92 protein-coding genes (1 of these 92 running past the window's edge) are annotated in these 115,343 nt (G+C 66.9%); 51 read left to right on the plus strand and 41 right to left on the minus strand.

Annotated features, from left to right (window positions below):
* Positions 1 to 289: 289 nt before the first annotated feature.
* The 4 genes from BLW05_RS16145 to BLW05_RS16160 form a co-directional block, all read right to left on the minus strand.
* Positions 290 to 1,642 (minus strand): tetratricopeptide repeat protein, encoded by a 1,353-nt coding sequence (locus BLW05_RS16145; RefSeq protein WP_093164104.1) that lies wholly within the window; start codon positions 1,640 to 1,642, stop codon positions 290 to 292.
* 90 nt (positions 1,643 to 1,732) lie between these two features.
* The gene (locus BLW05_RS16150; protein ID WP_093164105.1) at positions 1,733 to 2,779 is read right to left on the minus strand and encodes an AI-2E family transporter; all 1,047 of its coding nucleotides are present in this window, start codon (positions 2,777 to 2,779) and stop codon (positions 1,733 to 1,735) included.
* A gap of 432 nt (positions 2,780 to 3,211) precedes the next feature.
* The gene (locus tag BLW05_RS16155; protein ID WP_093164107.1) at positions 3,212 to 3,883 is read right to left on the minus strand and encodes an aromatic-ring-hydroxylating dioxygenase subunit beta; all 672 of its coding nucleotides are present in this window, start codon (positions 3,881 to 3,883) and stop codon (positions 3,212 to 3,214) included.
* A 10-nt stretch (positions 3,884 to 3,893) separates the two neighbouring features.
* Positions 3,894 to 5,195 (minus strand): aromatic ring-hydroxylating oxygenase subunit alpha, encoded by a 1,302-nt coding sequence (locus BLW05_RS16160; RefSeq protein ID WP_093164108.1) that lies wholly within the window; start codon positions 5,193 to 5,195, stop codon positions 3,894 to 3,896.
* A 143-nt stretch (positions 5,196 to 5,338) separates the two neighbouring features.
* Here BLW05_RS16160 and BLW05_RS16165 point away from each other — a divergent pair, with 143 nt between their 5' ends.
* Positions 5,339 to 6,043: a Crp/Fnr family transcriptional regulator gene (locus BLW05_RS16165; protein WP_177142677.1), complete on the plus strand. Its 705-nt coding sequence runs from the start codon at positions 5,339 to 5,341 to the stop codon at positions 6,041 to 6,043.
* A gap of 12 nt (positions 6,044 to 6,055) precedes the next feature.
* Here BLW05_RS16165 and BLW05_RS16170 read toward each other — a convergent pair whose 3' ends face one another.
* From BLW05_RS16170 to BLW05_RS16190, 5 genes are all read right to left on the minus strand, one after another.
* Positions 6,056 to 7,027 carry a cation diffusion facilitator family transporter gene (locus BLW05_RS16170; RefSeq protein ID WP_093164111.1) on the minus strand — a complete coding sequence of 324 codons (972 nt, stop codon included), beginning with the start codon at positions 7,025 to 7,027 and terminating at the stop codon, positions 6,056 to 6,058.
* Positions 7,028 to 7,036: 9 nt separating this feature from the next.
* Positions 7,037 to 8,602 carry a phospholipase D family protein gene (locus BLW05_RS16175; protein ID WP_093164113.1) on the minus strand — a complete coding sequence of 522 codons (1,566 nt, stop codon included), beginning with the start codon at positions 8,600 to 8,602 and terminating at the stop codon, positions 7,037 to 7,039.
* Between the two features lie 91 nt (positions 8,603 to 8,693).
* Positions 8,694 to 10,286 carry a hybrid sensor histidine kinase/response regulator gene (locus BLW05_RS16180; protein ID WP_093164114.1) on the minus strand — a complete coding sequence of 531 codons (1,593 nt, stop codon included), beginning with the start codon at positions 10,284 to 10,286 and terminating at the stop codon, positions 8,694 to 8,696.
* Positions 10,283 to 11,770: an ATPase domain-containing protein gene (locus BLW05_RS16185; RefSeq protein ID WP_256330340.1), complete on the minus strand. Its 1,488-nt coding sequence runs from the start codon at positions 11,768 to 11,770 to the stop codon at positions 10,283 to 10,285. Before BLW05_RS16185 ends, BLW05_RS16180 begins: the two co-directional genes overlap by 4 nt.
* A gap of 152 nt (positions 11,771 to 11,922) precedes the next feature.
* Positions 11,923 to 12,675 carry a hypothetical protein gene (locus tag BLW05_RS16190; protein ID WP_143044838.1) on the minus strand — a complete coding sequence of 251 codons (753 nt, stop codon included), beginning with the start codon at positions 12,673 to 12,675 and terminating at the stop codon, positions 11,923 to 11,925.
* A 351-nt stretch (positions 12,676 to 13,026) separates the two neighbouring features.
* Here BLW05_RS16190 and BLW05_RS16195 point away from each other — a divergent pair, with 351 nt between their 5' ends.
* On the plus strand, positions 13,027 to 13,977 hold the full coding sequence (locus tag BLW05_RS16195) for a hypothetical protein (protein ID WP_143044839.1): 951 nt from the start codon (positions 13,027 to 13,029) through the stop codon (positions 13,975 to 13,977).
* Positions 13,978 to 14,010: 33 nt separating this feature from the next.
* Here the strand turns inward: BLW05_RS16195 and BLW05_RS16200 are convergent, their stop codons facing one another.
* Positions 14,011 to 17,052, minus strand: a complete 3,042-nt coding sequence (locus tag BLW05_RS16200) for a PAS domain-containing hybrid sensor histidine kinase/response regulator (protein ID WP_093164119.1) — start codon at positions 17,050 to 17,052, stop codon at positions 14,011 to 14,013.
* Between the two features lie 99 nt (positions 17,053 to 17,151).
* Here BLW05_RS16200 and BLW05_RS16205 point away from each other — a divergent pair, with 99 nt between their 5' ends.
* On the plus strand, positions 17,152 to 17,721 hold the full coding sequence (locus tag BLW05_RS16205) for a YqhA family protein (protein WP_256330356.1): 570 nt from the start codon (positions 17,152 to 17,154) through the stop codon (positions 17,719 to 17,721).
* 983 nt (positions 17,722 to 18,704) lie between these two features.
* Here the strand turns inward: BLW05_RS16205 and BLW05_RS16210 are convergent.
* From BLW05_RS16210 to glmS, 6 genes are all read right to left on the minus strand, one after another.
* Positions 18,705 to 19,010, minus strand: coding sequence for a DUF6471 domain-containing protein (locus BLW05_RS16210; RefSeq protein WP_256330341.1), 306 nt, complete (start codon positions 19,008 to 19,010; stop codon positions 18,705 to 18,707).
* Positions 19,011 to 19,971: 961 nt separating this feature from the next.
* Positions 19,972 to 20,661, minus strand: coding sequence for a hypothetical protein (locus BLW05_RS16215; protein WP_093164123.1), 690 nt, complete (start codon positions 20,659 to 20,661; stop codon positions 19,972 to 19,974).
* 402 nt (positions 20,662 to 21,063) lie between these two features.
* A complete protein-coding gene (locus tag BLW05_RS16220; protein WP_093164125.1) occupies positions 21,064 to 22,215 on the minus strand; it encodes a hypothetical protein in 1,152 nt (383 codons plus the stop codon).
* 1,543 nt (positions 22,216 to 23,758) lie between these two features.
* Positions 23,759 to 24,355 carry a hypothetical protein gene (locus tag BLW05_RS16225; RefSeq protein WP_093164126.1) on the minus strand — a complete coding sequence of 199 codons (597 nt, stop codon included), beginning with the start codon at positions 24,353 to 24,355 and terminating at the stop codon, positions 23,759 to 23,761.
* Positions 24,352 to 25,074: a hypothetical protein gene (locus BLW05_RS16230; protein ID WP_093164128.1), complete on the minus strand. Its 723-nt coding sequence runs from the start codon at positions 25,072 to 25,074 to the stop codon at positions 24,352 to 24,354. Before BLW05_RS16230 ends, BLW05_RS16225 begins: the two co-directional genes overlap by 4 nt.
* 765 nt (positions 25,075 to 25,839) lie before the next feature.
* Complete coding sequence (gene glmS, locus BLW05_RS16240; protein WP_093164131.1) at positions 25,840 to 27,720, minus strand: glutamine--fructose-6-phosphate transaminase (isomerizing); 1,881 nt, start codon at positions 27,718 to 27,720, stop codon at positions 25,840 to 25,842.
* Positions 27,721 to 27,857: 137 nt separating this feature from the next.
* Between glmS and BLW05_RS16245 the strand changes: the two genes are divergently transcribed.
* The gene (locus tag BLW05_RS16245; RefSeq protein ID WP_093164132.1) at positions 27,858 to 28,337 is read left to right on the plus strand and encodes an Lrp/AsnC family transcriptional regulator; all 480 of its coding nucleotides are present in this window, start codon (positions 27,858 to 27,860) and stop codon (positions 28,335 to 28,337) included.
* Positions 28,338 to 28,343: 6 nt separating this feature from the next.
* On the opposite strand, the gene glmU is transcribed toward BLW05_RS16245, so the two are convergent.
* Positions 28,344 to 29,774 (minus strand): bifunctional UDP-N-acetylglucosamine diphosphorylase/glucosamine-1-phosphate N-acetyltransferase GlmU, encoded by a 1,431-nt coding sequence (gene glmU / locus BLW05_RS16250; protein ID WP_093164134.1) that lies wholly within the window; start codon positions 29,772 to 29,774, stop codon positions 28,344 to 28,346.
* Here glmU and BLW05_RS16255 point away from each other — a divergent pair.
* Positions 29,773 to 30,654 carry a DUF6279 family lipoprotein gene (locus tag BLW05_RS16255; protein WP_256330342.1) on the plus strand — a complete coding sequence of 294 codons (882 nt, stop codon included), beginning with the start codon at positions 29,773 to 29,775 and terminating at the stop codon, positions 30,652 to 30,654. The two genes, glmU and BLW05_RS16255, sit on opposite strands and share 2 nt — an antisense overlap.
* A 104-nt stretch (positions 30,655 to 30,758) precedes the next feature.
* Positions 30,759 to 31,691 carry a glycosyltransferase family protein gene (locus BLW05_RS16260; protein ID WP_093164137.1) on the plus strand — a complete coding sequence of 311 codons (933 nt, stop codon included), beginning with the start codon at positions 30,759 to 30,761 and terminating at the stop codon, positions 31,689 to 31,691.
* A gap of 19 nt (positions 31,692 to 31,710) precedes the next feature.
* On the opposite strand, the gene BLW05_RS16265 is transcribed toward BLW05_RS16260, so the two are convergent.
* From BLW05_RS16265 to BLW05_RS16285, 5 genes are all read right to left on the minus strand, one after another.
* Complete coding sequence (locus tag BLW05_RS16265; protein WP_256330357.1) at positions 31,711 to 32,802, minus strand: NAD-dependent epimerase/dehydratase family protein; 1,092 nt, start codon at positions 32,800 to 32,802, stop codon at positions 31,711 to 31,713.
* Between the two features lie 2 nt (positions 32,803 to 32,804).
* Complete coding sequence (locus tag BLW05_RS16270) at positions 32,805 to 33,917, minus strand: Gfo/Idh/MocA family protein (protein WP_093164139.1); 1,113 nt, start codon at positions 33,915 to 33,917, stop codon at positions 32,805 to 32,807.
* A complete protein-coding gene (locus BLW05_RS16275) occupies positions 33,914 to 34,786 on the minus strand; it encodes a glycosyltransferase (protein ID WP_093164141.1) in 873 nt (290 codons plus the stop codon). The genes BLW05_RS16270 and BLW05_RS16275 overlap by 4 nt, the downstream gene beginning before the upstream one ends.
* Positions 34,786 to 35,685 carry a glycosyltransferase gene (locus BLW05_RS16280; RefSeq protein ID WP_093164142.1) on the minus strand — a complete coding sequence of 300 codons (900 nt, stop codon included), beginning with the start codon at positions 35,683 to 35,685 and terminating at the stop codon, positions 34,786 to 34,788. The genes BLW05_RS16275 and BLW05_RS16280 overlap by 1 nt, the downstream gene beginning before the upstream one ends.
* Before the next feature lie 289 nt (positions 35,686 to 35,974).
* On the minus strand, positions 35,975 to 36,745 hold the full coding sequence (locus BLW05_RS16285) for a Crp/Fnr family transcriptional regulator (protein WP_256330343.1): 771 nt from the start codon (positions 36,743 to 36,745) through the stop codon (positions 35,975 to 35,977).
* 91 nt (positions 36,746 to 36,836) lie between these two features.
* Here BLW05_RS16285 and BLW05_RS16290 point away from each other — a divergent pair, with 91 nt between their 5' ends.
* Entirely contained in the window at positions 36,837 to 37,232 is a 396-nt protein-coding gene (locus BLW05_RS16290; protein WP_093164143.1) for a BLUF domain-containing protein, read from the plus strand.
* Positions 37,233 to 37,247: 15 nt separating this feature from the next.
* Here BLW05_RS16290 and BLW05_RS16295 read toward each other — a convergent pair whose 3' ends face one another.
* On the minus strand, positions 37,248 to 37,580 hold the full coding sequence (locus BLW05_RS16295) for a DUF2917 domain-containing protein (protein ID WP_093164145.1): 333 nt from the start codon (positions 37,578 to 37,580) through the stop codon (positions 37,248 to 37,250).
* Between the two features lie 141 nt (positions 37,581 to 37,721).
* On the opposite strand from BLW05_RS16295, the gene BLW05_RS16300 reads away from it, so the two are divergent.
* The gene (locus BLW05_RS16300) at positions 37,722 to 38,705 is read left to right on the plus strand and encodes a LysR substrate-binding domain-containing protein (protein ID WP_093164146.1); all 984 of its coding nucleotides are present in this window, start codon (positions 37,722 to 37,724) and stop codon (positions 38,703 to 38,705) included.
* A 123-nt stretch (positions 38,706 to 38,828) separates the two neighbouring features.
* Here the strand turns inward: BLW05_RS16300 and BLW05_RS16305 are convergent, their stop codons facing one another.
* Positions 38,829 to 39,446, minus strand: coding sequence for a 5-formyltetrahydrofolate cyclo-ligase (locus BLW05_RS16305; protein ID WP_093164148.1), 618 nt, complete (start codon positions 39,444 to 39,446; stop codon positions 38,829 to 38,831).
* A 9-nt stretch (positions 39,447 to 39,455) separates the two neighbouring features.
* On the opposite strand from BLW05_RS16305, the gene BLW05_RS16310 reads away from it, so the two are divergent.
* From BLW05_RS16310 to BLW05_RS16345, 8 genes are all read left to right on the plus strand, one after another.
* Positions 39,456 to 41,474 (plus strand): lytic transglycosylase domain-containing protein, encoded by a 2,019-nt coding sequence (locus tag BLW05_RS16310; protein WP_093164149.1) that lies wholly within the window; start codon positions 39,456 to 39,458, stop codon positions 41,472 to 41,474.
* A gap of 29 nt (positions 41,475 to 41,503) precedes the next feature.
* Positions 41,504 to 42,109 carry a mechanosensitive ion channel family protein gene (locus tag BLW05_RS16315; protein WP_256330344.1) on the plus strand — a complete coding sequence of 202 codons (606 nt, stop codon included), beginning with the start codon at positions 41,504 to 41,506 and terminating at the stop codon, positions 42,107 to 42,109.
* A gap of 88 nt (positions 42,110 to 42,197) precedes the next feature.
* A complete protein-coding gene (locus BLW05_RS16320) occupies positions 42,198 to 42,881 on the plus strand; it encodes a glutathione S-transferase family protein (protein WP_093164151.1) in 684 nt (227 codons plus the stop codon).
* A 43-nt stretch (positions 42,882 to 42,924) separates the two neighbouring features.
* Positions 42,925 to 44,199 carry a multifunctional CCA addition/repair protein gene (locus BLW05_RS16325; RefSeq protein WP_093164152.1) on the plus strand — a complete coding sequence of 425 codons (1,275 nt, stop codon included), beginning with the start codon at positions 42,925 to 42,927 and terminating at the stop codon, positions 44,197 to 44,199.
* Between the two features lie 56 nt (positions 44,200 to 44,255).
* Positions 44,256 to 45,017 carry a trehalose-phosphatase gene (gene otsB, locus BLW05_RS16330; RefSeq protein WP_093164153.1) on the plus strand — a complete coding sequence of 254 codons (762 nt, stop codon included), beginning with the start codon at positions 44,256 to 44,258 and terminating at the stop codon, positions 45,015 to 45,017.
* Positions 45,018 to 45,139: 122 nt separating this feature from the next.
* Positions 45,140 to 46,939 (plus strand): glycoside hydrolase family 15 protein, encoded by a 1,800-nt coding sequence (locus tag BLW05_RS16335; protein ID WP_256330358.1) that lies wholly within the window; start codon positions 45,140 to 45,142, stop codon positions 46,937 to 46,939.
* Positions 46,936 to 48,321: an alpha,alpha-trehalose-phosphate synthase (UDP-forming) gene (locus BLW05_RS16340; RefSeq protein ID WP_093164155.1), complete on the plus strand. Its 1,386-nt coding sequence runs from the start codon at positions 46,936 to 46,938 to the stop codon at positions 48,319 to 48,321. The genes BLW05_RS16335 and BLW05_RS16340 overlap by 4 nt, the downstream gene beginning before the upstream one ends.
* Positions 48,322 to 48,336: 15 nt before the next feature.
* Entirely contained in the window at positions 48,337 to 48,732 is a 396-nt protein-coding gene (locus BLW05_RS16345; protein ID WP_093164156.1) for a GFA family protein, read from the plus strand.
* A gap of 8 nt (positions 48,733 to 48,740) precedes the next feature.
* On the opposite strand, the gene BLW05_RS16350 is transcribed toward BLW05_RS16345, so the two are convergent.
* Entirely contained in the window at positions 48,741 to 49,700 is a 960-nt protein-coding gene (locus BLW05_RS16350) for a LysR substrate-binding domain-containing protein (RefSeq protein WP_093164158.1), read from the minus strand.
* A 128-nt stretch (positions 49,701 to 49,828) separates the two neighbouring features.
* Here BLW05_RS16350 and BLW05_RS16355 point away from each other — a divergent pair, with 128 nt between their 5' ends.
* The 9 genes from BLW05_RS16355 (at position 49,829) to BLW05_RS16395 (ending at position 59,511) form a co-directional block, all read left to right on the plus strand.
* Positions 49,829 to 50,713, plus strand: coding sequence for a dioxygenase family protein (locus tag BLW05_RS16355; RefSeq protein WP_093164562.1), 885 nt, complete (start codon positions 49,829 to 49,831; stop codon positions 50,711 to 50,713).
* Between the two features lie 31 nt (positions 50,714 to 50,744).
* On the plus strand, positions 50,745 to 51,551 hold the full coding sequence (locus tag BLW05_RS16360; RefSeq protein ID WP_093164159.1) for a citryl-CoA lyase: 807 nt from the start codon (positions 50,745 to 50,747) through the stop codon (positions 51,549 to 51,551).
* Entirely contained in the window at positions 51,548 to 52,714 is a 1,167-nt protein-coding gene (locus BLW05_RS16365; protein ID WP_093164160.1) for a CaiB/BaiF CoA transferase family protein, read from the plus strand. Before BLW05_RS16360 ends, BLW05_RS16365 begins: the two co-directional genes overlap by 4 nt.
* A complete protein-coding gene (locus BLW05_RS16370) occupies positions 52,711 to 53,685 on the plus strand; it encodes a Bug family tripartite tricarboxylate transporter substrate binding protein (RefSeq protein WP_256330345.1) in 975 nt (324 codons plus the stop codon). The genes BLW05_RS16365 and BLW05_RS16370 overlap by 4 nt, the downstream gene beginning before the upstream one ends.
* A gap of 33 nt (positions 53,686 to 53,718) precedes the next feature.
* Positions 53,719 to 54,933 carry an amino acid ABC transporter substrate-binding protein gene (locus BLW05_RS16375; RefSeq protein WP_177142679.1) on the plus strand — a complete coding sequence of 405 codons (1,215 nt, stop codon included), beginning with the start codon at positions 53,719 to 53,721 and terminating at the stop codon, positions 54,931 to 54,933.
* A 131-nt stretch (positions 54,934 to 55,064) separates the two neighbouring features.
* Complete coding sequence (locus BLW05_RS16380; protein ID WP_093164163.1) at positions 55,065 to 55,925, plus strand: branched-chain amino acid ABC transporter permease; 861 nt, start codon at positions 55,065 to 55,067, stop codon at positions 55,923 to 55,925.
* The gene (locus BLW05_RS16385; RefSeq protein WP_256330346.1) at positions 55,922 to 57,742 is read left to right on the plus strand and encodes a branched-chain amino acid ABC transporter ATP-binding protein/permease; all 1,821 of its coding nucleotides are present in this window, start codon (positions 55,922 to 55,924) and stop codon (positions 57,740 to 57,742) included. The genes BLW05_RS16380 and BLW05_RS16385 overlap by 4 nt, the downstream gene beginning before the upstream one ends.
* Positions 57,735 to 58,439 carry an ABC transporter ATP-binding protein gene (locus BLW05_RS16390; protein ID WP_093164165.1) on the plus strand — a complete coding sequence of 235 codons (705 nt, stop codon included), beginning with the start codon at positions 57,735 to 57,737 and terminating at the stop codon, positions 58,437 to 58,439. Before BLW05_RS16385 ends, BLW05_RS16390 begins: the two co-directional genes overlap by 8 nt.
* 22 nt (positions 58,440 to 58,461) lie before the next feature.
* The gene (locus BLW05_RS16395; protein ID WP_093164166.1) at positions 58,462 to 59,511 is read left to right on the plus strand and encodes a uroporphyrinogen decarboxylase family protein; all 1,050 of its coding nucleotides are present in this window, start codon (positions 58,462 to 58,464) and stop codon (positions 59,509 to 59,511) included.
* Between the two features lie 25 nt (positions 59,512 to 59,536).
* Here the strand turns inward: BLW05_RS16395 and BLW05_RS16400 are convergent, their stop codons facing one another.
* Positions 59,537 to 59,782 (minus strand): hypothetical protein, encoded by a 246-nt coding sequence (locus BLW05_RS16400; protein ID WP_093164168.1) that lies wholly within the window; start codon positions 59,780 to 59,782, stop codon positions 59,537 to 59,539.
* 124 nt (positions 59,783 to 59,906) lie between these two features.
* The gene (locus BLW05_RS16405; RefSeq protein ID WP_093164169.1) at positions 59,907 to 60,239 is read right to left on the minus strand and encodes a hypothetical protein; all 333 of its coding nucleotides are present in this window, start codon (positions 60,237 to 60,239) and stop codon (positions 59,907 to 59,909) included.
* A 182-nt stretch (positions 60,240 to 60,421) separates the two neighbouring features.
* Between BLW05_RS16405 and BLW05_RS16410 the strand changes: the two genes are divergently transcribed.
* The gene (locus tag BLW05_RS16410) at positions 60,422 to 61,879 is read left to right on the plus strand and encodes an aminotransferase-like domain-containing protein (RefSeq protein WP_093164171.1); all 1,458 of its coding nucleotides are present in this window, start codon (positions 60,422 to 60,424) and stop codon (positions 61,877 to 61,879) included.
* Between the two features lie 189 nt (positions 61,880 to 62,068).
* Positions 62,069 to 62,311, plus strand: coding sequence for a hypothetical protein (locus BLW05_RS16415; protein WP_143044840.1), 243 nt, complete (start codon positions 62,069 to 62,071; stop codon positions 62,309 to 62,311).
* A gap of 75 nt (positions 62,312 to 62,386) precedes the next feature.
* Here BLW05_RS16415 and BLW05_RS16420 read toward each other — a convergent pair whose 3' ends face one another.
* The 9 genes from BLW05_RS16420 to BLW05_RS16460 all read right to left on the minus strand — a co-directional run bounded on the left by BLW05_RS16420 (position 62,387) and on the right by BLW05_RS16460 (position 70,825).
* Positions 62,387 to 63,289, minus strand: coding sequence for a glycosyltransferase (locus BLW05_RS16420; protein ID WP_177142680.1), 903 nt, complete (start codon positions 63,287 to 63,289; stop codon positions 62,387 to 62,389).
* A 13-nt stretch (positions 63,290 to 63,302) separates the two neighbouring features.
* The gene (locus tag BLW05_RS16425) at positions 63,303 to 64,187 is read right to left on the minus strand and encodes a glycosyltransferase (protein WP_177142681.1); all 885 of its coding nucleotides are present in this window, start codon (positions 64,185 to 64,187) and stop codon (positions 63,303 to 63,305) included.
* Positions 64,188 to 64,204: 17 nt separating this feature from the next.
* Entirely contained in the window at positions 64,205 to 65,491 is a 1,287-nt protein-coding gene (locus BLW05_RS16430; protein WP_093164177.1) for an ABC transporter ATP-binding protein, read from the minus strand.
* Entirely contained in the window at positions 65,481 to 66,320 is an 840-nt protein-coding gene (locus tag BLW05_RS16435; RefSeq protein WP_177142682.1) for an ABC transporter permease, read from the minus strand. The genes BLW05_RS16430 and BLW05_RS16435 overlap by 11 nt, the downstream gene beginning before the upstream one ends.
* A gap of 362 nt (positions 66,321 to 66,682) precedes the next feature.
* A complete protein-coding gene (locus BLW05_RS16440; RefSeq protein ID WP_093164180.1) occupies positions 66,683 to 67,609 on the minus strand; it encodes an ROK family protein in 927 nt (308 codons plus the stop codon).
* A 90-nt stretch (positions 67,610 to 67,699) separates the two neighbouring features.
* Positions 67,700 to 67,894: a DUF2905 domain-containing protein gene (locus tag BLW05_RS16445; RefSeq protein ID WP_093164181.1), complete on the minus strand. Its 195-nt coding sequence runs from the start codon at positions 67,892 to 67,894 to the stop codon at positions 67,700 to 67,702.
* Positions 67,895 to 67,903: 9 nt separating this feature from the next.
* On the minus strand, positions 67,904 to 68,686 hold the full coding sequence (gene hisN, locus BLW05_RS16450; protein WP_093164183.1) for a histidinol-phosphatase: 783 nt from the start codon (positions 68,684 to 68,686) through the stop codon (positions 67,904 to 67,906).
* 65 nt (positions 68,687 to 68,751) lie between these two features.
* Positions 68,752 to 69,651 carry a TauD/TfdA dioxygenase family protein gene (locus tag BLW05_RS16455; protein ID WP_093164184.1) on the minus strand — a complete coding sequence of 300 codons (900 nt, stop codon included), beginning with the start codon at positions 69,649 to 69,651 and terminating at the stop codon, positions 68,752 to 68,754.
* Between the two features lie 76 nt (positions 69,652 to 69,727).
* Positions 69,728 to 70,825 carry a class I SAM-dependent methyltransferase gene (locus BLW05_RS16460; RefSeq protein ID WP_093164186.1) on the minus strand — a complete coding sequence of 366 codons (1,098 nt, stop codon included), beginning with the start codon at positions 70,823 to 70,825 and terminating at the stop codon, positions 69,728 to 69,730.
* A gap of 17 nt (positions 70,826 to 70,842) precedes the next feature.
* Here BLW05_RS16460 and BLW05_RS16465 point away from each other — a divergent pair, with 17 nt between their 5' ends.
* From BLW05_RS16465 to BLW05_RS16510, 10 genes are all read left to right on the plus strand, one after another.
* Entirely contained in the window at positions 70,843 to 71,721 is an 879-nt protein-coding gene (locus tag BLW05_RS16465; RefSeq protein ID WP_093164187.1) for an SDR family oxidoreductase, read from the plus strand.
* A 4-nt stretch (positions 71,722 to 71,725) separates the two neighbouring features.
* Positions 71,726 to 72,109, plus strand: coding sequence for a dihydroneopterin aldolase (locus BLW05_RS16470; protein ID WP_093164189.1), 384 nt, complete (start codon positions 71,726 to 71,728; stop codon positions 72,107 to 72,109).
* Entirely contained in the window at positions 72,110 to 73,021 is a 912-nt protein-coding gene (gene ttcA, locus BLW05_RS16475) for a tRNA 2-thiocytidine(32) synthetase TtcA (RefSeq protein WP_093164191.1), read from the plus strand.
* Between the two features lie 5 nt (positions 73,022 to 73,026).
* Positions 73,027 to 73,668 (plus strand): DUF4136 domain-containing protein, encoded by a 642-nt coding sequence (locus BLW05_RS16480; protein WP_093164193.1) that lies wholly within the window; start codon positions 73,027 to 73,029, stop codon positions 73,666 to 73,668.
* Between the two features lie 49 nt (positions 73,669 to 73,717).
* The gene (locus BLW05_RS16485) at positions 73,718 to 74,356 is read left to right on the plus strand and encodes a histidine phosphatase family protein (RefSeq protein ID WP_093164195.1); all 639 of its coding nucleotides are present in this window, start codon (positions 73,718 to 73,720) and stop codon (positions 74,354 to 74,356) included.
* 392 nt (positions 74,357 to 74,748) lie between these two features.
* A complete protein-coding gene (locus BLW05_RS16490) occupies positions 74,749 to 81,975 on the plus strand; it encodes a type I polyketide synthase (protein WP_093164197.1) in 7,227 nt (2,408 codons plus the stop codon).
* Positions 81,972 to 87,002, plus strand: coding sequence for a non-ribosomal peptide synthetase (locus BLW05_RS16495; protein WP_093164199.1), 5,031 nt, complete (start codon positions 81,972 to 81,974; stop codon positions 87,000 to 87,002). The genes BLW05_RS16490 and BLW05_RS16495 overlap by 4 nt, the downstream gene beginning before the upstream one ends.
* Positions 87,003 to 87,012: 10 nt before the next feature.
* Positions 87,013 to 87,723 carry a 4'-phosphopantetheinyl transferase family protein gene (locus tag BLW05_RS16500; RefSeq protein ID WP_093164200.1) on the plus strand — a complete coding sequence of 237 codons (711 nt, stop codon included), beginning with the start codon at positions 87,013 to 87,015 and terminating at the stop codon, positions 87,721 to 87,723.
* On the plus strand, positions 87,720 to 88,526 hold the full coding sequence (locus tag BLW05_RS16505) for a serine aminopeptidase domain-containing protein (protein WP_093164202.1): 807 nt from the start codon (positions 87,720 to 87,722) through the stop codon (positions 88,524 to 88,526). The genes BLW05_RS16500 and BLW05_RS16505 overlap by 4 nt, the downstream gene beginning before the upstream one ends.
* Positions 88,519 to 89,457, plus strand: coding sequence for an alpha/beta fold hydrolase (locus tag BLW05_RS16510; protein WP_093164203.1), 939 nt, complete (start codon positions 88,519 to 88,521; stop codon positions 89,455 to 89,457). Before BLW05_RS16505 ends, BLW05_RS16510 begins: the two co-directional genes overlap by 8 nt.
* 19 nt (positions 89,458 to 89,476) lie before the next feature.
* Here the strand turns inward: BLW05_RS16510 and BLW05_RS16515 are convergent, their stop codons facing one another.
* Together BLW05_RS16515 and BLW05_RS16520 are read right to left on the minus strand one after the other, a co-directional pair.
* Positions 89,477 to 92,632, minus strand: a complete 3,156-nt coding sequence (locus BLW05_RS16515; RefSeq protein ID WP_093164205.1) for an efflux RND transporter permease subunit — start codon at positions 92,630 to 92,632, stop codon at positions 89,477 to 89,479.
* The gene (locus BLW05_RS16520; protein WP_093164206.1) at positions 92,629 to 93,873 is read right to left on the minus strand and encodes an efflux RND transporter periplasmic adaptor subunit; all 1,245 of its coding nucleotides are present in this window, start codon (positions 93,871 to 93,873) and stop codon (positions 92,629 to 92,631) included. The genes BLW05_RS16515 and BLW05_RS16520 overlap by 4 nt, the downstream gene beginning before the upstream one ends.
* 227 nt (positions 93,874 to 94,100) lie before the next feature.
* Between BLW05_RS16520 and BLW05_RS16525 the strand changes: the two genes are divergently transcribed.
* The 6 genes from BLW05_RS16525 (at position 94,101) to mdoH (ending at position 102,085) form a co-directional block, all read left to right on the plus strand.
* Entirely contained in the window at positions 94,101 to 94,592 is a 492-nt protein-coding gene (locus BLW05_RS16525) for a hypothetical protein (protein WP_256330347.1), read from the plus strand.
* Between the two features lie 171 nt (positions 94,593 to 94,763).
* Positions 94,764 to 96,128, plus strand: a complete 1,365-nt coding sequence (gene miaB, locus BLW05_RS16530) for a tRNA (N6-isopentenyl adenosine(37)-C2)-methylthiotransferase MiaB (protein ID WP_093164208.1) — start codon at positions 94,764 to 94,766, stop codon at positions 96,126 to 96,128.
* A complete protein-coding gene (locus BLW05_RS16535) occupies positions 96,128 to 97,555 on the plus strand; it encodes a sensor histidine kinase (RefSeq protein ID WP_093164209.1) in 1,428 nt (475 codons plus the stop codon). Before miaB ends, BLW05_RS16535 begins: the two co-directional genes overlap by 1 nt.
* Before the next feature lie 31 nt (positions 97,556 to 97,586).
* Entirely contained in the window at positions 97,587 to 98,240 is a 654-nt protein-coding gene (locus BLW05_RS16540) for a hypothetical protein (protein WP_093164211.1), read from the plus strand.
* A gap of 95 nt (positions 98,241 to 98,335) precedes the next feature.
* Positions 98,336 to 99,673: a sigma 54-interacting transcriptional regulator gene (locus BLW05_RS16545; RefSeq protein WP_371126946.1), complete on the plus strand. Its 1,338-nt coding sequence runs from the start codon at positions 98,336 to 98,338 to the stop codon at positions 99,671 to 99,673.
* A gap of 405 nt (positions 99,674 to 100,078) precedes the next feature.
* Positions 100,079 to 102,085 carry a glucans biosynthesis glucosyltransferase MdoH gene (gene mdoH / locus BLW05_RS16555; protein ID WP_093164215.1) on the plus strand — a complete coding sequence of 669 codons (2,007 nt, stop codon included), beginning with the start codon at positions 100,079 to 100,081 and terminating at the stop codon, positions 102,083 to 102,085.
* 144 nt (positions 102,086 to 102,229) lie between these two features.
* Here the strand turns inward: mdoH and ffh are convergent, their stop codons facing one another.
* Positions 102,230 to 103,600, minus strand: a complete 1,371-nt coding sequence (gene ffh / locus BLW05_RS16560; protein WP_093164217.1) for a signal recognition particle protein — start codon at positions 103,598 to 103,600, stop codon at positions 102,230 to 102,232.
* A gap of 132 nt (positions 103,601 to 103,732) precedes the next feature.
* On the opposite strand from ffh, the gene BLW05_RS16565 reads away from it, so the two are divergent.
* From BLW05_RS16565 to BLW05_RS16600, 8 genes are all read left to right on the plus strand, one after another.
* Positions 103,733 to 104,542 (plus strand): cytochrome C assembly family protein, encoded by an 810-nt coding sequence (locus tag BLW05_RS16565; RefSeq protein ID WP_093164219.1) that lies wholly within the window; start codon positions 103,733 to 103,735, stop codon positions 104,540 to 104,542.
* Positions 104,539 to 104,784, plus strand: a complete 246-nt coding sequence (locus tag BLW05_RS16570; protein ID WP_093164221.1) for a PP0621 family protein — start codon at positions 104,539 to 104,541, stop codon at positions 104,782 to 104,784. The genes BLW05_RS16565 and BLW05_RS16570 overlap by 4 nt, the downstream gene beginning before the upstream one ends.
* On the plus strand, positions 104,781 to 106,475 hold the full coding sequence (locus BLW05_RS16575; RefSeq protein WP_093164223.1) for a sensor histidine kinase: 1,695 nt from the start codon (positions 104,781 to 104,783) through the stop codon (positions 106,473 to 106,475). The genes BLW05_RS16570 and BLW05_RS16575 overlap by 4 nt, the downstream gene beginning before the upstream one ends.
* A 4-nt stretch (positions 106,476 to 106,479) precedes the next feature.
* Positions 106,480 to 108,018 carry a sigma-54-dependent transcriptional regulator gene (locus BLW05_RS16580; protein ID WP_093164225.1) on the plus strand — a complete coding sequence of 513 codons (1,539 nt, stop codon included), beginning with the start codon at positions 106,480 to 106,482 and terminating at the stop codon, positions 108,016 to 108,018.
* On the plus strand, positions 107,990 to 108,601 hold the full coding sequence (gene ampD, locus BLW05_RS16585; protein WP_093164227.1) for a 1,6-anhydro-N-acetylmuramyl-L-alanine amidase AmpD: 612 nt from the start codon (positions 107,990 to 107,992) through the stop codon (positions 108,599 to 108,601). The genes BLW05_RS16580 and ampD overlap by 29 nt, the downstream gene beginning before the upstream one ends.
* A 352-nt stretch (positions 108,602 to 108,953) precedes the next feature.
* Complete coding sequence (locus BLW05_RS16590; RefSeq protein ID WP_093164229.1) at positions 108,954 to 111,863, plus strand: ribonucleoside-diphosphate reductase subunit alpha; 2,910 nt, start codon at positions 108,954 to 108,956, stop codon at positions 111,861 to 111,863.
* A 150-nt stretch (positions 111,864 to 112,013) separates the two neighbouring features.
* On the plus strand, positions 112,014 to 113,252 hold the full coding sequence (locus BLW05_RS16595) for a ribonucleotide-diphosphate reductase subunit beta (RefSeq protein WP_093164231.1): 1,239 nt from the start codon (positions 112,014 to 112,016) through the stop codon (positions 113,250 to 113,252).
* Positions 113,253 to 113,446: 194 nt separating this feature from the next.
* The gene (locus BLW05_RS16600; protein ID WP_093164233.1) at positions 113,447 to 113,935 is read left to right on the plus strand and encodes a histone H1-like DNA-binding protein; all 489 of its coding nucleotides are present in this window, start codon (positions 113,447 to 113,449) and stop codon (positions 113,933 to 113,935) included.
* 66 nt (positions 113,936 to 114,001) lie between these two features.
* Here BLW05_RS16600 and BLW05_RS16605 read toward each other — a convergent pair whose 3' ends face one another.
* Complete coding sequence (locus BLW05_RS16605; RefSeq protein WP_093164235.1) at positions 114,002 to 114,904, minus strand: carbohydrate kinase family protein; 903 nt, start codon at positions 114,902 to 114,904, stop codon at positions 114,002 to 114,004.
* Between the two features lie 52 nt (positions 114,905 to 114,956).
* Positions 114,957 to 115,343 carry the end of a zinc-ribbon and DUF3426 domain-containing protein gene (locus BLW05_RS16610; RefSeq protein WP_093164237.1) on the minus strand. The gene runs 960 nt beyond the window's last position, so 387 of the gene's 1,347 nt are visible here — the last part of the coding sequence; its start codon lies off the right edge, out of view; its stop codon occupies positions 114,957 to 114,959.

Consider the following 115,343-nt stretch of genomic DNA (forward strand, 5'->3'; position numbering starts at 1 on the left):
GTCGCCCCCGCGAAGGTGCGCGGCAGCGAGAAGATCCCCGCGCCCACCATCCCGCCCACCACCATCGCGGTGAGCTGCATGCGGGACATCTTTTGTTCTTTAGATGCCATCAACTCCTCGCTCCGTCGTTGTCGCAAAGGCCACAGCCAATGACTGATCGCTGGCGAGCATCCGACCGGGATGAAAGCTTGTCAAGCGAGCACGAGATCGGGATGAATAGGCCATTCGGCCACCATTGCACACGTGCCTCGATGACGCGCGAATGACGCGCCGGTGGCCCCGACGCGCGCTAGAAGCTCTTGCGCACGTTCACCCAGAACTCGGTCGAGCTGTAGTTGAAGCCGATCGAATTGCTCTGGTCGCGGATCCAGAGCAACTCCGGCCGCAGGCTCCATGTGGGCACGAATTCCCACACCAGATAGGCGCCGACTTCGTAGAGGTTGTCCCGCCGCCGCAGAAACACGGTGTTGTCGACTGTGTCCGGATGAAAGTGGATGTTGTCGGAGGCGAAGAGATCGCGCTCCCACCACACGAAGCCGCCCCAGCTCAGGGTCTTGCTGACGGTGAAGTCCAGCGCAGCCGTGGCGCCGAACACGTTGGAATCGCCATCGGGCCGGCTCGTCGCGTAGTTGCGCCCGGCGTGGCCGGTGAGCGAGAAGCTGCCCTTGCCGTCCATGAACGAGTTCACCCAGCCGGCCGACACCAGTGCGGTGGTGCGGCTCCGATCGCGCTCGGGGCCCTCGGGGTAACGGCGTCGCCGGATGTCGCCGCCGAAGGTGAACTGGTTGTCCGGGTCGTAGCGCATCCGGTAGTCGGTGAAGATCGAGACGTCGTTGCGGTAGTTGCCGTCGCCGCGGTAGCTGGTGCGCCCCCTGAAGCCCGCCGAGAGGTTGTTCTCGCCGAGCGCCTTGCTGCCCGCGAGCCGCCAGCGCAGGTCCGAATCGCTGCGACTGTCGGAGTTGTCGTAGTAGCGATAGCGGTAGTCCAGCGTGCCGTCGATGCCATAGCCGTTCTCCAGCGCGTAGTTGAAGCCGCCGCCGGCGCGCGCGTTGTAGAAGGTGTCGCGACGATCGCCGCCGCCCAGCGCCCGCGTGCCGACGGTCTCGTTCACGCGGTACTGGCCGACGCCAGTCTCCGCATAGCCGAAGCCCGACAGCGGCCTGCCGTCATCCAGCGACTGCCGCGCCGCCTGGTCGTAGACCTCGGCCTGCGAGCGCACATCGGGCGGCAGGTTCTCGAAGCGCAGCACGGTCTCGAACTCGATCTTCGCGTCGGCGTACTCGCCGAGCGCGAAGTACGCGCGGCCCAGCCCCAGGTGCGCGGGGACGAAGTCCGGCCGCGCGGCAAGACTGCGCTGGAAGAGCGCCTTGGCCTTCTCGGGCTGCTGCGTGCCAAGCGCGGCCCGGCCCAGGAGGTAGCTGAAATCGGCGTCGCCCGCGCTGGTGCTCTCGAACGGCGAGAGCAGGCCGTAGGCGTCCTGATACTTGCCTTCGCGCACGAGCTGCTGCGCACGCGCGATGTCGGGATCGGCAGCGAAGACCGCATTCGCGAACAGCACGGCCGACGAAACGACAAGGGCTTGCGCGGCCGATCGCAACGGCGCACGAACGAAGCCGCGGCGCACGGTACAGGTTTCGATCATCTCGAATGTCTCCTCGGGTCGGCAACCACCCAACGCGCCGCATTTAACACGCAGCCCGTTTCCCGCGCAACGCGAACGAAGAAGCGAGTGCTAGGGCTTGCCGCTTTGCGACAGCAGCACCGCCACGGCTCGCGTGCCCGGGAACTCCGAGAAGATGATCGTCAGCATCGCCGTGATCGGAACGGCGAGGAACGCACCCGCCACGCCCCACAGCGCCACCCACACCGCCAGGCTCACGAGGATCGCGAAGGGGCTGAGATTGAGCGAATTGCCCATGATGTAGGGATCGAGGAAGTTGCCGATCGCGAACTGCACCACGGTGAGCCACAGCATGATCGACAGCACATGGTTCGCATCGCCGAACTGCGCCATCGCCATCGCGCCGGGCAACAGCACGCTCAGCACCGAACCGATGTAGGGCACGTAGTTCAGCAGCGCGATCACCACCGCCCAGAACGGTGCGAACTCCAGGCCCATGACGCGCATGATCACCCAGCTCAGTGCGCCGAGCAGCACGCCCAGCAGCGTCTTGAGCGCCAGGTAGGCGCCCACCCGCGCGTTGATGTCGGCGATCACCTGCTTGATGCGCTGCGCATGCTGCGGGCTCTGCGCGATCGCGTTGATCTTGGCTTCGAGGTGGCCGCGCTCGACCAGCAGGAAGCAGGCATACAGCCCCACCACCACGCAGGTCGCAATCAGGGAGGACACCGACGACAGCGCCGATCCCACGACGCGCTGCAGGCTCACCTGCGCGAACAAGTCGCGGCGCAGCGTGGTCCAGGTGGGCTCCGACTCGAAACGAAGCCACACCGCCACCTTCTGCACCGCGGCGAGCAGCGACTCCTGGTAGCGCGGGGCCTGCGCGATCACGCTGTCCTTGTTGGCGATCAGGGTGTAGACCACCAGGCACAGGCCGAAGGCGATGATGAACACCGACAGGAGCGAGATGACCCACGGGGGCAGCTTGCGGCCCACCACCGGGATGCTCTGGATCAGCCGAGCGATGCCGAGGATCACGTAGACCACGAAGACGCTGAACATGATCGGCACGAAGACGTCGCGGCCGATGTAGAACACCCAACCGATCATCAGTGCGATGGCGGTGCCATACACGAAGGTTTGGAATCGGTGATCCATCTTGGACGCTGCTCCTCGCGGTTGTGTGGGCAATGGCGGGCCTGATCTTATGCGCGTTGCGTGTCGCGCCGACGACCGTTGCGGGCCAGCGGGCAACGCGATGCAGCCTACCTCGACCGGTGCCGGCGAGGAAGGCGAGCGTCTGGCTTGACTGAACCGGGTGGGCTAGGGCCTGTCCCCACTACTTTCATAGTGCCCGTTGCCCCGCAAAGGGGGTGGCTGCAAGGCGCAAACCGCAGCCGGGCTGTCTGCCCGGCGAGGATTTGCAACGCCGCAGACGCCGCCTTTGCGGGGCAACCCTTCGGGCAAGGCAGCAAAAGGCCGCACTCGTCGTTGCGCGCCTAGTCCATGCACCAGCATGGACTGCGCCACGCGCCTAGATTGCGGCCTTTTGCTGCCTTGCGGGCACTATGAAAGTAGTGGGAACAGGCCCTAGACCCAGATCTGCAGCACGTAGTCGAACAGCGCCTGACCGTTGAAGAGATCGACGCGTTGCAAAGCGATGCGCAGTGCCCCGGCCGCATCGCGCACCAGCGTGTGCCGGTAGGTGCCGCCGAAATGCCGCACGTCGTCGCGGCGCAGCTCCATCATGTGGAAGCGCGAGCGGACCTGGATCGTCGCCCCGTCGACCGATTCGATCGCGACATTGCCGACGACGTGATTGGTCTCCCACATCGGCGCCTGCGACCACGCGTTGGGGTGCGAGACGCGGCCCTTGCGGATCTCCATCATCAGCTTGTCCTCGGCAAAGATCGAGGGTGAGCCTTCCCATTCGGTCTGCTCCGGCGTGACCGGCATCCAGTAGATGCCACGCTCGTCGAACAGGTCCATCCACGCCTGCCAGAGCTTGCGGTCGAGCAACTCGGCCTGCAGGTAGAGCAACTGCTCGACCTCGCGCTGCAGGTCGTTGCCGGCCACGAGGCCGGCGCGCGGCACATCGGTGGCAGACGGCGCCGGTGCGCGCGGCGAATGGTCGGGCGCCAGCGCTTGTGCGCCGGTGGGCGCTTCGCCGCTGCCGCCTTCGATCACCACGTCCTGCGCGAGCAGGTGCTCGAAGTCCGGACCGGCGTCGGGGATCGCGGAGGAGGTTTCGCGTGCGGTCATGGTCTTCCCCTTACGCGGCCGACATGTAGGCCGACCAAGCACGGAACTGGCTGCGCATCACCGCCTCGGAGGTGCCGTGGTTCGAATAGGTCACGCCGCCCTCCTCGCGGTCGTCGCCGAAGTAGCGGTGGAAGCTGACCCAGTCGCCGCCCTTGGATTGCAGTCCCCATTGGCCCTTGGTCCAGTTCTCCAGGTCGTCGGCATTGATCATCGTGGCCGGCGAGTTGACGAGGTTGTAGTACCAGAGGCTGCGGCGGTAGATGGCCTCCGGCGCGCCCTTCAGCCGGAAGTGCCAGATCTCCGAGAGCGTCTTGTCCGGCGAGATCGGCCGCAGGCAGCGCAACTGCTGCAGCGGCGACTGCACCGAGAGGTACGGATAGACCAGCACATGGTGGATGCTGCGCGAGAGGTATTCCTCCGCGCGCTGCTCGCCATAGGCCTCTTTGAGCAGCGCCTCGTGCGCGAGCGTGTCCGGGTCCTGCGGCCGAAGCCCCATGTAGGCCTTGAGGATGCCGTGCCCGTGCGGGAAGTTGATCGTCTGCACCGAATCCCACTGCTCGAAACTCGACGCGAAGGCCGAGAGGTAGTGGTAGTAGAGCGGCACCTTTTCCTGCTGCGCCTTCAACCGCTTCTCCACGCGCCCGGCCGCGATGCCGGTCGACTGGTGCGTGACCGAGGGATGCAGTGCATCGAGCTGGTTCTCCATGAAGAACTTCCAGTTCGAATGCTGGATCACGCGGTGGCAGATCGGCACCACCTCGACCTCGCCGACCGGCGAGCGGTCGCACATGTCGTCGAAGGCGACGCGCGCTTCGCCGAGGAATTCCGCGAGCGACGGTCCCTCTTTCGCGAGGCTCGCGAAGACGAAGCCCCGGTAGCTGTCGACCCGCGCCGCCGACTTCACGCCGCAGTCCGGGTTGTCGCGCGTCATGCGCGTGCCTTCGTAGCCCTGCGCGAGCGGGATCGCGCGCACCGAGCCGTCGAGGTGGAAGCTCCACGCGTGGTACGAGCACACGATGCTGCTGCCGGTGTTCCCCTTGAGGTTGCCCACGAGCTGCACCCCGCGGTGCGGGCAGCGGTTGTGGAGCACCCGCACCGAACCATCCGGCTGCCGCACCATGAACATCGGCTGGCGGCCGATGGTCACCGCGTGGTAGTCCCCGGGTTGGGGCACTTGAGAGACGTGGCCGCAGTAGACCCAGGTGCGCTCCCAGATCTTCTCCATTTCGGCATCGAAGATCGCCGGGTCGGTGTAGACGCTCCTGTGGACGCGGTCGGGCTCGACCAGCGCGTTCAGATCGAAGTTCTTCATCGTGCCTGTCCTTTGTCGTACCCGGGTCCCGGACCGGACCCGGAACGGAGTTTGCTCCCGGCATGGCGTGGGATGTCCCTGATTTACCCTCACGGCGCCACCTCGATACGCTACGCTCTCGCCCGGCCGCCACAAGGAGCCCCATGTCCTCCATCGCACTGTTCGACACCGCGATCACCTCGCTCTACCAGGCGTTGGAGACACCCGTGGGCATCGTCGCACTCTGCTCGGCAGGCGTCGCCGGCGCGCTCGTCATCGTCAGCGCCTTCGTCAAGACCATGATCCCGCTGCGCTGCCTCGCGGTGGGCGGCAACCTCGGCTTCCTGATCTACGGCGCGCTGCATCCCTCGTTCATCATGGTGCTGCTGCACGGCACCATGCTGCCGATCAACCTCTACCGGACGGCCGAAATGGTGCGCCTCACGCGCCGCGTGCGGGCCTCGGCCGACTCCAGCGATCTCTCGGGCGTCTGGCTGCGGCCGTACATGCGCAAGAAGCGGCTGCGCAAGAACGGCGTGCTCTTCCACAAGGGCGACGAGGCCACGCACCTGTATTTCCTCGCGGAGGGGCGCATCGAGTTCGTGGAGATCGGCGAGGTCATGGAGGCCGGGCGCCTGTTCGGCGAGATCGCTTTCTTCGCGCCCAACAAGCGACGCACCCTCACCGCGCGCTGCGTCACGCCGTGCACCGTGCTGCAGATCGACGAGAACACCTTCCGGCAGCTCTACTTCCAGAACCCCGCCTTCGGCTTCGAGGTGGTGAAGCTCGTGGCCGGCCGGCTGCTCGCGGACCGCCACCGGCTGGAGGAAAAGCTCGCAGCGGCCGAGCCCCACCCGCCCAAGTCCTGAGGCCATCGCCGCTCAGCGCAGGCGCTCCATCTCCTCCGGCGTGGCGAGCGCCACGATCGCCCGGGCGACGGACTTGTGCTCCATGATGCGCATCTCCAGCGCGTGCAGGATGCGTGACAGCGCCGCCTGGTCGTGCTCGCCCGCGATCACCACCCGCACCACCACGATCAGCCGGTCGGGTCCGACGAACTCCGCGAAGAAGAAGGTCACGCGCTCGACCAGCGGCACCGCCTCCAGCGCCTTCACCGCGGCCGCGCTGCGCTCTTCCGAGAGCGGCATGCCCGCCAGGTAGTGCCGGTTCACGTTGATGAGAAACAGGCCCGCCACCCCCATCAGCATGCCGATCAGCATCGAGCCCGCCGCGTCGTACGCGACCTGCCCGGTGACCTGGTGCAGCGCCATGCCCATCCCCGCCACTGCGAGGCCGACCAGCGCGATGAAGTCGCCCGTGACCACCGCGCGCAATTGCGAGTCCGAGGTGTCGAAGACATGCTTGAACACGCCGAGGTCGCGCTCTGCCGCGCGCTCGCGCACGAAGCGGATCGCCTGCATGAACGACACGAACTGCAGCCCGAACGACAGCGCGATCACGATGTAGCCGAAGCGATAGTCGGTGGTCGCGTCCGGCAGGTCGAGCTGCCGCAGGCCGCGCCAGAAGCCCACCTGCGCGCCCACCACGAACATGCCGATCGAGGCGAAGAGCGACCACACGTACGACTCGCGCCCATAGCCCAGCGGATGCCCGGAGTCAGCCGGCCGGCGCGCGGCGAGGTAGGCGGCGATGAGGAAGATCTCGGTGACCGTCGAGACCCACGAATGCACCGCCTCCGCCGACATCGAGGCCGAGCCGGTGTACAGAGCGGCCGCCGTCTTGCCGATCGCCATCAACGCGCCGGTGCCCAGGGCGATCGCCGCCGCGCGCGCCTGGCCCGGCGCGGGTGCATCGGTGCCGAGGCGGCGATGGAATCGGCTGAAGGTTCTCATCGCTCGCGTCTACAGCTCGTTCTGGTTGACCAGCGGCAGCATCAGCCAGAACTTGATGCGCTGCCAGGCGCTGTCGTGCGGTTCGTGCGCATGCACCGTCACGCGGCCGTCGGCTGTGCGCTCCTGCCATTCGATCCGCGAGCCGTCGGGCGAGAGCTGCAGCCGGTAGGCGCCGCCCACCACGCCGTCATGGAACAGCCTCCGCAGCGGCTTCACCAGTTCCGGGCTGTCGATCACGAGGCCCAGCTCGGTGTTCTTCACCGCCGAGCGGCCGTCGAGGTTCATCGACCCGATGAAGACCCAGCGGTCGTCGATCGTCGCCATCTTGGCGTGCAGCCCCGCCGCCGAGCGGCCGAAGTTGCCGAGGTGCTCGCTGCGCGGGGCCAGCTGAGGCCCGATCTCGTAGAGCCGCACGCCGGCTTTCAGCAGGCGCTTGCGGTACTTCGCGTACTCGGCGTAGACCAGCGGCTCGTCGGTCGATCCCAGCGAGTTGGTGATCACCGTGATCGGGCTTTCGGCGCCGGGCGGGACATGCACCGCCTCCATCATCGCCATGCCGCGCTCTCCGGGGATGAAGTAGGGCGAGACGATGCGCACGTTCTCGCGCGCCTTCGCGAAGATGCCCAGCGTCCGGGTCGTGACCGTCTGCTTGTCGGCCGCGCTGTTCGCATCCACCTTGTCGGGGCTGTCGACGAAGAGCTGCGCCGATGCCGGCACCAGCGCCGCCCGGCCCGCGTCGAGCTGCGCAGAGACCGTCGGCTGGCCGAGCACATCGAGCGGGCGCTCGGCGATGCGCTCGCCCGCCTGCGCTATCAGCGCGTCGAAGCGGGCGCGGCCTTCGGCCGAGGGCCGCGTGCCCGCCACGGTGTCGATCGGCCACACGTGCGGGCTGTTCCAGTACAGGTCGAACGCCTTCGACATCTCGCGAACGATCGGCCCCGCGCCCAGCACATCGAAGTCGATGAAGTTCAGCGCGGTGCTCTGCATGAAATAGGCGTCGGCCATGTTGCGGCCACCCGCGACAGCGAAGGCGTTGTCCGCGATGAAGAGCTTGTTGTGCATCCGGTGGTCGATGCGCTCGAAATCATCGAGCGACGCGAGCACACGGCCTGCGAACCAGCCGGAACGCGAGGGCAGCGGATTGAACAGGCGCACTTCCACATTGGGGAACGCGGCCAGGCCCGTGAGCAGCGGGTCTTCACCCGCGGTGTAGAGATCGTCCACGATGATCCGCACCCGCACGCCGCGCGCGGCGGCATCGCGCAACTCGCGCAGGAACTGCTGGCCGACGGTGTCGTTGCCGATCAGGTAGTACTGCGCATCGATCGACCTCTGCGCCCGGCGCGCGAGTGCGATGCGCGCATTGAAGGAGGTCTCGGCCTCCGGCAGCAGGCGGAAGCCCGACAGCGCCGGGTCGTCCGCGGGCAGCGAGTCATGAGCGATGCGCCCGAGGCGCGTGGTGGCAGCGTCTTCGATCGCATGGGCCGGCGGTGCCTGAACGGGCGGCGGCAGCGATGCGCAGCCAGTGGCGAGCAGGCAGACGTAGACGGCGAGAAAGGCGATCCGCAGACGCATGAGCGCGATCCTCGCATCAAATCCCCCGAGGCGACAAAGGACTGGTACTTGATCGTCACGATCGCAGCCAGCGCGGTCACGATGGATCTCTTCATGGGGCGGGTGCCTGGAGTGCGTTCGCCGCGGCTTCGCGATCGCGCGCAGCCCGGTCGTGCTTCAGCAGCCGCATGAACTCGGGCAGGTTCAACGGCTTGAGCAGGTGATGGTCGAAGCCCGCTTCGGCGATGCGCGCGCGCAGGCCCAGCTGTCCCCAGCCGGTGAGTGCGATCAGCTTCAGGGCGCCGCCCCAGGGTTCGGCGCGCAGGCGGCGGGCCAGCTCGCAGCCGTCCATGCCGGGCATGCCGATGTCCAGCAGCGCGAGCGTGGGGATCTTCTCGTGTGCGATCTGCAGTGCCTCCTCGCCGCTGTAGGCCACGATGGGCGTCGCGCCCAGCGAAGCGAGCAGCTCGACCAGGCTGTCGGCGGCATCGTGGTTGTCGTCGACCACGAGCACGGTCCCCTTGATCTCCGTCTGCGCCGTCCCAAGCGGCGGCTGCCGGCCGGATGAAGGGATCAGCCGCGCGAGCGGCAGCCGCACGGTGAAGGTGGCGCCCTGGCCCGGGCCGTCGCTCACCGCCTCGACGGTGCCGCCGTGCAGCTCCACCAGGCTCTTGACCAGCGTCAGCCCGATGCCGAGCCCGCCCTGCGCCGCCTTGGCGGTGCCACTGACCTGCACGAACATGTCGAAGATGGAGTGCAGCATGTCCGGCGCGATGCCGGTTCCGGTGTCGACGACTCGCACCACCGCATGCTGCGCCTCGTGGCGCGCGATCACGTCGACCTTGCCGGGCGTCGGCGAGTACTTCGCCGCGTTGTTGAGGAGGTTCGAGAACACCTGCGTCAGCCGCACTGCGTCGCCGCGCAGCACCAGCGGCTCGGACGGCAGGTCCAGCACCAGCGCATGGCCCCCACGTTCGAGCAACGGCCGGCTCAGCTCGGCCGCCTCGTCGATCACCGAATCGAGCAGCACCTGCCCCAGCTGCAGGTCGATCTTGCCGCGGGTGATGCGCGACACCTCCATGAGATCGTTCACCAGGCGCACCATGTGGTCGACCTGGCGCGCCATCAGCTCGTAGTACTTGCCGGCTTCCGCAGGCGGCGGCTTCTTGCGCGACAGCAGCGACAGCGCGGTGCTCAGCGGGGCCAGCGGATTGCGCAGCTCGTGCGCCAGGGTGGCCAGGAACTCGGTCTTGCGCTGGTCCGCATCGCGCAGGCCGTCGAGCAGGTTGCGAAGCTCGTACTGCCGCCGCCGCGCGCGCAAGGCAGCGCGCAGCGCCGTGACCAGCGCCGCCACGCGCATCGGCCGCTCGATCACCGTGACGTTCGCGAACTCGTCCATGGCGTTCGCGATGGCACGGGAATCCGCGCCCCGCCTCGCCAGCACGAGCACCGGCACATCCGACCACGGCGGCTGCAGGGCCAGCGCGCTGGCGAGTTCGGACGTGGCCATCTCGCCGATCACCTCTTCGGCCAGCATGATCGCGCCGACGCCGCGCGACAACTCGCTCACCAGGGCGTGCATGTCGTCGCACACGTGGGCCACGAAGTGCGCACGTTGAAGCACGTCCTTCGCCAGGCGCGCATCGCCCGAGGTCGCGGTCCGAAGAAGGATGCGCTCACCGAGCGCCGAGGTGTCCTCGCTCACGATGATGCGCTCGCTCCGTCCACCATGACCGGCACGCCGGTGAGGATGCCGCGGAAGTTCCGCAGCGGCTCGCCGACCCGGATTCCGTCGGCGTCCAATGTCAGGCTGCGGATCGTCCGCTCGTGCGCGCCGCCGCGCTTCTTGACGACCGAGATCGCCTGGCGCACTTCGCCATGCGCCTCGAAGTAGCGCAGCACGACCACCGCATCCGCAAGGTAGCTCGCATCGACCGGCGTCTGCATCTGGGCACCGATCAGGCCATGCTGCGCGCCGACAAGCATGGTCGCGACACCGGACTGCCCGAGGAAGGTCAGCAGCTCATGCAGTTGCACGATGAGGAAGCGCTCGTCCGGCATCGCGTTGAGATAGCCGTTCAGGCTGTCGATGACCACCACCGTCGCGCGGAAGTCGGTCACCGAGGCCTGTATCTCGTGGACGAACTCTCCCGGCGACAGCTCGGCCGGGTCCACCTGCCGAACACGGATGCGGCCCGAATCGATGAACGGCCCGAGGTCCATCCCGAGCCCCTCGCAGCGCGTGCGCAGCGTGGCGATGCTCTCGTCGAAGATGAAGAGCGCCGCATGCTCGCCGCGCCGCGCCGCCGCCACCGCGAACTGCACCGCCATGCTCGATTTGCCGGTGCCCGGGGCGCCGACGAAAAGCGTGCTGGTGCCTTTCTCGATGCCACCTCCCAGCAGTTCGTCGAGCTGGACGAGGCCGCTCGGAATCCGCGTTTGCGTCAGCGGCGGCGTGTGTTCCGCCGCCACCAGCCGCGGGAAGACCCGCAGTCCACCGCGCGCGATCTTGTAGTCGTGATAGCCGGCGCGAAACTCCTTGCCGCGGTACTTGGCGACCACGAGCCGGCGCCGCGAGCTTCCATAGTCGGGATTGAACTGCTCCAGGCGAATCACCGCGTGGGCGATGCTCTGCACCTGCAGGTCCTGCTCGGTGGCGGTGAGGTCGTCGAGCAGCAGCACGGTGCACTGGCGGCCGGTGAAGAAGTGCTTCAGCGCCAGGATCTGGCGCCGGTAGCGCAGCGACCCGCCCGCGAGCAGGCGCAGCTCGGACAGCGAATCGAACACCACGCGGCTGGGCTTGATCTTGTCGACCTCCGCCAGGATGCGCAGCGTGGTCTCGCTGAGCTCGACCTCGGACGGATGGAACATCGTGTACTGGTCGTCCGGCGCCAGCGCCTCCTCGTTCGGCAGCATTTCGCGCACCTCGATGCCATTCATGTCCCACCCGTGCGAGCGCGCCACCTCGATGAGTTCGACGGCCGTCTCGGACAGCGTGATGTAGAGCGTGCGCTCGCCACGCGCGGCGCCTTCGCGCAGGAACTGGATTGCCAGCGTGGTCTTGCCGGCGCCGGGCGCGCCTTCCGCCAGATAGAGGCGTTCGGCGGTGAGACCCCCGCCCAGCACATCGTCGAGGCCGGGCACGCCCATCTTCAGAAGTGGCGGCGCCGAATGGTGTTCGTCGGGCATGGACAAGGCGGGATCCTTTCCTCGGTTGCGACCCGAAAAAAGTAGCACGCACCTCGCGCTGCCGCTATTCGCACGATGTTGTTGAGTCGCGTAGGGCGGTTCCTACGAAAATCGCGCGCCGCGGGAAATCCCCGCGCGCGGCGCGCTCGCGTTCAGGCCACGGCGGTCGAGTAGCGCTCCAGCAGGGCCTGCACCTGGGTTTCCATCTCGTCGAAACGAGCGATCGCCTCCTCGCGCTCCACGCGCAGCCAGCGCAGGCGCTGGCTGGCATCCGACCACATGCGGCTCTCGCCCTCGTCGGCCAGGAAGCGCAGCGGAAAACGCACCGTGCGGGTGACGACACGCGACCCCGCCCGGCGTGCCCTGCGTTCGACCACCGCGACGAGTTCGTCGCCCTCGACGCGGCAGGCGAAGAGCGAGTCGCGCGCAGGGTCGAGCGGCCGGAACCGCGTGTCGTAGTGTTCGCCGTTGCCGGCCGCCAGCCATTGCGGCCGGAAAAGTTCGCGATGCATCCGCATGCGGCTGAAGAGCTTCGCGCCCAGCCAATCGAGCAGCTCGTGGCGCCTTGCGGTGCTCGCGCTCCCCTTGCCGCGCAAGCGGTCGAGTTCGAGCAGTCGGTCCATGAAGGCGGAAGCCTCGAGCCCCTCGCCCTTCGGCAGCACCGGGCGACTCGCTGCCAGCGCGCGCGAGAACGGCGCCTGCGACTTCGTCGGCGGCCAGTCGGTGCCGGCCCGCAGGTGCGCGTGCAATGCGCTGCGCGCGGACGGCGGCCGCGACGGGATGGCAGCGACCGGGGCGCGCGAAACCCGCGACGCCCTCTTGTTGAACAGCCAGCCCTCGCCCATCAGGAACCTCAGCAGGCTCCGGGGACCGGCAAGTGTCGTTTCAGAAGAAGCATTCAACATGCACAACCTCTCTCCATCAGCTTTTCCGGGGTCTGTCCCGACCGCATCCAATTGCCTCGGGGACCCCGCTTTCGATGAGAGCTAGGCTATCCGAAGGCACGCGAAACGAATTCGGCGAGGTCCGATGGAAATACCGCTGAGTTCGACCGATTGGTTCAAATTCCAGTCAGTCCCCGTTCAGTCCATCCATGCACCAAAGGGCAATTGACGCGGCGGATGGCCGATCCGAGACTGCATCCGTCTGCGGCGTCCTCTTCGTCACGCCGAGCAGAGGGAAAGAGGCCCGCCGGGGCAGATCGGAGCACACCTATTCCGACGCGCACGATTCGAACAATCAACGACCTGGCGCAGTTGCCAGACAGCGAGCTGCAAGCCTGCCTGAGTGCATTGCGCAAGGCGGTGGTGGAGGCCAAGCGCATCCACGCCGTTTCGCAACGCGAAGGCATGGTGACGGGGGAGACGCCTTTCGTCTTCTCGTCCTTCAACTGGCGCCCGAAGGCTGCCCAGCGGCTTGATACGCCCCTTCTCGGTCCTGAAACGCCCATCGAGGAAATCCCCCTTCGAGCGAGTGTTCACCAAGTCCTGAAAGAGCTCGGCATCTTTCGCATCGAAGACTTGTCCGCCATCAGCGAAAGCGAGCTTTTGAGCGAGGAGTCCATCGGGCGCGGCACCATCACCCGGCTGCGCGAAGCCCTCGCGCAAGCTGGAATGGCGTTTTCGCCAGACCCGGACGCCACGCGGCGTGCTCTCGATCAAACCAGGGCCGTGCTCGCGCTCTCTCCGGAAGCCCGGGCTTCGGCGCTCAGGGGCTTGAAGGACTCATCGCCGCTCTCATCCCTCGGCCTCAAGCCGACGACGCTCACGCGGGCACTGGGCGGCGGCCACCTGACCGTGGGCGCACTGCGAAAGCTTTCGCTGACGATGATTTGCGAGAGCTTCGGCAAGCGGGAAGCGCGCGAGGTCTATGAGGCCTTGATGCTGACGGACCGCCCGTTTGCCGGGTCGGCAACACCCCTGGACCTCTGGCGTCATGGGCTGGTCGAGACCCACGAACTGGCGGCCCCCACCGCTGCGCACGCCCCGGTGGAAGAGTTGCGACCGTGGCTGGGGACGTCGGTCGATGCGTTGCAGGCGCGTGGCATCCACACCTTGGGCGCGTTGCGCAGCTTGGTCGCGCGCCAGGAAGTGACATCGTCTCGAGAATTCGGGCGTACGACCACCGATCGCATCTTTGCTTTTCTCGATGCGTATGTCGTGGCTCCGCCTTATCGCCGCGGGGCGATTCACCGCGCCGCGCGATAGCACTCGAACGAAGCCGACTCGCCGGTCAGACGTTCACCTGGCAGCATCACGTACAAAGGCGTGCGCTCGCCGCATGACCGAATCGAGTTCCTGGCGCGCGGCCTGATAGGCCTCCAGGGTCTGGCGCTGGAGCTGCGCGTCGTCATCGGCCTCCTGATGTTCCACGACCCGGAAGGCACGCACGGCGTCGCTCTCATCGAGTTGGTGGCAGGCGGAGCACATGCGGTGCGCGAGCTGGCGCAAGGCGGCGTGGTCGGCTGCCGCCGCGGCACGGTCCATCGCATCCATGTCCGTTTCGGTCGCCGCCACGAAAATCTGCACCAGCTTCGCAACCTTGCTCGCGTCGCCATCGGACAGCTGCATGAGGCCGGCATATCGAGACGGCGCGGCCGGATCGACCGCGTCGGAAGCGGGCCCTGCGCCATCGCGGCCTTGCCGCTGCTGGAGCACATCCGACAACGTCTTTCTCAAATCCTCCAGTTGCAGCGGCTTGGACAGATAAGCATCCATCCCCAACGCGAGACACCGCTCCGCCTCGCCCTGCAGCGCATTGGCCGTCAGCGCCACGATCGGCAGCCGGGGCCTGCGTTGCGCGGTCTCCCGCTCGCGCAACCGCTTCGTCAGTTCATAGCCGTCGAGCCTCGGCATGTGGCAATCGGTCAGCAGCAGCGCATAGCCGGCGCCAGCCCCGGATGCTTCCAGCATCTCCCAGGCTTGCTGGCCATCTTCGGCGACATCGCACGCATAGCCCAGCTTGACCAGCTGGCGTGTGATGACCTCACGATTGATCGGATGGTCTTCCGCCAGCAGCACGCGCTGGCCCTGCCCGGTCGCAGGTTCAGGCCGTGATCGATCGATCGCGGGCTGCCTGCCGGCGTCGATGGCGATGCGTTGCGACGCACTGCGTCCGGGTGCCGGCTCCGCACTGGGCACCCACGGGTGCAACGGCAAGGTCACGATGAAGCGGCTTCCCACGCCGAGTGCGCTCTCGCAGCGCACGCTGCCGTGCATCAGTTCCACCAGTTGCCTGACGATGGTCAAGCCCAGGCCGGTGCCGCCGTAACGCCGAGTGGTGGCGATGTCGGCTTGGCGAAACGGCTCGAACAGTGTCTCGACCGCGCCCGGATCGATGCCGATGCCGGTGTCCCGGACCGCCAGTTCCAGATCGTCTCGCGGCGTGCGCATCGCGCTCACGTGCACCTCGCCGTGGTCTGTGAACTTGACCGCATTGCCGATCAGGTTGGTGAGCACCTGGCGCAGCCGCACGGCGTCGCCCACGACGAACTGCGGAATGGCCGCGTCGACGTGGAAGCCCAGTCCGATCGCCTTGCGCGCGGTCTCGGCGGAGAAGGTGGCGCACACGTCTTCCACGAGACCGGCCAGCGACAGCGGCCGGCTCTCGATGTCGAGCATGCGCGCCTCGATCTTGGAGAAGTCCAGCACGTCGTTGATGATCGTCAGGAGCGACACCGACGACTCGCGGCAGCGCATGAGCATGGTGCGCTGGTCGTCGTCCAGGGGTGAGTCCAGCACCAGGTCGATCATGCCGAGCACGCCGTTCAGCGGCGTGCGCACCTCGTGGCTCATCATCGCGAGGAAGTGGGCCTTGGCGTCGACCGCCGAGCGCGCCTCTTCGGCCTTGGTCACCAGGCTGGCCTTGAGCGCTTCTTCGTCGGTGATGTCCTTGACGATGCCGATGAAGGAGATGATGGTGCCCGGGGTGGCCGTGTCGCTGCGCATCGACAGGCTCCCGCGCACTTCGACGATGCGCTCGGCGCGAGCCTCAGGGAAGATGCGGAACTGCTTGCGAAAGGCGCCCCCTTGCTGCCGGTACAGCTCGCCCAGTCGCTGCGCCACGCGCTTGCGGTCCTGCGGATCGATCAGCGCAAACAACCCCCTGTAGGTCATCGCCACGTCGTCGCCGAATCCGCAGATCTCCCTCAGGCGATGGTCGGCATCGATGGGCGCATCGAGAAACGCCGGGTCATTCACATGGGGGGGCCCAAGAGGCCGGGTGACCGAACGCCAGACCCCCAGGCCGCCCACGCTCAACGCGAGGTCAAGGTCGCTTCGCGATTGCTCGAGCTCGGCGAGAACGCGTTCCGCCTCGGACTTCGCGGCGTTGAGTTCAAACTCAGCCTGACGTCGCTCGGTGATGTCCCGGTTGACGCCGATCACGAAGTCGTCGCCCGCACGCAGGCGGTCCATCGACATGAAGCCTTCGATCCAGCGCACCGCGCCCTGGTCGTCCACGACGCGAAACTCGTAGGCGCCCACCTCCTGCCCGCTGCGCGCGATCCTCATGCGCGCCTTGAGCGGATCCACGTCGTCCGGATGCAGCCTCGCAAAGAAATCGGATTCGGCATCGGCGGTGCCGCTCAAGTCAAGGATGTCGCGAGCGCGCTGGTCAAGCCGCACTTCGCCACTGGCCGGATTCCACTCCCAGACACCCATGCGCGCGGCGTCCAGCGCAACGCCGAGGCGCGCATTGAGATCCTCCAGCTGGCGCTTGACCGCCCTCTGTTCGGTGACATCGATCGCTACTCCCACGATGCCGCACAGCGCTCCCCTCCGGTCGTAGACAGGTTGCTTGCGGGACTCAAAACACATCCGCATGCCATCGACCTCGATCTCTTCGTCGAAGGTGCGGGCCACCCCCGATTCGATGAGCTCGCGGTCCTGCGCCACGAAGCGTTCGTGCAACCCGGATCCGAAGAGATCCTTGTCCACCTTGCCGATCACGGCACGCTGGTCCAGGCCGAACATGCGCGAAAACTCGGCGTTGGCCATCTGATAGCGGCCCTGGGTGTCCTTGAAAAACAGGACGTCGGGCACCGCATCCATGATCGAGCGAAGCTCGTCGTCGTGGCGCTGCAGTCGCTTGGTGCGCAGGAACTGCAGCAGCGAAAGACCGGCCATGCACATGGAACCCAATGCCATCCAGAACCAGTGCAGTTCGATGGCCATGGGCTGACCGAAGAAGTAGCTCGCAATCGCAAGCACCAGGGTCAGCGCCAATGTGAGGACGCCGCTGCGGTCGATCACGCGCGTCGGTGAGATGGGCACGGTTTCCATGCGGCTCCTCCCTTCTGCCGAAGTGGGCCATCCACGTCAATCGAACCTGCAGCACGTAACCGCAGGCTCGGCCGCGCGATAGGAGTCGCATTCTTGCCGATGCTGCTGCCGATGACCAGAAGACGAGACAGACCCCTCGATTCACCCCGGCCGTTGATAAGATCCGGCGTCACTTGGAGGAAGGGCTCTGCGATGCTGAGACGATTCCTGGCTTCGAGCCGCTACATCATGGTCATTCCCATCGTGGGAACATTTCTTGGTGCAGTGGGTTTGCTTCTCTACGAAGCGCTGGCGCTATCGCTGATCTTTGCCGAGGCGTTCCAGGCGCGCGCGGTTTCCGCCAAGTCGGTCAAGCTGTTCGCGGTCGGCCTCATCGAAGCGGTCGACGTCTTCCTCATCGCGATCGCGGTCTACATCATCAGCATCGGGCTGTTCTCCCTGTTCATCGATGACCAGCTTCCTCTGCCAAAGTGGTTGGAAGTGCGCAACCTCGAGGATCTGAAGGGCAACCTGGTGAGCGTGGTGATCGCCGTGCTCTCCGTGCTCTTTCTGCGCGAAATGGTGGCGTGGGACGGCTCCGGCGACATCGCTTCGTTCGGCGTGTCGCTGGCGCTCGTCGTGGCGGCGTTCACCTATTTCCTGGTCAAGAACAACTCGCGGCGGGACTGAGCACAAGGGCGGTTGGGCCCGAACGCCGCCGCCGGCGCCGGCGCGCGCGCGCCTTGAAATGACAAAAGTTATGGAAATTTTCCGCAACCGGTAGCCTCGGGGATAGTGCTCCAAAGAAGGTGCGGACGTAAGCTGGACACGCGCTTGTAGGCCACACATGCTCGGGTTGACCCGCTGTTTCAGGCGACACGCGACAAACTGCCCCCTGACGACATGAGGAATTGACCCCCTCCATAGCAGGACCCCAAGATGGAAGGCAACGTGTTTGACTGCAGCCGGAACACCGTTCCGCGATACCTGCGTCAGGGTGGCTGACAGCCCTCCGAGTCGCCCGCGTGGACCGGCCGGTTGACGGAGCACGCTGAGTGGCTTGCCGAGCAAATCCGCCAGCACCGCGGCAACTGCGATGTCATGCGCCAGGAACTGCTGCGCGTGCACGGCGTTGCGGTCAGCCTGCGCACGGTCGAAACGCGCGGTGGCGCATCTGCGCCGAGAGCGCTCCTGGCCCAGAGCGTGGCAACGGTGCGCTACGAGACGCCGCCGTGTGGTCAACTCCAGTTTTGCCGCCCACTCGCACGCGCACCGTACCGAACTCGCGACCGCCTCCACGCTTTCTGCCGGCACTCGAAGGTGACACCGCGCGCACAACAAGGGCAAGGACGAACGCGGCGTCGGCTACGTCAAGCGCAACGCCATCGCCGGGCATCACTTCGCTTCGACGGAACACCTACCCAGGCCAGCGCGAAAGATGCGGTCACAACAGATTGATCAACAACCCGGGGGCAGTTCTTCATGTCCCCAGGGGACCAGTTCCCAATGCCGCTTGATACCCGTCTCTCACGGCACCTAGAACTTGGGATCGCGCTTGAGTTTGGGTTGCATGTAAGAGGCTCGGCGGGATTGCGGACCTCGCGACCGCGGTTGGCTTGGAACGTACAAGATGCTGCATTCAATGGCGGCACGACCAACTGGTTCCAAAGCCATCAGTCGCCGATGCCGACAGGGGTCTCAAGTGCTCGGCCCTGAAGCACTTCGCTTCCGATGACGGAAGACACATCCACGTTGCCGTGCCCAAGTGCTCGCATGCATTGCATGAAAAAGACCATCGAAAAGGTTCCACGATAGAGCTTGTTCTTAAGCGAAGCCTCGGTTTCGCGAACCCCTAGCCTGCCGAGCCGACGTGCCAGCTGAGCGAGGGTCACATTCTCGCGAACGATCTCGGCCTTCAATAGCCGGGAAGCAGCGTCCGACCAATCAAAGCTCACGGCTTCAACTTGAGGGCTTGTCAAAACATCTCCATGAGACTAAAGTCTCTCCAAAGAAGTCATCGGTCTCGCCTTGCGAGACCGATGATGGTGTGCACGCCGATTTTAGGCGGCGTGGCTAAATCATTTTAGAAGCGCCATACGCTTTAGGCAGGAGTTGGTTGCTGCATGGACCATTTGACTCGTTCTAGAGAGTGCACCTGGCAGGGGTCAAACCTTGCTGGGACCGGGGCGCCATCCCGTCCGACCCCGTCCGACCCCGTCCAAGGGGGTCGGACTTGCAAAGAGCCAGCGGGGATAGTGCCCGTGAAGACCTCCCCGGGCCTACGAAGCAACGCTCCCGGTGGCCGGCGGAACTTGGCCAACCTCACTTTTCAAGCCCGATACGCACCCGATCTGAAGGGCCGTGGCGCCTATGTTCCTTGGCTTGGACGAGGAAAAGCTCAAGCCAGATTGCAGCGTTCCAATGGGCACACCCTGACATCAATCGAGCCTTCGGCGTACTTGGCTGCCACAGGCGCACTTTGCCCCGTTGACATTCGCGACCAGTGCCCAATGGTCTGCGCACCAATGCGCGGGAAATCGAGGAGATGAGCGAGCAGCAGCGCTTGCTCCTCGTAGGTAGCGGTCGCACCACCAAGCAATCATGGTGAGGGGAAGTACGAGTATGTACTGGAAGGCCAATCCCAATCTCTATCTGCCTTACTTGCGCGCTCGCGTGCGGCGGGGGCGGGGCGTAGGCGAAGGCAAGGACTACATCCCTTGGTACAAAGTGCGCGAAATACGGAGCAGAGGCACGTCGTCCTGTTGTGCTGGTATATGTGTGCCACGTCCTCACCATCTCTTGTCAGAGCTGGAGGTGACTTTCTTTTATCTCATTGAAAGGCGCAGCACTACCGTCGACCTTCGCGAGCAATGGCCTATCCTGGACGTTGACTCCACCTTGCGCATCTGCTCCAGCCTAGGAGCAAACAGTACTACTGCGTCAGTGCATCATCTGCCCGGGCTGAAGATGAATGCGCGTCGTCGGTGGCATGACTAGGTCGCACGCGGCGAACGTCGCAATCTCATGCGGCACCCAAACCCGCCCGGTGGTCCCGGTCTGAACGATGCAGCCTTGGACATGCCTCAATACGGGAATGCTCGGGACGTCGGTCGTAGCGCCCAGGGCAAGGTGCCCGGATACAGTGAGGAGCCCCGCGCCTTGCATGAATTCCTGCACGGCATCCAAGCTCTTCATCGCGCCTTGCGCTTTCGACCGCAGCTCCCGCATCGGAGGGATGATTTCGTAGTCTCGCGTCACGAAAAGCACTCTGTCACCAATCTCGGCGGCGACTGCCATGCGACCAGCCGCATGCCAATCATCAATCATTGACCAGACTTCAGGGTCCCATGGATTGGCAAGCCAGTAGAGCATGTCCACGCCGAGCTGAAGCCTGAAAGTCAACATCGGCAACGACATGCCGGGCGCCGACATCGAGCCCCATCCCAGGTACGACGGCTGCCTGGCATCGAGCTTGACCCTCACAGGGCTAAACACACCCGCCAGCACCGGGAGCTTGCCGACGCGCTTGGCCTCCTTGGAATCCTTGTGGTACTTTTTTGCTGGCTCGATGCGGCCAAATGGCACACACGGCAGCGTATCGGACATATAAATGAAAGGGGTCTTGGTCATGTGGTTTCCTGGTTGAGCGAGGCGCTGACAGCCGGCGCCTAGCCTTCCTATAGGCATGACCGCAAAAGTGGTTCGTTTTAGGTGCTCAGGCTGGCGCAGGAGACTCCGACAATCACTTTAGGCAGTGTTCGCAACCCCCATCGCCCGCTTCGCGGCCTTCAGACATTCGAGCAACCGACGGCGCGGCGCCCGCCGCGTTCAGGCACTCGAAGCGCGGTAGCTTGCCGCCGAAGGACACGTTGAAGTGACGCCCGCGCCAAGCACCGCTGCGCTCAGGCGCAGAGAGCGTTGGAGCGGCACACCGCGCCGACGCCGCCGGCATCAAAGAGCGACTAGAAGCGACCTTGGTCGCTCACCGGGTCCGAATCCCGAAGGAGCGGACGGTCCGCCGGGCCTGCTCAACTAGGGTTGCGCTTCGAGGCTCACCAGGACGGTTGTCAGAACGCCAGGCTCCTCCCGGATGGCCTCTTTCTCATCCGCTTCCTCCAGGAGCCAGAGCGGGTCGCAAAACCGGTAGTGCCACATGCTACGTGTCGCGAGCACCCACTCTTCGTGGCCCTCTGGGTCCGGTTCAATGCAGTGCCGAATCCAAACACTGTCTCCGCAAGTGACGACCAGACAGCAGTTGTAGTCCCGGTCAGAGTGCCAAGACCAGAAGCTTGCCGAGCAGCCTGCCCCACGGAGATAGACGCCCAGTGAGTCATCCGAGACGCAACCCAGGCTGGTAAAGCCGTTTACAAACTCGACCGCAGCTGGGTGCAGTTCCGGTGGCAAATAAATCCAAACGACCGGAAGGGCGGCAAGCGACGGCAGGGGTTCATGAACCAACGTGTAGGTCACGGCAGTTGGCCCCTCCTTCCCCTGGGCGGCCTTCAGCTGAAGATGGATGGCTTCAAACCGGCGCTCTTGTGCGGCAGCCTCTTTCACTGTGAGGCACCTGGTCTCGCGAAAATCCGACAGATGAAGATGCTCGGGTTCGAGTGACCAAGTACTTCGTGACGCTCGGGCCGATGCTTCCAAAAGGTCCAGCCTGCGCAGGGTTGAGTCGGACAGGAACGAGGCCTCCTGATGTCGACGGCGAGATTCTTCGACCATCGTTTCGACCTCCTCCATGAACTTCGTCCAGTCTGACGGCACCTGCCGCCTCACCCAGACACCGTCTGCGCAGGTAACCAGCAGCACAAAGTCGTGCTCACGGCCGGCCGCATCCATGGTCCAGTACGCGTTCAGGGTCAGTTGGAGAGTTCCGTCAGAGAAGGAAACGACCGGGGACGGTTGCAGCAGGTCGTTGGACAAGGCCACGTCCACCTCATGCTCGATGAGCTTCGGCATGGCGGACTTGTAGTGGTCAGGAAGGGTGACCCACAGAACGGGCCTCCTTCGCTGCGCGAATGCGGGTAGCAACCACGCGGGCACGAGGGTGCAGATGCAGCCGTCGGGGGCGAGCCCGCCCTTCTTCTGTGCCTCGATATCTCTTTGCACAAACGCGAAGCCCCCTTCGGTGAGTGCCTCGGCAATTGGGAGATAGCTTGTTTCGGAATGGTTTAGTTTCATGAGAAATGCTTTCAAAGTGGTGCCGCACCTCGCGGCATCTCTCCAATGAAGCGAGCGGATTTATCCATCGACTTTTCGCCCCTCCCCCCGTTGCCTTGGCCCACAGCTGCGCGCGAGGCGGTGACAAGCGCTCTCGGCGCCAGAGGAAGCTCAAGGTCATGCTGTCGCGAGGAGCTCTTTAACCTCGGCGATGTACCGGCGACGGCTTACGCACCCAAGAGACGCTGGCGCCCCACTCGCGTTGAGCTGGCATGCAAAGGCCTGACATCGTCCATGTGCGCCGCGGGCCCCACCAAGCGCTTCTGGAAGATGCCGGCGGTGGTCGGCTCGGCGGCAGAAAGCAGTGCGAAGACCTAAAGCGATTTAGGAATAACTCGGTTCTCTATTCGAAGGGTCCGCCGCGGCTTTTCTGTGGAAATCAACCCATCACGAAGCGAAATGAAATCAAACACTGTTTGCGCCCTTTCGGGCCATGCCGACCTCACCCGCGCTTGCATCCAACTGAAAGCAGACTCGCGCCGGCAGTACCGGACTCGGCGCCTGAAAATGGCACCCCCAGCAGCAGCTGCTATCGTCCCGACCTGCAACCTGCCGTCCATGGTGAACGCGCATCCGACCAGCCAGGCCCTGCTCGTTCGCCTTCCGCTTGATTGGGAGCCCGGCTTGGCGGAGCTGGCAAGTGCATCTGCACAGGTGCTGGTTCACCCGGACACGAGTCTGGATGCGCAAGGTGCCTACCTTTCGATGTCTGTCCCAAGTCCTGCATCGGACCTGCCACGCGCCATCTGGGTCGACCTGGCGCCCATCGTCGAGATGACCACCCACAACGGGGAAGCGGCGACTGTCTCATTGGTAGTTACCGCAGGGCAAAGCTTCGTCATTTGTGAAGTCCCTCGCGAGCCTGAGTTAATGCAACGCTGCAATCAAGCGCTGCTTGATGCCTGCAGGGCTCCCTGTCGGAGGGGCCGACCTCGCGAAGGTAAAGTCGACCGCAGAACGCTACGGCGAGCGTCCATGGTTGTTCATGAGGTATGACGTGCGCGCCCTCGGCCGGCGCATGGCGGTGAACTGGGCAGCGATGCCTGCACGCTTGCCGGCCTGCGTCCTCTGAACCGCTCGTCGCTATCAGTAAAGGGGGGAGCGGTGTCGCCTGCTCCCTCTTCCCGATCCAGAAAAGGACGCTTCCGGTCGAAGTGCCTGGGTATTGCTCGCAAACGATCGACTGGATCGATGACCGCATACTTTGCCGGAATTCATCGTCACAACCGCTCGGAACTCGCATTGACCGCCTGTGCGCGTCGGGCCGCGGCGGACGATACAGAGGGAACGCAGCATCAGGGCTCGACGCTCCTGGGGCACGCCGGGGTCTCTCGTGTGCATCCTGACCCGCCAAGGCATCTAGCGTGAGGGCTTCGCGGTCATGACGGCCGACGGGACGCCGCTGCCTGACGGTGTTGGAGTCAGCCTGCAGCTTGCCAAGCAGGCCGCGCGGTTCTCAGCGGTTGACTAGCACCGCGCGATGAGTGCGGCGAGCACGGCGGGCCTAGCCTTGTTCGGACGCCCCGGCCTTGGGCACTGCGGTCAACGTTGGCTTGCGTTGGCCCTTGCCCGTTGCCGCGCGTGGCTCGGGCTCGACCAAGGCGAGCTTGCCCTGTCGGGCGCTCATGGGAAGCTCTAGTTCCTCCACCTTTATCGCCGACATGCCAACCCGGAGCGCGTTGTTTCGCACGCCCTTGTCTCTGCTGATCACTAGGCCCGCACCATTCGCCTTTGCGATAGCCACGATCTGACGGTCGATCTTCACCTTCTGCCAAGGTGCATCGGACCCGTCCTTCTTGTCCTCAGAGCCCCGCATTGCCGCCCTGTCCAACTGGGCGCACTCAAACGCAGCGGCGCGGTTGAAATCGCCGAGCAGGATGCACGTCTTTCGCTCCAGCAGGTTGAGACTCTCAACTCCAGCCATGTCGGCGCCGGCCAAGTATTCGGCTACCGCAGGCATCGGGAGGACTACCTTGCATCTGCTCTTCTCGGCGGTCTCGAAGAGGTAGGCCATGCGGGCCTTGTCGTCGGCTGATGTGTTTGGCGAGACCCATGCGACTAGGAAGTTGGCATCTACCGCGATGATCTTCGGAAGGTTCAATGCAGCCCCCTAATCGTCTCCCACAGCGACATCGGGTCAGCTGTTTCCCGCCACCCGTTGTCCTCGACCGCAGCAAGGTCCGCGAACACCGCGCCGACGGGCACGTCTTCCAGCACTTGATAGCCGAGCACCGTGCACCTATTCACCTCCGGGGCCCATCCCTGATCGGTTCGGACCCAGGAGCCACGAACCCGGAGGCGCACCGCGCCGTCGCGGAAACGGGAGAGGATCGCCCGCGCAAGTGCCTCATCACGGACAACCAACCGGAGGTCCCGGTCGAAATGATCACGTAGGTGCAAGTGCATGGTGTCGTCGGCACCAACCAGCCCGGTCACTACACCATCGACTGTGGCCTCCTGGGTCAACCGGTTGGCCTTGTCGTCTGCAATCGCGCGAGCACCGAAGAGCGCATGGAGGACGTTCCCCGCCTCATCAAGAATTTGCGTTTCGGCGATCGCGTCTTCGGCAAGCATCGATTCCAACTTGCGACAATACCGCCCTGCCTTCCCTTCCGGGTTCAACCGCGCCTCTGCCATACGCGCCCTGGAGTACTGCACGCGATCCTCAGGCACAAATGCCCGAAGCCCAGTGCTGGCCTTCTTCACACCCTTGAAGACGGGCGAATTCTCCGCACCCAGTAAGCCAGCGAACTCACGGATGTACTCGCCGATCCGTTCCATTGGGATCGCGTCCGGATCACGCCGCAGCATGCGCAACATGAAGGAGTATCGAGTCCGAGCCATACTGCTGCTACTGTAGCAAGGCCCGCGAGGCCGGAAAGCGCAGGAAATCACCCGCCCTCCGTCTATAACCCGGATTCCACCCGGCTTTGGACACAAATGCTGGATGGATGCACAGTGTTTCGATGGACCGCTCGGAATGGATCGCCGCGTATGCGCCCACCACCTACAGAGACACTGGCAGACGGTTGATCCTGGGGTCCTGGAGGACGTCGCGGCCGACCTGTGGGCCGATGCTTCCCTACGCATCCTTCCCCCGATCCGAGCCGCTACGGATTGGCTTCGACCGGTCGAGCCCCCTGCGCCGTCTGCTCTGACGCTCCTGCCGACGCATGGCATCCTTGCTAAGGTCTCGGGTGACTCGATCGCCCGAGGGTCGCAACGGCTGCCCGAGGCGACCAAGGACCAACCGGAGGAACTACACGTCGTCCTCGACGTCGCGCATATGGGCTGCGTGCGGGTCACATACCGGCTCGCGGGGGCGCGGCACCGGGGAAAGGGTCGCATTTCTTCTGGAATGCGTGCTACGCGGAGGCCGTCTGGGAGTTTGAAATTGGAACCAAGCCGGTGTCTGGCTCAGCAGATCGCTTCACCGCAAACCACCTTGTTATGAGCGACCACCACCTCGAAACTGATTTGGAAGAATTCTCCACAACTCAAAATAATTGAAACTTTCCATTCCATCAAAGACAAATTCTCCCAATCAATAGGAAGTTCAAGAGCGCGGGATCCATCCCGCCCGCCTCACTCGACCGTGACGCTCTTGGCCAGGTTCCGCGGCTTGTCCACGTCGGTCCCGCGCGCGCAGGCGGTGTGATACGCCAGCAATTGCAGCGGCACCACATGCAGCAGCGGCGAGAGCGCGCCGTAGTGCTCGGGCATGCGGATCACGTGCACGCCTTCGGAGCTGTCGATGCGGGTGTCGCCATCGGCCAGCACATAGAGCACGCCACCGCGCGCGCGCACTTCCTGAAGGTTGCTCTTGAGCTTCTCGAGCAGCGCGTCGTTGGGCGCCACCGCGACGACCGGCATTTCGCTGGTCACGAGCGCCAGCGGGCCGTGCTTGAGTTCGCCGGCCGCATAGGCCTCGGCGTGGATGTAGGTCACTTCCTTGAGCTTGAGCGCGCCTTCGAGCGCGATCGGGAAGTGCAGGCCGCGGCCGAGGAACAGCGCGTTCTCCTTGCGCGCGAAGTCCTCCGCCCAACTGATGACCTGCGGCTCCAGCGCGAGCACCGATTGCAGCGCGACCGGCAGGTGGCGCATCTCCTTGAGAAAGCTTGCTTCGTCCTCCTGCGTCAGCAGGCCGCGCGATTGCGCCAGCGCGAGCGTAAGGAGGAAGAGCCCCGCCAGTTGCGTGGTGAAGGCCTTGGTCGATGCCACGCCGATCTCCGCGCCGGCGCGCGTGATGTAGGCCAGCTTGCACTCGCGCACCATCGCGCTGGTCGCGACGTTGCAGATGGTGAGCGTGTGCTCCATGCCCAGCGAACGCGCATGCTTGAGCGCAGCCAGCGTGTCGGCGGTCTCGCCCGACTGGCTGATCGTCACGACCAGCGTCTTCGGATCGGGCACCGATTCGCGATAGCGATACTCGCTCGCGATCTCGACCTGGGTCGGGATCTTCGCGATGGCTTCCAGCCAGTACTTGGCGGCGCACCCGCTGTAGTAGCTGGTGCCGCAGGCGAGGATCAGCACCTTGTCGATGTCCTTGAACACGCGCCAGGCCGCGGCGCCGGGCGTGCCATCGGCCGAGATGCCGTCGAAGAGCTCGGGCACGATGCCCTCCACGCCTTCGAGCGTGTCCGCGATCGCGCGCGGCTGCTCGAAGATCTCTTTCTGCATGTAGTGGCGATACGGACCGAGTTCGGCCGCGCCGCTGTGCGCCTGCACCGTACGCACCGGGCGGGTCACCGGCTTGTGCGCGCGGTCGACGATCCAGTACTTGCCGGGCTGGATGTCGACCACGTCGCCCTCTTCGAGGTAGACGATCTGGTCGGTGACGCCGGCCAGCGCCATCGCGTCGCTGGCGAGGAAGTTCTCGCCCTGCTCCTTGCCCACACCGAGGATCAGCGGGGAACCCGCGCGCGCGCCGACCACGCGGTGCGGCTCGTCGCGGCAGATCGCGGCGATCGCATAGGCGCCGTGCAACTGCTGGACGCTCGCCTTCAGGGCTTCGAAGAGGTCGCCGTCGTAGTGGCTGTCGATGAGATGCGCGATGACCTCGGTGTCGGTCTGGCTCACGAAGACATAGCCCCTGGCCTGCAGCGCCTCGCGCAGCGCTTCGTGGTTCTCGATGATGCCGTTGTGAACCAGCGCGATGCGGCCGGGCCGCGCTGTCTCCGCATCGGCACCGGGGCCGTGGCTGAAATGCGGGTGCGCGTTGTGGACCGCCGGTGCGCCGTGCGTGGCCCAGCGGGTGTGGGCGATGCCGGTGAGCCCTTCGATGTGGTCGTCACGCACCTGCGCGAGAAGGTCGGCCACACGCGACGTGGTGCGCGCGCGCTGCAGACCGCCGGCATGCACAGCGACGCCGCACGAGTCATAGCCGCGGTATTCGAGGCGCTGCAGGCCCTGCACGAGAACGGGAACGATGTTGCGTCCTGAAACGGCGCCGACGATGCCACACATGGGGGGTGCTCCTGGGTTGGAAGTTGGCGAATCGTACGAGGGGTAGAGAGAAATTTATCGACTTGTTTTGATTCTCCTTCGACATTAAATTTCGTCACCTCCATCTTGTGTCCGTTTATTTCATAATGTCATTCATCATGAAACAAATGGACCTGGACGAAACCGACCTTCACCTTCTGGACGCGCTGCAAACGGACACCAAGCAAAGCAACCGGGCGCTGGCGGAGCGTTTCAACATTTCCCCGCCGACCTGTCTGCGCCGGGTGCGCCGATTGCGCGAATCGGGCTGGATCGAGAGCGAAGTCGCGATCCTCGACGCCGGCCGTGTCGCCCCGCTGCTCACCGCGATCGTGGAAGTCTCTCTGGACCGGCAGGACGCCTCGGCGCTCGATGCCTTCGAGCAGCGCGCGGTGGCGGACGACGCGGTGCAGCAGTGCTACCGCGTCTCGCCGGGGCCGGATTTCGTGCTGATGGTCACCGTGCGCGACATGCCGGGCTATCACGCGCTCGCGCAGCGGCTCTTCACCAACGACGCCAACGTGCGCAATGTGAAGGCCTTCTTCAGCGTGAAGCGCGCGAAGTTCTCGCCGCGCGTACCGCTGCCCGGGCTCGACTGAAGGCGCTCAGCTCTTCGGCGCTTTCTTGGGCCGTTGCCAGTTGGGAAAGCTGGTTTGGCGCGCGCGCGAAATGGTCAGCGCCCCGGGCTCGGTGCTCTTGGTCACCGTCGAGCCACCACCGATGGTGCCGCCCGCGCCGATGGTGATCGGCGCCACCAGCACGCAGTTGCTGCCCACATGCACGTCGTCGCCGATGATCGTGCGGTGCTTGTTGGCGCCGTCGTAGTTCGCGGTGATGCTGCCGGCACCATAGTTGACCCGCTCGCCCACCGTCGCGTCGCCAAGGTACGCCAGGTGGTTCGCCTTCGCGCCGGCCGCGAGCGTGGAGTTCTTGACCTCGACGAAGTTGCCGATATGCACTTCGGGGCCCAGCCGCGCACCCGGGCGCAGCCGCGCGAAAGGCCCGACGAGCGAGCCCGCGCCGACCGTCACGCCAGCCTTCTCGCCGTCGATGTGCGTGAAGGGATGAATCACCGAGCCGGTCTCGATGCGGGCATTGGCAATCACGCAGTTGGCGCCCACGGTCACGCCGGCGCCGAGCGACACCGCGCCCTCGAACACGCAGTTGACGTCGATCTCCACATCCGCCTCGCAGGCCAGCGTGCCGCGCAGGTCGAAGCGCGCCGGATCGGCCAGCCGCACGCCCTGCGCCATGAGCGCCTCGGCCTGGCGAAGCTGGAACGCGCGCTCGAGCGCAGCCAGCTGCGAAGGCGAATTGACGCCGAGCACCTCGATCGCATCATCCGTGCGGTGCGCGACGATCGGCACGCCATCGACCGAGGCGAAGCCGACCACGTCGGTCAGATAGAACTCGCCCTGGGCATTCTTGTTGTCCAGGCGCGCGAGCCAAGCCTTGAGCAAGCGGCTGGGCACCGCCATCACGCCGGTGTAGATCTCGTCGATCGCGCGCTGGGTTTCGGTCGCGTCCTTTTCCTCGACGATCGCGAGCACGTCGCCGTCGTGCTGCCCTTCGGCACGAATGATCCGGCCGTAGCCCTTCGGGTTGGCGGTACGGATGGTGAGCAGCGCGAGGCGGCGACCGGCGCTCTGGGCAACCAGGGCGCGCAGGGTGGATTCGCCGATCAGCGGCACATCCCCCGAGAGCACGACCACCGTGCCGTCGTCCGGCAGGTGCGGCACCGCCTGCTGCACCGCATGCCCGGTGCCGAGCTGCGGCACCTGCCGGGCGAACGCGGGCGCCCTGCCGGCTGCCGCGCCTTCGAGCGCCGCCTCGACGTCGGCGGCGCCATGGCCGGTCACGACCACGATGTTGCGCGCGCCGATGCGCGTCGCGGTGTCGATCACATGCGCCACCAGCGCGCGGCCGCCCAATCGATGCAACACTTTGGGCATGCTGCTTTTCATGCGCGTGCCTTTGCCGGCCGCCATGATGACGACGTCGATGGGTTCCTGATTCTGTTGCGGGGTCTGATTCATGCCACTTTTCCGGATGCGTTGCGCAAGGCTGGCGCGAATTATCGGGGCGCTGGTTCTCGTGGGGTGCCTTGCGGCCTGCAGCGCGATCAAGCTCGCCTACAACAACCTGCCGGAGGTGAGCTACTGGTGGCTCGACAGCTACGTCGACTTCGACAGCACCCAGACGCCGCGGGTGCGCGACGAACTCACGCAAGTGCTCGAGTGGCACCGGCAGAACGAACTTCCGAAAGTCATCGACCTGCTGCGTCAGACGCGCACGCTGGCGGCCAACGACGTCACGCCGGCGCAAGCCTGCGAGCTGGTCGAGTCGATCCAGGCCCGCCTTCTCGCCCTGTCGGACCGCGCAGTGTCCGCGGGCGCGGACGTTGCCATGAGCCTCAGCGATGCGCAGCTCGTGCACCTCGAACGCAAGTACGCGCGGGTCAACGCCGACTACGGCAAGGAGTGGATCGCGCTGAGCCTGAAGGACCAGCGCGAAAAGCGCTATGAACAGTTCCTCGACCGGAGCGAGGACTTCTACGGCCGGCTCGATCCGGCGCAGCGCGATCTGCTGCGCCGCCAGATCGCACAGTCCGGCTTCGACCCGCGCGAGGTCGACGCCAGCCGCAGGACCCGTCAGCAGGAGATCCTCGTTCTGCTCCGACGACTGCTGACGGAGAAGGCCGCCCCTGCCGATGCACAGGCCGCGGTGCGCGCTTTCGTGCGTCACGTGGCGGAGCCGACCGGCACGGAGCGGGAGCGGCGCCAGGCGCAGCGGGAGGAGTCGTGCCGCAACATCGCCGAGCTGCACAACCAGACCACGCCCGCCCAACGCAGCAAGGCGCGACAACGACTCCAGGCCTACGAGGACGATCTGCGCGAGCTGGCATCAGCGCTTTAGCGCCCGAACTATGACGAATGACACAGGCAATATCCGGCCGCAAAGTACAACATTTGTCTACACTTGAGGGCGCCCGTCCTGCGCACCGACCGACCCATTTCCGAATGAACATCAGCCTCTGCACGCTCTTCGAAAAGAACTACCACTACGGCGTCGCCGCACTGACCAATTCGCTCATCGCGGCGGGCTATCAGGGCGATCTGTGGGTTGGCTACCGCGGCGAACTGCCGGCATGGATCACCGGCGCGCCTTCGTTCGACGCAGGCACCGGCAGATTCGAGGTCGCGCCCGGCCTGACGCTTCGCATGATGTTCCTCGATACGCCGGTGCACTTCACCTACTACAAGCCGACCTTCATTCGCGACCTGCTCGAAAAGCATGCGCCCGAAGCGGCAGTGATGGCCTACATCGACCCCGACATCGTGGTGAAGTGCGACTGGCCGTCGTTCTGCGGGTGGTTCACCGACGACGGCATCTCGCTGATCGAGGACGTCAACTGGTGCTTCCCGGCGCGGCATCCGAAGCGGCTGCAATGGAACCGCTTCTTCGAGCCGCACGGCGTGGTGCCGAAGCGCGCGCTCGAGCGCTACTACAACGCCGGCTTCATCGCGGTCCCGCGCGCGCACCTGGACTTCCTCGACCTGTGGCGGCGCCTGTGCGACCTCGTGCTCGCCCACAACGCGGGTGCCGAGAAGCTCAAGATCGGCGGCGGGGCGGATCTCTTCCATTCGACGGACCAGGACGCGCTCAACTTCGCGTTGACCGTCTACGACGCCCCGCTGAACACCGCCGGCCCCGAGGCGATGGATTTCGCGCCGGGCGGCTACTACCTCTCGCATGCCATCGGCTCGGTCAAGCCGTGGCACGGCAAGCACATCCAGCAGGCGCTGCGCGGCCAACCGCCGCGGCTCGCGGCCAAGGCGTACTTCCAGTTCGCGAACGCGCCGATCAAGGTGTGGGACGACGGCGACCTCGCGCGGCGCCGCCTCGAGCTGAGGATCGCGGCGGCGATCGGCCGCGTCTACCGCTCGGCCTGACGCGGCCGCGCTCGCCCGCTCACTTCTTCGCGGGGGGCGCAGTGACCCAGAGCCCGGCGAGCCAGCGCGCGCTTCGATCGAGGCCTTCGGAGGCGCCGATGGGCGGCGCGTAGCCGAGCACCTCGACCGCGCGATCCATCGGCAGACGCGTCGCGCAGGTGTGCAGCTGGCTGATCTCGTAGTCCGCCGATGGCGACGGCGGGTGCGGCAGCACGAAGCCGCTGGCGATCGGCGGCGCCGTATAGCGCTCGAGGCCGGCCTTCACCGCATCCTTGAGGCGCCGGCTGAACATCGGAAGGATCATCCGCGAGGCCGGCACTTGCTTGGCCCACGCCACGCGGTCGCGCAACGATCGCGCGGGAACGCTCGCAGCCGGCACGTCGCGGAAGTCCGAGACGTCGAAGCCCAGCGCCTGCGCGAGCGGCTGGTAGAACTCGCGCCAGGTCATGCAGGTACTGTCGGCGACGTAGAAGGCGCCCTCGGTCGCGCGCGCATGCGTGAGGCCCAGCTCGATCGCATGGATCAGGTTGTCGACGTAGATGTGGTTGCACAGGCCATGGCCGCCCTCGACCAGGAACGCCTGTTTCGAATGCAGCGCGCGCGGCAGCCCGCCGAACCACTGGCAGCGCGGCCCGTAGACGATGCCGGGCCGCAGGATGCAGACCTCCACGCCCGAGGCCTCGCGCAGCGCGCGCTCGGCCCGCACCTTGGCGTTGTTGTAGTCGTTGGGCTGGTCGTCCTTCAGCGGGGTGGCATCGTTGGTGCCGGCCGGCGGGTTCTGCCCGTGCACCGAGGCGCTGCTGAGGTAGACGAGCCGGCGAACACCTGCGGTCTTGCACGCTTCCACCGCGGCCTGCGCGGCCGCGACGATCTGCGCGGCATCGCCGACGATCGCATGCACCATCGCATCGCACCCGCGAACGGCTTCGGCCAGCGAGGCGGCATCGAAGATGTCGGCCTGCTTCCACGACGGCAGCGCAAAACGCGCCATGCGGGCGAGGCTGTAGGGGCTGCGCACGATCGCGCGCACCTCGTGCGTGCCGCCGAGCACCCATTTCTCCATCAGGCGGGTGCCGACGAATCCGGAACCTCCGAGCACTGCAACTTGCATGGTCACGCGGCCTCCACGAGCTGGCGGGCGCGGGCGGACTCTTCCGGATCGAAATAGGGCATGTCCATCAATCGCTTGCGGGCGTACATGGTTTCGACGAGCGACAGCGCGGCCATGGCCGTGCCGCCGCTGACGCGGGGCTTGCGGTTCTCGCGGACCGCGTCCACCACATCCTTCCATTGCGCGGTGAAGGCGCCGAGGTAGCCATGCGCCGGCGTCGAATGCTCGGCGGTGCTGCCGTACTGCTGGCGGCTCGTCGCGAGCTGGGGGACCGGCACGCCGTCGATCTCTATCAGCAGATCGGTGGCCTGGCCGGTGCGCCAGGTGACGGTCGCGCGCTCGAACTCGATGCGATAGCGGTTGGCCAGCTCCACGTCCCAGCTCAGGCGGATGTCGGCCTCGGTGCCGCCCGGCCAGCGCAGCTTGGCGGCGCTGTTGATCTCCACGCCGCCCATGGCGTCGTCGGCGTAGTCGACGACCTCGGGCAGACCGAGCCACGACACCAGGATCTCGAGCATGTGGATGCCGATGTCCAGCGTGACGCCGCCGCCGCCCTCCTGCCGCGTGAAGAAGCCCGCCGACGCGGCCGGCCAGCGGAACATGCCGCCCTCGTCGGCCACGATGCGGCGCACCGGCCCGAACACGGCGGAAGCGATCAGCGTGCGCACGGTCTCGATGGCCGGGAAGAAGCGCCGGAAGTGCCCCACGGCCAGCATGCGCCCGAGCCTGTCCGCCTCGTTGCGCATGGTGCGCGCCTCGGCGGCGGTGGCGCAGATCGGCTTTTCGACCAGCAGGTTGTAGCCGCGCCCGAGCAGCGATACCGCGAGATCCGCATGGCTGCGCGCCGGCGTGGCGATCAGCGCGATGTCGGCTTCGCGCGCACGTTCCAGGTCGGTGTAGCACTTGGCCGCGGGGAAGAGGCCCTGGCAGCGCGCGAGCCGCTCTTCGCTGCGGTCCACCAGGCCGACGACTTCGAGCCATCCCTGGCGCTCCGCCTCGCGTGCCGCGGGGCCCTGGTATTCCTCCACCACCGCGCCGCAGCCGATGATGAGCACCTTGAGCGGAAGTTCCGCCTTGCTTTCGATTGCGCTGTCGCTGCTGATCTCGCTAGTCATCTGTCGATCCGAAGAACCCGTCGTAGTTGCCAGCCCAGCAGGCTGGGGTTGCGAAGCAGGATACCGGCCGCGCGCGACTTGCCGCCGGGCGAGCGGACCAGGTCCCGCAGCAGCGGTCGCATCGACAGCGAGAAGCCCACCATGCCTGCATGCCGCGCCTCGCGGCACGAGCGGCAGTCCGCATGGGCGCGCGCATTGCGGCTGATGACCGTGCGCCCAGTGCGCCACATCACTTCCACGTTCTTGCTCATGCTGCCGGGCACCATGCGGTAGACGCTGCGCATGTCGCGCGCGAGCCCGAACTTGCCGCCGCGCCCGGCGATGCGAAGCCACAGGTCCCAGTCCTCGCAGGAGCGCAGGCCGACATCGAAGAGGCCGACTTGCGAGAGCATCTCGCGCCGCACGACGAAGGTGTTCGGCGGGCCGATGTTCTTGCGCAGCAGGGCATGCAACGCATCGCGGCCGATGTCCTGTCCGCCGAATTCGCCGATGACCTTCTCGCCACCCTCGTCCACCACGTCGGCATAGCCGTGCACCACGTCGAGTTCGTCCGCCTCTGCGAACGCGCGCGCGGCCGCGGCCAGCATGCCCGGGCGCAGGTAGTCGTCCGAATCGAGGAACAGCAGGTACCGGCCGCGGGAGCGCAGGATGCCGCGATTGCGCGCCGCGCAGAGGCCCGCATTGGGCTGGCGGATCACGATCACGCCGTCATAGCGGCTCGCGACTTCGGAAGCGTTGTCGGGCGAACCGTCGTCCACCACGATCACTTCGAGATCCACGTCCCGTGCCTGCGCGAGCGCCGACTCGATCGCCGTCGGCAGCAGGTGCGCCTGCTTGTAGCAAGGGATGATGACGCTGAACTCGGGCATCAATGCGAGCCTTGCCGCCGCCGCAGGCTGGAAAAACCGTCGCGCAGCACCAGCGGCCAGAAGCGCACCGGCAGCCGCGCCACTTCGCGCAGCGCCTGACCGATCGACGAACGCGCGCGCTGGCGCAGCATCGGCGCGAAGGCCATGTTGTAGACGTAGCGCGCGCCGCCCTGCAGTGCATGGCGCGCGGTGACGCGTCGCGACTTCGGCGAACCCACCGGCAGGCGGGACGCCATGCCGACCACCTGGCGGATGCCGCGCCACATCGCCTGCCCGTTCTTGCTCAGCGAGCCGCCGCGGAGGCGGTACACCGCGAGCGAGTGGTCCATGCGAACCCACTTGTCGGTCGCTGCCGCGATGCGCAGCCAGAGGTCGAGGTCTTCCGCGTGATGGAGTCCGGGCCGAAACAGGCCGCTGCGCGCGAAGACATCGCGCCGCACGATGATGCCGTTGGTCGGCACCGATTCGCCGCCCAGCACGCTCAGGAAGGCCGTCGGCTGCAGGCTGGGCGCGGCATGGCGATCGACCGGACGGCCTTCGTCGTCGACCACCTGCATGCCGCAGACGAACACGTCGGCGTCCGGATTCGCGGCCAGCGCCGCTTCGAACGCCGTCCGGTACCCGGGCAGGAGCAGATCGTCGCTGTCGAGGAACAGCACGAAATCCGCCTGGCTTTCGAGGATCGCGCGGTTCCGCGCCACCGAGGGGCCGGCATTGCGCTGGCGGATCACGCGCACGCCTTCACAACGCTCGGCGTAGTCGGCCGAGCCGTCGCTGGAGCCGTCGTCCACCAGCAGCACCGGAACACGGTTGTCCTCCCACGCCGAGGCGAGGGTTTCCGACAGCGTCGCGGCGGAGTTGTAGGAGGCCGTGAGGGCTTCCAGCGTCAACGGGGTCATGGCTCGCGCTTGTCGCGAATATCACGGCGCCGCGGCGCCACCGCGAGACGAGCTACACCTGCATTCGACATTGACGAGAGACCCTCCCAGCCTGTGAGCACCGAGGAGTCCATGCGAGACAGGCCTCAGAGATATCGGTTGCACGATGATACACATCAAAATTAAGTCTTAACTACTACGACGCGGCCAACTGTGCGAAACGCCACGGCGCTATGACTCTGGCAATATCTCCGAAGGAAGGGTTGAGCCAAGCACGCAACGTTCATTCCAGCCAGGATGCCGGGCGCCTTCAAATCAGCGGAGTCGGCTGCATCGGCCGCTCGAAGTAGTCGCCCAGCTTTTCGAGTGCATGCGGCTCCATGATGCGCAGCCAGCCGCTCTCGAGCCGATGCAGGTTGAGCTGCCGCAGGCGCCGCAATGTCTTGTTGGTGTGGACCAGCGAGAGGCCCAGGGCGTCGGCGATGTGCTGCTGGCTCAGCGGGAATTCCGCCCAGCCGTCGCGCACCAGGCCGAGCCGCTCGGCCCGGCGGTACAGGTGCATCAGCAGCATCGCGACGCGCTCGCCCGCGCTGCGGCGGCCGGTGGTCACGAGGTTGTCGTCCACCATCTTTTCTTCTCGCGCAGCCAGCCAGGTGATGTCGTAGCCGAGCTTGGGATGCCCGCGAAAGAGATCCCAGAGCCGCTCGCGCTCGAAGGCGCAGAGGGCCACCGCGGTCATCGCCTCGACGCCGTGGGTATGGCCGTCGGCGAATTCGTCCTGCAATCCGATGAAATCGCCGGGCAGCAGAAAGCTCAGGATCTGCCGCCGGCCATCGGCCAGCGTCTTGAAGCGGAACGCCCAGCCGGAATAGAGCGTGAAGAGCTGCCCGCTCAGCCGGAACTCGTCGATGACCGGGCGGCCGGCGTCGAAGAAGCGCGTGCCGGTGCGGAACGACTCGATGACCCGCACCTCGTCCGCCGACATCGGCAGGAACGCCGGGTTGCGGCGCAGGCCGCACGCGTCGCAGGGATGCGCGCAGCGCGGGGGGGAAACCGGGAGCGGGTGGTCCTCGAAATTCACCAAATCACTATAGGTCGCCCACGCATGTCTTTTGACATTTCGAGGATTCGTCCGGCCTCCTAGACTGCCATTGCCCTACACACGACGACAGATGCCGCCTCTTCGGGAAGTCCTCTACATCAGCCTGCTCGCCACCGACCAGTCCACGACCGTCGTCGGCCAGATCGTGACTGTCTCTCGCGCGCGCAATCTGCGCGACGGGATCACCGGGCTTCTGATCTTCGACGGGATGCGCTTCTGCCACCACTTCGAGGGCCCGGCCGACGCGGTGCAGGCTCTGCTGGCGCGGCTGGAAGCCGACCGGCGGCACGTCGAGTTGCGCGTGCTCTACGACGGCGAACTGACGCAGCGGCGCTACCAGCGCTTCGAGATGGGCCTTGCCGAAGTCGACGACCACGAGGATCTCGTGGACGTGAACGCGCTCCACGGGAGTGCAGCGCTCGAATACTTCATCGCGCTGCGCTCCCGCTTCGATATTTCCAGCTGATCGCCGGAGCGGAACTCAACCCGCGCGGGCGGTGGGCTGGACGGCGTCCCAGCTGTAGGTGGCGCCGTGGCTGTCCCACGGTTCCATCACGATGCGCTCGCCCGGGGCCACCGTCAGCGACTCGCCGGGTGCAAGCACCAGGTCTTCGCTGCCCCAGTGGGCGGTGGCGTCGCGGGTGACCCACACCCGGCCCTGCCGGATGCGCAGCACGCTCGCGCTGGAGGCTTTCAGACTCATCGCATGTCCGGCCTCGAGCTGCCATGCACCGCGGCGCACGGCCGACGGCACGGCGGTCGTACGGACCGATGCAACGGACGGAAGCGTGTTGGTGGTGCAGACGGCGGACATGACGATCTCCTGGTGGTGAGCACGCAAATGGCGCGCTTCGGGAATGAATGATCGGCTCGCCGTCGTTGGCAGTCCAATGAAAACGCGGTAGCCTACTGATTCCGGTTTCGCATCAATCAACACCCCGTCGAAGCCCCCCCGATGCTGCATTCCCAGACCCATCTGCGCTCCCGGCCGATCTCCGCCGGCCACCTCCGCGCCTTCGAGGCGGTCGCCCGCCACCTGAACTTCCGCGCCGCCGCCGAGGAAATGGCGCTGACCCAGTCCGCGGTCAGCCGGCAGATCCAGTCGCTGGAAGACGAGGTGGGTGTGGGCCTGTTCCTGCGGCACACGCGGGCGGTGGAGCTCACCAGCGCGGGCGCGCAGTTGCTGCTGGCGGTGCAGCAGTCGCTGCCGCGCATCGATGGCGCGGTGCGCCAGATCCGCCAGAACGCCGGGCGCAAGAGCGTGTCGCTGACCACCTTCGCGTCCTTCGCGTCGATGTGGCTGATCCCGCGGCTGGAGGCTTTCCAGCGCGACAACCCCGAGATCGACATCCGCATCGACGCGAGCGACATGGCGCTGGACATGGATGTCGCCGACGTCGACCTCGCCCTGCGCTACGGCCCGCGCGAGAACATGCCGACGGGCGCGGTGCGCCTCTTCGGCGAGACGATCACGCCGGTCGCGAGCCCGTGGCTGATCAAGACCAACCCGCCGATCAAGGGCCCGGCGGACATCGCGCGCTTCACGCTGATCGAGGCTGGCGACGCGCACCGCACACACCTCGAATGGCTGACGTGGCGCCGCTGGTTCGAGGTCCACCACATGGCGCGGGCGCAGCCGCGGCGCTGGCTCTATTTCAACTACGCCTACCAGATGGTGCAGGCCGCACTCACCGGCCAGGGGCTGGTGCTCGCCCGCAGCTCGCTGATCGCCGAAAGCCTCGCCAACGGCGATCTGGTGGAGGTGCTGCCGCACCACCGCATGGATTCACCGATGGCCTACTGGCTCATCACCGGCCCGCGCAGCGCGCCGCGTCCGGAAATCCAGGCGTTCTGCGACTGGCTGCAGGGCCAGGCCGCGATCACACGCGAAACGATCGGCGAAATACCTGACCCCGACACGATCGACCAGTTGGATTGACCCGAGGCCCGCGCAGCGCGGCCCATTCGCGAAACACCGCGGAACCGGCTTCGCCGGGCCGCTGGTGTTGCCCCCCGGCAGGGTGTGCAGAGCCACACGAAGTGGGCGAGACTGGGGGGCGAGCTACCCAATCGGCCAGACGACGCCGTTGTCGTTGAGGATGGCGTCCAACGGCACGTCGTGCGCCTCCGGCTCGAAGTCCTCTAGAAATCCGTTCGTGAAGCCCAACCCCACCGTGAACGGCTTCGGCTCCAAGGCCGCCAGCGTGCGGTCATAAAAGCCGCCACCGTAACCTAATCGATAGCCCCCGGCGCTGTAGCCCAGGCATGGCACGAAGAGCAGGGTCGGCACGATCAGTTCTGTGTCCTTCGGCTTCGGGATGTCGTAGGCATCGTTTTCCATCGGGCAGCCCGGATACCACGCATGGAAGGTCAGCGTCTTGTGCACCCGGTCGACCACCGGCAGGCCGATGCGCCGGCGCTGCGCCTCGCCCTGCAGTTCGCCGTCTTCCTTCCAGCGATGCAGCGCGGGCAGCGGATCGAATTCGCCCTTGATCGGCCAGTAGGCGCCGATCACCGTATCCGGTCGTCCGACCAGCCAGATGCGCATCACGCGCTGGAGCAGATCGGCGCGCGCGAGCCGGTCCGGCATTGCAAGACGCTGTTCCACCAGTGCATTACGCAGCTGAGTTTTGAGAAAGTTGGCAGTTGCCGAGGTGTCGGCACCGTTTGACTTGTCCATAATCCCCCGATGCAATTCGCGAGCATTTTGGCACCGGTCCGCCGCCGGCCCCGCGCGGCTCTTTCCGCCCTTGTCTTTTCAATCCTCGCCGGCGTGGGTGCGACCCAGTCCGCCAACGCGCAAAACGCGAACGACGACGTCCTGCTGCAGATGAAACAGGCCGCCCAGCGCGGCGACAAGTCGCGCCTCTCGGCACTGCTGCCGCAGGCGCGCGGCCATGTGCTCGAACCTTGGGCCGCCTACTGGGAACTCAAGGCGCGCCTGTCGGACGCGAGCCAGGAGGAAGTCCAGGCCTTTCTCGCGCAATACGCCGGCACCTACCAGGAAGACCGCCTGCGCAACGACTGGCTGCTGCTCGCCGGGCAGCGCCGCGACTGGAACGGCTTCACCAGCCTGCACCCCGCCTTCCGCATGAACGACGATCCGCAGGTCCGTTGCTACGCGGTGCTGATCGAGACGCTGCAGTCCGGCACCGCCACGCCGGGGCAGGCAGACGAAGTGCGCCGCAACTGGTTCGGCCAGCGTGATCTCGACGACGGCTGCCTCACCGCCGCCGATCGCATGATCAGTGCGCGCCAGATGCCGGCCAACGACGCATGGAAGAAGGCGCGCCTGTCGATCGAGGCCAATCGCCCGCAAGCCGCGCGCAGCGCCGTGATGATCGTGGCGCCCGATGCGATCCCGCTGTTCGAAGAAATGAACGCCAACGTCGGCAAGTTCCTCGCGAGCCGCGCGGTGGTTGCCGCCAAGTCGCGCCGCGAGATCGTGGTGCTCGCGCTGATCAAGCTGGCGATCGCCGACCCCGAGATGGCCGCATCGCAGCTCGACGGCAAGTGGGGGCCGATGCTTTCCGCGGAAGAGCGCAACTGGCTCTGGGGCACCATCGGGCGACAGGCGGCCACCAAGCTCTCGCCGGCGGCCAACAGCTACTTCGCCAACGTCACCAAGAACAGCGACCTCTCCGACGAGATGCTCGCGTGGAAAGCCCGCGCCGCGATGCGCACCGGCGACTGGAAGACGGTGCAGGCCGCGATCGACGCGATGAGCGAGACGCCGCGGCAGGATCCGACCTGGGTCTACTGGAAGGCCCGCGCGCTTGCCAGCTCCGGTGGCGATGAGCGCCGCGCGCAGGCCCGTGCACTATATGAAAGCATCGCGGGCACGCGCGGCTTCTACGAGCTGCTCGCGCTTGAAGAACTGGGCCAGCGCGCCGCCGTGCCCACGCGCCCCGCACCGCTCACGGCCGAGGAAAAGAAAGCCGCGCGCGACAACCCGGCGCTCAATCGCGCGCTCTATGCCATCTCGATCGGCATGCGCCCCGAAGGCACACGCGAGTGGAACTACGCCACCAACCTGCACGATCGCGGCGGCATGGCCGACCGCGAGTTGCTGGCCGCCGCCGACCTCGCCTGCCAGCGCGAGGTGTGGGACCGCTGCATCAACACCAGCGAGCGCACCAAGGGCACGATCGACGTGGACCAGCGCTTCCCGATGCCCTTCCGCGACACGGTGGTGCGCAAGAGCCAGGAGATCGGCCTTGATCCCGCCTACGTCTACGGCTTGATCCGGCAGGAGAGCCGCTTCGTCATGGACGCACGCTCGGGTGTCGGCGCCTCGGGCCTGATGCAGGTCATGCCGGCCACCGCGCGCTGGACCGCCAAGAAGATCGGCATGTCCGACTTCACCCCGGGCCAGATCACCGACCGCGACACCAACATCACCATCGGCACCAACTACCTGAAGCTGGCGCTCGACGACTTCGACGGCTCGATGCCGCTCGCCGCCGCCGCGTACAACGCGGGCCCCGGCCGGCCGCGCAACTGGCGCAACGGCCCCACCATGGAAGCCGCGATCTGGGCCGAGAACGTGCCTTTCAACGAAACGCGCGACTACGTGAAGAAGGTGCTCGCCAACACCACCAACTACGCGGCCCTGATCACCGGGCGGCCGCAATCGATCAAGGACAAGCTCGGCCGCGTGGGCCCGCGCGACGTCGCGGAGCCTGAACCCAACAAGGACTTGCCCTGAATCGGACCCTGCAGAGCCTGCGCGCCCAGTTGCCCAACTGGGCGATCGAATGGCTGGAGATCATCGTCCCGATCGCGGAGGTCGCGCTCATCATGCTGGGCGCCTGGCTGCTGTATCGCATCGTTCGCCGCCTCGTCGAGCGCGTGGCGATGAGCTACGCGCTGCCCTCCAACGTGGCCATGGTCACCCGCCGCACGGCCGGTTTCCTGATCTATGGCGGCGCCGTTCTGTGGGCGCTGGAGCGGCTGGGCGCCTCGGGCACCGTGCTCTGGACGGCCTTCACCGGCTTCGCCACCGTCGGCGCGGTGGCCTTCTTCGCCGCGTGGAGCGTGCTGTCGAACATGTTCTGCGCGCTCTTGATCTTCACCACGCGCATGTTCTGGCCCGGTGACACGGTGGAGGTCCTCGAGAACGGCGAGAAGCCCGGCCTCAAGGGCCGCGTGCGGGACATCAATCTCGTCTTCACCACGCTCGAGGAAACCGGCGACGCGCGGCAAGGCACGACACTGAAGATCCCCAACAGCATGTTCTTCCAGCGCGCGGTGCGCCGCTGGCACGGCAGCGCACCGCCGCTGCCGCAGGCCCTTGCACCGCACCCGGCATCTCCTGCGCCGGTGGATGCCGCGCCGCGCTGAGCATCAATTTCCACCCTGTTCCGCATCAATCGAAGCGCTGCCTCCGGCTAGCATGGTGAGCTTTGCAGCAGCTCACCGGAGATTCGCGATGACCCAGCTCTACATCGGCAACAAGAACTACTCGTCCTGGTCCATGCGGCCGTGGGTGCTCCTGAAGCAGGCCGGCATCGCCTTCGAGGAAGTCATGGTGCGCTTCGATTCCTTCGACGCCGACTCGAAGTTCAAGCACACGATCCTCAAGATCAACCCGACCGGCACCGTGCCCGTGCTGAAGGACGGCGACATCGTGGTCTACGACACGCTCGCCATCTGCGAATACCTCGCCGAGACCTACCCTGACAAGAAGCTCTGGCCCGCCGATCGCGCCCGCCGCGCACAGGCTCGCAGCGCGTGCGCGGAGATGCATGCCGGCTTCGGATCGCTGCGCAGCCACTGCACGATGAACATCGAGGCCGACCTGCGCCAGCAGGGCCAGCTCATCCTGCGCGACCAGCCCGGCGTACGCGCCGACCTCGCGCGCCTGGTGCAACTCTGGGGCGGCCTGCTCGAAGCCCACGGCGGACCGATGCTCTTCGGCGAATTCAGCATCGCCGACGCCTACTTCGCGCCGGTGTGCACCCGCATCCGGACCTACGGCCTGCCGGTGCCCGCGCCGATCTCGGCCTACATCGATCGCGTGCTGGCACTGCCCGGCGTGAAGGCATGGATCGACGACGCGCTGGCCGAAAAGGAGTTCGTCCTCTTCGACGAGCCCTACCGCCTGCAGCGCTGACCCCCATGGGCGGCGGGGCGCATCGCCGCCCTACACTCGCCCGATGCAAACCTATCTCGTCGGCGGCGCGATCCGCGATGCGCTGCTGGGCCGGCCCGGCAGCGATCACGACTGGGTCGTCGTGGGGGCGACGCCCGAGCAGATGATCGCGCGCGGCTACCTGCCGGTGGGTCGCGACTTTCCGGTGTTCCTTCACCCCGAGACGCGCGAGGAATACGCGCTCGCCCGCACCGAGCGCAAGAGCGCTCCCGGCTATCGCGGCTTCGTCGTGCACGCCGCGCCCGACGTGACGCTCGAACAGGACCTCGCGCGGCGCGACCTCACCATCAACGCGATCGCCCTGCCCGAGGACAGGATCGGCGCCTCCGATCGCCTCGATGTCGATCCCGCCGATCTCGTCGACCCCTTCCATGGCCAGCGCGACCTGCGCGAAAAGCGTTTGCGCCACGTCACCGACGCGTTCCGCGAAGACCCGGTGCGCATCCTGCGCGTCGCGCGCTTCGCCGCGCGCTTCGACGACTTCACCGTTGCGCCCGAGACCATGGTGCTCATGCGCGAGATGGTCGAAGCCGGCGAGGTCGATGCGCTGGTGCCCGAGCGCGTGTGGCAGGAGCTTTCGCGCGGCCTGATGGAAGCCAGGCCTTCGCGCATGTTCGAGCTGCTACGCGAATGCGGCGCGCTCGCGGTGCTGCTGCCCGAGGTGGAACGGCTCTGGGGCGTTCCGCAGCCCGCGGCACATCACCCCGAGATCGATACCGGCGTGCACCTGATGATGGTGCTCGACATGGCCGCGGAGACGAAGACATCGCTGGCCGTGCGCTTCGCCTGCCTGGTGCACGACCTCGGCAAGGGCACCACGCCCGCCGACGTGCTGCCGCGCCATCACGGGCACGAACAGCGCAGCGCCAAGCTGCTGCGCGAGGTGTGCGACCGCTGGCGCGTGCCGGTCGACATCCGCGAACTCGCGGACGTGGTCGCGCGCGAACACGGCAACATCCATCGCAGCGGCGACCTCAATGCCGCAGCCGTCGTGCGCCTGCTGGAGCGCTGCGATGCCTTCCGCAAGCCTGAACGCTTCGCCGAGGTCCTGCAGGCCTGCGAATGCGACGCACGCGGCCGGCTCGGGCTCGAAGACCGGCCCTATCCGCCACGCGAGCGCCTGCTCGCCGCGCTCGGTGCCGCTCAATCGGTGGCGACCGAGCCCATTGCGCGCGCAGCGCGCGAAGCCGGCGCATCCGGCCCCAAGATCGGCGAGGCGATCTCGCGCGCCCGCGTGGCCGCCGTCGACGCAGCGCTTCAACCCTTCTCCCAGAGTTGAATTGACGACTTTGGCCGACGCGGTGCGCGGCGGGAGTCTGCTATGGTTTTTCCTCCATGCAGCAGCCCCCCCGACTTACCCACGACGCGGCGCTCTTCCTCGACTTCGACGGCACTCTGGTCGAACTCGCCGAAACGCCTGAGGCGATTCATGTGCCCGCCGCGATGGTCCCGCTCCTCGGTGACCTCGCCGACCTGCTCGGCGGTGCACTGGCCGTCGTCTCAGGCCGGCAGATCGACGTGATCGATCGCTTTCTCGCCCCGCTGCGGCTGCCGGCCGCCGGCGAACACGGCGTTCAGCGCCGCGACGCCGAAGGCCATATGCAGGAGCAGCGCCCACCCGATCTCACGCTGGTGCTCGATGCCGCGAACGAACTCGCGGGCGTGCACGAAGGCCTGCTGGTCGAGCGCAAGCACGCCGCCATCGCACTGCACTACCGGCTCGCGCCGCAACTCGAAGCGGTGTGCCGCGATGCCATGCAGCGCGTGATCGAAGGCCAGCCGCAACTCGAACTCATGCATGGCAAGTTCGTCTTCGAAGTGAAGCCCGCAGGCATCAACAAGGGCATCGCCATCGACGCCTTCATGAAGGAGCCGCCCTTCGCGGGCCGCATGCCCGTGTTCGCGGGCGACGACACCACCGACGAAAGCGGCTTCGCGATCGTGCAGCCGCGCGGCGGTGTCGGCATCAAGGTGGGCTCGGGTCCCAGCCTGGCGCTGCATCGGCTCGATTCGCCGCGCGCGATCTTCGAATGGCTCGTGGCCACGCGCGACCTGCTCGCGGCGCCCACAACAACAAACCCGAGGAAGCCCGCATGACCACCCTTCAGAAGGACACCGAAGCCACCGAAGACCGTGCAGGACTGTCGATGGCCGGCGCCGCAGGCGCAAGCGACAAGGCGGCCGTGCACGACGAGCGGCTGGCCCGCCCCGCCGCTCGCATGGGGTTCGGCCCCCCGGCCGAGCAATCGCTCGAAGTCGGCGTGATCGGCAACTGCGCGTACAGCGCGCTCATCGACTCTCGCGCGCGCGTGGTGTGGTGCTGCCTGCCGCGCTTCGACGGAGACCCGGTCTTCAACGCGCTGCTGCACCCTGGCGAAGAAGCCAGCGCATGGAGCATCGAGCTCGAGGACTTCGCCTCCTCCAAGCAGTGGTACGAGCCGAACACCGCGGTGCTGCGTACGCAGCTCTTCGACACCGCCGGCCAGTGCATCGAGATCACCGACTTCGCGCCGCGCTTCCACAGCCGCTCGCGCTATTTCCGGCCGCTCACGATGGTGCGCCGGGTGAAGCCGGTGGTCGGCACGCCGCGCATCCGGGTCAAGCTCGCGCCGGGCTTCCAGTGGGGCGCTGCGCCGCCGACCATCACGCGGGGCAGCAACCACATCCGCTACGTCGGACCCGAGTTCGCGCTGCGGCTCAACACCGACGCGCCGGTCTCGCACATCCTGTCGCACCAGCCCTTCGTGCTTTCGCGCGAGCACAACTTCGTGCTCGGCGCAGACGAGACGCTGACCGACGGCATCGCCGACACCGCGCGCCACTTCGAGCAGGAAACCATCGCCTACTGGCGCACCTGGAGCAAGCGGCTCGCGATCCCCTTCGAGTACCAGGACGCGGTGATCCGCGCCGCGATCACGCTCAAGCTGTCGCTCTACGAGGACACCGGCGCGATCGTCGCCGCGATGACCACCAGCATCCCCGAGGCGCCGGGCAGCCAGCGCAACTGGGACTACCGCTACTGCTGGCTGCGCGATGCCTTCTTCGTGGTGCGCGCGCTCAACAGCCTCTCCGAAGTCGGCACGATGGAGGACTACCTGCGCTGGCTCTCCAACGTGGTGATCGGCTCGCGCGGCGAGCATATCCAGCCGCTGTACGGCATCGGGCTGGAGCGCGAACTGCCGGAGTCCTTCGTCGACGGCCTTCCGGGCTATCGCGGCATGGGGCCGGTGCGCGTGGGCAACCAGGCGCAGGAGCATTTCCAGCATGACGTGTACGGCAACATCGTGCTTGGCGCGGCGCAGGCCTTCCACGACCATCGGCTGCTGAGCCGCGGCGGCCTGGCCGAGTTCCCCTACCTCGAAGCCGTCGGCGAGCAGGCCATCCGCGTCTACGGCACGCCCGATGCGGGCATGTGGGAACTGCGCACACGTGCGCGCGTGCACACCAGCTCGGCGCTGATGAGCTGGGCCGCCTGCGACCGGCTCGCGAAGATCGCGCGCGCACTCGGCCTGCCCGAGCGCGCGGCCTACTGGCACGGCCACTCGTCGCGCATGCGCGAGGAAATCCTCGCCAAGTCCTGGTGCGAGGAACGGCAGGCTTTCGCCGAGAGCTTCGGCGGCCACGAGCTCGATGCGAGCGTCCTGCTCATGGTCGAAGTCGGGCTGATCGACGCGCGCGACCCGCGCTTCATCTCCACCGTCGACGCGATGGAGAAGACGCTCTGCGACGGTCCGTACATGCGCCGCTACGAGGCCGCCGACGACTTCGGCAAGCCCGAGACCGCGTTCAACATCTGCACCTTCTGGCGCATCGACGCGCTCGCCAAGATCGGCCGCAAGGCCGAGGCGCGGCAGATCTTCGAGACCATGCTCGCCGCGCGCAACCCGCTGGGCCTGCTGTCGGAGGACACGCATCCGGTCACCGGCGAGATGTGGGGCAACTTCCCGCAGACCTATTCGATGGTCGGGATCATCAACGCAGCCGTCCGGCTTTCAGCCCCCTGGGACTCGTGCATATGAGCCGATTGGTGGTGGTGTCGAACCGCGTGGCCGATCCCCGCAAACCCGCGGCCGGTGGACTCGCCGTGGCGCTGGGGGAAAGCCTGCAGCAAAGCGGCGGCCTGTGGTTCGGCTGGAGCGGCTCGATCGTGGAGGAAGGCCCCACCGGCGAAGGCGAGATGCACCGGCAGCAGGCCGGCAAGGTCACGCTCGCGACCATCGACCTGAGCCGCGAAGACCATGACAGCTACTACCTCGGCTACAGCAACGACGTGCTCTGGCCGGTGTTCCACGGCCGGCTCGACCTCGCGCACTTCGAAGCCGGCTTCGTGGGTGGCTACCGGCGCGTCAACCAGCTCTTCGCGCGCAAGCTGCTGCCGCTGCTCAAGGACGACGACATCATCTGGGTGCACGACTATCACCTGATCCCGCTGGCGGCCGAACTGCGCGCGATGGGGTGCCGGCAACGCATCGGCTTCTTCCTGCACATCCCGCTGCCGCCGCAGATCATCCTGGCGGCCGTGCCACAGCACGAGTGGTTGATGCGCTCGCTGTTCGCCTACGACCTCGTCGGCTTTCAGGCCCGGCAGGACGTGCAGCACTTCGAGGACTACGTGCGCTACGAAGCCAGGGGCGAGGTGATGGGCGATCATCTCTATCGCGCCTTCGGCCAGACGGTGCGTTGCGACGCCTTCCCGATCGGCATCGACGTCGACGAATTCGCCGCGCTCACGCACGCGAAGGAATCGCGCGACATGTACGAGACCATGAAGCGCGAGTATTCGACGCGGCGCCTGCTGCTGGGCATCGACCGGCTCGACTATTCCAAGGGCATTCCGCAGCGGGTGCGCTCGTTTCGCGAGCTGCTCGCCAACTACCCCGAGAACCGCCGCAGCGCGACGCTGATCCAGATCGCCTCGCCGACGCGCGAGACGGTCGACGCCTATGGCGACATCCGGCGCGAACTCGAATCATTGTGCGGCGCGATCAACGGCGACTTTGGCGAGCTCGACTGGATGCCGGTGCGCTACATCCACCGCATGGTGGCGCGCAAGCGGGTGCCGGGCCTGTGCCGTGCGGCGGCGGTCGGGCTGGTGACGCCACTGCGCGACGGCATGAACCTCGTCGCCAAGGAATACATCGCCGCACAGGATCCGGCGGACCCCGGCGTGCTCGTGCTCTCGCGCTTCGCGGGCGCCGCGGAGCAATTGAAGGAAGCGCTGCTGGCGAACCCGTACGACATCCATGGCACCGCCGAGATCATGCAGCAGGCGCTGCAGATGCCGCTCCACGAACGGCGCGAGCGTCACCAGAAGCTGCTCGCGTGCATCCGTGAGCAGGATGTGCATTGGTGGCGCAACGGATTTCTCGATGCGCTGCGGGCGGCGGAGAGCGTGCGGTAACTGGAGGAGAGAAGAGTGAAGGGAAGTTGCCTCTGCGGCCATTTGGTTTATGAAGTCGACCAACTGGACGGGCCTATCGTGCATTGCCACTGCAAGACTTGCAGAAAGGCCCATGCCGCTGCATTTGCCAGCACCGCGCGCGTGATGCGAAATCACTTTCGCTGGATTCAGGGCGAGGACGCGCTCGGCTCACACGAATCGTCGCCGGGCAAGCGCAGATTCTTTTGCACCCGATGTGGAACGCATCTGGTCGCTGAACGTGCGGAGCAGGCACATGTGATCCTGCGAGTCGGAAGTCTCGACGAGGACCCGGGAATCGCACCGACGACACACATCTGGACATCGCATGATGTGCCGTGGCTGGCAGGCGACGAAGGCGCCCGGTTTGCCGAGTGGCAGCCTGACCGATGAGATCGGCGTCAGGACGCCTTCTGCGCTGACCTCCGCATCGTCTTTTTCTCGTTCGCCCGCACCCCCACCTTCTCCCGCCTAAGGCTGTTCCCCAGCGCCGTCTTGCGCAGGATCACCGCGAATGACTGGATGAACACCGGCTTGGTTTCTCCGAGCCGCCACAGGATGCCCGGGGTCCGCGTGGGCGTCGGGCTTTCGAGCGGGATCACGGCGAGTCCCGACATGCCTTCGGGCACCGCGTTGATCGCCACGATCGTGCCGATCTGCGTGCGGGCCACCAGCCCGAGCATCGGCGCGACGGTCGACATTTCTGCCACCACCGTCGGCTCGGCACCACAGGCGCTGAAGCATTCGTCGATCATGGTGCGAGTCGAGAACGTCTTCGCGAGCAGCACGAGGTCTTGCCGGTGCAGCTCCACCATCCGGATGCGCTTGCGGCCCGCGAGCGGATGGCTGTCCGAGACCACGAGCACCATCTCCTCGTTGTAGAGCGGCTCGAACCATAGATCCGTCGGATCCTCCGGGCGATAGGCGATGCCGAGATCGAGCTCACCCGCCCGCAGGCGTGCGCAGATCACTTCGGCGGAGAGCTCCTCCACGCTGATGCGCACCGTCGGGTGCCGCGCAAGGAAGAGCGCCACGCATTCCGGGATGAGCCCCATGTTGAAGGTGTGCGTGGCGCCGATGCGCACCTGGCCCGTGAGGTTGCCCGCATCGGGCTTGAGCAGCGCCACGCCCTGATCGACCTCGCGCAGCGCACGCGACGCAAAGCCGCGCAGCAGTTCGCCCGCTTCGGTGGTGACGACCTTCTTGCCGATGCGTTCGAAGAGCGGCTGGCCGAGCTCTTCCTCGAGCTGCCGGATCTGGTGCGAGAGGGTCGACTGGGTGACATGCACCCGTTCCGCCGCCCGCGTGAAGCTCAGGCAGTCGGCCAGTGCGACGAAATAACGCAGATGCCTCATCTCCATGGAAACCCCCACGAATGATCGATGCCATCGATGATATCGATGGAAATTCATCATTTGTCCGGCGCGGGGCGCAGCCCTATCGTCCCGCCCATCGGCGCTCGATGACGCCGGGACAGGAGACAAGCACCATGTCGGAATACAACCAGGACGGCATCACGCGCGACGTGCTCGATGCCTTTGCCAAGACCCCCGACCCGCGCCTGCGCGAGCTGATGACCGCACTGGTCAAGCACCTCCATGCCTTCGCGCGCGAAGTCGATCTCAAGCCCGAGGAGTGGCTCGCGGGGCTGAACTTCCTCAATGCCACAGGACAGATCTCGACCGACAAGCGGCCCGAGTTCATCCTGCTGTCGGACACGCTGGGCCTCTCGATGATGGTGGTAGCGCTGGCCCAGGCGCGCGCCAGCCAGGCGAAGGGCGCGACCGAGGCCACCGAAGCCACCGTCGAAGGCCCCTTCTACTGGGCCGGCGCGCCGGACGTCGAACTGGGCAGCGACATCGCGAACGGCGCGACGGGCGACCCGACCTTCTACATGGGCCGCGTGACCGACTGCGACGGCCAGCCGCTCGCGGGCGCCCTGCTCGACGTGTGGTCCGGCGACGGACACGGCAAGTACGACGTGCAACTCAGCAGCGAGCCGTCGATGCAGGCGCGCGGACGTTTCCGCACCGACGCGCAGGGCCGCTACTGGTTCTGGTCCATCCGCCCGAACTACTACCCGATCCCGGACGACGGCCCGGTCGGCGACATGATGCGCGCCACCGATCGCAGCATCTACCGCCCCGGCCACCTGCACATGCAGGTCTCGGCGCCGGGCTATGTGACGCTGACGACGCAGGTCTTCGTCGGCGGCAGCCCGTACATCGACGCCGATGCGGTCTTCGGCAAGCGCGACAGCCTCGTGGTGGATTTCGAGACTCATCCGCCGGGCAAGGCGGTCGACGGCCGCGAGATGGGCGTGCCCTATCACTCCGCTAGTTTCGACGTGCGCCTTGCTCCGGCGACGGCTTGATGCACGGACCCAACTCTTACAAGGGAAACGAATGAAGATCGGCAAAGCCACCGTGCCGCGCACGGCCATCAGCACGTCGGACGCGCACACCATCGTCATCCGCGGACAGGACCTGTCGAAGGACCTGATCGGCAAAATCTCCTTCGTCGATCACTTCTTCTTCCTGCTGACGGGCAAGTACCCCACCTCCGGCCAGTCCGAGGTGTTGAACGCCACGCTGGTCGCCATCGCGGACCACGGCCTCGTCCCGAGCGTGCAGGCCGCGCGCATGACCTTCGCGGCCGCGCCGGATGCCCTGCAGGGTGCGGTGGCGGCGGGCATCCTCGGTTGCGGGTCGGTGATCCTCGGCGCCTCGGAAACCGCCGGCCGCCTGTACGGCGAGATCGATGCGCTCGCGAGCGCCGGCAAGCCGCTGGGTACCGCGGCGCTCGAAGTGATGAAGGCGTGGCGCGCTGCCGGCCGCTCCATTCCCGGCTACGGCCATCCGCTGCACAAGGAGCGCGATGCCCGCGTCGATGCGCTCTTTGCGGTCGCGCGATCGGCAGGCACCGACCAGCGCTTCATCGAGATCGCCGTGGCGGTCGAGGCACTCATGCCGGACGTGCTCGGCAAGCCGCTCAAGCTGAATGTCTCCGGCGCGATCCCGGCGGTGCTGCTCGGCGCGGGCTTTCCGGTCGAGGCGCTCCGGGGCGTGCCGATCCTCGCGCGCACCGCGGGGCTGATCGCGCACCTGTACGAGGAAATCCGGCAGCCCATCGGCTTCGCGCTGTCCTATCAGGCCACGCGCGAGATGCAGTACGACGGCGCGTTGCCCGCCGGCTTCGGGACGCACGAATGATCCGGGTGCTGCAAGGCCTCAAGGTCATCGAGCAGGGCACCTTCATCACGGGACCCGCGGCCGGCATGCTGCTCGGCGATCTGGGCGCGGACGTGATCAAGGTGGAGCAGCCGAAAACCGGTGACCCGTTCCGCGCCTTCAAGGACGGCCTCTACAGCCCGCACTTCCAGACCTACAACCGCAACAAGCGCAGCATCACGCTCGACACCAAGAGCGCCGACGACCGCGACGTGCTGGACGCACTGATCGCCGATGCCGACGTCTACATCCAGAACTTCCGTCCCGGCGTGGCCGAGAAGCTCGGCGTAGGCGCCGAGCGGCTGCGCCAACTCAACCCGAAGCTCATCTATTGCTCGATCAGCGGCTTCGGCGCGACCGGTCCGGCCGCGGACCGTCCCGCCTACGACACCGTCGCGCAGGCCGCGAGCGGCTTTCTCAACCTGCTGATCAATCCCGAGAACCCGCGCGTGGTCGGCCCCGCGATCGCCGATTCGCTGACCGGCTTCTATGCCGCCTACGGCGTGCTGGGCGCGCTGTTCGAGCGCAGCCGCACTGGCCAGGGCCGCATCGTCGAAGTCTCGATGCTGGAGGCGATGACGCACTTCAACCTCGACGCCTTCACGCATTACTTCCAGGTCGACGAGGTGATGGGGCCCTACAGCCGTCCGAGCGTCTCGCAGTCGTACGTGCTGCGCTGCGGGGACGGCAAGTGGATCGCCCTGCACATGTCATCGCCCGAGAAATTCTGGCGCGGACTCGCGACCGCGATCGAACAGCCGGACATCTTCGAAGACCCGCGCTTCGCCACGCGCGAGGCGCGCATCGCGAACCAGGAAACGCTGATCGAAGTGCTCGGCGAGCGCTTCCGCACCCAGCCGCGCGACGAATGGTGCCGCCGCCTGCAACGCGAGGACGTGCCCCACGCGCCGATGTACGACACCAGCGAGGCGCTCGAAGACCCGCAGGCGAAGCACCTGCAGCTGATGACATCGGCCGAGCATCCGGTGATGGGCCTCTTCCGCACGGTGCGCTCGCCGGTGAGCTTCGATGGGCAGCGTTCGCTCGACGTGCGGCCGCCGCCGGTGCTCGGCGAACACAACGACGAAATCCGCGCCGCGCTGCGAGGCCGCGCGAACGCCGGCAACCAAGGGGACAGGACATGAGCCCGGCGAACATGCGACGCCCGTTCCTCGGCGCGTTGGTCGCTGGCGCGCTGGCCTTGTCCGGCATCACGCACGCGCAGGACCGTCCGCCGATCCGCATGGTCGTGCCCTTCGGCGCCGGCACCACGACCGACACCGTCGGCCGCGTTGTCGCCGAGGCGCTGGGCAAGAACCTGCAGCAGCCGGTGATCGTCGACAACCGCGCTGGCGCGGGCGGATCGACCGGCACCGACCTCGTCGCCAAGGCCGCGCCCGACGGCCGCACGCTGGTGATGGGCACGGTCGGCACGCATGCGATCAATGCGGCGCTCTACAGCAAGCTGCCCTACGACCCGGTGCGCGACTTCGCACCCATCGCGTTCATCGGCTACACGCCGACGCTCCTGGTGGTCGCCGCCGATTCGCCGATCAAGTCGCTGAAGGATCTGGCGCAGGCAGCCACGAAGCCGGCTGGCATCACCTTCGCGTCGGCAGGCAACGGCACGTCGGGCCATCTCGCCGGCGAGCTGCTCGCGCAGCGGCTCGGCGGCAAGATGATCCACGTGCCCTACAAGGAAGGCGCGGTCGCGCTCACCAGCGTGATGGGCTCGCAGGTGGACTTCATGTTCTATCACCCGGCCGCGGTGCTGCCGCAGATCAAGGCCGGCAAGCTGCGCGCGCTCGGCGCGAGCGGCGCGGTGCGCAGCGCCGCAGCGAGCGACGTGCCCACGCTGATGGAGCAGGGCGTCGCCGATTTCGATCTGGTCGCGTGGTTCATGCTCTATGCGCCCGCCGCCACACCGCCGGTCATGCTCGCGCAACTACGCGCCGGCGCGAGCGCCGCGCTGGCCCAACCCGAAGTGGTGGCGCGCCTGCGCGACCAGGGCATCGAATCGCGCCTGCTCCGCACCGACGAGATGCAGCCTTTCAACAAAACCGAGCTGGGCAAGTGGGCCGAGCTGGTCAAGCGCTCCGGCGCGCAGGTCGACTGATTCCGACAGAAGAAACCACAGGAGACAGGAACCATGAAGACGCAGACATGTAATGGCATCGGGCGGCGCAGCGCGGTGGCCGCGATCGCGCTCGCGGCAGCCGGCATCTCGATGGCGCAGACGCCCACCGGGCAGCCGATCCGCATCGGCAGCACGCTGGCGCTCACCGGGCCGCTCTCGGCCACGGCGCAGATCCACAAGCTCGTGGGCGACATCTACATCGAGCAGGTCAACAAGCGCGGCGGCCTGCTCGGCCGGCCGGTCGAATGGGTGGTGAAGGACGACCAGTCCAAGCCCGATCTCGCGCGCACGCTCTACGAGCAGCTCGTCACCGCCGACAAGGTCGACCTGCTGATGGGCCCGTACGCCACCGGCGCGATCCTCTCGGCGATGGGTGTGGCGCAGCGCTACAACAAGGTGCTGGTGCATCACACGCTGGGCATCCCGTCGCTGGCCAAGTACGACATGCAGTTCCCGGCCTGGTCGATCGGCTCCGACCCGGCCAACACCGTGCCCAATACCCTCTTCGATGCGCTCGCCGCGTCGCCCAAGCCGCCGAAGACGGTGGCGGTGGTGACCAGCAAGTTCCCGTCGATCCAGTTCATGAGCGCGGGCGCGCGCGAGGTGCTCAAGAAGCGCGGGCTCACCGAGGTGCTGTTCCTCGAATGGGACTTCGGCAACCGCGACTTCGGCCCGATCGCCAACCGCATCAAGGATGCGAAGCCCGACTTCGTGTGGGTCGGCGCGATCGGCCTGGACGGCAACCTGCTGCTCGATGCGATGAAGAAGATCGACTATGTGCCGCCGCAGCACTTCTACCTCTACCCCGCGCCCGGCCCGCTGCTGGCCGCGCCGGAGGCGAAGAACGCGCTGTCGGCCACCATCTTCGAGGACCAGCCACCCTTCACCAGCAACTACGGTGCGGCCGAGTTCGTGAAGCTCTACCGCGAGCGCGCGGCCAAGGCCGGCTTCACCGACACCTCGGTCGAAACCCAGGCCGCGGCCTCGTACACCGCTTGGCAGATCCTCGAAGCGGGCATCGTGGGGACCAAGAGCCTGGACGACAAGGCCATCGCCAACTATCTGAAGACGAACAAGGTCGACACCATCCAGGGCAAGCTGCGCTTCGACGGCGTCGGCAACTTCGGCGACGACCTGATGCGGATCAAGCAGATCCAGGATGGCAAGTGGGTGGTGGTGTGGCCGAAGGAGGTGACCTCCGGCGGTGCGAAGCTGATCGTGCCCTGACATGAAGCTCACCCCCAGGCTCGCGCACTTCGTGTCGCTCTCCACCCCCTCTCCGGGGGCAATCCCAGCGGCCCGGCAAAGCCGGTTCCGCGGGAATCCCCGAGCGGGCCTCCACGTCATGGAGCACTGACATGTCTGGCTTTACCCTGCCGAGTCTGTCGCTGCTGTCGCAATCGGTGCTCTCGGGCATCTTCGTCGGTGCGCTGTACGGGCTGATGGGGCTCGGCCTCAGCCTGAGCTGGGGCCTGCTGCGCCTCATCAACCTTGCGCACTTCGCGTTCGCGTTCCTCGCCGCCTATCTCTGCTATCAGCTCGCGACGATGGGCATGGATCCGCTGCTGACGCTCGCCGTCATCGTGCCGATCTTCTTCGTGCTCGGCGCGGCCCTGCACTGGGTGATGGCGCGCTTCGCGGTGACGCCGTTCAACTCGCTGCTGCTGACCTTCGGGCTCATGGGCATCGTCGAAAGCATCATCCAGTCGATCTGGACCGCCGACTTTCGCAAGCTCGAATCGAGCTACGCGCAGCAGAAGTTCAAGATCGGCGAACTGTTCGTGCCAGTGCCGGAGTTCATCACGCTGCTGCTCGCGATCGGCATCGCCTTCGCGGTGTGGGGCGCGCTGCGCTTCACCGACCTCGGCAAGGCGATGCGCGCGGCTGCCCAGGATGCGCCGGTCGCGGCGGCGTTCGGCGTCAACGAGAAAGCGCTCGGGTTGCTGCTGGCCGGCACCTGCTCGGCACTCGCGAGCGTGGCCGGTGTGTGCCTCGCATTGAGCTTCACGCTCGCGCCCTCGCAGATGTACGCATGGGTCGGCGTGGTGTTCGCGGCGGTGATGCTCGGCGGGCTCGGCAGTGCGCTCGGGCCACTGATCGCCGGAACGCTCATCGGCGTGAGCGAAGCCGTGACGATGGCGGTCACCGCACCATCATGGGCACCGATCGTCTCGTTCACGCTGCTGATCTTCATCCTGCTCCTTCGCCCCAGAACATGAGCACGCTCACACAGACTCCGCCCACGCTGGCGGCCGCGACCGCCACGCCGCGCACGGCAGGACGGTTCATGAAGCGCACGCCGCTCGCCATCCTCGCGGCCGGCGCCCTGCTCGCCTTCGTGCCCCACCTGGGCCTGCCCGCCTTCTACGACTCGCTGCTCTACCTGGCGCTGCACTGGGTGGTGCTTGCGACCTCGTGGAACATCCTGTCGGGCTACTCGGGCTACTTCTCGTTCGGCCACGGCGCGTTCTTCGGCGCCGGCATCTACACCAGCGCGAACCTCATGGCGCGCTACGACTGGCCCTTCCTGTGGACGCTGCCTGTCGCGGCGCTGATGGCGGCGCTCATCGGCGTCGCGCTCGGCGCGATCGTGTTCCGGGTGAAGGGCGTGCGCGGCGAGCTGTTCGCGCTGCTGACGCTCGCGATCACGCTGGTCATCGGCACCATCGTGGTCAACACGCCGCTGGACGGCGGCTCCGGCGTGCCGCTCAGCGGGGTTCCGGTGCCGAAGATCGGGCCGACGCAGTCGTCCACCTTCTACCTGCTCGCGCTCGCTGCCGCCGTCGTCACGCTGCTGGTCGCCTGGGGCATCCAGGTGTCGAAGTTCGGCGCCGGCCTGTTCGCGATCCACGACGACGAGGACGCCGCCGAAGTGATGGGCGTGCCCACCTACCGCTACAAGCTCATCGCGCTCGCGATCTCGTGCGCGCTGGCGGGCGTAGCGGGCGGCATCCATGCGCTGTTCCTCTCGTACGTGACCGCGGGCGAGGTCTTCACGATCACGGTGCCGCTCACGGTGGTGCTGATGAGCGTGCTCGGCGGCACCCGCCACTGGGCCGGGCCGGCCATCGGCGCGGTCGCGATCACCGGGCTGCTCTACAGCTTCACCGCCGCGGACCACGCGGTCGCCGGCAAGGCGCTGATCGGCGTGATCCTGATCGCGGCGATCCTGTTCATGCCGGAAGGCATTCTGGAGCGCTTCCGCCGGCATCGCCGGCCCGCGCCGTCGACTGCGCCGGTCGCCACGCCCAGTGCGATCCAACCGCCCGAAGTGCCCGCGCGTCCCGCACCGATGGTTGCGCCCCAAGGCGAACCGCTGCTGCGCGTACGCGGGCTCGCCAAGTCCTTCAAGGGCGTCCGCGCTCTCAATGGTGTCGATGTCGATGTTCGCCAAGGCGAGATCCTCGGCCTGCTCGGGCCCAACGGCTCGGGCAAGTCGACCTTCATCAACGTCGTCAGCGGCCATTACGCGCCGAGCGGCGGCACGATCGCTTTCGAAGGCCACTCGCTCGACGGCCTGCCCGCGCACCGCATCGCGGGCAGCGGCATCGCGCGCACTTACCAGATCCCCCGCCCCTTCGCGCACCTGAGCGTGCTGCAGAACGTGGCGATCGCGACGATGTTCGGCGGCGCGATCCGTGATCCGGACACGGCCCGCAGGCAGGCGATGACCTGGCTCGAATTCACCGGCCTGCAGGACAAGGCCGATGCGCGGCCCGACGACCTCAACCTGCACCAGCGCAAGTTCCTCGAGCTCGCGCGCGCCCTGGCCTCGCGGCCCCGGCTGGTACTGCTCGACGAGGTGCTGTGCGGCCTTACGCCGAGCGAGATCGACGATGCGGTGGCGCTGATCCGCCGCATTCGCGACCAGGGCTCGACCATCGTCTTTGTCGAGCACGTGATGCGCGCGGTGATGGCGCTGACCGACCGCATCGTGGTGTTCAACCATGGCGAGCTGCTGGCCGAAGGCCCCGCGGCCGACGTGATGCGGCGGCCCGACGTGATGACCGCGTACCTGGGGAAAGCCCATGCTTGAAGTCCGCGATCTCCAGGTGGCCTATGGCGCCGCGCCGGCGTTGTGGGGCGTGTCGCTCGATGTACAGCCGGGCGAATTGCTGTGCGTGGTCGGCCCCAACGGCGCGGGCAAGACCACGCTGATCAACACCATTGCGGGCCTCCTGCGCGCACGCGGCGGCAGCATCCGATTCGACGGGCAGGACATCACCCGCCTGCCGCCGCACCGCTTCTGCGAGGCCGGCATCGCGCTGGTGCCCGAAGGGCGACGGCTCTTCACCGGCATGAGCGTGCTGGAGAACCTCGAACTGGGCAGCTACCTGCCGCGCGCGAAGGCGAAACGGCGCGAGACGCTCGACGAAGTCATCGCGCTCTTCCCGGTGATCCGCGAGAAGCTCGCGAGCCCGGCCGGCGAGCTGTCGGGCGGGCAGCAGCAGATGGTCGCGATCGCACGCGCGCTGATGGCGCGGCCGAGCCTCCTGCTGCTCGACGAGCCGTCGCTCGGCCTGTCGCCACTCATCGTGCACGACATGTTCGCGGCGATCCGGCGCATCAATGCCGGCGGCATGGCGGTGCTGCTGGTGGAGCAGAACGTGACCATGGCGATGGATGTCTCGCACCGCGCCTATGTGCTCGAAGAGGGCCGCATCGTGGCCGACGGCGTGCCGCAGGATCTGCTGGCGCGGCCCGAGATCCAGCGTGCGTATCTCGGCGTCTGATATCCAAGTCCGGAGGAAAACCATGCTCTTCCCCACCACCATCGTCGGCAGCTTCCCGCAGCCTGAATGGCTGATCGACCGCGCGAAACTCGCGGGCCGCTTTCCGCCGCGCGTGCGTGCGCGCGAACTGTGGCGCATCGCGCCCGAGTTCCTCGAAGAGGCGCAGAACGACGCCACGATCATGGCGATCCGTGCGCAGGAAGAAGCCGGCCTCGACATCGTGAGCGATGGCGAGATTCGTCGCGAGAGCTATTCGAACCGCTTCGCGACTGCGCTCGACGGCGTGGACCTCGACAATCCCGGCAGTGCGCTGGATCGCTCAGGGCATCCGAACCCGGTGCCGCGCATCGTCGGCAAGATCGTGCGGCGGCATGCGGTGGAGGTGGACGACCTCAGGTTCCTGCGCGCGCACACCGACCGGCAGGTCAAGATCACGGTGCCGGGCCCCTTCACCATGCTCCAGCAGGCGCAGAACGATTTCTACGCGAGCGAGGAAGAAGCCGCGATGGACTATGCCGCCGCGGTCAACGCCGAGATCCGCGATCTCTTCGCGGCCGGCGCGGACGTGGTGCAGATCGACGAGCCCTACATGCAGGCTCGGCCCGAGAAGGCGCGGCAGTATGGGCTCAATGCGCTCAACCGTGCACTCGAAGGGATCACCGGCACCACCGCCGTGCATATCTGCTTCGGCTACGCGGCGATCATTCATCAGCGGCCGAGCGGCTATTCCTTCCTGCCCGAGCTCGCGCAATGCAGCTGCAAGCAGGTGTCGATCGAAACCGCGCAATCCAACCTCGACTGCGCGGTGCTCGAGCAGCTCCAAGGCAAGCGCGTGATGGTGGGCTGCATCGACCTGTCGGACCCGGCGGTCGAATCGCCCGAGAAGATCGCGGGGCGCATCCGCCGCGCGCTGCCCTACATCGCGCCCGAGAACGTGATCCTCGCGCCCGACTGCGGCATGAAGTATCTGCTGCGCGATTCAGCCATCGGAAAGCTGCGCGCGATGGTCGCGGCGGCGAAGCTGCTGCGCGAGGAATACGCAGATCGCGCGCATGGCGCGCTGCCGGCCTGACCCGGCAGCGACCTCCCTGAGCGCACTATTGGAAGGCCACCTCGGCCATGGCCGTTCGGCTTGCCGCGACGGTACCGTCGCGGCCGAACTCCCTGTGTGACAGCGCGCTGCTGGCGAGGTTCTTCGGCGGCACGCCCTTGCCGATCGGGTTGACCTCGACCTCGGAGCGGGTCGGGCCGACCTGGTCGTCGCCGAAGGCCGCGCCCGTGCGGGCCATGCCGATCATCACCAGCAGCATGGAGATCGCGAAGAGGAGATCACGGGGGTTCATGGTGTCTGCCTTCCCTGTGCACGGCGCGAGGGACTTGCGCCCATGCAGTCAATGTAGGCAGACGCCCGACTCAAGACGAGTGACCAGTTCGCCGCGCCGGTGTGACGCAGGTCACTTCCCGCCCTCAGCCCCTCCAGGCCAGCCCGCCGGTGAGGAGCTGAACCAGCCGCCCCACGCGTGTGGTGTTCACATAGCTCACCGGCGCGGGGCGCGGCAGCCCCTGCACCCGCGCGGCGGACAAGGCCACGATCTCGATCCAGCCGCCGCGCTCCACCACGTGCACCTCTTCCGCGTGCACCGTGGACTTGACGTTGAACACGTTTTCGCCGAACCAGGCCGGCGGCGACACCACCTGCACGCTGCCCTGCACCACGCGGACCGCAAAGCCCTCGTCCACGGCCACGCGCAGCGCCTGGCCCGGTTGAAGGTGGGTGATTTCGGAAGATTCGCTCGTCATGAGGACACCTCTTTTGAGTGGGTTGGGATGGCTTCATCGTAGAAATCCGGGCGCTCAAAAAACAGGCACAGCAAAGCAGCAAACGAAGCGAAACAGATGCGCCAGGCATCATCTGTTATGGTCCATTTGCCTCGAATCTGCATCTGTTTTCAGGGTGCGCGACGAGGGAGCATCACCCTTGTATGGATTCGCCGCCGCTCTACCGGAAACTCGCCACGCACTACATCGATGCGATCAGCGCCGGCTCGCTCAGGCCGGGCGACCGTCTGCCGTCGCTGCGCAGCCTGATGCGGATGCACGACATCAGCCTGTCCACCGCGCTGCAGTTGTGCCGCGCCATGGAAAGCGAAGGCTGGGTCGAGGCGCGCGACCGTTCCGGCTACTTCGTGAAGCGCCCGCGCCGCCTTGCGATCGCGGCGATGGAAGAGCCCGCGACCCATGTCGCACCCGACCCGGCGCAGTACGTCGGCATCCACGCGAAAGTCTCCGATTTCGTCGCGCGCCGGCGGCAGCACGAAGTACGCATCGATTTCTCCACCGCGCGCGGCTCGCCCGAGCTCTACCCCGGCGAGGCGCTGCGCGCGATCATGATGCGGCTGCTGCGCCAGAAGCCCGCGCTGCTCACCACCGCGGCGCCGTCACGCAGCCTCAACCCGCTGCGCGAAGCCGCCGCGCGGCGCGGCCTGCGCGTGGGCATGACCCTCTCGCCCGACGAAGTGCTGACGACCAACGGCTGCATCGAGGCGCTCAACCTCGCGCTGCGCGCGGTCGCCCAGCCCGGCGACACCGTCGCAGTCGAGTCGCCGACCTTCTACGGCCTGCTGCAGGTGCTGGAAAGCCTCGGCATGCGCGCGCTGGAAATCCCGACCAGCCCGCAGACCGGCCTGTCGATCGAGGCGCTGGAGATGGCGCTCGATGCCTACGACAACATCAAGGCGGTCGTCACCGTGCCGCACCTGCAGAACCCCCTCGGCAGCGTGATGCCCGATGCGCACAAGGAGCGCCTCGTCGCGCTGTGCGAGCGCCACGATGTCGCGCTCATCGAGGACGACACCTACAGCGAACTGCTCGACATGGACACGCCGCCGCGCGCGATCAAGTCATGGGACCGCACCGGCAACGTGATCCACTGCGCCTCGCTGCACAAGATCCTCGCGCCCGGCCTGCGCCTGGGCTGGATCTCGGCCGGCCGCTGGCACAGCCGGGTGGAGATGCTCAAGTACACCCAGACACGCAGCAATGAAGAGCTGTCGCAATGGGCCGCCGGCGAATACATGAACACCGGCGCCTTCGACCGCCATCTGCGCCGCCTGCGCGAACACCTGCGGCAGCAGCGCGAGCAGGCGGCCGACGCGATCGCGGCGCACTTCCCGTCCGGCACGCGGCTCAACTACCCGCCGGGCGGACTGCAGCTGTGGGTGGAACTGCCCGATCGCCTGTCATCGATGACCGTCTTCGACCTCGCCCTACGCGACAAGATCTTCGTCGCACCCGGCACGCTGTTCTCGAACTCGTCGCGCTTCGACCACTACTTGCGGCTGAACTGCGGCTGGCCGATCACCGAGACGATCGAAGGCGGCCTGCGCCGGCTGGGCGAGATCGCGAGCGAATGCGCCGCGATGCAGCGCAAGGCGGCCTGAGCGGTCTCCCTGCGCAGGTGGGGTGGTGGCGCATGAAGTCGCGCCAGTCGCATCGCCCCACCCTGTAAGAACATGCAGTATTCCGTCCCGCCTACACCTTCAGCGCACTTCTCACATTTGGCAACAGTCCTACACTGGCCCTCATGAGATGAGTACCTAATTCGTACATCACACATGAAGGGGGTTGTCATGGAAACGTTGAACGACGACGCGGCCCGGCTCAGGGCAGAGGCGACGAAGGCGGACGCATTGGCCCGGCGGGCCAGACGGGCTGCCGACGAGGCATTCCGGGTGTTTCTGAAGGAGGATGGCGCCGTCGCGCCCGACCAGGCCATCGAAACGGCCAAGGCGAGCGCACGGGCCGCGCAGGAGGCGTGGCGAAACTACGTCCGCCATGTCGCGCTGAACGGCGGGCATCTGCATAACTGCTGAGCCCGCAAGCGGCGGGCTTCCGCGCGACACGGCTTCGCTCCGCCAGCGCCCATCCGCCGGGCATCGGGCGACGCATCAGCCGTTCGACAGCCGCTCGCGAAACGAGCCGGCGATGGCGTAGCGCAGCGCCATCGGCCAGAAGCGCAACGGCAATTGCGCCACGTCGCGCAGGCCGCCCGCGAGAGACGCGCACGCCCGCTCGCGCAGTGGCAGATCCACGGCCGTCCAGTACAGCCAGTTCACGTAGGCCGCGAGGATCCTGCGCCCCGCAGCGCGGCGGGGACCCGGCGCTCCGACCGGCAGGCGGACGGCAGCTTCCACCACCTGCCGCACGCCGCGCCACATCGCGGGGCCATTGCGACTGAGCGAGCCGCTGCGCCGGCGGTATACGGCCAGCATATGGTCCATGCGCACCCACCGATCGGATGTGGCGGCAAGGCGCAGCCAGAGATCGAGGTCTTCGGCGTGATGCAGGTCCGGCCGGAACAGCCCGCTGCGCGAGAACAACTCGCGCCGCACGATGATGCCGTTGGTGGGCACGGTCTCGGCGTTCAACACGCTGAGGAATGGCGTCGGCTGCAGACTGGGCGCTGGACTGCTCTCGACCGGCCGGCCGTCTTCATCAATGATCTGCATGCCGCAGATGAACACATCGGCGTCGGGGTTGGCCGCCAGCGCCGTCTCGAAAGCCTCGCGGTAGCCGGGCCGCAGCAGATCGTCGCTGTCGAGGAACAGCACGAAGTCCGCCCGGCTTTCCATGATGGCGCGGTTGCGCGCGACCGACGGGCCGGCATTGCGCTGGCGCAGCACGCGAACGCCCTCGTGGCGTTCGGCGGCGTCGGCCGAGCCGTCGGTGGAACCGTCGTCCACCAGCAGCACGGGAATGCGGTTGTCGTTCCAGGCCGAGGCCAGCGTCTCCGGCAAAGTGGCGGCCGAGTTGTACGAGGCGGTCAACGCCTCCAGGAGTGGACTGCTCACCGCTTGGCGCCTGTCAATGACTGCTCGACCGACGCAAGGCACTGCGGACAATGTCGTCCAGCATGATCGGCCAGAAGCGCAACGGCAGCCGTGCAACGTCGCGCAGCACACCGATTGCGGAGGCGCGCGCCCGCTGGCGCAGCGGCTGCGCGAAGGCGGTGTAGTACACGTAGCTGGCCCCGTTGGCGAGCGCGCGCTGCGCGGCCATCCGTCGCGGGCCGGGCTCCCCGATCGGCAGGCGTGCCGCGGCATTCGCGACCTGTCGGATGCCGCGCCACATCGCAGGTCCGTTCTTGCTGAGCGAGCCGCCGCGCCGGCGGTAGACCGCCAGGGTATGGTCCATGCGCACCCAGCGGTCGGAGGCCGTCGCCAGACGCAGCCACAGGTCCCAGTCCTCCGCATGATGCAACCCGGGCAGGAACAGGCCGCTGCGCGAGAACAACTCGCGCCGCACGATGATGCCGTTGGTGGGTACGGTCTCGGCGTTCAACATGCTGAGGAATGGCGTCGGCTGCAGACTGGGCGCCGGACGGCTCTCGATCGGCCGCCCGCCCTCGTCGATGATCTGCATGCCGCAGATGAATACATCGGCGTCGGGGTTGGCCGCCAGCGCCGTCTCGAAAGCCTCGCGGTAGCCGGGCCGCAGCAGATCGTCGCTGTCGAGGAACAGCACGAAGTCCGCCCGGCTTTCCATGATGGCGCGGTTGCGCGCGACCGACGGGCCGGCATTGCGCTGGCGCAGCACGCGAACGCCCTCGTGGCGTTCGGCGGCGTCGGCCGAGCCGTCGGTGGAACCGTCGTCCACCAGCAGCACGGGAATGCGGTTGTCGTTCCAGGCCGAAGCCAGCGTCTCCGGCAAAGTGGCGGCCGAGTTGTACGAGGCTGTCAGGGCCTCCAAGGTTGGCGGCCCCACCGCTACTCCTTTGCCAGAACCGGCGCCCCCGCGCTGTGAGCGACCGCGCCGTTCGGGCGCTGAGAAACCTGATGGCTGCGGGTCGTCATGCGGGTCGCCAGCCGCAGCACGCCATGGGAGGCTTCGTAAGCACGCGGAGCGCCCGGAAAGACCACGGGCTGGACTTCCAGTTCCACGCATTGGGGCGCAGAAAAGAGCTCGTTGCGGGCGTCGAACAAATGGAAGTCGACGAAGTAGCGCCCCGGATACAGGGTCATCGAATCGAGCGACAGGCGGAACGAGAAGCGCCCTTCGTACCGCTGGAAATCGATCACTTCCTCAGGGCCCCAGACATCGGAGAGCTTGAGACCATTGGCGTCGTGCCAACGGAAACGCGGCACGCACGACGGCGTGGCTTCGCCGGCCTCCAGCACCACTTCGATCTCGACAGGCTCCAGGAAGTCGACAGTGGTCACGTTGCTCTGGACGCCATTGACCGTCAACTCCACCAGACGCACGCCGATCGAGCTCTTGTAGTCGAGCTGCGAGAGCATGGGTGCCCGTTTCGCGTACTCGTCCAGCACATCTTCCGCCGAGCCCTGGAAAGCCAGGCGGCCGTTGGTCAGCAGCAAGCCCTTGTTGCACAAGGACTTGACCACCGCCATGTTGTGGCTGACAAACAGCACCGTCTTGCCTTCCTGGGTACTGACGTCGCGCATCTTGCCAAGGCACTTGTTCTGGAACTGCGTGTCCCCGACGGCAAGCACTTCGTCCACGATCAGGATTTCCGGATCCAGATGCGCCGCCACGGCGAATGCCAGGCGCACGTGCATGCCGCTGGAGTAGCGCTTGACGGGCGTATCCAGAAAGCGCTCGACTTCGGCGAAGTCGACGATCGCGTCGAACTGGCGGTCGATGTCGCGCTTGCGCATGCCGAGGATCGAGCCGTTGAGGTAGATGTTCTCGCGCCCGGTCAGATCGGGGTGGAAACCGGTGCCGACTTCGAGCAGCGAGCCCACCTTGCCATAGAGACGGATCTCGCCGGTGGTCGGCTCGGTGATGCGGCTGAGGATCTTCAGCAGCGTGCTCTTGCCCGCGCCGTTGCGGCCGACCACACCCACCACATCGCCCTTCTTCACGTCGAAGGACACGTCGTCCAGTGCGCGAAAGGTTTCAAACTCCTGCGGGCGGAAGAGATTCTTCATCGCGGCCAAGGCGGCCTCGGTCACCTTGTCGTGCCGCTGGGAAAGATGTGAGATGCGGTATTCCTTGCTCAGGCCGCGCACCGACAGCGCCAGATCAGATGACATCGGCAAACCTCCGCTCCGAGCGCTGGAAAACGACCAGCCCGGCGATGAATACCAGTACCGAAGCCACGGCACTCCACACGACCGAGCCCCAGCTGGTGACCGGCGTGCCCAACACGGCCCAACGGAACGAGTCCAGGATGCCGACCATCGGATTCAGGGCCACCAGCCATTTCACCGACGGCGGAATGGAGGAGGCCGCATACGCGACGGGGCTGGCCCACAACAGAAACTGGCTGAACACCGGCACCAGGTGGCGCACGTCACGGTAGCTCACGTTCAAGGCGGCGGCCCCCAGGCCCATGCCCAGCGCGAGCAGGATCGCCATCGCCAGCGCCACCGGGACGAAAAGCAGTTCCGGACCGGGCACGATGGCGTAGATGATCATCAGAGCCACCATCACCACCGCGCCCACGGCGAAGTCGAGCATCACCCCGTAGACGGTGGATATCGGCAGCACCATGCGGGGGAAGTAGATCTTGCTGATGAGGCCCGAGTTGACGACCATCGAGTCATTGGTCTTCAGGAAGATCTGGATGAAGGCATTCCAGAGCAGCAGGCCCGTGTAGCCGAACACGAAGTAGGGGACGCGCTCGTCGCCGGTGGGCAGGGCTGCAATGACGCCGAAGACGAAGGTGAACAGACCGGCACCGATCAGCGGCTGCAACAGCACCCAGGCCACGCCCACCACGGTCTGGCGATAGCGCAGCTTGATGTCGCGCAGCGCCAGGATGAACAGCAGGTCGCGGTATTCGAGAACATCGCGCAGGGGAAAAAGATTTCCGCGCCGGCGGGGCTTGATGACGAGTAAAGGTTCGTTCGCGGTGGTCATTGATGAAGCACGCTCCGGGTCCATAACAAGCCCCGCAGCATGGCCACTGAGCGTATCTTGTCAAACAAAAGTTTCACTATCTTACCCAGTCCGGGGTGACTTTCCGCCCCCACCGAAGTTATAGAACAGGCTGCCCAAGCTTAAAAAGTCGCGCTCGCCGTGGCCTTTTAGAGCATCGGGGTGACCATTTCGCAGGTGTTCCCGCCAAGCAAAATTCGGGCAAGCCCGGGATCGGATTTCGCGAAAAGGGCAATCCACCAGTCTGCGCGGGCGGCCGACAGGGGTCTGTGAGACGCTCCATGCGCTCGATGTAGGACTTGGGACGGTCGAAAGAGCCGATGAAGCAAGCGATCGCTGGCCAATCAATCCACCAGCGCCAACGCGCCGTAGTCGCCCACTTTGTCGCCGAGCCCGGCCGGCACCAGCAGCGCCCCGCGCGTGAGCGCTTCGAGCTTGCCGTCGATCTGCGCCTGCAGGCGCGGCAGCAGGAAATCGCGGTTGTTCCAGAACACGCTGCCGCCGAGGCTGATGCGCTGCAGGTCGAGCGTGGCGACGAGGTTGTACAGCATGCGCCCCATGATGCGGCACAACGCGTCGGTGGTCGCCAACGCGGGCGCTTCGCCGCGCGCCGCCGCCGCGAAGAGATCGGCGGCCGGCTGTCCGAAGCGCCGCGCGATGCCGTTGCCCGCCGCAAGCGCCTCGACGTCGCCGTGGTTGCCGCAGCCGCACAGCGCGTGGTTGTCGTCGTCCGAGACGAAGCTGTGACCCGCATGGCCGGCGTTGCCATTCTTGCCATGCAGCACATGCCCGTCGACGCAGAGGCCGACGCCGACGCCGGTGCTCCAGGTGACGTAGGCGCAATGGTCGAGGCCCTGGAGCGCGCCCCAGCGGCGCTCGGCTTCCAGGGCGGCGACCGCATCGTTCTCGACACGCACCTGCGTGAAGCGCTTGCGCAGCGGGGCTTCGAGCAAGGCGGTCATCCATTCGTTGGGCAAGCCGCGCGCGGGGCCGGCGATGCCGCCGCAGATGTTCGGCGTGGCGAGTTCGACCATGCCGTCGTGCAGCTCGAACGGGCCCGCGGACGAGACGCCGACGCGGTCGATGGTGCCGGCATCGATGCCCTGCTCGGCGCAGATTTCGTCGATGAGGCGAATGATCTGCACCGCGACCGCATCGTTGTCGCCGGTCTTGGCGGTCGGCTCGCTGCGGCGGCCGATGAGGGAGGAGGTTCCGTTCGCGGCCAGGCTCACCGCCACCTTGGTTCCGCCGAGGTCGACGCAGGCTTTCATGAGTGCCCCCGAGCTCGGCACTTCGTGTCCTCGCTGCCCCCCGAGGGGGTGCGAGCTTGCTTGGGGCGGCCCTGCGCTGCGCTCATCGATTCAAATCCATCGCGCGACCAGGGCCGCGATCATGCTGAGAACCACCGTGCTGGCGATCGGCAATTGCCACTCGCGCCCGAACGCACGGAACTCGAAATCGCCGGGCAGGCGCCCGAAGCCGAAGCGCCGCAGCCACTCGGTCAGACCGCTCATCAGAACGAGCGCGAGGATGACGACGATCAGCCAGCGAATCATCGGTGCAGTTTAGGCCGCAAGGAGCTCCAGCGCCTGTCGGTGAAGTTCGCGCGTTGCAGCGGCGACGACCCGGCCGTCGGACTGCAGGCCGAGCGGGCGGCCTTCCCAGTCGGTGACGATGCCGCCCGCGGCTTCGATGAGGCCGGTGGGGCCGAGGTAGTCGTAGGGCTGCAGGCCGGTTTCGACGACCAGATCGATCGTGCCGCCGGCGAGCTGCGCATAGCCGTAGCAGTCGCCGCCGAAGCGCCGCATCGCGCAGCGGCGGCTCAGGCGGTCGAAGGCCTGCCAGTCTTCGGCGTTGAAGATATCGGGCGAGGTGGTGACGATGCGGGCATCGGCGATGGCGCTGCAGTCGCGCACGCGCACCGCCTGGCCGTTGCGATGCGCGCCGGTGCCGGGCTGGCCGATCCACCGTTCGCCGAGCACCGGCATGTCGACCATGCCGAGCTCGACCCGGCCGCCGCGCACGAGCGCGATCAGCGTGCCCCACAGCGGCGAGCCGGTGATGAAGCTGCGCGTGCCGTCGATCGGGTCGAGCACCCAGACGCGTTCGGCTCCGACCCGCTCCAGACCGTGCTCCTCGCCGAAGATGCCGTCGGCGGGCCGCTGGGCGGCGAGGATGTCGCGCATCGCCTGCTCGGCTTCGCGATCGGCCCGGGTGACGGGGCTTTCATCGGCCTTGGCGATGATGTCGAGCGGCGTGCGGAACAGGCGCATCGAATGCGCGGCCGCCGCATCCGCGAGTGCGTGGGCGACGCGCAGGTCGTCTTCGGGCGTGAAGGTGGAACTCATGGGGCTCTGCGGCAGAGGAAAGCCCCGATTAGACCCGAGCCGAAAGGCCCGCGACGTTCAGGACCTCAGAACGGCGTATCGCCCTGGATCGTGGTGCGGTAGAGCTTGCGGCGCAGATGGTCCGGCGTTCCGGCGGCCAGATGCATGAGCGAACGGTTGTCCCAGAACACGAGGTCGTGCGGCGCCCACGTGTGCCGGTAGACGAATTCGGGCTTCACGCTGTGCGCGAACAGTTCGGCCAGCAGCGCGTCGCTTTCGTCCTGGGGCAGGCCCACGATGCGCGTCGTGAAATGCTCGCTGACGAAGAGCGCCTTGCGGCCGGTTTCGGGATGCGTGCGCACCACCGGCTGCACGGCGGGCGCGACCTGGTCGATCTGCGCCTGCGAGAGCTTCGGCCGCCACGGGTTCTTGGCGCGCAGTTCCTCGTACTTGGCGAGATAGCTGTGCTCGGCCTTCAACGGAAGGATGCGCTGCTGCAGTGCCGGGTCGAGCGCCTCCCAGGCCAGGTGCTGGTCGGCGAAGAGCGTGTCGCCGCCTTCGCTCGGCAGTTCCTGCGCATGCAGCAGCGAGCCGAGGCTGGGCTTTTCCTTGTAGGAGATGTCGGAATGCCAATAGACGCCCGCATCGCCGAGGCCGATGGGCTCGCCGTTTTCCTTGATGTTGGAGACGATCAGGATCTCCGGATGGCCCTTGAGCTGGAACTGGTGCAGCACATGGATTTCGAGCGGCCCGAAGCGGCGGCTGAACGCCACGTGGTCCGCGGGCGAAACCCGCTGGTCCCGGAAGACCAGCACATGGTGGTCGAGATGCGCGCGGTGGATGCGCGCGAAATCGGTGTCGTTGATGGGCCTCCCGATGTCGAGCCCGACGACTTCGGCGCCAACGGGCGCGTCGAAGCGGCGGATCTCGAACGGCTGGGACGGTGCGTCGCGGGTGGCGGATTCAAGGGCGATCGAAGCGGTCATCCCGTTCACTTTAGGGCGCTCCCGATGGTTTTCCAACCATTCGTTGGTTGCTAGCTTATGCGTGCTCCAAGGCACTTCAGAGCGTGTGGCTGCGGTCCCCCTGCGCGAACCCGATCGCATCCCACGTCTGGCCGGCCGCGAAGCCGACGACCTTGAACAGCTCGCCCATCTCGTGCTCGTGGATGAGCCGCGCCGCCATGCTGCGCTCGGCGAGCGTGGCCTGCTCCATCATCGGCAGGATGCCCGCGTTGAGCAGGAATCTCGCCTGATTGCAGTAGCCCAGCACTTCCAGCCCCGCGTTCTGGCCCGCGAGCGCGATGCCGGTGAAGTTGACGTGGGCGGTGATGTCCTTTTCCCCGACGTGCGACAGCGGATCGCCGTCGGCCTCGTGGCCGCGATGGCACATCACGGTGCCCATGTGGCGCTGCGGGTGGTAGTACTCCGACTCGGGAAAGCCGTAGTCGAAGAAGAAGGCCGCGCCGCGTTCGAGGCGGTCGGCGAGCGTCGCGATGAAGGCTTCGGCCTGCGGGTGGATCTCGGTGAGGTAGTCGTGCGCGCCTTCGATCTCGACCGGCGGGCGCAGCGCGGTCGGGCGATCGCTCCAGGCGAAGCCGTCGCCCTGCGCGACCACGCCGCGCTCGAACCACTGGCCGCCCGAGCGCGCCAGCAGTTGCACCGGCATCGCGTCGAGCACTTCGTTGCCGACGACCACGCCGTTCATGGATTCGGGCAGCTCGGACAGCCACTCGAGCTTGGCCGCGTGCCCGGCCAGCGTCTGCTGCTGGCGCTCGCGAAGCAGGCCGGAGAGGTCGACGATGCGGTAGCGCGCCACGCGATCGCCAAGCGCATCGAGCAGTTGCAGCGCAAGCGCACCGGAGCCGGCACCGAATTCCCAGACTTCGTCGGTGCCGGTCTTTTCGAGCGCTTCGGCGACCTGCGCCGCGAGCGCGCGGCCGAAAAGCGGCGTCAGCTCAGGCGCGGTCACGAAGTCGCTGCCCGACGAAGGCATGCGGCCGAACTTGCGGCTCGCGTTGGCGTAGTAGCCCAGTCCAGGTGCGTACAAAGCCAGTGCCATGAAGCGGTCGAAAGGCAGCCAGCCGCCGTCGCGTTGCAGCGCGGCATCGATAATCCGGGTCAAAGGGTTGGCGCGTTGCGCGCCTTGCTCCAAGTTCATACAGGAAATCTATCAGGATGGCTCCAACGTCCCCACGCCAGGGCGTGCTCGTGACCGGCGGCGGCCAGAGGCTGGGCGCCGCGGTCTGCGAGGCCTTCGCACGCGCGGGCTGGCGGGTCTGGTGCCAGTACCGCGCATCGCGCGAACAGGCGCTCGCATTGTGCGCGCGCCTACGCGATCAAGGGCACGACGCCACCGCCGTCGAGGCCGACATCGCCACCGAGGAAAGCCGCCAGGCGCTGGTCGCGCAGATCAGCGCGGTGGGCCCGCTGGCGTGCATCGTCAACAACGCCTCGGCTTTCGAACCGGACACCGCGCTCGATTTCGATGCCGATGCGGCGCTGCGCCAGATCGGCGTGAACCTGATCGCGCCGCTGTCTTTCGCGCGGCTGCTGGCGAAAACCGCCACGGCGGGCGACGGCATCGACCGCTCGGCGATCCATGTGCTGGACCAGAAGGTCTACAACCTGAACCCCGACTATTTCTCGTACACGGTGTCCAAGCTCGCGCTGGAGCGCGCGGTCGCCTTGCAAGCGCAGGCGCTCGCGCCGGCGGTGCGCATCTGCGGCGTCGCGCCGGGCATCCTCTATCAGAGCGGGCCGCAGAACGCGGCGAATTTCGAGAAGGCTTCGCGCGCGAACCTGCTGCGCCGCACGATCGATCCGGCCGACGTGGCCCGCACCTGTGTCTTCCTCGCCAGCACGCCCAGCGTGACCGGCACCACCCTTTGCGTCGACAACGGCCAGCATCTGGTCCCGCTGCCGCGCGACATCATGTTCGTTGTAGACGAACTTCTCTCCCCCCCAGCCTCGCCCACTTCGTGTGGCTCTGCACCCCCTCAAGGGGGCGCACCCCTGCGGCCCGGCGAAGCCGGTTCCGCGGGTGCCCTGGAATGACATCATGAACAACATCAATCCCCTCCTGTTGACCTGCCGCCGCGTGTTCCTGCGCAACTACGAGGTGTGGATCAACATCGGCGTGCACGAATTCGAGAAGCGCGCCGAGCAGCGCGTGATCATCAATGTGGACCTCTACGTGCCGCTGGATGTGTCGACGCCCGTGGCGGACGACCTCGACGAGGTCGTGGACTACGACTTCATCCGCCGCACCGTCGCCACGCGACTCAGCAAGGGCCACATCCACTTGCAGGAAACGCTGTGCGACGACATCCTGACGCAGGTGCTGACCCATCCGAAGGTGAAGGCCGCGCGCGTCTCGACCGCCAAACCCGACGTCTATCCGGACTGCGATGCAGTCGGAGTAGAAGTTTTCAGGAGCAAGTAAATGAGCGCCGTATGGATCGACGAGCCGCCCTTGTCCACCAACAGCCTGAAGATCGAACGCGAGACGCACAAGCTCGAAAAGCGCCTGTGCCGCGAAGTGGGCCGCGCGATCTTCGACTACAACATGATCGAAGCGGGCGACAAGGTCATGGTGTGCCTCTCGGGCGGCAAGGACAGCTACGGGATGCTCGACATCCTGCTCAAGCTGCGCGCCCGCGCCCCGATCCACTTCGACATCGTGGCGGTGAACCTCGACCAGAAGCAGCCGGGATTCCCGGAGGACGTGCTGCCCGGCTACCTGACGGCACTCGGCGTGCCTTTCCACATCGAGGAGCAGGACACCTATTCGATCGTCAAGCGCGTGATCCCCGAGGGCAAGACCACCTGCGGCCTGTGCAGCCGGCTGCGCCGGGGCATCCTCTACCGCGTGGCGGACGAGCTCGGCGCGACCAAGGTGGCGCTGGGCCATCACCGCGACGACATGCTGCAGACCTTCTTCCTGAACATGTTCTTCGGCGGCAAGCTCAAGTCGATGCCGCCCAAGCTGGTGAGCGACGACGGCAAGCACGTGGTGATCCGCCCGCTGGCCTACGTGCCTGAAAAGGACCTGGTGCGCTGGGCGCAGCACCGGCAGTTCCCGATCATCCCGTGCACGCTCTGCGGCAGCCAGGAGAACCTGCAGCGCAAGCAGGTCGGCGAGATGCTGCGCGAATGGGAGCGCAAGTACCCCGGCCGCATCGAGAACATGTTCAACGCACTGCAGAACGTGGTGCCCTCGCATCTTCACGACGGAACGCTCCATGACTTCAAGGGTCTGAAGGCAACGGGCGTGCCCGACGAAGAGGGCGACAAGGCTTTCGACGCACCCGAGTTCCCGGCGGCGCCGTCGCCGCTTGGCATCGTGCAGATCTGATCCGTATGAAATCGCTGCTGGCCGCCCTCGCCCTCACCGTGAGTCTCACGGGCTGCGCGACGCGCTGGGTGGTCGACAGCGACGTGCGGACCTTCTCCGAAATCGCAGCGGTGCCGGCCGATGCGACCTACCGCTTCGAACGCCTGCCCTCCCAGCAATACGACGAGGCCGCGCAGCTTCGGCTCGAGGCGATGGCCGGCCCGGCGCTCGAAGGCGTGGGCCTGCGCCGGGACGACGGCTCCCCGCACTACACCGCCGAGATCGGCGCGCGCGTGACGACGGAACTCTCGCCATGGGTCGACCCGTGGTGGGGCAGCCCCTGGGGGGGTCCCGGCCCGTGGGGAGGCCCGGGACCGTGGGGCCCCTATCGGGGCGGTGCGTGGGGCTACGGCCGCGGCTGGTACGGGCCGGGCTGGTGGGGCCCGCCGCCGGCCTACAACCCGTGGTACTCCCGCGAAGTGAGCATCGTGCTGCGCGAACTGCCCTCGAACCGGGTGGTCTACGAGACGCGGGCGCGCAACGATGGCCCATACAACGACAGCGGCGCGATCCTGCCCGTGATGTTCCAGGCGGCGCTCGAGGGCTTCCCGAACCCACCCAAGGGCGATCGGCGGGTGAACCTGGAGATCCCGACCGCCCGCGATTGAGCCACCCTCCGACAGCGACGACTTAGGGGCTCCCCCTAGAATTTCGCCGATGGAGTCCACCCGCGTCATCGCAGTCCGCCACGGCGAAACCGCCTGGAACGTCGACACCCGCATCCAGGGGCAGCTCGACATCGAACTCAACGACACCGGCCTCTGGCAGGCCCGGCGCGTCGGAAAGGCGCTGGAAGAAGAACCCATCGCGGCGATCTACGCCAGCGACCTGGCCCGCGCCCGGCAGACAGCCGAAGCCATCGCCGGACCGCGCGGTCTTCCCATCACCACCGATTCGGGCCTGCGCGAGCGCGCGTTCGGCATCTTCGAAGGCCGCACCTTCGCCGACATCGACGCTGAAACGCCCGATCAGGCCCGGCTCTGGCGCACCCGCGATCCGGAATTCGCGCCGGACGGTGGTGAGTCACTGCTCACATTCCGCAGCCGGGTGACGTCGACGGCCCACCGGATTGCCGCGCAGCATCCGGGTGAGCTCGTCGTGATGGTCGCGCACGGGGGCGTCATGGACGTCCTCTACCGCGATGCCACGGGGCAGGAACTGCAGGCCCCCAGAACGTGGGAATTGAGCAACGCCGCGATCAACCGGTTGCTCTGGACCCCCCAAGGCTTCACCCTGGTCGGGTGGGCGGACACCCGTCATCTCAGCGACGGCGTGCTCGACGAAACCACCGTTTGAGCTGGCGGTGGGGCTCACGCCCGGCCGCGTCACAAAAAACAGTACTTTCCCATGCATTTTTCGTCATTTCGACGGATATGCGTCAGCTTTTTGTATTCATTTTCTGGATTCGTTGGCACAATCTTTTTCTTGTGAAACTTTTGTCAACACGAGAAAAGCAACGAATTGCTTCGAATGTTGCAGCCCCCCAAAACGACATAGGCTGGGTGGCATGGCTTTCGGAGGGTGGCGCAGAGGCGTTTGCGAGGGCAATATCAAGGCCCCGATTAATGTGAACGCTTTGTACTTACTATCCAAACGGATACATGTGTTGCCGGATCGCGCGTCAGTCATGAAACAAACAAGGGGTTACCAAAAGCTTCACAACCACCTGCCAGCGGAGTCAACAGTCCATGGAACATCCCCCCGCCCCCAGTTCCCCGCTTGAGGCAACGACGCTTTCGCTGGTGGATCTCTTCGTCGCGCGCAACAGCGTTGCATCGCCGCCGGGCCCGATCGTCGGGGCGCTTCAGGTCCCGGCGGACCTGCTCGCGCGATGGGCTGGCAAGGCGTCCCGATCGGCCTTCCTTGCCGACACCCTCTTTGCAGCCGCGTGGAGACTGCTTCAGCTTCGCTGGCTCGGAAGCGCGACGGTGGAACTCGCCAAGACCGCGAACGACTGGCTCGCGGAAGTCGACCACGCACGACGCTCCGCACCGGACGCAACCGCCGAGGGCGACGGGTTTCGACTGAGCTTCACGGCCGAAACCTCGGTGCTGGGCTTGAGCGGCCCGGCGGCCCTGCTCGACACCGAGCTCGCCGGATTGCTCCTGGCCGCCATCGCCGACACCGCGACCGATCTGCTGGATCGCCCCGAGGCCACCCTGCGCGAGATCCGCACGCTCACCGCTGACGACCGCAGGAAACAGCTGGACGAATGGAACGTTCCACCTGCCCCGTACGAGGCGACGCTGACCGTCCATGCGGTGTTCGACCGCCAGGTGGCCGCTCGGGGAGAAGCCATCGCCCTCGTCGGAGAGGACGGCCCCCTGAGCTATAACGAAGTCGCGCGCCGTGCCGAACTCATGGCGCGCCGGCTGCAATCGCACGGGGTTCGGGCCGGCCATGCGGTCGGCGTCATGCTCGATCGCTCGAGTGCCGCCGTCGTCACGCTGCTCGGCATCCTGAAGGCAGGCGCGGCTTACGTGCCGGTCCAGCCCGATTTCCCCGCCGAGCGCATCGCTTTCATGCTGTCGCACGCCGACGTCGGTCTCGTCGTCACCCAGGCCGCGCACCGGCAGCTCGTTCCCAGCGAGTTGCCGATGCTCTCGATCGATGGAGCAGAAGCAGCCGACGAAGCTGCGCTCCCGCCGCTGGCGGCCGCCGAGGCCGACGGCGAATCGGTCGCCTATGTGATGTACACCTCAGGCTCGACCGGCACCCCCAAGGGCATCGAGATCTGTCACCGCTCGATCCTGCGCCTGGTGATCGATGCGCACTATGTGGACCTGTCGGCAGGCCTGGCCATGCTGCATGCGGCGCCGCTGGGCTTCGATGCCTCGACGCTCGAGATCTGGGGCCCGCTGCTCAACGGCGGCATCTGCGTGGTCCATGACGAGCAGGTTCCGACCGGTGCCGGACTCGCGCGAACCATCGAGCGGCATTCCGTGCACACCGCGTGGCTGACCGCGGCGCTGTTCAACGCCGTGATCGACGACGACCCCAGGCAGCTCGCCGGCCTGCGCCAGCTGCTCGCAGGCGGCGAGGCGCTGTCGGTGCCGCATGTGCGCCGCGCGATCGAGGCGCTGCCCGGGACGACGCTGATCAACGGCTACGGCCCGACCGAGTGCACCACCTTCTCGGCCACGTACCGGATTCCCCGCGAGTTGCCGGGCGATGCGCGTTCGGTGCCGATCGGCCGACCGATCAACGAAACCACGCTGCGCGTCCTGAGCCCGACGATGGCCCTGCTGCCTGCCGGCCTCGTGGGCGAGCTTTGCATCGGCGGACGCGGCCTGGCGCGCGGTTACCTGCAGCGTCCCGACCTGACCGCCGAGCGCTTCGTGCCCGATCCGTACGGCGGGCCCGGCGACCGCCTCTACCGCACCGGCGACCAGGTGCGCTGGCTGCCCGACGGCACCATCGAATACATCGGCCGTGTGGACGGCCAGGTCAAGATCCGCGGCCACCGCATCGAGACCGGCGAGGTCGAGGCGGCCTTGCTCGCGCATCCCGGCGTCAAGTCCTGCGCCGTGATTGCGCGCAAGGACGCCTCGGGCCGGCTGATTCTGGTCGCTTACCTGGTCGCACGCGGCGCCGAAGTGCCGTGGACCACGCTGCGCCGCCATCTGTCCGATCGTCTGCCGGAAGCGATGCTGCCTTCGGCACAGGTGTGGCTTGCGCAACTGCCGGTGACCAACAACGGCAAGCTCGACCGGCGCGCCCTGCCCGAACCTCCGCGCCAGCGGCCTGAGCTGGCACAAGCCTTCGAGGAGCCGCGCACCGATGCCGAACGGATGGTGTGCGCCACCTTCGCGCAAGCGCTGGGCATCGACCACGTCGGCCGCAACGACAACTTCTTCGATCTCGGCGGCGATTCGCTGCTGGTGCTGAGGGTCATGAAGGACCTGCAGCGCCACAGCGCACGGCGTCTTTCGACCAACCTCTTCTTCCGCCATCCGACGCCCGCCGCGGTCGCCGCAAGCCTCCAGGCCGAGGAACCGGCACAACCGCGGCAGCGCGAGGCCGACAGGTTCCCGGCGCACGCGGGCAGCCAACTGGAGCCGGTGGCGCTGATTGCGATGGCCGGCCGCTTTCCGGGCGCAGCGGATGTCGAACAGTTCTGGGACAACCTGCTCGCGGGCCGCGAGTCGATCACCTTCTTCGACGACTCGACGCTGGACGCCGGCGTGAGCGCCGCATTGCGCGCCGACCCGCTCTACGTCCGCGCGCGTGGCGTCATCGACGACATCGAGCAGTTCGACGCCGCCTTCTTCGGCATCAATCCGAAGGAGGCCGAGCTGATGGACCCGCAGCAGCGCGTGTTCCTGGAGATCTGCTGGGAATGTCTCGAACGCGGCGGCTACGTGCCCGACCAGGCGCCCGGCCCGGTTGGCGTGTACGGCGGCATGTACAACCCGACCTACTTCCAGCGGCACGTCTCGACGCGTCCCGACCTGATCGAAATGGTCGGCGACTTCCAGGTCATGCTGGCCAACGAGAAGGACTACATCACCACGCGCGTGGCGAACCGGCTCAACCTCACCGGCCCGGCAGTCAGCGTGCACACCGCGTGCTCGACCTCGCTGGTGGCGGTGGCGCAAGCCTTCTACGCGTTGCGCACCGGTCAGTGCCGCATGGCGCTCGCCGGCGGCGCGTCGGTGACCTGCCCGCCGCGCAGCGGCTATCTCTACAACGAAGGGTCGATGCTGTCGCCGGACGGGCACACGCGCAGCTTCGACGCCAAGGCCCGCGGCACCGTCTTCAGCGACGGCGCGGCGGTGGTGCTGCTCAAGCGGCTCTCGGATGCGATCGCCGACGGCGACACCATCTATGCGGTGCTGCGTGGCGCTGCGGTCAACAACGACGGCGGCGCCAAGGCCAGCTTCACCGCTCCGAGCGTGGACGGCCAGGCCGCGGTGATCGAAGCCGCACTGGCATCGGCCGGCGTCGATGCGCGCAGCATCGCCTACGTCGAAACCCACGGCACCGCGACGCCGATGGGCGATCCGATCGAGGTCGAAGGGCTCACGCGCGCCTTTGCCGCACATACCGCCGACAAGGGCTTCTGCGTCATCGGCTCGCTCAAGAGCAATGTCGGCCACATGGTCACCGCCGCCGGTGCGGCGGGCTTGATCAAGGCCGCCCTCGCGATGCACACCGAGGCGATTCCGGCGACCCTGCACTACGAGTCGCCGAACCCGGCGATCGACTTCGAGGCGACGCCTTTCCGGGTCGATGCGGCGTTGCGTCCATGGCCGCGCGAGGCAACGCCGCGGCGTGCCGGCGTCAGCAGCTTCGGCGTCGGCGGCACGAACGCACACGTGGTCATCGAGGAAGCGCCGTTGCGCGAACCCTCCGATGCGGCCACGGGTCCGCAACTCCTCACGCTCTCGGCCCGCTCGCCGGCTGCGCTCGCCGCCGCGATGGGCCGGCTGGCCGATCATCTCGACGCGCATCGCGATGTTCCGCTGGCTGATGTCGCCCACACGCTGCGCATAGGTCGGAAGGCGTTCACGCACCGTGGCTGCGTGGTCGCGAACTCGGTCGAAGAGGCCGTCGCGGCGCTGCGCGCGCCCGACTCGGCATCGCGCGCCACGGCTGCGCTCAATGCCTGGGTTTCGCAGCCGGTCTTCGCATTCCCGGGACAGGGCGCGCAGTACGCGGGCATGGGCCGCACGCTGTATGAGAACGACGCCGTCTTCCGCGCCGCCTTCGACGACTGCCTGCGCGCCTTTGACGGTGTGCTCGGATTCGACCTGCGCGAGCGGATGTTCTCGGACGATGGCGCAGCGCTCGCGCCGACGTCGGTGACGCAGCCGGCGACCTTCGCGCTCGAGTATTCATTGGCGCGCCAGCTGATGGCGTTGCAGGTCCGGCCCTCGGCCATGGTCGGCCACAGCGTCGGCGAGTTCGCCGCCGCGGTGCTGGCTGGCGTGATGCGCCTCGAAGACGCGGCCCGCCTCGTGGCGCGTCGCGGAGCGCTCATGCAGGCATTGCCCGCGGGCACGATGCTGTCTGTGCGGATGCCTGCCGCCGAGCTGCTGCCCCTGCTGCCGGAAGGCATCGCGCTGGCTGCCGACAACGGTCCCAATGTCTGCGTGGCCGCCGGCCCGAACGACGCGATCGAGAATCTGCGCGCCGCACTCGAAGCCAAGGGCATCGTCGCGAAAGCACTCCAGACTTCGCACGCCTTCCATTCGGCGATGATGGACCCGGCCGTCGCGCCGTTCGAAGCCCTGGTGCGCGAGATCAAGCTCTCGCCGCCGGCTCTGCCGATCTACTCCACGCTCACGGGCCGCCTGCTCACCGACGAGGAAGCGACCGATCCGCGGTACTGGGCGCGCCACCTGCGCGAAACCGTGCGCTTCTCGCCGGCGGTGCGCGAGGTGCTGGCCCAACTCGCGCATCCGCTCTTCATCGAGATCGGCCCGCGCAACACACTCGCAACGCTGGTGCGCCAGCACGCGACCAAGACCCAGCCTTCGCCCGCCATCTCGCTGCTGCTGGATCAGCCGCAGGGCGAGAGCGCCGCATGGCGCCTTGCCGCCGGTCGCCTCTGGGCACACGGCATCGAGCTGGACCTGAACGTTCTCGACACGCGCGCACGCAAGCAGCGCGTGCGCCTGCCGACCTATCCCTTCGAGCGCAAGCGCTTCTGGGTGGACATCGCCGCAGCGCCAGCCGTGGCTGTCGCGCCTGCTGCGAATTCCACCGCTTCCGCCCCTCTTTCCATTTCGATTCCGGAGCTGACGATGACTGCCGCTGCCATTTCCACACCGCCCGCGCGCCGCGCCTCCCTCGTCACGCGCCTGCGCGAGCTGTTCGAAGACCTGTCCGGCGTGGCCATGGCGGACGTCGACGGCGGCACGCCCTTTGTCGAGATCGGATTCGATTCGCTCACGCTCACGCAGGCCTCGCTGCAGGTCAAGAAGATCTTCAAGGTCAACCTGACATTCCGCCAGTTGATGGAGAGCTATCGCAACTTCGATGCGCTCGCGGAGTTCCTCGACGCCACGCTGCCGCCCGATCCGGCAGCCCCTGCACCGGCAGCACAGGCCGCTGCGCCCGTGGTCGCCGTGGCCACCGCGTCAGCTCCCCAGGCTGCGGCCTTCGTGATGCCCGTGCAGCAGGTGATGCCCCCGGCCGCCGGCACCGGCAGCCTCGTGCAGCAACTCATCGCGCAACAGATGCAATTGATGCAGCAGCAACTCGCATTGCTGTCGGCGGCACCAGCGATTCCGGCCAGCCCCGTGCTGCCGGCGCCGGTGGTGGAGCAACCCACGCCAACGGCCACCGCCGCGGCCACGGCGTCCAATTCCCAGGCACCGCAGGCGGCTTCGTCCGCTTCCGCTGCGGAGCCGGCCACGCCCGTCAAGTACGACGTGAAGAAGGCCTTCGGCGCCATCGCCCGCATCCATACGCAGAGCAAGGAGCCGACCGAGCGACAGAAGGCGCGGCTTGCGGCGTTCATGCGCCGCTACGTGGAACGCACGGCAAAGAGCAAGGAATTCACCGCGAAGAACCGCTCGCACATGGCCGACCCGCGCGTGGTCAACGGCTTCCGTCCGGCGACGAAGGAGATCACCTACCAGATCGTGATCGAGCGCTCCAAGGGCTCGCGCCTCTGGGACATCGACGGCAACGAGTACGTCGACACGCTCAACGGCTTCGGCATGAACCTGTTCGGCTGGACGCCGGACTTCATCAACGAAGCGGTGCACAGGCAGCTCGACCTCGGCTACGAGATCGGCCCGCAGCATCCGTTGGCTGCCGATGTGACGAAGCTCCTGTGCGAACTCACCGGCTTCGACCGCGCCGCGCTGTGCAACACCGGCTCCGAAGCGGTCATGGCGGCGCTGCGCATCGCGCGCACCGCCACCGGCCGCAGCACCGTGGTGCTGTTCACCGGCTCCTATCACGGCACCTTCGACGAAGTGCTGGTGCGCGCCGGGCGAGATGCCAAGGGCATGTCGGCCGCCCCCGGCGTGATGCAGGGCATGTTCGGCGATGTGCGCGTGCTGGACTACGGCACCCCCGAGGCGCTCGAGTTCATCCGCGCGAACGCGGACGACCTCGCCGCAGTGCTCGTGGAGCCGGTGCAGAGCCGGCGGCCCGACTTCCAGCCGCGCGAGTTCCTGCGCGAGCTGCGCGCGATCACCGAGAAATCGGAAACCTGCCTGATCTTCGACGAGGTCATTACCGGTTTCCGCAGCGACATCGGCGGCGCGCAGGCGATCTTCGGCATCCGCGCGGATCTCGCGACCTACGGCAAGGTGCTCGGCGGTGGATTCCCGGTCGGCGTGATCGCGGGCAAGCGTGCCTACATGGATGCGCTGGACGGCGGCGCGTGGCAGTACGGCGACGATTCGGTGCCCACGGTCGGCGTGACCTATTTCGCGGGCACCTTCGTGCGCCACCCCCTCGCACTCGCCGCATCGAAGGCCGCGCTCGAACATCTTAAGCAGGACAACAACAAGCTGCAGACGCAACTCAACCTGCACACCGCCGCGATGGCTGACGAGCTCACCGCGTTCTGCCGCGAGGTCGGCGCGCCGCTGGAAATCCGCTACTTCTCGTCGCTGTGGCGCGTGAGCTGGCTCGAAGACCACCCGCTGCAGGACCTGCTGTTCGCGATGATGCGCAGCCGCGGCGTGCACATCCTCGACAACTTCCCCTGCTTCATGACCACCGCGCATTCGCAGCAGGACATCGCCACCATCAAGTCGGCGTTCAAGGAATCGATCGCCGAGATGCAGGAAGCCGAACTGCTGCCGCGCCGCGCGGTGGCCAAGCCGGCCTTCGATCCGTCGCATCCGCCGGTGCCCAATGCGCGGCTCGGCCGCGACAAGGACGGCCAGCCCGCGTGGTTCGTGCCCGATCCCAACGCCCAAGGCAAATTCACGAAGTTCCAAGCATGACTGAAGCCGTACTCACCCCCGTCGACAGCGCGCCCGCCGACGACTTCGATCCCTTCGCGTCGGGCCTCATCGAGCGGATCGTTCCGACGACCGAGGCGCAGCGAGAGGTCTGGCTGGGTGATCGGCTGAGTCCGGAAGCTTCTCTGGCCTACAACGAGTCGCTGCGGATGCGACTGCGGGGCGCGCTGGATGCCCAGGCACTCTCCGCCGCGCTCGACCAGCTGGTGGCGCGGCACGAATCCCTGCGCGCGACCATCTCGCCCGATGGCACGCAACTGCTGATCGGCGAAGCCGTGCCGGTGGGCATGGCCGAACACGACCTGCGGTCGCTCGAACCCGCGGCACAGAAGCGCCGGCTCGAGGATGAAAGCCTCGCGGCGGTCCTCGACCCGTTCGAGCTCGAAAAGGGGCCGCTCTTCAGGGCCGCGCTCTACAGGCTGTCGGACACCGAGCATGTGCTGGTGATGACCGCGCACCACGCGGTCTGCGACGGCTGGTCGTGGGGTGTCATCAGCCAGGACCTCGGCCTGCTCTACGCGGAGCAGATCGGTGCCGGTCCGGCGCTCGAGGCGCCCGCAAAGTACTCCGACTACGCGACCTGGGAAACGCAGGAAGCGTCCAGCCCCGCGATGCAGGCGCACATCGACTACTGGCTGTCGCGCTTCGCGGGCGGCAGCCTGCCGGTGCTCGAGCTCCCGCTCGACCGGCCGCGCCCGGCCGTGCGGACCTTCAGCTCGCGCCGCGTCGACCATGTGCTGGGCCGGGACCTGATCGATTCGCTGCGCAAGGTCGGCGCCTCGTCGGGCACGAGCCTGTTCGCGACCATGTTCAGTGCCTTCGCGGCCACGCTGCACCGGCTGAGCGCGCAGGACGACCTCGTGATCGGCATCGCCGCCGCCGGCCAGATGCCGAGCGACATGCCCTCGCTGGTGGGCCACTGCGTCAACACGCTGCCCATTCGCGTCGCGGTCGAGCCGCAAATGTCCTTCGACACCTTCGCCAAGGCTTCTGGCACGACGCTGCTGGATGCCTTCGAGCACCAGACGCTGACCTACGGCGCGCTGCTGCGCAAGCTGTCGGTGCCGCGCGATCCGAGCCGCCTGCCGCTGGTGAACGTGCTCTTCAACCTCGACAGCGGGGCGCTGGTCACGAGCAACTTTCCCGAGATCGAATCCGAGCAGAGCTCGATCCCGCGCCGCTACGAGAACTTCGAGCTGTTCGTCAACATCTCGCCGATCGCGAAGGGCATGCAGATCGAGGCGCAATACAACGCCGATCTGTACGACGACGCCACGGTCAAGCGCTGGCTCGGCATGTACGAGTGCCTTCTGCGTTCGGTCGCCTCCGACCCCGCACAGGCCGTCGGCAGGCTCAACATGCTCGACGAATCGGAAGCGAAGGCCATCGACGCGCTGCAACCCGCACCAACGGCTCGCAGCGGCCAGCCGCTGATGCACGCCGGCTTCATCGAACAGGCCGCGAAGACCCCAGGGCGGAACGCGCTGCGCGACGGCGACCGCCACCTGAGCTATCTGGCGCTCGACGAACAATCGAATCGCCTCGCGCATGCGTTGCGCGAGCGCGGCATGGGACGCGGCCAGCGGGTGGGCCTGTGCCTGGACCGCGGCGCCGACATGATGGTCGCGCTGCTGGCGGTGCTGAAGTCCGGCGCCGCCTACGTGCCGCTCGACCCGGCGTTCCCGCAGGCCCGGCTCGACTACTACGCGGAGGACGCGCAGCTCGGCCTGCTGCTGACCCGCTCCAGCGTCGCCGCGGTGCCCGCGAACTGGTGCGCCGATGCCGCCCAGCGCGTGCTCACGCTCGACCGTGACACCGGATGGCAGAACCAGCCCGCCACCGCGCTCCCGCCGTCCGCGCAGGACGCGCAGGCCGGCGATGCGGCCTACGTGATCTACACCTCCGGCTCCACCGGCAAGCCCAAGGGCGTGTGCGTGCCGCACGGTGCGGTCGCCAATTTCCTGCAGAGCATGCGCGAGGCGCCCGGCATCACCGCCGACGACCGCCTCGCGGCGGTGACCACGCTGTCGTTCGACATCGCGGTGCTCGAACTCATGCTGCCCCTCACGGTCGGCGCCGAGGTGATCCTGGTGTCGCGCGACACCACGATGGACGGCAACGCGCTGCGCGCCCTCATCGAACAGAGCGGCGCGACCATGATGCAGGCGACGCCGGGCGGCTGGCGCCTGCTGCTCGATGCGCAATGGCCGGGCTCGCCGACCTTCAAGGCGCTGGTCGGCGGCGAAGGGCTGCCATCGGATCTCGCGCAGTCCCTGCTGCAGCGCTGCGGCGAACTCTGGAACATGTACGGACCGACCGAGACGACGATCTGGTCCACCCTCTGGCGCGTCGAACCCGCGCGGGTGGCACAACGCGGCGTCTCGATCGGCAAGCCGATCGCCAACACGACGGTGTGGGTGCTCGACGCGCTGGGCCAGCGCTGCCCGGTCGGCGTACCCGGCGAGATCGTGATCGGCGGCGACGGCGTGACGCTGGGCTACCTCGACCGGCCCGAGCTCACCGCCGAGCGCTTCGTTCCGGACCCGTGGAGCGCGCCCGGTGCGCGCCTCTACCGCACCGGCGACCGCGGCCGCTGGGGCAACGACGGCCTGCTCGAACACATGGGCCGCTTCGACTTCCAGGTGAAGGTGCGCGGCTACCGCATCGAGCTCGGCGAGATCGAGGCCGCCTGCAATGAAGCCCCGGGCGTGGGTAACAGCGTGGTCATCACGCGCGAGGACCAGCCGGGCGACGTGCGGCTGGTCGCCTACGTGAGCCCGTCGGCGGGCGCGAGCATCGATCCGCACGAGCTGGACCGTCGCCTGCGCGAGCGCCTGCCGCAGTACATGCTGCCGCAGCACGTGGTGACGCTGGACGCGATCCCCTTCCTGCCCAACGGCAAGGTCGACCGCAAGGCGCTGCCCAAACCGACGGCCGTGCGCGAGAAGGCGGTCGAACGCGTGGCGCCCCGCAACGAACACGAGAAGGCGGTGCTCGGGCACATGGAGCATGTGCTGAACCTTCCGGGCCTCGGGATCCACGACGACTTCTTCTCGCTGGGCGGCCATTCGCTGCTGGCGGCGCGGCTGGCCACGCTGCTCAGCCGCGAGTTCGACGTGACGGTGCCGCTGCGCGTGCTATTCGAAGCGCCCACCGCGGAGCGCCTCGCCTGCGCCGTGCAGACGCTGAGCCAGAACGGTGCGCCGCGCAGCGAAGCGATCAAGGCGCTGCCGGGCCGCCGCGTCGCGCCGCTGACGCCGATGCAGGAGCGCATCCGATTCCTCGAGGAGATGTACCCGGACCGCTCCACGTACAACGCGCCCTCGGCGCACCGGCTCGGCGGTCCGATGGATGTCGACAAGTTCAAGGCCGCGCTGCGCACGATCATCGAGCGGCAGCCGTCCCTGCGCACCGCCTTCGGCATCGATCCCGCGACCGGCGAACCGGCGGCGCTGATCGCCGACAGCGTGCCGTACGAGTTGCCGGTCGTCGACCTGAGCGTCCTCCCCGAAGGCGAACGCGCGAACGCGCTCAACGAGCAGATGCGCGAACTGGCGGACCGCCCCATCGCCATCCACGAGGCGCCGCTGTTCCACGCGACGCTGTTCCGCCTGGCCGCCGACGACCATGTCTTCGTGTTCGTGCCGCATCACCTGGTCTGGGACGGCTGGTCCTTCGACATCCTGCAGCACGAGCTGGCGACGATCTACGGCGCGCTGGTGCGCGGCGAGCCGCACGGCCTGCCGCCGCTCGCGGCGACGCACGGCGACTATGCCGACTGGTACGCGCGCTGGCTCGAATCGCCGGCCGCGCTGGTGCAGCTGCGCTACTGGAAGGAGCGCTTCGCCAAGGCGCCGCCCGCCAAGGCGCCGCGTACCGACATGCCGCGCCTGGCCGGCATGAGCGGCCACGGCGGATCGCACTGGATCAGCGTCGACAAGGAGCTCACAGAAGGGCTGCGCCAGCTCGGCCAGCGCCACGAGATGACGCTGAACATGCTGACGCTCGGCATCTACGCGATGATGATGAGCCATGTCATCGGCACTCCATCGATCGTCATCGCGACACCCGTGCGCGGCCGCGAAGCGCCGGAGCTCGAACCGGTCATGGGCTTCTTCAACAACCTGCTGGCGCTGCCCTTCCAGATCGACGGGACGCTGCGCTTCGGCGAGTTCATGCAGCACGTCAAGCAGGAACTGATCTCGGTGATGGACCACCAGCAGATCCCCTTCGAGCGGCTCGCCCGCGAGCCCGAGTTCGCCGAGCGCGCCCAGGGCGTGGGCCTCTACCAGGCGCTGTTCTCGTTCCAGGACGCGCGCGAACGCGAAAAGGACGTCGGCGGACTCGCCGACCGGCAGGTGCACCTGGTGCAGCACGGCGCGACCGACGACCTCGGCCTCTGGCTCATGGACAAGGCGAACGTGCTGGAAGGCGCGGTGATCTACAACGCCGACATCTACAGCCAGGAAACCGGCGCGGCGTTCAAGGCGCGCTACATCGAGCTGCTGCGCCGGGTGGTCGAGCAGCCCGACGCGACCCTCGAGGCGCTGCTGGCGCCGCAGGGTTCGGAGAGCGCGATCTACCTGCAGCGGCTGTCGGCCAACGCGGTCGATGCGCCGGCGCCGGTCGTCGAATCGGCACCAGCGGCGCCTGCGGCAACGCCGGTCGCGGCCTCGCCACTGCCCCAGGCGCTGCTGCAGCCGGAGCAGGCGCGCTTGGCCCAGATCTGGGCCAGCGCTCTGAGCATCGACGTGAACGACATCCGCCCCGACGAGACCTTCTTCGACCTGGGCGGCGATTCGCTGCTGGCCATGCGCGTGATCCAGCAGGCCGAGCAGGTGATGGGCTTCCGGATCGAGCCGCGCCGCTATGTCTACGAAACGCTGGCGCAGCTGTCGTCCGCGGCGGCCGGCACGGCCATCGATCCGGCGGAAGCCTTGACGCCGGAGAAGGAAACGAAGCGCGGTCTCCTCGGCCGCGTGTTCTCCGGCTGGAGCCGCAAGGGCTGAAGGAGGCGCAGTGTCGACGATCACCCCCATCACCCGGCGTGCGCCCGAGCATGTGTGGCGGGTCGATCTTGACGCAGCGACCTGGGGGACGGGGTGCCTGTCGCGCGATGAGCGCGAGCGCGCCGCGCGCTTCGTCTTCGCGCGCGACCGGGAGCGCTTCGTCGCGGCGCATGTCGCGCTGCGGCAGGTGCTCGCGGCCTACACCGGCGTTGCCGCCTCGATGCTCGAATTCCTGCCGGGCAAGGCCGGCAAGCCGGCGCTCGCGTGGCCGCCCGCCGTGCACTTCAATCTGAGTCACAGTCAATCGGTCGCGCTGATCGCGATCGCCGATGGCAACACCGAGGTCGGCGTCGATGTCGAGGTGCTGCGTCCCATGTCCGACGCAGAGGCCATGGCCGCCGCCTATTTCACCGATGCGGAGCAGCGAGCGCTGGCAGCCGTCGCGCCCGCGTTGCGCGACCGCGCCTTCTTCACCTGCTGGACGCGCAAGGAAGCCTGCCTGAAGGCGGTCGGCCTCGGCCTGGGCGTCGACACGCGCAGCTTCGAAGCCGGCGTCGACGAAGGCACGTGCGAGACCCGCATCCCGGTCGACGGAGAGACGGCACGCGTCACGATCTCGTCCTTCGACGGCGGCGATGGCGTCGTCTGCGCGATCGCGAGGCGGATCTCCACCGATACGGGGGCGCGGCGCCCCTTCCACGAAAGCGAGTTGTACGCATGACGCCCATGCTTTTCGGCCCTCCCTCCCGGCAGTTGTTCGGGCTGTTTCATGCGCCCGAACGCGACAGCAACCTGGCGGTGCTGATCTGCATGCCGATCGGCCAGGAAGCGATTCGCGCCCACCGGTTGTTCCGCGTGCTCTCCGACCGGCTCGCGCGCTCGGGGACCGCGGTGCTGCGCTTCGACTATCACGGCACCGGCGATTCGCCGGGCGACGACCTCTCCGGCGAACTCGAGGGTTGGCGGCGCGATGTGTGCACCGCGCACGAGGAACTGCGCCGCCGCGTCGGTGGTCGCCGCATCCTGTGGCTCGGCGCGCGGCTGGGCGCATCCGCGGCGGTGCTCGCCGCGAAGAGCGGCCATTGCGACCCGGCGCGTCTGATCCTCTGGGACCCGATCATCGACGGCGCGCGCTACATCGACAGCCTGCGCGCCAGTCACGTCGATGCGCTCGAACACTCCTTCTGCGTGCCGGACCCGGACTGGCGCCGCCGGCTGGCGAAAGACAGCGACGCTTTCACCGATGAATTGCTCGGCTTCGGCGTGTCGCCCGTGCTGCGGCAGCAGTTGCGCGCGCTGTCACCGAAGGCGCTCCAGCTCACGGCCCTGCACCAGACCACCGTGCTCGCGGACCCCGAGGACCGCGCGGCCCAGGAATGGGCACGCGCGGAATCCGAACGCCGCATGCCGGTTACGCTCTCGTCGTTCCAGCATCCGCTGGTCTGGACTTCGGACCCGCAACCCAACAACGCCATGGTGCCGGCCGAAGCGCTGCAACGTCTCATGGCGGAAGCACATGACTGACACCAAGGAAACACCCGTCCAGTTCGGGCCCGACGGCTCGCTGATCGGCATCGTCACGACGCCGAGCGAAGGCCCGATGGAGCCGGTCGCCTGCGTTCTGCTCAACATGGGCGCCACCCACCGGGTCGGGCCTCGCCGCATCAACGTGAAGCTCGCGCGGCGCCTGGCCTCGCACGGCATCAGCACCATCCGTATGGACCTCGCGGGCCTCGGCGACAGCCGCGCGGCCAGCGGCTCCGAGCACTACCGCACGCAGGCCGTGCTGGACATGCAGGGCGCCATGAACCTGATGGGCACCATGCTCGGCGTGCGCCGCTTCGTCGTGATCGGGCTGTGCTCGGGCGCGGCCAATGGCCTCGCGCTGGCCGCCGCCGACTCGCGGGTGGTCGGCGTGCTGATGTTCGACGGCTATTCGTTCCTCGGCCGCAGGGCGCTGTGGGAGCGCACGTTCCGCCGCGCGGTCGCAGCGGCGACCAACCCCGCGATGATCGAGAAGACCGGGCGCTGGTTGCATCGCAAGTTCTCCGCGAAGGCCGCGGCGGCACTGTCGACCGACATGTTCGAGCCCGATTCGCCGGAGGTCATCGCCGCGACCTTCCGCCGCGCGATGACGCAGACGGTGGAACGCAATGTGGCGATGCTGTTCCTCTACAGCGGCACCCTGACCGTGACGGACCGGAACCGCGACCAGCTCGGCCCGTTCGTCAACGAGCCGTTCGCGAAGCAGATCGAATACGTGTTCGACCCCCTGCTCGACCACAGCCTGACGTCGCTGGCCTCCCAGGAGACCTTCATGACGATCGCGTCGGACTGGGTGCTGCGCGTGGCGCACCGCGAGACACCGCCGTACGCCTCCGCCGCCAGCCGCCCGGGCGGGCTGACCAGCACCATCCGCGGCGGTCTCGCCCTACAACGCGACGCGGTCGCCTGACCGCGCCGTCCCCGGTCGATCAGCCCGCCGCGCCGGCGCCGTGCGGCTGGGGCAGCTCCTCCCCGGGCAGTTCCTGCAGCGGCCCGCTGCCGCTGTAGCGGTCGAGCGCCAGGTAGATCGCCGGCGTGATGTAGAGCGTGATCACCTGCGAGAAGATCAGCCCGCCCACCACCGCGACGCCCAGCGGCTGACGCAGCTCGGCGCCGGCCCCGAGGCCCAGCGCGAGCGGCAGAGCACCCATCATCGCGGCCAGCGTGGTCATCAGGATCGGACGGAAGCGCAGCCGGCACGCCTCGCGGATCGCTTCAACCGGCTTCATGCCCTCGGTGCGCTGCGCCTCGAGCGCGAAGTCGATCATCATGATCGCGTTCTTCTTGACGATGCCGATCAGGAGAAGGATGCCGATGGTCGCGATCAGCGTCAGGTCGAAGCCGAAGAGCTTGAGCGAGATCAGCGCCCCCACCGCCGCCGACGGCAGGCCGGCGAGGATGGTGATCGGGTGGATGTAGCTTTCGTACAGCACGCCGAGCAGCACGTAGATCACGAGCACCGCGAGCACCAGCAGCACTGCCTGGCTCGACTGCGAGCGCTGGAACACCGCCGCATCGCCGCCGTAGCTGGTGATGATCGACGGCGGCATCTTGAGCTCTTCCTTGAAGCGGTCGATCTTCGAGGTCGCATCGCCGAGCGGGACGTCCGGCGCGAGGTTGAACGACACCGTGACCGCCTGCAGCTGCCCCTGGTGGTTGATCGAGGTCGGGCCCACCGTGCGCTTGACCGTCGAGAAGGCCGACAGCGGCACGAGCTGTCCTGCCTTGTTGCGCACCGACAGGCGCGACATGTCTTCCTCGAACTGCCGGTCGCTGTCGGCAGCCGAGAGGATCACCTGGTAGGTGTTGCTCGCGCCGTAGATGCTGCCGATCTGCCGGTCGCCGTAGGCGTTGTAGAGCGCGGTGCGCAGGTCGCCCACCGCGACGCCGAGCACGCCGGCCTTGTCGCGGTCGATTTCCAGCGTGGCCTGCAGGCCGCGGTTCTGCGAGTCGCTGGTGACGTCGCGGAAGATCGGGTCGGCGCGCATGCGCTCCATGAGCTTCTCGGACCACACGTTCATGGTGCCGGCGCTGACGCTCTGCAGGGTGTACTGGAAGCGCGCCTTGCTCTGGCGGCCGCCGAGCCGCAGGTTCTGGATCGGCTGCATGTAGACCGCCACGCCCGGAATCTCGCGGAAGCGCTTGCGCAGCGATTCGAGCACCTGCGGCATGCGCGCACGCTCGCTGCGCGGCTTCAGCACCACGAACAGCCGTCCCGCGTTCTGCGTCGCGGTCGGGCCGCCGACGCCGATGAACGAGTTGACGTAGTCCACGCTCGGGTCGGCCATGATGGCTTCGGCGACGCGGTCCTGCAGCGCTTTCATCGCAGGGAAGGAGATGTCCTCGGCCGCCTCGGTCGTGACCTGGATCTGGCCGATGTCTTCCTCGGGGAAGAAGCCCTTGGGGATGGTGATGAACATCCACGCCGTGAGCGCGAAGGTGCCGAGCGCCACCAGCAGCATCACCGGTCGATGCTTCAGCGTCCAGTCCAGCGTGCGCATGTAGCTGGCATGCACCCAGCGGTAGCCGCGCTCGAAAGCCCGGCCGATCGCCGTGCCCGGCTCGGGGTGTTCTTCCTCGTGGTCGAGGGCGCCCCCCTTGCGCGGCACATGCTTGAGCAGGCGGCTCGCCAGCATCGGCACCAGCGTGAGCGAAACCACCGCCGACACCATCACCGCGAGGCCGACGACCACCGCGAATTCGTGGAACAGGAGGCCGATCACGCCGGGCATGAAGAAGATCGGAATGAACACCGCCACCAGCGAGATCGAGATCGAGATGATGGTGAAGCCCACCTCGCGCGCACCGCGCAGCGCCGCGGCAAAGGGCTCCATGCCCTTTTCGACGTAGCGCATGATGTTCTCGAGCACCACGATCGCATCGTCCACCACCAGGCCCACCGCGAGCGTGATGCCGAGCAGCGACACGTTGTCGAGGCTGTAGCCGAAGGCATAGAGCAGCGCGACCGCGCCGATGAGCGAGATCGGGATGGTGAGCGCCGGGATCAGCGTCGCGACCAGCCGGTGCAGGAACAGGAAGATCACCAGTACCACCAGCAGGATGGTGCCCAGCAACGTGAGCTGCACATCGTGCACCGCCTCGCGGATCGAGAGCGAGCGGTCGTTGAGCACGCTGATCTCGACCGACTGCGGCAGCTCTTCGCGGAAGCGCGGCATCAGCGCGCGCACGGCGTCGACCACCTGCACCGTGTTCGCGTTCGGCTGGCGCTGCACCGCGAGCGAGATGGAGTTCTTGCCGTTGTAGGCGCTGCCCGTCTTGACCGACTCGAAGCTGTCCTCGATGGTCGCGACCTCGTCCAGCCGCACCGGCGCGCCGTTGCGCTGGCCAACGATGCCCTTGGCGAAGTCGGCCGCCTTGAGCAGCTGCTCGTTGGCCTGGATGGTGAGCGTCTGGCGCGGCCCATCGAGCACGCCCACCGGCGTGTTGGCATTGGCCAGGCGCACCGCGTTGGCCAGTTCGTCGAGCGTGATGTTGCGCGCGTTGAGCAGGTCGGCGTCAGCCTTGATGCGCACCGCGAAGCGCTTCTGCCCGTAGACGACCACCTGCGCCACGCCGTCGATGGTCGAGAGCGTGGGCGAGACGAGGTTCTCGGCATAGTCGTTGAGCTCGGACGGCGTCATCGAATCCGAGGTCATCGCGATGAACAGCACCGGCGCATCCGCCGGGTTCACCTTGCGGTACGAAGGCAGCTGGGTGAGCTCCTGCGGCAGCTGGCGCTGCGCGCGCAGCAACGCCGCCTGCACGTCGACCGCGGCCGCATCGATGTCGCGCGAGCTCACGAATTCGAGCGTGACAGAGGTCGTGCCCTGCGTGTTGACCGAGCTGATCGTCTGCAGCCCGGGGATGGTGGAGAACTGCTTCTCGAGCGGAAGCGCGACCGACGACGCCATCGTCTCCGGGCTTGCGCCCGGCAGTTGCGCATTGACGTTGATGACCGGCGTGTTGTAGCTCGGCAGTGCCGCGACCGGGATCTGGAAGTAGGCAAAGATCCCGATGACCACCACCGCGGCAGAGAGCAGCACCGTCATCGCGGGACGACGGATGCACAGCTCGGAGATGTTCATGCGCGCTCCCGTTCCGCGACAAGGCTGGCATTGGTCGGCGCGACTGTCGCGGCACTGCCGGGGCCGGGCGCCTGACCGTCGGGGCGCTGCGGCCCGCCGTTGGTCTCGACGCGGATCTTGCCGCCCGGGCGGACGTTCTGCTTGCCTTCGATGACCACCTGCTCGCCCGGCTGCACGCCGCGCACCACGACCTGCGTGCCGAAGGTGTAGACCGACTCCACCTTGCGCCGCGTCGCCTTCTTTTCGGCATCGATCACGTAGACCGATGCGCCCTCGGTCAGCATCATCACCGCTGAGGCGGGCACCACGGTCGCGTCCTCGATGGTGCGCACCGTGACGCGCGTCTCCACGAACTGGCCGGGCCAGAGGCTCTGGTCGGCGTTGTCGAACACCGCCTTGGCGCGCACCGTGCCGATGAGCGGGTCGACCGTGTTGTCGACGAAGTTGAGCTGGCCCTTGAGCGTGTCCTTGCGGCCGGGCACCACCGCCTCGACCGGCGTGTGGGAGCGGGCTGCCGCCAGCAGGTCCTGCAGCTTGCCTTCGGGCACCGGGAAGCTCACCGCGATCGGGTCGAGCTGCGTGATCGTCACCAGCGACAGCGTGGGCTGCACCAGCGTCCCGGGATAGATGTTCACCGCGCCGATGCGGCCGGCGATGGGCGCGCGAAGCGAGGCATAGCCCAGCGCCACTTCGGCGGACTGCACCGCGGCGCGGTCGGCGGCGACGGCGGCGCGCTGCGCCTCGAGCTGCGAAAGCGTGGCGTCGACCGCGCTCTTGGCGATGAAGTTCTGGGCCACCAGTTCCTGGTTGCGGCGGTATTGGCGTTCGAGGTCGGCCAGGACGGCTTCATCCTTCTGCTGCTGCGCCTTGGCCTTGGCGAGATTGGCCTGGTCGGGCCGGTCGTCGAGCGTGAAGAGCAATTGGCCGGCCTTGACGAACTGGCCTTCCTTGACATGCACCTGCCGCACCGTGTTGGTCACTTGCGGCCGAAGGTCGACACTGTTGAGCGACACCACGCTGCCGTTGACCTGCACCGTGACCGGCACGCTTTGCTTCTTGGCGACTGCCAGCGTCACGAGCGCCGGCGCCCCGGCACCCGGCGCGCCGTTGGGAGCCTTGCCGCCCGGAGCGGACGCGGTTTCAGCGCCTTGGCGCGATTTGGCGCCGGACCACCACCAACCACCTGCGGCGGCGGCCACAACCAGCACCCCGGTCAGGGTGAGTACAAGATTTTTCTTCATGGGATATCCATCATGGATCGAAGCTCGACATGCCGGAATGGGAGTCGCACTAGGGGCGCGACATGTGGGGGTTTTCCGGCGGCAGCTATTGGAGCAGTGCGCAGGGGAAAGACACCCCGCCTTCCGTAAAGATAAGTAAAGCGTCCAGGCACAACGGCACGAAGACAGGGCCGGGCCTTGAGGGGTGGCCGCTAAAATCGGCGATCCCCAGCCTCTGGATGAACCCCATGAACCGCTGCAAGAAACGCCTGAATTCCATCGTGCTGGCCGCCCTGGGCGCCGTGGTCATGCCGGCCGCGCTCTTTTCTTCTCCCGCCGCGGCGCAGACCGCGCAGATCCCCAACACCCAGAACGAAGCCGCCAACGGGGGCCGAAACTTCCCGGTCGGAACGCTGCGCGGGCAATTCATGGTGGTGAACTACCCGCAGATCCAGCTCGACGGCCGCACCGAGCAGCTGTCGCCCGGTGCGCGCATCATGAGCGCCAACCGGATGCTGGTGATGCCCGCGTCCATCACCGGCCAGAACCTGCTGGTGAACTACACGCGTGACGCGGCTGGCCTGGTGCGCGAAGTCTGGATCCTCACCCCCGAGGAAGCCGCGACCAAGCGCGCGACGGCCGACCGGCCGCTCTTCAACTTCTGGCCGTTCGTGGCCGAAAGTGGTCCGCGCGACGACGGCAAGACCCCGTTCGACCAATTGCCCCGCTACGGGCAATAAAAGCTCGCCCCCAGGCTTGAGAACCTAAGCTCACCCCCAGGCTCGCTCACTTCGTGTAGCCGCCAACCCCCTCGCCGGGGGCGGCACCGGCGGCCTGGCAAAGCCAGTTCCGCGGTGCCCCGCGCGAAGTCAGCGCGCAGGCTGTGACACCGCATTTCCCGGGAGATTTATATGACCCCCAAAGTTTTCATCAAGACCTTCGGCTGCCAGATGAACGAGTACGACTCGGACAAGATGGCCGACGTGCTGCGCGCCGCCGAGGGCTACGAGCCCACCACGAACGTGGAAGAGGCCGACCTCATTCTTTTCAATACCTGCTCGGTGCGGGAGAAGGCGCAGGAGAAGGTGTTCTCCGACCTCGGCCGCATCAAGCACCTCAAGGCCAAGGGCGTGAAGATCGGCGTCGGCGGCTGTGTCGCGAGCCAGGAGGGCGACGCCATCATCGCCCGCGCGCCCTATGTGGACGTCGTGTTCGGCCCGCAGACCCTGCACCGCCTGCCCGAGATGCTGAGCCAGCGCGACCGCGAAGGCCGCCCGCAGGTGGACATCAGCTTCCCGGAGATCGAGAAGTTCGACCACCTGCCGCCCGCGCGTGTCGAAGGCGCGACCGCCTTCGTCTCGATCATGGAAGGCTGCTCCAAGTACTGCAGCTACTGCGTGGTGCCCTACACCCGCGGCGAGGAAGTGAACCGGCCGCTGGACGACGTGCTCGTCGAGGTCGCCGGCCTGGCCGACCAGGGCGTGCGCGAAGTCACGCTGCTCGGCCAGAACGTGAATGCCTATCGCGGCCGCATGGGCGACACCGAGGAGATCGCCGACTTCGCCACGCTGATCGAATACGTCGCCGAGATTCCCGGGATCGAGCGCATCCGCTACACCACGAGCCATCCCAACGAATTCACTCCGCGGCTGATCGAGGCCTACGCCCGCGTGCCGCAACTGGTGAGCCACCTGCACCTGCCGGTGCAGCACGGCAGCGATCGCATCCTGATGGCGATGAAGCGCGGCTACACCGCCATGGAATACAAGAGCACGGTGCGCAAGCTGCGCGCGATCCGCCCGAACCTCGCGCTCAGCAGCGACTTCATCGTCGGCTTCCCCGGCGAGACCGATGAGGACTTCGCAAAGATGATGAAGCTGATCCACGACCTCGATTTCGACGCCAGCTTCAGCTTCATCTTCAGCCCCCGCCCCGGCACCCCCGCCGCCGCGCTGCATGACGACACGCCGCACTCGGTCAAGCTCGCTCGGCTGCAGCAGCTCCAGGGCGTGATCGACGGCAACGTCAAGCGCTTCGGCGAGGCCCGCGTCGGCACCGTGCAGCGCGTGCTGGTCGAAGGCGCGTCGCGCAAGAACGCACGCGAGCTGATGGGTCGAACCGAGTGCAATCGCGTCGTCAACTTCGAAGGCGACGCGCGGCTGGTCGGCCAGATGATCGACCTGCGCATCACGAAATCGCTCGCCTATACCCTTCGGGGCGAGGTCCTGACCTCCGAGTCGACCCAGGCCGGCCGTCCCGCGGTGACTGTCGCCTGATGGCGAAATCGATGTCCGCGCGCGGCTCGTTCCAGCAACTGCTGCTCTTCGCGTTTCTTCTCATCACCGCCCTGCTCGTGGGCGTCGCGCTACGCGCGGTGTTCCAGTACGACCTGCTCATGACAGAGAGTCGCGACGCTGCGGCGCGCGCCCTCACGCTGTCGGGCGCGGCGCAGTCGCTGGCCGAGCGCACCGCCGCGATGGAGCGCGCCGGGCGACAGTCGCTCGTGCTCAACGACGCGGTGCTGCGCCGCCGCTTCGACGACGCCACGCGCGATGCCCGGCAGGTGCTGGACCGGCTCACCGCCAACGGCCTCGGCGCCGACGGCCCCCAGAAGTGGCGCGAGCAGATGGAGGTGATCCAGGGCCTGATGAGCGGCGCGCCCGAAACCGCGCTCGCACGCGAAAGCTCGATGGCGATGCAGTTCCGCGACCTCGACGCCCTCAACACCAACATCGCCCAGCAGGCGCAGTTCCTCATCGAGACGCAGAACAAGGCATTGGCGGAGCGCATCGAGACCGCGCGCAGGCGGCTGATGCGGCTGGTGGTCGCGGCCAGTGCACTGGCCGTGTCGCTCGCACTGGCCTTCGGCGTGTGGCTCGCGCGGCCCTTCAAGCGGCTGCAGCGCGCGATCGTCGGCCTGGGCGAGAACCGGCTCGACGAACCGATCGACATCCACGGCCCCTCGGACGTTCGCCGTGTCTCGCAGCAGCTCGAATGGCTGCGGCTGCGGCTCACCGAGCTCGATGCCGACAAGGCACGCTTCCTGCGACATGTGTCGCATGAACTCAAGACCCCGCTGGCGGCCCTGCGTGAAGGCGTCTCGCTGCTGGAAGACGGCGTGACGGGCGCGCTGAACCCCGCGCAGCGCGAGGTGGCGCAGATCCTGCAACAGAACACCGTTGCACTGCAGGGACAGATCGAGGCCCTCCTGCGCTTCAATGCGGCGGCCTTCGAGGCGCGCGAACTGCGCCGCGAACGCACCGCGCTGCTGCCGCTGATCGAGGAGCAGATCGAATCCCAGCGCCTGCAATGGCAGGCCCAGGGGCTCACCGTGCGCGCCGAGGGCGAACCGATCTCGGTGGTGGTCGACCGGACGAAACTCGGTACCGCGATCGCCAACCTGTTGTCGAACGCGATCCGCTTTTCGGCGCGCGGCGGCACCATCAGCATGACCGTCTCGGGCACCGCCGACACCGCGGCGATCGAGATCGGCGACGCGGGCCCGGGTATCGCCGAGAGCGACCGCGACCGTATTTTCGAACCCTTCTACCGCGGTGAGCGGCAGCCCCAGCATTCGGTGAAAGGCACGGGTATCGGCCTGTCGATCGTGCAGGAGTACATTGCAGCCCACGGCGGCCGCATCTCGCTGCTGCCGGATGGGCCGGGCGCGCGCTTCCGAATCGAACTGCCGCGTACCGCCTGACGCCCACCGCCCCAGTTTCCCAGTCCGATCCATGTCTTTTTCGATCTTCAGCAGGTCCGCCATCGCCATGACGCTCGTCGCGCCGGTGCTGCTGGCCGGCTGCAGCGCGCCGCCGCGCAAGCCATCGCCGGAGCCTGTCGTGGTTCCGGTGCTGCCGCCTCCTCCTCCGCCAATCACGCCGGTGGAGGCGGAACCGGTCGCTCCGGCCACCCAGCCGGGCGGCATCTTCTCGCAACTCACGCAGGGCCCGGTCGGCGCCATGCTGGCCTACGCGGACAGGATCCGGCCGCTCGGCGCGCCCGAACTCGGGAACGAACTCAACCGCCTGGGCGAACTCGGCGAAACGCCCACGACGCAGATGCAGACCGCACTGGTGCTCGCGCAGACCCGCAATCCGGCCGACCTCGCACGCGCGCAGAGCCTGCTGCAGAAGGTGGTCGCGAATCCGTCGGCCGAAGCCCAGCCGCTGCAGCCCCTCGCACGCACGCTCGTGGCACGCATCGCGGAACAACGGCGGGTCGAAGAGGATCGAGACAAGCAGGCCCAGCAGCTGCGCGACGCACAACGGCGCATCGACCAGCTCAACGACCGGATCGAAGCGCTGCGCGCCATCGAACGAAGCTTCGCGCGCCCCAACAACCCGCCGCCGGCCGCGCCGGCGGCCCATCCGAAACCCGCACAGTGAACAGTCCGGCACCGCACTCGTCCACGCAGCCGTCCGCCACCGGGCTCGAAGGATCGCGCGGCGCCCGCCTCCTGGTCGTCGACGACGATCCGGACATGCTCCGGCTCCTGTCGATGCGCCTGACCGCCGCGGGCTATCAGGTCACGGCCGTGACCTCCGCCGAATCCGCGCTCACGCAACTGGAGATCGAGCACCCGCAACTCGTGCTGAGCGACGTCCGGCTGCCCGGCCGCGACGGCCTTGCGCTCTTCGACGAAATCCGCAAGCGCCATCCGACCCTGCCCGTCATCCTGCTGACCGCGCACGGCACGATTCCCGATGCGGTCGAAGCCACTTCGCGCGGCGTCTTTTCCTATCTGACCAAGCCCTACGAGGGCCGCGAGCTGCTCGACAAGATCGCGCAGGCACTGGCGCTCGCCGCGCCGACCGAAGCGTCCGGCAAGGGCGGCGACGAAAGCTGGCGCGCCGAGATCGTGAGCCGCAGCAACCGGATGGCCGAGTTGCTCGCCGAAGCGCGCATGGTCGCCAAGTCCGATGCCAGCGTGCTGCTTCGCGGCGACAGCGGCGCGGGCAAGGAACTGCTGGCACGCGCCATCCACCGCGCGAGCGCCCGGGCCTCCAAGCCGTTCGTGGCGGTGAACTGCGGCGCCATCCCGGAAGCGCTGCTCGAATCCGAGCTCTTCGGCCACGTGAAGGGCGCCTTCACCGACGCGGTGGCCAATCACAAGGGCCTGTTCCAGCAAGCCGACGGCGGCACGCTGCTGCTCGACGAGATCGGGGACATGCCGCCCGCGCTTCAGGTCAAGCTGCTGCGCGTGCTGCAGGAACGCGCGGTGCGGCCGGTCGGATCGAGCCAGTCCATCACGGTCGACGTGCGGATCATCTCCGCCACGCACCGCGACCTCGACGCCGCGATGGAAGCGGGCCAGTTCCGCGAGGACCTGTACTACCGCCTCAATGTCGTGACACTGAGCCTTCCGCCGCTTTCCGCGCGGCGCGAGGACATTCCGCTCCTGGCCAACCACTTCCTGCAGCGACTGTCGACCAAGTACGGCAAGCGGCTCTCCGGCTTTGCGCCCGAAGCACTCAAGGCGCTCACCATGGCTTCGTGGCCCGGCAACGTCCGGCAGCTCTTCAATGTGGTCGAGCAGGTGTGCGCGCTGTCGGGCTCGCCGCTGATTCCGCTGGCGCTGGTCCAGCGTGCGCTTCGGGTTCCCAGTGTGGAGGTGCTCACCTACGCCGAGGCCAAGCAGCGCTTCGAGCGCGACTACCTGGTCGGCCTGCTCAAGCTGACCGACGGCAACGTGGCCGACGCAGCCCGCCTCGCCGACCGGAACCGGACCGAGTTCTACCGTTTGCTGCAGAAGCACGAACTGACCCCCGGCCACTTCAAGGCCGACGGTGTGTCGCAGTCCGGCGAGTCAGGTCGCTGACCAGCGACACCATTAAGCTGTTGATTTCATTGAAGTTTTACGGTCAGACTCAATGGCTTGTCGGGCTTTGACGACAAATTCGGCAGGTTTGGAGGCCTTCAGGGTCTCGGGCCCTCGCCAGACACCGAAAAATCAAACTAAGCCTTTGATTTAAAAGAGAAATTTCGAGCTGGCACAGGATATGCCCCTGTAAAGGCATGACAGCTCATTCCAGCCCCTCTTTCGCACTGCGTCCGCAGCGCGACGGCCTGCGTCAAAAGCAGTTTTCCCTCTCGCGCCCCCGCGCAGCGGGACATTCGCTGGCCGCTCTCGAGGCATCCAGCGGAATCGCGCCGGACTGCGTGTTCAAGCGTTTTCCGGCAATCGGCGACACGCCCTCCGTCCAGAAGCAACGATGAGCCGCGGATGAAGCCCAACGAATTCTCCCAACTGAAGGTATTGACGGACGCGGATTTCTCGCGCCGCGGCCTTCTTCGCGAAGAGCGCCATCCCAACTCGGTGACGGCGCCCCCCATCAACCGTGGCTCCATGACGCCCCGTCCGTGGCGCGGCTTCTGGAACAGCATCGGCACTGCGCTGCTGGTCAAGCTCGGCGTCGGCAATGCCGCCCAGATGGCCGCCGCGCAGAGCAAGGCGAACCGCGCGCCCCAGCAACCGTGGCAACGCGCCGCGGCCCAGCGCCGCTTCGCGTTCCTGGCGCTCGCTGTGCTGAGCACCGCCATCGCCTCGACGCTGTTCGCCCGCGTGCAGCCCGACTACGACAACCTGTGGCTCGAATACAGCCAGATCGCGCTCTACGGCGTGCTCTCCGGCTGGGTCGTGACCGGCTTCGTGACCGCCCTCATGGGGTTCTATGTCTCGGTGCGCGGCGACAAGCACGCGCTCTCGGCAAAGCAGGTGGCCAACCACCCGATGAACCCCGAGGCGCGGACGGCGATCATCATGCCGATCTGCAACGAGGATGTGCCGACCGTGTTCGCCGGCTTGCGCGCGACCTGCGAATCGGTCGCCGCCACCGGCCACGCGAAGCAGTTCGACGTGTTCGTGCTCTCCGACAGCTACACACCCGGGATCGCCGCCGCCGAGCGCAAGGCCTGGGAAGACCTGCGCGCCGCGCTGGCCGACAGCCCGAACCAGCCGCAGGTCGAGGTCTACTACCGCCTGCGCACCCGCCGCACGCACCGCAAGGCCGGCAACGTGGCCGACTTCTGCCGCCGCTGGGGCAAGGACTACCGCTACATGGTCGTGCTCGACGCCGACAGCGTCATGAGCGGCGACTGCCTGACCTCGATGGTCAAGCTGATGGAAGCCAACCCCACGGCCGGCATCATCCAGACCGCGACGCAGGCCATCGGCCACGTCACGCTGCATGCCCGCGCGCAGCAGTTCGCCTCGCGCATGACGGGCCGGCTGTTCACGCTCGGCATGCAGTTCTGGCAGCTCGGCGAATCGCACTACTGGGGCCACAACGCGATCATCCGCGTCCAGCCTTTCATGGAGCACTGCGCGCTCGCGCCCATCAAGGGCAAGGGCGGCATGTCGGGCGGCATCATGTCGCACGACTTCGTCGAAGCCGCGCTGATGCGCCGCGCCGGCTACCACGTGTGGCTGGTGGCCGACCTGGTCGGCAGCTACGAGCAGCAGCCGCCGGACCTCTTGGCCGAACTCCAGCGCGACCGCCGCTGGTGCCAGGGCAACCTGCAGAACGCGCGCCTGATGGCGGAGCCGGGCCTGCACCCGGTCCACCGCGCGATGTTCGTGACGGGCACGATGGCCTATGCGTCGGCGCCGCTCTGGCTCGCCTTCTTGACGCTGGGCACCGCGCTGTGGCTCACCGGCTCGAGCGTGGTCGAGCACTGGCTCGCCATGCCGATGGAGCTGGCCGGCCTCTGGGTGTGGACGCTCTGCCTGCTGTTCCTGCCCCGCGTGCTTGGCGTGGTGGCCGTGGTGCTGCGCAATGAGCAGCGCCAGTTCGGTGGCATCGGCGGCCTGCTCAAGAGCGCCGCGCTCGAAAGCGCCTTGGCGATCGTCCAGGCCCCGGTCCGCATGCTGGCCCACTCGCTCTTCGTGGTGGTGGCGCTCACGGGCATCAAGCTCGACTGGAAGTCGCCTCCGCGGGAAGCCGCTGCCGTGCCGTGGGGCATCGCCGTCCGGCAACTGGCCCCGATGACGCTGGTGATCGCCGCGCTCGCCGTCGGTGTGGCACTGATCGACGCCAGCGCGTTGACCTGGCTGATGCCGGTTGGCCTGCCGCTGCTGCTGGCGATCCCGCTCACGGTGCTGACCAGCCAGATCGCCCTGGGCAACTCGCTGCGCGATCGCGGCTTCCTGCTGATTCCCGAGGAATCGCGCTCGCCGGCGGTGCTGCGCCGCGCATGGATGCACGCAGTGCGACTGGCACGCGCCGCCTGAGCCAACTCGCCGGAAACAAGAAAGCCCGCATTTGCGGGCTTTTTCTTTTCCAGGAATACCGCGGAACCGGCTCCGCCGGGCCGCTGGTATTGCCCCCGGAAGGGGGTGCCCGAGCCACACGAAGTGGGCGAGGCTGGGGGCGAGCTAAAACCTTCCACCCATGCCGGGCAGGCCCTTCATGCCGCCCATGCGCTTCATCATCTTCATGAGGCCGCCGCCCTTCATCTTCTTCATCATTCCCTGCATCTGCTCGAACTCGTTGAGCAGGCGGTTCACTTCCTGAACCTGCACGCCGGCGCCGGCCGCGATGCGGCGCTTGCGCGTGGCCTTGAGCAACTCGGGCTTGCGGCGCTCCAGCGGGGTCATGCTGTTGATGATCCCCTCCTTGCGTCGGATGTCGCGTTCGGCGCGGGCCATGTCGGCATCTGTGGCCTTGGCGGCAAGCTGCGTGGGCAGCTTGTCCATGATGCTGGAGAGGCCGCCCATCTGCTTCATCTGCTGGAGCTGCGAAAGGAAGTCATTGAGGTCGAAGCCCGCGCCGCTCTTGACCTTGGCCGCCAGCTTCTGGGCCGCCGCCACATCGACGCCGGCCGTAACCTGCTCGACCAGCGCGACGATGTCGCCCATGCCGAGAATGCGGCCCGCGTGGCGCTCGGCGTCGAAGACTTCGAGCCCGTCGATCTTCTCGCTGACACCTGCGAACTTGATCGGCACGCCGGTCACCTGCCGCACGGAAAGTGCCGCGCCGCCGCGCGAATCGCCGTCGGTCTTGGTCAGGATGATGCCGGTCAGCGGCAGCGCCTCCTTGAAGGCACGGGCGGTGTTGATCGCGTCTTGGCCCTGCATCGCGTCGACCACGAACAGGGTTTCGACCGGGTTCAGCGCGGCGTGCAGTTCCTTGATTTCCTGCATGAGCACTTCGTCGATCGCGAGCCGGCCGGCAGTGTCGACCAGCAGCACGTCGAAGAAATGGCGGCGCGCGTGGTCGAGCGCCGCGCGTGCGATGTCCAGCGGCTTCTGGTCCGGCGTGCTCGGGAACCATTCGGCGCCGGCCTGCTTCGTCACCGTCTTGAGCTGCTCGATCGCGGCCGGGCGGTAGACGTCGCCCGAGACGGTCAGCACCTTCTTCTTGCGCTTCTCGATGAGGTGCTTCGCAAGCTTGGCGGTGGTCGTGGTCTTGCCCGCGCCCTGCAGGCCGGCCATCAGGATCACCGCCGGCGGCTGCGCAGCCAGATTGATATCGGCCACGCCCTCGCCCATCGTGGCGGCGAGTTCGCGATTGACGATGCCGACCAGTGCCTGCCCGGGCTTGAGCGAACCGAGCACCTCCTGGCCCATCGCCTTTTCCTTGACGCGGGCGACGAAGTCGCGCACGACGGGCAGCGCCACGTCGGCCTCGAGCAGCGCCATGCGCACTTCGCGCAGCATGTCCTGCACGTTGCTTTCGGTGATGCGCGCCTGCCCGCTGACATGCTTGACGAGGCGGGAGAACTTTTCAGAGAGGGCAGTAGCCATGAGAGGTACCTGTTTGAAAGCCGAGAAACACCGCGGAACCGGCTCTGCCGGGCCGCCGGTGTTGCCCCCCGCTAGGGGGGTGTCAGAGCCACACGAAGTGGGCGAGGCTGGGGGGCGAGCTAAACTCGATCAATGATTTTAGCGATCCCCTCCCCACTCGGCGTGGCACTGGGCATCGCCACCGCCGTCGCCTATGGCATCACGGCCGCAGCGTCTTCCTGGCTCAGTCGGGCGTCCACCCAGTGGATGTTGGCGCTGGCTTGGCTGCTGCACGGCTGCACCCTTGCCGATGGACTGACCGGCGGCGTGCCGCGGTTCGGCTGGGCGCCGGCGATCTCCATGACGGCATGGCTGGTGCTCACGGTGTACGCCGTCGAAAGCCGCCTGTATCCGCAACTCAAGGTTCGGCGCGCGCTGGCCGTCCTGGGCGCGATCGCCGTCCTGCTGGCGGTGCTCTTTCCGGGGACGCCGCTGCATGTGGCGGCTTCGCCCTGGCTGCCGCTGCATCTGGCGCTCGGCATCGCCTCCTACGGGCTCTTCGGCGCCGCGGTGATCCACGCCTGGCTCATGACGCGCGCCGAGCGGCAGATCCGCCTGGCGGCCGAAACGCAGAGCGGAGTGCCGCTGCTCACGATGGAGCGGCTGACCTTCCGCTTCGTCGCTGCCGGCTTCGTGCTGCTGTCGGCCACGCTGCTCGCGGGCATCCTCTTCAGCGAGACGCTCTACGGCGCCGCCGTCCGCGCGTGGAAGTGGGACCACAAGACCGTGTTCTCGATCCTCGCGTGGGCCACCTTCGCCGTGTTGCTGATCGGCCGCGCGCGTTTCGGCTGGCGCGGCCGCACCGCGCGGCGCGTCCTGTACGCGGGATCGGCATTGCTGCTGCTCGCCTATGTGGGATCGCGCTTCGTCCTCGAGGTCGTCCTGTCTCGCACGCCTGCATGAAATACCTCCTGGTCCTGGCCGTCGTCTTCATCGCCATCTGGTTCTGGCGCAAGGGCCGGCAGGAAGAGTTGCGCTCGCGCCCGCCGCCACCGCCCGCCCAGCCCGCCGTGGGCGCGCCGAAGGAAATGGTCCGCTGCGCACATTGCGGATTGCACCTGCCGGCGACGGACGCCGTGCGCGGCAACGCCGGCCGGATCTACTGCAGCGCGGCCCACCGCAAGACCGCCGAAGAGCAGGGATGACCTCCTACCTCTGGTCACGCGGCGACCCGGCGACGGACTGGAGTTCGCTCGAAAAATTCATCAGCACCCAGAGCCCGGCCCAGTTGCGGCTCTGGCGCGGGTTCATGGCGGCGCGCTGCTTTGTCGCGGCGGTGCTGCTGCTGCTGCAGGGCATCGGGCTGGCGCTCGGGGGCCAGCCGGCGAACCTTCCGGCGATCGCGCTTTCGTCGGCCTACGTGGTGGCCGTCCTGATTGCCGCGCGCTACGCGCCGTTCAAGCCGATGCGCCGCCTCGGTGGTGCCTGGCTCTACACCATCGGGCTCGACCTCGTCGTGTACACGGCGTTCCAGGTGATGCAGGTGGGCGGCATCAACTACACGCCGCTCTTCGCATTGCCAGTGCTCATGGGCGCTGTGCTCGGCACGAGCGCAGTCGGCCTCGGCACCACGGCAGCGGCCACTTTGCTGCTGCTCGGCCATGCCGCCTGGTACTGGGTGGAGCAGCCATCGGACACCTCGCCGCGTATCGTGCAGGCGGCGCTGTCGGGCACGGGTCTCTTCGTGGTGGCGCTGCTTGCGCACGAACTCGCGCGCCGGCTGACGCGCGAGGAAGCGTTGGCGCAGCGCAGCCGCAGCACCGCGCAGATGCACGCGCTGCTCAACGACCTCGTGATCGAGACGCTCAGCGAAGGCGTGCTGGTGGTCGATGCGCAAGGGCAGGTCCATGCAGCCAATCCGGCCGCGGACGCCATCCTCGGCCAGGGCCTGGCCCAGATTCCGCTGCCCTTCGCGTTGAGCGCCCATCCAGCGTGGGTTCCCCTGGCTGCGCTGGCGCGCCAGACCTTTGCGCGGCGATCGTCTCAGGCTCGCGAGATTCCGATCGCACAGTCGCAAGGCACACCGCGCGAAGTCCGCGTACGCACACGGCTCACGCAGTCCAGGGACGCGCGCACCGAAAGCCTCTGCGTGATGTTCCTGCAGGATCTGCGCGAGCTCGAAGCGCGCATTCGCACCGAGAAGCTGGCGGCCATGGGACGGATGTCCGCCGCGGTCGCCCACGAGATCCGCAATCCGCTCGCCGCGATCACGCAAGCGAGCGCCCTCCTGAGCGAGGACCTCGTCGACCCGGCGCATCGCCAGCTCACCACGATGGTCCAGCAGAACGCGCAGCGGCTGTCGCGCATCGTCGACGATGTGCTCGACGTCGCCCGCGCCCGTCAGCAGCGCGTGCTGCCGCTGGCCGAGCAGGTGAGCCTCGATTCCACGGTGCGCACGCTCGCGGAAGAGTGGGTATTGCAGTCACAGCAGCAAGGCGTCCTGCTCTCCCTCAATGCACCAGGATGCGACGTGCGCTTCGACGTCGAGCACCTGCGCCGCATCCTCGTGAATCTGCTGGACAACGCGGCGCGCTATGCCGGCGAGCGCGAAGGCTCCATCCAGGTCGGGACCCGCCTCAGCCCCGCGGGCCGCGCGAGCCTGCAGGTCTGGAGCGACGGCGCGCCGCTCGAACCGGCGGTGCAGCGGCATCTGTTCGAACCCTTCTTCTCCTCGGAGAGCCGTTCCAGCGGACTCGGCCTCTTTCTCTGCCGCGAGTTGTGCGAGCGCCACGGCGCCACGATCGGCTACGAGCGCAGGGCCCTCTCGCCAGGAGGCGCCGAGGGCAACGAGTTCTTCGTCGCATTTGCGCCGGCCGAAAGCCGGCTGACACAATAGCGCCGTGAGCACCCCCAACCCCTCCGCATCGCGACCCGCGCAGATCCTGGTGGTCGACGACGAGCCCGACCTGCGCACGCTCTATGAGCTGACGCTGCTGCGCGAGGGTTACCGGGTCGAGGCCGCGGGCAGCGTGTCGGAGGCCTGCGAGCATCTCGATGCCGGCCGCTTCGATGCGGTGATCACCGACATGCGGCTGCCGGACGGCCTCGGCATGCAGATTCTCCAGCGCATCCAACAAGACCAGCGCAGCGAGCGCTGCGTGGTCATGACCGCCTACGGTTCGGCGGAGAACGCAGTGGAAGCGCTCAAGGCCGGTGCCTTCGACTACCTCACCAAGCCCGTCGACCTGAAGCAGTTCCGTTCGGTGGTGGCTTCGGCGGTGCAGGCACCGCCGCAGACCGCGACGCCCGCCAAAGCGACGCCCCCCGCAGGGACGGTCGAGCCCGCAGAGGAAGCCGGCAAGACGGCACCCGCCATCGGCGGCGCCGGCGCAGCGGCGCTCGACCGGCTGGTCGGCGAGTCCGAACCGATGCGGCTCGTGAAGGCGCGCATCGCCAAGGTTGCGCGCGGCATGGCGCCGGTGCTGGTGCGCGGCGAATCCGGCACCGGCAAGGAACTGGTGGCTCGCGCGGTGCACGCCTGCAGCCAACGCAGCGACGGGCCTTTCGTCGCAGTCAATTGCGGCGCGATTCCCGAGAACCTGCTCGAAGCCGAATTCTTCGGCGCACGCAAGGGCTCCTATACCGGCTCCGCGCAGGACCGCGACGGCTATTTCCAGGCGGCGCGCGGCGGCACGCTCTTCCTCGACGAAATCGGCGACCTGCCGCTGGCGATGCAGTCCAAGCTGCTGCGCGCGATCCAGGAGCGCAGCGTGCGGCCCATCGGCTCGACGCAGGAAGACGCGGTGGACGTCCGCATCGTGAGCGCCACCCACAAGGACCTGCACGCGGAGGTGCAGGCCGGACGGTTCCGGCAGGATCTTTTCTATCGCCTCAACGTGATCGAGATCGCGGTCCCGGCGCTGCGCGATCGACGCGAGGATCTGCCGGCGCTCTGCCATGCGCTGCTCGGGCGCATCGCACGCGACGCCGGCATGCCCGCGCCCACGCTGTCGGCCGAGGTGCTTCTGCAGTTGGCCGCGCATCCGCTGCACGGCAACGTCCGTGAACTCGAAAACCTTCTGCACCGCGCGGTGGCCCTCAGCGAAGGCGACGTGCTCCATGTGGATCTCATGGGAACGACCACCGCGCCGGCGCCGCTCGAACCGGCACCGCCGCCGGTGGTCGCGCCCGCAGCTGCACAGATGGCGCCGGCCGCGCCTGCGCGCGCACCGGCCACGGTGCCGCCCGACCTGCAGAGCTACCTCGACGAGCAGGAACGACAGATCCTCGTGCGCGCACTGCAGGAGACCGGCTTCAACCGCACTGCCGCCGCCGCGCGGCTGGGCCTGAGCCTGCGCCAGATCCGCTACCGCATCGCGCGCCTCGGCATCACGACACCCAACGGCGACGATGCCAGCGGCTTCGGCGGCGATGAATGATCCGACGAACGGGCTCTGGCGCTCCGGCTGGTATCGCTTCGCGCGACCCTTGCCGTCGCCCAACTTCGGCCCGAGGCCGCCAGGCGCACGGATCGACCTGATCGTCCTGCACTCGATCAGCCTGCCGCCGGGCCGGTACGGGGGCGAGGAGGTGCAGGCGCTCTTCACGAATCGCCTCGACTGGGATGCGCATCCCTATTTCGAGAAGATCCGCGGCCTCGAGGTCTCGGCGCATTTCTATGTGCGGCGCAACGGCGAGCTGTGGCAGTTCGTGAGCTGCAACGACAGGGCCTGGCACGCGGGCGCCTCGTCATGGCGCGGACGCTCGAACTGCAACGACGACTCGATCGGCATCGAGCTCGAGGGGCTCGAGGGCGAGACCTTCGAAAGCGCGCAGTACGAAACCCTCGCAAGCCTGTGCCCTGCGATCGCACAGACCTACCCGACCGCCTTCATCGCGGGCCACGAGCACATCGCGCCGGGCCGCAAGCAGGACCCCGGGCCGGGTTTCGACTGGCGCCTCTTGCGTGAGCAACTGGGCTGGGACCGAGCGATGTTCCCCGCCGCCACGCTCGATCCCTGAAGATTTTTTCAATCGCGCCGCGCGGGGCGATGGGCGCATGCTGCGCCGCAGAAAAACCGCGGCCCGCAAGTGGCAAGCGCAGCAACCATGCGCTTTTCAGGCCCAAATCCGCCGCAGACGCCCATGGATCGGGGGCCGCGCTACCTTGACCCAACGGAGAAGCGGCCTCGCCGCCCCCTCGCCCCTGGAATAGCAGGTTTCACAATGGTTGTTGTTTGTGTAAAACACTATATCTAGTGGGTTGTAGACCCCCTGGACCCTAGATATAGTGTGCCCCTGCCTGGCATTTACAGCCGGACACAAAGGCCAGAGCGGCTCCGCCGTCCACAAGAATTTGCCAAAAGAGGATTGAATGCAAACTGCCCTGAACACCCCTTCCACCCCCCGCGCCGTACCCTCGACGCCGCAAAACCGTGACGTTGCCGGCTCGCCCGCCAGCAACGCGCTCGCCAACTACCAGATCATTCGCCGCAACGGCGCCGTCGTGCCTTTCGAGCCGAACAAGATCGCCGTCGCGATGATGAAGGCCTTCCTGGCCGTGCACGGCACCCAGGGCGCCGCTTCGGCCAGCGTCCGCGAGACCGTCGACACGCTGACGCAGAACGTGGTGCGCGCGCTGATGCGTTCGCGTCCGGGCGGCGGCACCTTCCACATCGAGGACGTGCAGGACCAAGTCGAGCTCGGCCTGATGCGCGGCGGCCACCACGAGATCGCCCGCGCCTACGTGCTCTATCGCGAGCGCCGCGCGCAGGAGCGCACCAAGCAGGGCGAGCATGAAGTGCCTGCAGCCCCGACGCTGCACGTGCTCGACCGCGGCGAGCGCGTCGCGCTGGACCTCGGCGAGCTCAAGGGCCTGATCGAATCCGCCTGCGCCGGCCTGGGCGAGAGCATCACCGCCGAGCCCATCGTGGCCGAGACGATGCGCAATCTCTATGACGGCGTTCCGCTCGACGAGGTCTACAAGGCCTCGATCCTCGCGGCCCGCACGCTGATCGAAAAAGACCCCGACTACACCTTCGCCACCGCGCGCCTGCTGCTGCACACGATCTTCAAGGAGATCATCGGCCGCGAAGTGCCGCCCGCCGAGCGCGCGCAGGCCTACGCCGACTACTTCCCCCAGTTCATCAAGAAGGGCGTCGACAACGAGCTGCTCGACGAGAAGCTGCTGCAGTTCGACCTGGCCCGCCTCGGCGCCGCGCTCAAGCCCGAGCGCGACCACCAGTTCGACTACCTCGGCCTGCAGACCCTGTACGACCGCTATTTCCTGCACGTGCGCAAGACCCGCATCGAATTGCCGCAGGCCTTCTTCATGCGCGTGGCCATGGGCCTGTCGCTCAACGAGATCGACCGCGAAGCGCGCGCGATCGAGTTCTACGAAGTGCTCTCGTCCTTCGACTTCATGTCGAGTACGCCGACCCTCTTCAATAGCGGCACGCTGCGCTCGCAGCTGTCGAGCTGCTACCTGACCACGGTGCCGGACGACCTCGACGGCATCTACGAGTCGATCAAGGAAAACGCGCTGCTCTCCAAGTTCGCAGGCGGCCTGGGCAACGACTGGACGCGCGTGCGCGCGCTCGGCAGCCACATCAAGGGCACCAACGGCGAATCGCAGGGCGTCGTGCCCTTCCTCAAGGTGGTGAACGACACCGCCGTCGCGGTCAACCAGGGCGGCAAGCGCAAGGGTGCGGTCTGCACGTACCTCGAAAGCTGGCACCTCGACATCGAGGAATTCCTCGAACTGCGCAAGAACACCGGCGACGACCGCCGCCGCACGCACGACATGAACACGGCGAACTGGATTCCCGACCTGTTCATGCGCCGCGTGATGGAAAAGGGCAACTGGACGCTGTTCTCGCCTTCGAACGTGCCCGACCTGCACGACAAGTTCGGCGCCGAGTTCGAGGCCGCCTACGTCGCCTATGAAGAGAAGGCGGCGCGCGGCGATCTGAAGCCGAGCCGCACCATCCCCGCGACCGACCTCTGGCGCAAGATGCTCACGATGCTGTTCGAGACCGGGCATCCGTGGATCACGTTCAAGGACGCCTGCAACGTGCGCTCGCCACAGCAGCACGCCGGCGTGGTTCACTCGTCCAACCTCTGCACCGAGATCACTCTGAACACCAGCGACACCGAAACCGCGGTCTGCAACCTCGGTTCGGTCAACCTGCTGCAGCACCTGAAGGACGGCAAGGTCGACCAGGAAAAGCTCAAGCGCACCATCTCGACCGCGATGCGCATGCTCGACAACGTGATCGACATCAACTACTACGCCGTCAAGAAGGCCCGCGACTCGAACCTGCGCCATCGTCCGGTCGGCCTCGGCCTGATGGGCTTCCAGGACGCGCTGTATGAACTGCGCATCCCCTACGCCTCGACGGAAGCGGTGCAGTTCGCCGACGAGTCGATGGAAGCGATCTGCTATTACGCCTACTGGGCCTCGACCGAGCTGGCGCGCGAGCGCGGCAAGTACTCGAGCTACAAGGGCTCGCTGTGGGACAAGGGCGTGCTGCCGCTCGACACGCTCGACCTGCTCGAAAAGGCACGCGGCGGCTACGTCGAGCTGGACCGCTCGTCCACGCTCGACTGGAACGAGCTGCGCCAGAAGATCAAGGCCGATGGCATGCGCAACTCCAACTGCGTCGCCATCGCACCGACCGCGACCATCTCCAACATCATCGGCGTGGATGCCTCGATCGAGCCCTGCTTCGGCAACCTCTCGGTCAAGTCGAACCTCTCCGGCGAGTTCACGGTCATCAACCACTACCTGGTGCGCGACCTCAAGCGCCTGGGCCTGTGGGACGACGTGATGGTGATGGACCTGAAGCACTTCGACGGCTCGCTGCGTCCCATCGACCGCGTGCCGCAGGACATCAAGGCACTCTACGCCACTGCTTTCGAGATCGAGACGACCTGGCTCGTCGAGGCTGCGGCGCGTCGCCAGAAGTGGATCGACCAGGCGCAATCGCTCAACATCTACATGGCCGGCGCATCGGGCAAGAAGCTGGACGACACCTACAAGCTCGCATGGCTGCGCGGTCTGAAGACCACGTACTACCTGCGCACGCAGAGCGCGACGCATGCGGAGAAGTCCACTGTTCAATCGGGTCGACTCAACGCGGTGTCGTCGGGCAGCGATGCATCGTCTGGCATGAGCGCACTCGAAGCAGCTGCTCTGGCAGCGCAAGCGCAATTGAATGCGATGCCCGCAACCGACATCGCGTTCTGCGGCGTCGACGATCCGACTTGCGAAGCGTGCCAGTGATATCGGCATGAAGTTGGCGTAGTTCGCGGCATCGCCTGACAAATTGCGATGCATGCGAACAACATAACGACAACATAATTGGAGCGCGATGTGTGGGAGCACTTTGCAACTCACATCGTTGCTCACATAATTTGAGCATTGGATTTTTCTATGTTGACCTGGGACGAAGAAGTCAAGCCCTCCTTGCCAACGGATCTGCAACAAGGATTGCGGCACCCCTCGAACAGCGGCGCGCAAGTCGGCCGCTTGTCGGAGTTTCCGACTTCGCAAATTGCTCCCCAAATTTCTTCCGTCGCACCTGTCGCGCACGCATACGCTGACAGCGCTGTGGCGCGCGCCGTGCAGGCCACCGCATCTGCGGTGCCGTCGGGCCATCGCGTCAAGGCGGCCGACAAGCGCATCATCAACGGCCAGACCGACGTCAACCAGCTGGTGCCGTTCAAGTACAAGTGGGCCTGGGAAAAGTACCTCGCCACCTGCGCCAACCACTGGATGCCGCAGGAAGTGAACATGACGCGCGACATCGCGCTCTGGAAGGACCCGAACGGCCTCTCCGAAGACGAGCGCCGCATCGTCAAGCGCAACCTCGGCTTCTTCGTGACCGCCGATTCGCTCGCCGCCAACAACATCGTGCTGGGCACCTACCGCCACATCACGGCGCCCGAGTGCCGCCAGTTCCTGCTGCGCCAGGCCTTCGAAGAAGCGATTCACACGCACGCCTACCAGTACATCGTCGAATCGCTCGGCCTCGACGAGAGCGAGATCTTCAACGCCTACAACGAGATCCAGTCGATCCGCGAGAAGGACCAGTTCCTGATCCCGTTCATCGACGCCATCAGCGATCCGAACTTCCACACCGGCACGCCCGAAAACGACCAGAAGCTGCTCAAGTCGCTGATCGTCTTCGCCTGCCTGATGGAAGGTCTCTTCTTCTATGTCGGCTTCACGCAGATCCTCGCGCTGGGCCGCCAGAACAAGATGACCGGCGCCGCCGAGCAGTACCAGTACATCCTGCGCGACGAATCGATGCACTGCAATTTCGGCATCGACCTGATCAACCAGCTCAAGCTCGAGAACCCGCACCTCTGGACCGCCGAGTTCAAGGCGGAGATCAAGACCCTCTTCCTGAAGGCCGTCGAGCTCGAATACCGATATGCCGAAGACACCATGCCGCGTGGCGTGCTCGGCATGAACGCCTCCATGTTCAAGGGCTATCTGCGCTACATCGCCAACCGGCGCGCGCAGCAGATCGGCCTCGAAACGCTCTTCCCGAACGAAGAAAATCCCTTCCCGTGGATGAGCGAAATGATTGACCTGAAGAAGGAGCGTAATTTCTTCGAAACCCGTGTGATCGAGTATCAGTCGGGTGGTGCGCTCTCCTGGGATTGATTTTCGACAAGAACAAAGTGAGTTCAGAACTTGCCCTTGCCGACAGACTGCACCAAAGAGTGCGGCATCGGTAGGGCGTCGGTGTTCATGGTGTTGGGGCAGGCCCCAACACCATGGATCGCTCCGCGATGTCCAACATGCGTGGAGTGCTTCAAGAGGTTGATTTTTTCAACTTGATCAAGGAGAAAATAGAAATGGCAACTGCAAAGAAAGCGCCGGCCAAGAAGGCCGCTGCGAAGAAGGCTCCGGCAAAGAAGGCTCCTGCCAAGAAGGTAGCAGCCAAGAAGGCCCCGGCAAAGAAGGCTCCTGCCAAGAAGGTAGCAGCCAAGAAGGCCCCGGCGAAGAAGGCTCCTGCCAAGAAGGTAGCGGCCAAGAAGGCGCCGGCGAAGAAGGCCCCCGCCAAGAAGGTAGCGGCCAAGAAGGCGCCGGCGAAGAAGGCCCCTGCCAAGAAGGTAGCAGCCAAGAAGGCGCCGGCGAAGAAGGCCGCTGCCAAGAAGGCTCCTGCGAAGAAGGCTGCAGCCAAGAAGCCTGCCGCCAAGAAAGCAGCGAAGAAGCCTGCTGCCAAGAAGGCCAAGGCCCCCGCGAAGGCTCCTGCCGCTGCCCCCGCCGCTGCTGCCCCTTCCGCCCAGACGACGCTGAATCCCCAGGCAGCATGGCCGTTCCCGACGGCCAGCAAGCCCTGAGTCTTCAGTCGCTGTCAAAGAAAAAGCCCGGTGCTCACGCACCGGGCTTTTTTGTTATTGGGCGAATTAAAGGCCGAGCGCCTTTCTATCCACCGTGTAATTCTGAGGACCACGCTGGGCAATTTTGAGCGCGCCCAATTGATTGCCAAGTGCCGCGCAGCGCGCAAGCGGCCACTCCTTTTCCAGCCCATAGAGCAACGCGCCGCGCCATGCGTCGCCGCAGCCGGTCGGCTCGACCACCGCGGTCGGCTTCGCTGCCGGAACATGCTCGCGCTCGCCATTCGTCCAGACTTCGCAACCTTCCGCCGCGAGCGTCACAACCAGTCCGCGCACTCGCTTGGAGATCTCCGCCAAGCTCCAACCCGTGCGCTGCGACAGCATCTTGCCTTCGTAGTCGTTGACCACCACCCAGCTCGCGAGATCGACGAAATGCGCCAGCTCCTTGCCGTCGAACATCGGCAGGCCCTGACCCGGATCGAACACGAAAGGAATACCTGCGGCCTTGAACTGCTCGGCATGCTGCAGCATCGCATCGCGGCCATCGGGCGCGATGATGCCGATGCGGATGTCCTCGCGCGCCGCGATGCGCGTGATGTGGGCCTGTTGCATCGCACCCGGGTGGAACGCCGTGATCTGGTTGTTGTCGCGGTCATTCATGATCATCGCCTGAGCGGTGAAGGTGTCGTCGACCTGGCGGACGAACTCGGTGCTGATGCCCAGCGAACCGAGCCGCTGCACATAGGCGTCGCCGTCGCTGCCGACCGTCGCCATGGGCAGCGCATTGCCGCCCAGTGCGTTCAGGCTGTAGGCGATATTGCCCGCACAACCGCCGAAGTCACGCCGCAGACCAGGAACCAGGAACGACACATTGAGGATGTGCAACTGGTCCGGGAGGATCTGGTCGGCGAACCGGCCTTCGAAAGTCATGATCGTGTCGAATGCGAGCGAACCGCAAATCACTGCTGCCATAGGTGAACCGTCTGATGGAGTTGTCGAATGGATGGAAGGAAGCGTGTGGCGCTCAAGGATAGAGCGTCTCCACGCGAAAGCCGACCACAGGCGGCATGAGCGCAGCCTCGGGGCCGGTGAGCCTGAGCGAAAGCGAGGCCGATCGCTCCGAGCGTGCCGGCAGGACATTCGGCGCGCCGAACTCGGCGGGCATGAGCACGCGCCTCACGACCGCACGCTCCTGCGTGTCGAGCAGCGACAGCTCGACGGCAGGCATCGCGAGCGGCACCTCTGCCCCGTTGCGAAGCGTGAAGCTGAATCGGTAGCCATCGTCGTTCTTCTCGCGCGCGAACGATGCGCCATCGACCTTGATGTCGTTGATCTGGCGAAGCGCGGAGACCTCGCAACCGAATACCCGGCACATCGACTGCAGCGCAGGACGAAGCGACGGCTGCCGCGC

This window comes from Variovorax sp. YR216, from assembly GCF_900107745.1.
Lineage (GTDB): Bacteria > Pseudomonadota > Gammaproteobacteria > Burkholderiales > Burkholderiaceae_C > Variovorax.

Coding starts and splice junctions, on each gene's coding strand:
- BLW05_RS16145 (WP_093164104.1), bottom strand. CDS start 1,642: ATGATCGAAACCTGTACCGTGCGCCGCGGCTTCGTTCGTGCGCCGTTG.
- BLW05_RS16150 (WP_093164105.1), bottom strand. CDS start 2,779: ATGGATCACCGATTCCAAACCTTCGTGTATGGCACCGCCATCGCACTG.
- BLW05_RS16155 (WP_093164107.1), bottom strand. CDS start 3,883: ATGACCGCACGCGAAACCTCCTCCGCGATCCCCGACGCCGGTCCGGAC.
- BLW05_RS16160 (WP_093164108.1), bottom strand. CDS start 5,195: ATGAAGAACTTCGATCTGAACGCGCTGGTCGAGCCCGACCGCGTCCAC.
- BLW05_RS16165 (WP_177142677.1), top strand. CDS start 5,339: ATGTCCTCCATCGCACTGTTCGACACCGCGATCACCTCGCTCTACCAG.
- BLW05_RS16170 (WP_093164111.1), bottom strand. CDS start 7,027: ATGAGAACCTTCAGCCGATTCCATCGCCGCCTCGGCACCGATGCACCC.
- BLW05_RS16175 (WP_093164113.1), bottom strand. CDS start 8,602: ATGCGTCTGCGGATCGCCTTTCTCGCCGTCTACGTCTGCCTGCTCGCC.
- BLW05_RS16185 (WP_256330340.1), bottom strand. CDS start 11,770: ATGCCCGACGAACACCATTCGGCGCCGCCACTTCTGAAGATGGGCGTG.
- BLW05_RS16190 (WP_143044838.1), bottom strand. CDS start 12,675: ATGTTGAATGCTTCTTCTGAAACGACACTTGCCGGTCCCCGGAGCCTG.
- BLW05_RS16200 (WP_093164119.1), bottom strand. CDS start 17,052: ATGGAAACCGTGCCCATCTCACCGACGCGCGTGATCGACCGCAGCGGC.
- BLW05_RS16205 (WP_256330356.1), top strand. CDS start 17,152: ATGCTGCTGCCGATGACCAGAAGACGAGACAGACCCCTCGATTCACCC.
- BLW05_RS16215 (WP_093164123.1), bottom strand. CDS start 20,661: ATGACCAAGACCCCTTTCATTTATATGTCCGATACGCTGCCGTGTGTG.
- BLW05_RS16220 (WP_093164125.1), bottom strand. CDS start 22,215: ATGAAACTAAACCATTCCGAAACAAGCTATCTCCCAATTGCCGAGGCA.
- BLW05_RS16230 (WP_093164128.1), bottom strand. CDS start 25,074: ATGTTGCGCATGCTGCGGCGTGATCCGGACGCGATCCCAATGGAACGG.
- glmS (WP_093164131.1), bottom strand. CDS start 27,720: ATGTGTGGCATCGTCGGCGCCGTTTCAGGACGCAACATCGTTCCCGTT.
- BLW05_RS16245 (WP_093164132.1), top strand. CDS start 27,858: ATGAAACAAATGGACCTGGACGAAACCGACCTTCACCTTCTGGACGCG.
- BLW05_RS16255 (WP_256330342.1), top strand. CDS start 29,773: ATGCCACTTTTCCGGATGCGTTGCGCAAGGCTGGCGCGAATTATCGGG.
- glmU (WP_093164134.1), bottom strand. CDS start 29,774: ATGAATCAGACCCCGCAACAGAATCAGGAACCCATCGACGTCGTCATC.
- BLW05_RS16260 (WP_093164137.1), top strand. CDS start 30,759: ATGAACATCAGCCTCTGCACGCTCTTCGAAAAGAACTACCACTACGGC.
- BLW05_RS16265 (WP_256330357.1), bottom strand. CDS start 32,802: ATGCAAGTTGCAGTGCTCGGAGGTTCCGGATTCGTCGGCACCCGCCTG.
- BLW05_RS16270 (WP_093164139.1), bottom strand. CDS start 33,917: ATGACTAGCGAGATCAGCAGCGACAGCGCAATCGAAAGCAAGGCGGAA.
- BLW05_RS16275 (WP_093164141.1), bottom strand. CDS start 34,786: ATGCCCGAGTTCAGCGTCATCATCCCTTGCTACAAGCAGGCGCACCTG.
- BLW05_RS16280 (WP_093164142.1), bottom strand. CDS start 35,685: ATGACCCCGTTGACGCTGGAAGCCCTCACGGCCTCCTACAACTCCGCC.
- BLW05_RS16290 (WP_093164143.1), top strand. CDS start 36,837: ATGCCGCCTCTTCGGGAAGTCCTCTACATCAGCCTGCTCGCCACCGAC.
- BLW05_RS16295 (WP_093164145.1), bottom strand. CDS start 37,580: ATGTCCGCCGTCTGCACCACCAACACGCTTCCGTCCGTTGCATCGGTC.
- BLW05_RS16300 (WP_093164146.1), top strand. CDS start 37,722: ATGCTGCATTCCCAGACCCATCTGCGCTCCCGGCCGATCTCCGCCGGC.
- BLW05_RS16305 (WP_093164148.1), bottom strand. CDS start 39,446: ATGGACAAGTCAAACGGTGCCGACACCTCGGCAACTGCCAACTTTCTC.
- BLW05_RS16310 (WP_093164149.1), top strand. CDS start 39,456: ATGCAATTCGCGAGCATTTTGGCACCGGTCCGCCGCCGGCCCCGCGCG.
- BLW05_RS16320 (WP_093164151.1), top strand. CDS start 42,198: ATGACCCAGCTCTACATCGGCAACAAGAACTACTCGTCCTGGTCCATG.
- BLW05_RS16325 (WP_093164152.1), top strand. CDS start 42,925: ATGCAAACCTATCTCGTCGGCGGCGCGATCCGCGATGCGCTGCTGGGC.
- otsB (WP_093164153.1), top strand. CDS start 44,256: ATGCAGCAGCCCCCCCGACTTACCCACGACGCGGCGCTCTTCCTCGAC.
- BLW05_RS16335 (WP_256330358.1), top strand. CDS start 45,140: ATGGGGTTCGGCCCCCCGGCCGAGCAATCGCTCGAAGTCGGCGTGATC.
- BLW05_RS16340 (WP_093164155.1), top strand. CDS start 46,936: ATGAGCCGATTGGTGGTGGTGTCGAACCGCGTGGCCGATCCCCGCAAA.
- BLW05_RS16350 (WP_093164158.1), bottom strand. CDS start 49,700: ATGGAGATGAGGCATCTGCGTTATTTCGTCGCACTGGCCGACTGCCTG.
- BLW05_RS16355 (WP_093164562.1), top strand. CDS start 49,829: ATGTCGGAATACAACCAGGACGGCATCACGCGCGACGTGCTCGATGCC.
- BLW05_RS16360 (WP_093164159.1), top strand. CDS start 50,745: ATGAAGATCGGCAAAGCCACCGTGCCGCGCACGGCCATCAGCACGTCG.
- BLW05_RS16365 (WP_093164160.1), top strand. CDS start 51,548: ATGATCCGGGTGCTGCAAGGCCTCAAGGTCATCGAGCAGGGCACCTTC.
- BLW05_RS16370 (WP_256330345.1), top strand. CDS start 52,711: ATGAGCCCGGCGAACATGCGACGCCCGTTCCTCGGCGCGTTGGTCGCT.
- BLW05_RS16375 (WP_177142679.1), top strand. CDS start 53,719: ATGAAGACGCAGACATGTAATGGCATCGGGCGGCGCAGCGCGGTGGCC.
- BLW05_RS16380 (WP_093164163.1), top strand. CDS start 55,065: ATGTCTGGCTTTACCCTGCCGAGTCTGTCGCTGCTGTCGCAATCGGTG.
- BLW05_RS16385 (WP_256330346.1), top strand. CDS start 55,922: ATGAGCACGCTCACACAGACTCCGCCCACGCTGGCGGCCGCGACCGCC.
- BLW05_RS16390 (WP_093164165.1), top strand. CDS start 57,735: ATGCTTGAAGTCCGCGATCTCCAGGTGGCCTATGGCGCCGCGCCGGCG.
- BLW05_RS16395 (WP_093164166.1), top strand. CDS start 58,462: ATGCTCTTCCCCACCACCATCGTCGGCAGCTTCCCGCAGCCTGAATGG.
- BLW05_RS16400 (WP_093164168.1), bottom strand. CDS start 59,782: ATGAACCCCCGTGATCTCCTCTTCGCGATCTCCATGCTGCTGGTGATG.
- BLW05_RS16405 (WP_093164169.1), bottom strand. CDS start 60,239: ATGACGAGCGAATCTTCCGAAATCACCCACCTTCAACCGGGCCAGGCG.
- BLW05_RS16410 (WP_093164171.1), top strand. CDS start 60,422: ATGGATTCGCCGCCGCTCTACCGGAAACTCGCCACGCACTACATCGAT.
- BLW05_RS16415 (WP_143044840.1), top strand. CDS start 62,069: ATGGAAACGTTGAACGACGACGCGGCCCGGCTCAGGGCAGAGGCGACG.
- BLW05_RS16430 (WP_093164177.1), bottom strand. CDS start 65,491: ATGTCATCTGATCTGGCGCTGTCGGTGCGCGGCCTGAGCAAGGAATAC.
- BLW05_RS16435 (WP_177142682.1), bottom strand. CDS start 66,320: ATGACCACCGCGAACGAACCTTTACTCGTCATCAAGCCCCGCCGGCGC.
- BLW05_RS16440 (WP_093164180.1), bottom strand. CDS start 67,609: ATGAAAGCCTGCGTCGACCTCGGCGGAACCAAGGTGGCGGTGAGCCTG.
- BLW05_RS16445 (WP_093164181.1), bottom strand. CDS start 67,894: ATGATTCGCTGGCTGATCGTCGTCATCCTCGCGCTCGTTCTGATGAGC.
- hisN (WP_093164183.1), bottom strand. CDS start 68,686: ATGAGTTCCACCTTCACGCCCGAAGACGACCTGCGCGTCGCCCACGCA.
- BLW05_RS16455 (WP_093164184.1), bottom strand. CDS start 69,651: ATGACCGCTTCGATCGCCCTTGAATCCGCCACCCGCGACGCACCGTCC.
- BLW05_RS16460 (WP_093164186.1), bottom strand. CDS start 70,825: ATGAACTTGGAGCAAGGCGCGCAACGCGCCAACCCTTTGACCCGGATT.
- BLW05_RS16465 (WP_093164187.1), top strand. CDS start 70,843: ATGGCTCCAACGTCCCCACGCCAGGGCGTGCTCGTGACCGGCGGCGGC.
- BLW05_RS16470 (WP_093164189.1), top strand. CDS start 71,726: ATGAACAACATCAATCCCCTCCTGTTGACCTGCCGCCGCGTGTTCCTG.
- ttcA (WP_093164191.1), top strand. CDS start 72,110: ATGAGCGCCGTATGGATCGACGAGCCGCCCTTGTCCACCAACAGCCTG.
- BLW05_RS16480 (WP_093164193.1), top strand. CDS start 73,027: ATGAAATCGCTGCTGGCCGCCCTCGCCCTCACCGTGAGTCTCACGGGC.
- BLW05_RS16485 (WP_093164195.1), top strand. CDS start 73,718: ATGGAGTCCACCCGCGTCATCGCAGTCCGCCACGGCGAAACCGCCTGG.
- BLW05_RS16490 (WP_093164197.1), top strand. CDS start 74,749: ATGGAACATCCCCCCGCCCCCAGTTCCCCGCTTGAGGCAACGACGCTT.
- BLW05_RS16495 (WP_093164199.1), top strand. CDS start 81,972: ATGACTGAAGCCGTACTCACCCCCGTCGACAGCGCGCCCGCCGACGAC.
- BLW05_RS16505 (WP_093164202.1), top strand. CDS start 87,720: ATGACGCCCATGCTTTTCGGCCCTCCCTCCCGGCAGTTGTTCGGGCTG.
- BLW05_RS16510 (WP_093164203.1), top strand. CDS start 88,519: ATGACTGACACCAAGGAAACACCCGTCCAGTTCGGGCCCGACGGCTCG.
- BLW05_RS16515 (WP_093164205.1), bottom strand. CDS start 92,632: ATGAACATCTCCGAGCTGTGCATCCGTCGTCCCGCGATGACGGTGCTG.
- BLW05_RS16520 (WP_093164206.1), bottom strand. CDS start 93,873: ATGAAGAAAAATCTTGTACTCACCCTGACCGGGGTGCTGGTTGTGGCC.
- BLW05_RS16525 (WP_256330347.1), top strand. CDS start 94,101: ATGAACCGCTGCAAGAAACGCCTGAATTCCATCGTGCTGGCCGCCCTG.
- miaB (WP_093164208.1), top strand. CDS start 94,764: ATGACCCCCAAAGTTTTCATCAAGACCTTCGGCTGCCAGATGAACGAG.
- BLW05_RS16535 (WP_093164209.1), top strand. CDS start 96,128: ATGGCGAAATCGATGTCCGCGCGCGGCTCGTTCCAGCAACTGCTGCTC.
- BLW05_RS16540 (WP_093164211.1), top strand. CDS start 97,587: ATGTCTTTTTCGATCTTCAGCAGGTCCGCCATCGCCATGACGCTCGTC.
- BLW05_RS16545 (WP_371126946.1), top strand. CDS start 98,336: ATGCTCCGGCTCCTGTCGATGCGCCTGACCGCCGCGGGCTATCAGGTC.
- mdoH (WP_093164215.1), top strand. CDS start 100,079: ATGAAGCCCAACGAATTCTCCCAACTGAAGGTATTGACGGACGCGGAT.
- ffh (WP_093164217.1), bottom strand. CDS start 103,600: ATGGCTACTGCCCTCTCTGAAAAGTTCTCCCGCCTCGTCAAGCATGTC.
- BLW05_RS16565 (WP_093164219.1), top strand. CDS start 103,733: ATGATTTTAGCGATCCCCTCCCCACTCGGCGTGGCACTGGGCATCGCC.
- BLW05_RS16570 (WP_093164221.1), top strand. CDS start 104,539: ATGAAATACCTCCTGGTCCTGGCCGTCGTCTTCATCGCCATCTGGTTC.
- BLW05_RS16575 (WP_093164223.1), top strand. CDS start 104,781: ATGACCTCCTACCTCTGGTCACGCGGCGACCCGGCGACGGACTGGAGT.
- ampD (WP_093164227.1), top strand. CDS start 107,990: ATGCCAGCGGCTTCGGCGGCGATGAATGATCCGACGAACGGGCTCTGG.
- BLW05_RS16590 (WP_093164229.1), top strand. CDS start 108,954: ATGCAAACTGCCCTGAACACCCCTTCCACCCCCCGCGCCGTACCCTCG.
- BLW05_RS16595 (WP_093164231.1), top strand. CDS start 112,014: ATGTTGACCTGGGACGAAGAAGTCAAGCCCTCCTTGCCAACGGATCTG.
- BLW05_RS16600 (WP_093164233.1), top strand. CDS start 113,447: ATGGCAACTGCAAAGAAAGCGCCGGCCAAGAAGGCCGCTGCGAAGAAG.
- BLW05_RS16605 (WP_093164235.1), bottom strand. CDS start 114,904: ATGGCAGCAGTGATTTGCGGTTCGCTCGCATTCGACACGATCATGACT.